Source organism: Paenibacillus glacialis, assembly GCF_001637205.1.
In the GTDB taxonomy this organism is placed as follows: domain Bacteria; phylum Bacillota; class Bacilli; order Paenibacillales; family Paenibacillaceae; genus Paenibacillus_AQ; species Paenibacillus_AQ glacialis.
Genome location: NZ_LVJH01000017.1, coordinates 230686 through 323264 on the forward strand (window position 1 = coordinate 230686; position 92579 = coordinate 323264).

67 protein-coding genes, 1 rRNA gene and 2 pseudogenes (1 of these 70 running past the window's edge) are annotated in these 92579 nt (G+C 40.7%); 60 read left to right on the forward strand and 10 right to left on the reverse strand.

Going from position 1 to position 92579, the window contains the following annotated elements:
• From argH to PGLA_RS10900, 4 genes are all read left to right on the forward strand, one after another.
• Positions 1-181, forward strand: the 3' end of a protein-coding gene (gene argH / locus PGLA_RS10885) for an argininosuccinate lyase (RefSeq protein WP_068532442.1). The gene continues 1238 nt to the left of window position 1, outside the view; 181 of the gene's 1419 nt are visible here — the last part of the coding sequence; the start codon falls outside the window, past its left edge; it ends in the stop codon at positions 179-181.
• A 175-nt stretch (positions 182-356) separates the two neighbouring features.
• Complete coding sequence (locus PGLA_RS10890) at positions 357-971, forward strand: type IV pilus modification PilV family protein (protein WP_245699807.1); 615 nt, start codon at positions 357-359, stop codon at positions 969-971.
• The gene (locus PGLA_RS10895) at positions 955-1509 is read left to right on the forward strand and encodes a PilW family protein (RefSeq protein WP_068532444.1); all 555 of its coding nucleotides are present in this window, start codon (positions 955-957) and stop codon (positions 1507-1509) included. Before PGLA_RS10890 ends, PGLA_RS10895 begins: the two co-directional genes overlap by 17 nt.
• A gap of 13 nt (positions 1510-1522) precedes the next feature.
• A complete protein-coding gene (locus tag PGLA_RS10900) occupies positions 1523-3424 on the forward strand; it encodes a pilus assembly PilX N-terminal domain-containing protein (RefSeq protein WP_068532446.1) in 1902 nt (633 codons plus the stop codon).
• Between the two features lie 117 nt (positions 3425-3541).
• Here PGLA_RS10900 and PGLA_RS10905 read toward each other — a convergent pair whose 3' ends face one another.
• Complete coding sequence (locus PGLA_RS10905) at positions 3542-7777, reverse strand: collagen-binding domain-containing protein (RefSeq protein ID WP_068532447.1); 4236 nt, start codon at positions 7775-7777, stop codon at positions 3542-3544.
• A 330-nt stretch (positions 7778-8107) separates the two neighbouring features.
• Between PGLA_RS10905 and PGLA_RS10910 the strand changes: the two genes are divergently transcribed.
• The 11 genes from PGLA_RS10910 to PGLA_RS28360 all read left to right on the forward strand — a co-directional run bounded on the left by PGLA_RS10910 (position 8108) and on the right by PGLA_RS28360 (position 18646).
• Positions 8108-9772 (forward strand): GspE/PulE family protein, encoded by a 1665-nt coding sequence (locus tag PGLA_RS10910; RefSeq protein WP_068532448.1) that lies wholly within the window; start codon positions 8108-8110, stop codon positions 9770-9772.
• A gap of 17 nt (positions 9773-9789) precedes the next feature.
• Positions 9790-10842 (forward strand): type IV pilus twitching motility protein PilT, encoded by a 1053-nt coding sequence (locus PGLA_RS10915; protein ID WP_068532450.1) that lies wholly within the window; start codon positions 9790-9792, stop codon positions 10840-10842.
• The gene (locus PGLA_RS10920) at positions 10842-12047 is read left to right on the forward strand and encodes a type II secretion system F family protein (protein WP_068532452.1); all 1206 of its coding nucleotides are present in this window, start codon (positions 10842-10844) and stop codon (positions 12045-12047) included. Before PGLA_RS10915 ends, PGLA_RS10920 begins: the two co-directional genes overlap by 1 nt.
• Positions 12048-12214: 167 nt before the next feature.
• Positions 12215-12691 carry a type II secretion system protein gene (locus tag PGLA_RS10925; RefSeq protein ID WP_068532454.1) on the forward strand — a complete coding sequence of 159 codons (477 nt, stop codon included), beginning with the start codon at positions 12215-12217 and terminating at the stop codon, positions 12689-12691.
• Between the two features lie 317 nt (positions 12692-13008).
• A complete protein-coding gene (locus tag PGLA_RS10930) occupies positions 13009-13761 on the forward strand; it encodes a prepilin peptidase (protein WP_068532456.1) in 753 nt (250 codons plus the stop codon).
• Positions 13762-13777: 16 nt separating this feature from the next.
• Positions 13778-15400, forward strand: a complete 1623-nt coding sequence (gene pilM, locus PGLA_RS10935) for a pilus assembly protein PilM (RefSeq protein ID WP_068532458.1) — start codon at positions 13778-13780, stop codon at positions 15398-15400.
• Positions 15384-15965 (forward strand): type 4a pilus biogenesis protein PilO, encoded by a 582-nt coding sequence (gene pilO / locus PGLA_RS10940; protein ID WP_068532460.1) that lies wholly within the window; start codon positions 15384-15386, stop codon positions 15963-15965. The genes pilM and pilO overlap by 17 nt, the downstream gene beginning before the upstream one ends.
• Before the next feature lie 213 nt (positions 15966-16178).
• Positions 16179-16817: a YhbD family protein gene (locus PGLA_RS10945; protein ID WP_068532462.1), complete on the forward strand. Its 639-nt coding sequence runs from the start codon at positions 16179-16181 to the stop codon at positions 16815-16817.
• Complete coding sequence (locus PGLA_RS10950; RefSeq protein WP_068532464.1) at positions 16818-17546, forward strand: hypothetical protein; 729 nt, start codon at positions 16818-16820, stop codon at positions 17544-17546. It begins immediately after the preceding gene.
• Between the two features lie 63 nt (positions 17547-17609).
• The gene (locus PGLA_RS10955; RefSeq protein WP_084410943.1) at positions 17610-18353 is read left to right on the forward strand and encodes a hypothetical protein; all 744 of its coding nucleotides are present in this window, start codon (positions 17610-17612) and stop codon (positions 18351-18353) included.
• Positions 18354-18490: 137 nt separating this feature from the next.
• Entirely contained in the window at positions 18491-18646 is a 156-nt protein-coding gene (locus tag PGLA_RS28360; RefSeq protein WP_169810192.1) for a hypothetical protein, read from the forward strand.
• A 451-nt stretch (positions 18647-19097) separates the two neighbouring features.
• Here the strand turns inward: PGLA_RS28360 and PGLA_RS10965 are convergent, their stop codons facing one another.
• The gene (locus tag PGLA_RS10965; protein WP_068532468.1) at positions 19098-20537 is read right to left on the reverse strand and encodes a VanW family protein; all 1440 of its coding nucleotides are present in this window, start codon (positions 20535-20537) and stop codon (positions 19098-19100) included.
• A gap of 206 nt (positions 20538-20743) precedes the next feature.
• Here PGLA_RS10965 and ftsE point away from each other — a divergent pair, with 206 nt between their 5' ends.
• The 5 genes from ftsE (at position 20744) to PGLA_RS10990 (ending at position 26876) form a co-directional block, all read left to right on the forward strand.
• Positions 20744-21430: a cell division ATP-binding protein FtsE gene (gene ftsE, locus PGLA_RS10970; RefSeq protein WP_068532470.1), complete on the forward strand. Its 687-nt coding sequence runs from the start codon at positions 20744-20746 to the stop codon at positions 21428-21430.
• A complete protein-coding gene (gene ftsX / locus PGLA_RS10975; RefSeq protein WP_068532472.1) occupies positions 21420-22334 on the forward strand; it encodes a permease-like cell division protein FtsX in 915 nt (304 codons plus the stop codon). The genes ftsE and ftsX overlap by 11 nt, the downstream gene beginning before the upstream one ends.
• A gap of 82 nt (positions 22335-22416) precedes the next feature.
• A complete protein-coding gene (locus tag PGLA_RS10980) occupies positions 22417-23706 on the forward strand; it encodes a murein hydrolase activator EnvC family protein (RefSeq protein ID WP_068532474.1) in 1290 nt (429 codons plus the stop codon).
• Positions 23707-23823: 117 nt separating this feature from the next.
• Positions 23824-25296: a S41 family peptidase gene (locus PGLA_RS10985; protein ID WP_068532476.1), complete on the forward strand. Its 1473-nt coding sequence runs from the start codon at positions 23824-23826 to the stop codon at positions 25294-25296.
• Positions 25297-25487: 191 nt separating this feature from the next.
• The gene (locus PGLA_RS10990; RefSeq protein WP_068532478.1) at positions 25488-26876 is read left to right on the forward strand and encodes a PDZ domain-containing protein; all 1389 of its coding nucleotides are present in this window, start codon (positions 25488-25490) and stop codon (positions 26874-26876) included.
• A 20-nt stretch (positions 26877-26896) separates the two neighbouring features.
• On the opposite strand, the gene PGLA_RS10995 is transcribed toward PGLA_RS10990, so the two are convergent.
• Positions 26897-27565 carry a response regulator transcription factor gene (locus PGLA_RS10995; RefSeq protein WP_068532480.1) on the reverse strand — a complete coding sequence of 223 codons (669 nt, stop codon included), beginning with the start codon at positions 27563-27565 and terminating at the stop codon, positions 26897-26899.
• Between the two features lie 295 nt (positions 27566-27860).
• Positions 27861-29015: a sensor histidine kinase gene (locus PGLA_RS11000; RefSeq protein ID WP_161487872.1), complete on the reverse strand. Its 1155-nt coding sequence runs from the start codon at positions 29013-29015 to the stop codon at positions 27861-27863.
• Positions 29016-29189: 174 nt separating this feature from the next.
• Between PGLA_RS11000 and PGLA_RS11005 the strand changes: the two genes are divergently transcribed.
• The 3 genes from PGLA_RS11005 to PGLA_RS11015 are packed head-to-tail and all read left to right on the forward strand — an operon-like array spanning position 29190 to position 32476.
• Positions 29190-30125, forward strand: coding sequence for an ABC transporter ATP-binding protein (locus tag PGLA_RS11005; protein ID WP_068532482.1), 936 nt, complete (start codon positions 29190-29192; stop codon positions 30123-30125).
• A 13-nt stretch (positions 30126-30138) separates the two neighbouring features.
• Positions 30139-31326, forward strand: a complete 1188-nt coding sequence (locus PGLA_RS11010) for an ABC transporter permease (protein ID WP_068532484.1) — start codon at positions 30139-30141, stop codon at positions 31324-31326.
• A complete protein-coding gene (locus PGLA_RS11015; RefSeq protein WP_068532486.1) occupies positions 31319-32476 on the forward strand; it encodes an ABC transporter permease in 1158 nt (385 codons plus the stop codon). Before PGLA_RS11010 ends, PGLA_RS11015 begins: the two co-directional genes overlap by 8 nt.
• Positions 32477-32536: 60 nt before the next feature.
• On the opposite strand, the gene PGLA_RS11020 is transcribed toward PGLA_RS11015, so the two are convergent.
• On the reverse strand, positions 32537-33367 hold the full coding sequence (locus PGLA_RS11020) for an OmpA/MotB family protein (protein WP_068532488.1): 831 nt from the start codon (positions 33365-33367) through the stop codon (positions 32537-32539).
• Positions 33351-34154, reverse strand: a complete 804-nt coding sequence (locus PGLA_RS11025; RefSeq protein ID WP_068532490.1) for a flagellar motor protein — start codon at positions 34152-34154, stop codon at positions 33351-33353. Before PGLA_RS11025 ends, PGLA_RS11020 begins: the two co-directional genes overlap by 17 nt.
• 167 nt (positions 34155-34321) lie before the next feature.
• On the opposite strand from PGLA_RS11025, the gene uvrB reads away from it, so the two are divergent.
• The 7 genes from uvrB (at position 34322) to galU (ending at position 47023) form a co-directional block, all read left to right on the forward strand.
• The gene (uvrB, locus tag PGLA_RS11030; RefSeq protein WP_068532492.1) at positions 34322-36313 is read left to right on the forward strand and encodes an excinuclease ABC subunit UvrB; all 1992 of its coding nucleotides are present in this window, start codon (positions 34322-34324) and stop codon (positions 36311-36313) included.
• Between the two features lie 77 nt (positions 36314-36390).
• Positions 36391-39252, forward strand: coding sequence for an excinuclease ABC subunit UvrA (uvrA, locus tag PGLA_RS11035; protein ID WP_068532494.1), 2862 nt, complete (start codon positions 36391-36393; stop codon positions 39250-39252).
• A 432-nt stretch (positions 39253-39684) separates the two neighbouring features.
• Positions 39685-39891, forward strand: a complete 207-nt coding sequence (locus tag PGLA_RS11040; RefSeq protein ID WP_068532496.1) for a DUF2759 family protein — start codon at positions 39685-39687, stop codon at positions 39889-39891.
• A 265-nt stretch (positions 39892-40156) separates the two neighbouring features.
• Positions 40157-41248, forward strand: coding sequence for a S1C family serine protease (locus PGLA_RS11045; RefSeq protein ID WP_084410961.1), 1092 nt, complete (start codon positions 40157-40159; stop codon positions 41246-41248).
• Positions 41249-41265: 17 nt separating this feature from the next.
• Positions 41266-43176, forward strand: a complete 1911-nt coding sequence (locus tag PGLA_RS11050; protein WP_145939538.1) for a stalk domain-containing protein — start codon at positions 41266-41268, stop codon at positions 43174-43176.
• 251 nt (positions 43177-43427) lie between these two features.
• A complete protein-coding gene (locus PGLA_RS11055; RefSeq protein ID WP_068532502.1) occupies positions 43428-45944 on the forward strand; it encodes a U32 family peptidase in 2517 nt (838 codons plus the stop codon).
• Between the two features lie 194 nt (positions 45945-46138).
• Positions 46139-47023, forward strand: coding sequence for a UTP--glucose-1-phosphate uridylyltransferase GalU (gene galU / locus PGLA_RS11060; RefSeq protein WP_068532504.1), 885 nt, complete (start codon positions 46139-46141; stop codon positions 47021-47023).
• A 115-nt stretch (positions 47024-47138) separates the two neighbouring features.
• Here galU and PGLA_RS11065 read toward each other — a convergent pair whose 3' ends face one another.
• Complete coding sequence (locus tag PGLA_RS11065) at positions 47139-49604, reverse strand: O-antigen ligase family protein (RefSeq protein WP_068532505.1); 2466 nt, start codon at positions 49602-49604, stop codon at positions 47139-47141.
• 173 nt (positions 49605-49777) lie between these two features.
• On the opposite strand from PGLA_RS11065, the gene PGLA_RS11070 reads away from it, so the two are divergent.
• The 9 genes from PGLA_RS11070 to PGLA_RS11110 are packed head-to-tail and all read left to right on the forward strand — an operon-like array spanning position 49778 to position 60643.
• On the forward strand, positions 49778-50716 hold the full coding sequence (locus tag PGLA_RS11070; RefSeq protein ID WP_068532506.1) for an SDR family NAD(P)-dependent oxidoreductase: 939 nt from the start codon (positions 49778-49780) through the stop codon (positions 50714-50716).
• Positions 50700-51494 carry an ABC transporter permease gene (locus PGLA_RS11075; RefSeq protein WP_068532507.1) on the forward strand — a complete coding sequence of 265 codons (795 nt, stop codon included), beginning with the start codon at positions 50700-50702 and terminating at the stop codon, positions 51492-51494. Before PGLA_RS11070 ends, PGLA_RS11075 begins: the two co-directional genes overlap by 17 nt.
• 17 nt (positions 51495-51511) lie before the next feature.
• The gene (locus PGLA_RS11080) at positions 51512-52783 is read left to right on the forward strand and encodes an ABC transporter ATP-binding protein (RefSeq protein WP_145939539.1); all 1272 of its coding nucleotides are present in this window, start codon (positions 51512-51514) and stop codon (positions 52781-52783) included.
• 12 nt (positions 52784-52795) lie between these two features.
• Entirely contained in the window at positions 52796-53941 is a 1146-nt protein-coding gene (locus PGLA_RS11085; RefSeq protein ID WP_068532511.1) for a class I SAM-dependent methyltransferase, read from the forward strand.
• A gap of 9 nt (positions 53942-53950) precedes the next feature.
• Positions 53951-56191, forward strand: a complete 2241-nt coding sequence (locus PGLA_RS11090; protein WP_068532513.1) for an HAD family hydrolase — start codon at positions 53951-53953, stop codon at positions 56189-56191.
• Between the two features lie 36 nt (positions 56192-56227).
• Positions 56228-57448: a glycosyltransferase gene (locus PGLA_RS11095; RefSeq protein WP_161487873.1), complete on the forward strand. Its 1221-nt coding sequence runs from the start codon at positions 56228-56230 to the stop codon at positions 57446-57448.
• 26 nt (positions 57449-57474) lie between these two features.
• On the forward strand, positions 57475-58464 hold the full coding sequence (locus PGLA_RS11100; RefSeq protein ID WP_068532515.1) for a glycosyltransferase family 2 protein: 990 nt from the start codon (positions 57475-57477) through the stop codon (positions 58462-58464).
• The gene (locus PGLA_RS11105; protein ID WP_068532517.1) at positions 58461-58877 is read left to right on the forward strand and encodes a GtrA family protein; all 417 of its coding nucleotides are present in this window, start codon (positions 58461-58463) and stop codon (positions 58875-58877) included. The genes PGLA_RS11100 and PGLA_RS11105 overlap by 4 nt, the downstream gene beginning before the upstream one ends.
• 2 nt (positions 58878-58879) lie before the next feature.
• Entirely contained in the window at positions 58880-60643 is a 1764-nt protein-coding gene (locus PGLA_RS11110) for a DUF3329 domain-containing protein (protein WP_068532519.1), read from the forward strand.
• 532 nt (positions 60644-61175) lie between these two features.
• Here PGLA_RS11110 and PGLA_RS11115 read toward each other — a convergent pair.
• Positions 61176-62242: pseudogene (locus PGLA_RS11115) on the reverse strand (IS3 family transposase).
• Between the two features lie 183 nt (positions 62243-62425).
• Here PGLA_RS11115 and PGLA_RS11125 point away from each other — a divergent pair.
• Positions 62426-65245, forward strand: coding sequence for an LTA synthase family protein (locus tag PGLA_RS11125; protein WP_084410949.1), 2820 nt, complete (start codon positions 62426-62428; stop codon positions 65243-65245).
• Here PGLA_RS11125 and PGLA_RS27400 read toward each other — a convergent pair.
• Positions 65222-66268: pseudogene (locus tag PGLA_RS27400) on the reverse strand (IS3 family transposase). The gene PGLA_RS11125 and the pseudogene PGLA_RS27400 overlap by 24 nt on opposite strands.
• Before the next feature lie 371 nt (positions 66269-66639).
• Between PGLA_RS27400 and PGLA_RS11130 the strand changes: the two are divergent.
• The 10 genes from PGLA_RS11130 to PGLA_RS11175 all read left to right on the forward strand — a co-directional run bounded on the left by PGLA_RS11130 (position 66640) and on the right by PGLA_RS11175 (position 77329).
• Positions 66640-67383: a sugar phosphate nucleotidyltransferase gene (locus tag PGLA_RS11130; RefSeq protein ID WP_068532521.1), complete on the forward strand. Its 744-nt coding sequence runs from the start codon at positions 66640-66642 to the stop codon at positions 67381-67383.
• 22 nt (positions 67384-67405) lie between these two features.
• Positions 67406-67954, forward strand: a complete 549-nt coding sequence (gene rfbC / locus PGLA_RS11135; RefSeq protein WP_068532523.1) for a dTDP-4-dehydrorhamnose 3,5-epimerase — start codon at positions 67406-67408, stop codon at positions 67952-67954.
• Positions 67955-67969: 15 nt separating this feature from the next.
• Complete coding sequence (rfbB, locus tag PGLA_RS11140) at positions 67970-68992, forward strand: dTDP-glucose 4,6-dehydratase (protein WP_068532525.1); 1023 nt, start codon at positions 67970-67972, stop codon at positions 68990-68992.
• Positions 68989-69852, forward strand: coding sequence for a dTDP-4-dehydrorhamnose reductase (gene rfbD, locus PGLA_RS11145; protein ID WP_068532527.1), 864 nt, complete (start codon positions 68989-68991; stop codon positions 69850-69852). The genes rfbB and rfbD overlap by 4 nt, the downstream gene beginning before the upstream one ends.
• 136 nt (positions 69853-69988) lie before the next feature.
• The gene (locus tag PGLA_RS11150) at positions 69989-70927 is read left to right on the forward strand and encodes a glycosyltransferase family 2 protein (protein ID WP_084410953.1); all 939 of its coding nucleotides are present in this window, start codon (positions 69989-69991) and stop codon (positions 70925-70927) included.
• 83 nt (positions 70928-71010) lie between these two features.
• The gene (locus tag PGLA_RS11155) at positions 71011-71922 is read left to right on the forward strand and encodes a glycosyltransferase family 2 protein (protein ID WP_068532529.1); all 912 of its coding nucleotides are present in this window, start codon (positions 71011-71013) and stop codon (positions 71920-71922) included.
• Complete coding sequence (locus PGLA_RS11160; RefSeq protein ID WP_068532531.1) at positions 71919-73325, forward strand: undecaprenyl-phosphate glucose phosphotransferase; 1407 nt, start codon at positions 71919-71921, stop codon at positions 73323-73325. Before PGLA_RS11155 ends, PGLA_RS11160 begins: the two co-directional genes overlap by 4 nt.
• A gap of 495 nt (positions 73326-73820) precedes the next feature.
• Positions 73821-74765, forward strand: a complete 945-nt coding sequence (locus PGLA_RS11165; protein ID WP_245699811.1) for an ABC transporter permease — start codon at positions 73821-73823, stop codon at positions 74763-74765.
• Positions 74766-74782: 17 nt separating this feature from the next.
• Positions 74783-75691: a carbohydrate ABC transporter permease gene (locus PGLA_RS11170; protein WP_068532535.1), complete on the forward strand. Its 909-nt coding sequence runs from the start codon at positions 74783-74785 to the stop codon at positions 75689-75691.
• A gap of 39 nt (positions 75692-75730) precedes the next feature.
• The gene (locus tag PGLA_RS11175) at positions 75731-77329 is read left to right on the forward strand and encodes a type 2 periplasmic-binding domain-containing protein (RefSeq protein WP_068532537.1); all 1599 of its coding nucleotides are present in this window, start codon (positions 75731-75733) and stop codon (positions 77327-77329) included.
• A gap of 77 nt (positions 77330-77406) precedes the next feature.
• Here PGLA_RS11175 and PGLA_RS11180 read toward each other — a convergent pair whose 3' ends face one another.
• Complete coding sequence (locus PGLA_RS11180; protein WP_068532539.1) at positions 77407-79704, reverse strand: helix-turn-helix domain-containing protein; 2298 nt, start codon at positions 79702-79704, stop codon at positions 77407-77409.
• A gap of 128 nt (positions 79705-79832) precedes the next feature.
• On the opposite strand from PGLA_RS11180, the gene PGLA_RS11185 reads away from it, so the two are divergent.
• The 10 genes from PGLA_RS11185 to PGLA_RS11230 form a co-directional block, all read left to right on the forward strand.
• The gene (locus PGLA_RS11185; protein WP_068532541.1) at positions 79833-80855 is read left to right on the forward strand and encodes a carbohydrate-binding family 9-like protein; all 1023 of its coding nucleotides are present in this window, start codon (positions 79833-79835) and stop codon (positions 80853-80855) included.
• Between the two features lie 6 nt (positions 80856-80861).
• On the forward strand, positions 80862-83480 hold the full coding sequence (locus tag PGLA_RS11190) for a transglutaminase family protein (RefSeq protein ID WP_068532543.1): 2619 nt from the start codon (positions 80862-80864) through the stop codon (positions 83478-83480).
• Positions 83481-83504: 24 nt separating this feature from the next.
• A complete protein-coding gene (locus PGLA_RS11195; RefSeq protein WP_068532602.1) occupies positions 83505-84533 on the forward strand; it encodes a glycoside hydrolase family 18 protein in 1029 nt (342 codons plus the stop codon).
• Positions 84534-84556: 23 nt separating this feature from the next.
• The gene (locus PGLA_RS11200; protein WP_068532545.1) at positions 84557-85843 is read left to right on the forward strand and encodes an alpha-L-fucosidase; all 1287 of its coding nucleotides are present in this window, start codon (positions 84557-84559) and stop codon (positions 85841-85843) included.
• A gap of 238 nt (positions 85844-86081) precedes the next feature.
• Positions 86082-86387, forward strand: a complete 306-nt coding sequence (locus PGLA_RS11205; RefSeq protein ID WP_068532547.1) for a PI-PLC domain-containing protein — start codon at positions 86082-86084, stop codon at positions 86385-86387.
• Positions 86362-86565 (forward strand): PI-PLC domain-containing protein, encoded by a 204-nt coding sequence (locus tag PGLA_RS11210; RefSeq protein ID WP_068532549.1) that lies wholly within the window; start codon positions 86362-86364, stop codon positions 86563-86565. The genes PGLA_RS11205 and PGLA_RS11210 overlap by 26 nt, the downstream gene beginning before the upstream one ends.
• Positions 86566-86748: 183 nt before the next feature.
• Complete coding sequence (gene pcrB / locus PGLA_RS11215; RefSeq protein WP_425415373.1) at positions 86749-87426, forward strand: heptaprenylglyceryl phosphate synthase; 678 nt, start codon at positions 86749-86751, stop codon at positions 87424-87426.
• A gap of 44 nt (positions 87427-87470) precedes the next feature.
• Positions 87471-89795: a DNA helicase PcrA gene (gene pcrA, locus PGLA_RS11220; RefSeq protein WP_068532553.1), complete on the forward strand. Its 2325-nt coding sequence runs from the start codon at positions 87471-87473 to the stop codon at positions 89793-89795.
• A 41-nt stretch (positions 89796-89836) separates the two neighbouring features.
• A complete protein-coding gene (gene ligA, locus PGLA_RS11225; RefSeq protein ID WP_068532556.1) occupies positions 89837-91849 on the forward strand; it encodes an NAD-dependent DNA ligase LigA in 2013 nt (670 codons plus the stop codon).
• 612 nt (positions 91850-92461) lie between these two features.
• A 16S ribosomal RNA gene (locus tag PGLA_RS11230) occupies positions 92462-92579 on the forward strand; the annotation flags it as partial.

Here is a 92579-nt window from a genome sequence, read left to right on the forward strand (position 1 = left end):
CTCAGAATTGTTCGATGACCGAATCTACGATGTGCTTCAACCGGAAGCGGTAGTGAACGCTCGTAATGTATATGGTGGCACAGCAACGGTGCAAGTTGTGGCTGCTATTGAACGTAGTGAGGTGGCCCTTCAGTCTGCGAAGACGTGGGTAGAGCAACACGACGAAGATTCTTTAGCTTAATAACATTTGAATCATTTCACAATAGAAGCGACCGTGTGAACGAAACGGTCGCTTTTTGTTATGGATAGTTATGTAAATATAGATTGATGCTTGTCCTTCTGTTGCCTATAATAGGTAATAGGACAATATTACTAGTTATGTAATCTATTACATTTAGGGAGTAGGTGGACATGTCGTGCTCAAGTCCCATGCTAAGGTGGACAACTGCCTAACTCACAAGAGGGGAAGTATAGTAGCAAAAAAGACAAAGAATAGGCTGGAGAGTAAGACGGAGAAAGGTTTCGCACTCATAGAAGTATTGGCCGCCATTGTCATATTATCGATTGTATCGCTAGTTCTAACCTCCTATTTCTCGAATGCACTTTCTTACGCTAATACGAATCAGAATAAGACGGTCATGGTCAATCTTGCCCGAAATGCACTTTTCTATGTGGAGAAGCAAGATTTCGACAAAATGGAGAAATACTTCAACCTAAGCGGGGGAAATCCTAATGCTTCCAAAGGGAGCTATCCCAACATTTCAACAGAGCAATGTGCTCCAGATCGTTGTAGTCAATTGTTCCGTAGTCCGGAATTGTTGGAGAGCGTACTGAATCCTTCGATTAATGGGGTGGCATATAACATAACGATATCTTATCAATCTGAATTACATTCGAAGATGAAGGCGGAGGGAAGTAAGGCGGAAATGGCCAAGTATTTACTGCCTGTGAAGGTTACTGTAAGTAGTTCGATAGGTGGAAGTAATGCTACGATCGTGGAGGGATACATTACTGATGGCAGAATACGCTAAAAAAATCAGAGCAGAACAAGGTTTCACGCTTGTTGAACTGTTGGCATCACTAATGGTGCTTGCACTTGTTATAGGCATTATATACCCTGTTATGATGTTTGGTCTTCGAAGCTATCATAAAGTACAAATTGAGAATTCTCTACGTGAAGAAGCAGATATATTGATGTCATCGATTATTTCGGAATTGTATGTTTTTGGTCCCGAAAGCGTCTCTCAGCCTGCGAGCACAGATCCTTTCATTGGTAATAATGGTCCATTTATAGAACTGATGCGGGTGGATAATGGGAAGAAGGTTGAACGAGAGATTCGAATGGATAGCGGAAAGCTGTTTATTCGAGATAAAGTAAATGGGCCATCAAATACAGGAGAAATTCCTGTGCAATCACAACTTATTCTGCCAGATTCAGAATTAAGACTGACTTGTTCAAATGATAAAACGACCTGCTCCAGCGGTCTAATTGAAATTAAGCTTGTGCTTGAGCGAACTTTTGAGAGCAGAGAATATCAATTAGAGTTGAATAGTAGATTCGGATTTTAGGAGGCCATGGGCTATGCCACCGAGATTCAAATACATTAGTGAGAAAATACTCTTAATACAGCACATGATTAAAGAAGAACGGGGTTCCGCACTGGTGATGGTCTTATTCATCGTTCTTATCTTTACCATTCTCGGTACAGCAGTTCTAAGTGCAACAATTGGGGGAGCTACACGAGCAACAACAAGGGAAAATGATGTACAAAGTCTTCACTTAACTGAAAAGTCTTTAGATGAAGCGGCCGCATACATAACATCTCAACTAAATGGATTGAAAGATATCCATCCAGAACAACTAGAGAATACGATCAAGGATTACCTGGCCGTTCTTAATTTGAAGAATAGCGATCTAAATGTAAATACGGATTTCAGTGCAGCTACTGGAAAAATTAAGAGTATCACATATGATCGAATGGACAGCCAGTTAGATAAACATGCAATTAATTATTATATAACGATTACAGGCGAGGCTATAGTTAACGGAGTTAAACGTGAGATGAAGCGGGAATTAATTATTGATACCTATCCTGATTTCCTGAAGTATGCGCTTGGTTCGGGGGGCGGAGTAATTAATGGAAATACAGATGTGAAGGGTAATTTGGTTATTAACGGAGCTGCGTCGATTCAAGGTAATATCTATGCAGGTAATGAACTGGTAATCCGAAAGACGGCGAACTATGTTTATAATAAGAATCTATTTAATAAGTCGACACTCTATCCAGTACTGACGGGTGAGGCGCATGTACAGTCATTGGATCATGTATTCTATTCCGAGAGTAGTAGCTCGAATGATAAGCCGGTGAAAAACAAGGGTATAGACACGTCTGAGGAAGCTATTCAAGTGAAGAATAGGTTTCAAGAGATTCTTGGTCTGAATAGCTTGGATAAAGTAGTCATTAAAAATAAAAGTAAGTTTGTGGAGATCAACGTCGACGAATCCTTTGTGGACAAAGTGGTGGAAGCGGCGCTTCCAAACGCTTCACCTAGTGAACGAAATAGTGAGCGTAATACGATCAGAGGAAAATTCTCCGAGATTGGAACATCCTTGATTGAATGGATTGGGAAAGAGCCACCGTATGTCTCTGTTTTCGAACAGCTAGAGAAACCGATAAAGCCGACTAAACCGACTGAGCCTTCATATCCGGTGGTGGAAACAGAAGAAAATTTGAATAAATATAAGGAGCTCCTAACAATATTTGAAGAAGAAATGCGAATCTATGAGATTGAACTTGCGAAATACGAAGCTAAGCTTGAGAAGGTATTAAATCGTAGTGGCTCGGCTATTTTCAATGGTAATATGCTCGTGGATAATCTTGAATATAAAGGAATCACGTTCACTGAAAGCGCAAAGGCATCTTCCAAATGGTTTATTGTCAAAGGGAATTTAACGATTGATAATTTTGAAGAAGCTACGCTCAACATACGTGGAAATATCCTTGTCACAGGGAATGTTACGATACGAGGAAATGTGAGTTTTGATTCAACGATGTTTGTACTTGGTAAGACGACGGTGGAAGACGCTGTAATTAGCGGGTTAGATGGTAAAGAACTAGTACTTATTTCTAAAGGTCCTATTCTTATTAATCGATATGACAAGTTCTCAGATACACCTGTGGATTTGAAGGGATTTTTCTATACGGAAGGATCAGCTGAGCTTTATGGGGTAGGGTCTATATTCCGACTACATGGAGGGTTTTTCGCTAATGGAGAGCTGACCATCAATGCAGTTCTAGGTAAAGTGAAAGATGGCCCGATGGAACTTGCTATAGACCCGCAGGAGGGTATGGGACAAATGAGACGATTTGAAGTTATCTACGATCCAGATATTTATAAACATCAAATGGCTGGACTTCCAAGGGTACAACAAGTTAATGTTCGAGTAGGTCCGATTCAATTAGTCTCAAATAGCGGAAATTGATAGCCTATATACTCGTAATGAAACAACCTCCAAATCGTCGATTAAGGATCGATCTGGAGGTTGCTTCATTGTAAGAAGAGAACTACGAATAGAGTAGGAAACGTTAAGGAGTCTCGCCTAATATTTATCGTCACTGGTTACTTGACCAACGACAATGACCTTTATGGTTGCCGTTATTGGGGTATCAGTTGGGTTCTTCTGGTAAGATACTCGAATGACATCATAGCCTTTTTTCAGACCAGTAACGTTTCCATTACCATTCAAAGTTAGAAAGTTTGAAGTTCCGGGTTCTAAATTACCACTTCCTGGGCGATCAAGGCTCCAGACGAGCTGCTCCCTAATCTGAAGTAACGGATACGACCTAGGAATAGGCCATAACAAGTCATTAAGATTGCGTGACGTTCCCATCTCTATCGTTGTTTCATTATTGGAGAACTGAAGTCCAGTGAGTATAGAACTAATCTTTACATCGTGAGAAGCACTTAACCCGCCAACAGTCACGGTGACCGTAATCTTAATTGTTTCTTTGGTACCCTTTAGTTCAATGGATTTTCCAGTGACAGGTCCGACAATCTCAGCATAAGCGGATCCGCTACCTTCAATATGCCAAGTGAAGTCTTCGTGATCGGCATTAATTGGGTCTAGGACGGCATCCAACTTGATTGTACTGCCCAGATTCATGGTTGCATCGCCCACAATAGATAATCCCTTAAGGCTAACTTTAATGGGGTGCTCTGCGGTAATGCCGTTTGGTTGTTTCGTGCTTTTCACGGTTACAACGACAATATAATCACCTGATTTAATTGCTTGGAATGATGCATTCCATTTATCATTGATGTCTGGAGTAATGGTTGCATAGGAATTGGCATCTTTAATCGTCCAGACTACGCTGGTGATGTTCCCGATGTCTTCAGTATAAGTTGCCTTTAAGTCAATCAAGTCGTTGACCACACTTTCATTAGGGCCCACTATGGCTAGACCAGGACTGATGACCGTTACTTTTGCTGTTGCATATATGTTGCTTCCGTCAGTAGATGTAATTGTAATATGAATAGGACTGTCCACGGGCGTAGGCTTGAGACCTGTGATCCGTCCATTGCTGCTGAGCGTTACATATTCGGGCTTGTCAGTGCTCCACGCGAGGTTCTGATTGTTTGCGTCCTGCGGCTCGATGGTAGGAATAAGCGAGAGGTCTTCACCGACTAGAATGGTTGTGTCCTCAAGAGTCAATTTACCTACCTTAACAATAGCTTCGAACCCAACGTCCGGGAACACAACTCTCCTTAGCTCTCCAGGCGGAATCGGGGTAGGTACAGGATTAGGTAGTGTTCCGGTAAAAGGAGCATCATAAAAACCGAAACCTGCCGTCTCAGACCTGAAAGATTTTCCTATATAGTTACCGACGATGTTACCCCCATTTAACGTAAGAGTTGCCATGGGAGCAAGAACAGACCCTTCTATTGTCATACCTTTCATATCTATTTTTATATCTTCTTTCATATCAATTGCACCGTTTCCATAAAAGTTATAAAGAATTTTAGTGCTCATTGAATTAGATGGTGGAGAAGTTGTGAGTTTACCATTTAAAATGGTTGCGAAACGTAGTGATAAATTAGTACCTTTTACGTTAATAATGACGGTGGATTCTTGTGGGACGTCAATCGATAAGTCTGTTACAGCATTCCAACTAATCTCGGGAATATTAAAAATATTAAGATCTTTATCAGTTCCTACTAGGGAAACTGCGGTTGTATTACTATTGATAGTGGTGATACCATTAGGCGTCTCTTTTGATAGAGACGCGGATAGCTTTGTCAATTGGTCTTTATTCGTAGTGAAATCAATTGGATTTTCCTTTCTTACCGTACCCTGTATCGTACCAAATACTTCATTTTTATATATACCACCATACACGGCATTACCCTTGACATCCCCGCCATTAGTTATCGTCAAATTACCGTTTGCAATGAGGACATCGTCAAAGTTACCATCTATTTTTGGAATTTCCATACCAATACCAAAGCCTGAACTTAATAGAATGTCACCTGCGGAAGCCATACGTCCGTTCATGGTGAAACCGCTATGAACGACAGTGATATCTCCGAGCATAAATGCGTTATAATTCCCCGCTACCCCGAGAGGGGATTCTTTCGATATGGAATGGATATCCCGAAAATCAAGTCTGGAATCCACCAGATTATAGACCCCTTTTACAGTCGGAGTTACCATAAGCTTAAAAGTCACGGACTGACCGCCATTAGGGATATAAGTCTTTTTATCATTTGATAATTGATAAGTGATATCTTTAAACGTCTTTTTCACAGTCATTCCAGAAGAGGGAGATCCGGTTGTAGTTATACCGGCACCTGAAACGTTCAAGTTGCGTGGGAAGTTCTCCACGTATTTTAGATCTGAAACTACAAAGGTGTCCTTTGGATTCTCATTCTTATTACCTGATGGCACAGAAATGTTCTTCGGCGAAATGGAATAAGTGATGATTACTTCCTCGTCTCTGCGTATCTTACCATCCACAACATTTGTGGAAAGGGTACGATTTGTCTCTAGATTCGCGGTGACTTTCTGGATAGTCAAGTTGACGATTTCAGTCGCTTGAGCGCCTACCTCGTCTTTGACCGTAATTTCAAGTTGCAGGTCTCCTCCTTCAGGTAAAGGATTAGTGAAGCTCTGTGTTATCGTATCCCCTGCTGAAGTTGATTTATTAACGTATCCTAGGTTGAGATAAGTACCCTTATGCTTAAATTTAACACTCGTAGATAAGACACGATTATTTAAATCAGAATCATTGACCGTATAGCTTAATAAAAGATTGTTTAGATAGGATGGTTTAGTGCTATTGTTCGTCGGCGCGTTCACAGTAATTTGTGGAGCGTGATTAGCATTCATGAAAGAACGGTAAATGGTATTAATGAACAACTGTTTCTCCCATAATGGGGAGTTTGTGTTGAGTTCTCCGGTATTTATATCTGAGGAGGTAGTAATTTCCTTGGAAGACGCTCTACTCGTTAAATCCTTGCTTAAGTCAAAAGGATATTGAGTTAACAATCCCTCGTTAACTAGTGATGTTGTCGTCGAACGGAACGCGTTAACTATGTCCCCTGATGTCTTACCAGTATTAACTGTTTCTGCGTATAGAGTCCCATCATTAAACAGAACGCTTTGACCAGTTGTAATGAATTGCTGAACTTCTGCGGCGGATGATGGACTCAAGGGGTCATATTTGTTCTGTGCATTTTGAAATCCAAAGATTAGCGTGTCGTAGTTACCATTTAATTGATTTGAATAAATAGTATTGAAATCATCGATTGAAACGGCTGTGATATCAAGCTTGTAGCTGTCTGATTCCAGAAGGTTCGGTTCTAAGACCTTTGTTAAGTTGCTATGACTGTCATCTGTAGGCACAACCTGAATAATTCGAATAACTGGTTTTTCATCTTTGTAACGAATGGTTCCTGTTATATAGTCCTTCAGACCGGTTTGTTGATCGGATACTTCTAATCTCCAGTAAAGTAATCCTGAATAAGCTTTAGGTAATGTGTAACTGATTTTATTTGTAGGTCCCGTAACATTTGTGGCTGCCACAAGGTTGTTGTCTGCGGGATTAAGAATCTTATCAACCGACATGTAAAGACTGGCTCGAATTCGATTGTCATCAAGATTCCGAATATGGTGAGTCTGAAAAGGGAATACCAGCTTGTCCCCAGCCTTGTAGCTGTGACTTGTGTCCTTTGAATAATCGATGAGCGTATTTCCAGTATCCAAAGCTACTCTTGGTCGTTGTTGCAGCATTTCTAGAATGGTAGAAGGGCTGTTTTTGATCTGAGAAATGAGAGTGCCTAATTCAGCATCATCAACAAAAAGGACATTGGCTTTACGATCAGCAGTAGTGGAATATTTGTAAAAAGAGTTATACAAAACGCTTTGTTCATTTAAAGGGTTGGTTGTATTTGCCACTTGATTCAATACATCCTTATGTAGGATCACGGGGAGTCCCTTATTTATGTATTCTTTGATGATTTCGTCTGCTTTTAGAAGAGTCATATCATTCGATAACTTACCCTTGCCGATATAGATGGCGTCGTATTTACCGCTGAGTTCATCAGGTTGTGTCACAAATTCCTTCATCGGTACGGTATCAACGGTAATATTGTCTTGTTGCGCAAGTGCGAATGGTAGGGCATAAGAACTGTCAGCATTACTTTCATCACCAATCTCCAATATTCTGATCTGATAGATAGGCCCTTGGTCGGCGCTTACGTTAAATAGATAGAGTGGAATTGCTAGTAGGATAGCCACAAATACCGTTAATGAGAGTGAGAACTTGTTTAACTTCATGTATAGTACCTCCCTGAAAGAATGGATAAATATAAGATTTGAATATTTGAGATAACTATTTTTATGTAGAAATTGTTGTAAAATTTTGTATCATATGCTATAAATCATTGTAGAATATAGTTCGCAAGTAGGCAATCAAAATATGAGAAAAAATACCTATAAAAGTAGACTTTCGACCTATTTTCTTGAAATGCCTTATAAACCATCAATTTAATATATAAGTTAACAAATTTCGACATGCTAGAGACTGTGAATCTAGTCCGAGATTCAGTGAATGAAAGGTCAGCCCTGGAAAAGTTAAATCTATTACTTGCTAGGAGATGATTAATTGTGGCTATCGTGAAGAAGAGATTAGGAGATTTGTTAGTAGAGAATGGGATTATCTCTCAGGAACAGCTAGAAGAAGCGCTTATAGAGCAACGTAGGAGTAAGCGAAGACTGGGGGATCTATTAATCTCTCAAGGATACATAACGGAACAGCAGCTCATTGAGGTACTAGAATTCCAGTTAGGTATTCCACATGTGAGCTTGTTTAAGTATCAGATTGACCCAGCAATCACTCAGATTATTCCAGAAAGTATGGCTAAGCGTTATCAGGTGCTACCGTTTATGAAAGAAGGCGGGAAGCTGATGGTCGCTATGGCGGATCCTCTTGATTATTTCGCCATAGAGGAATTACGGATGACTACTGGATTTCGAATAGAGCCAGCTATCTCTACAAGAGATGAGCTTCAGCGGGCGATTGCGAAACATTACGGCTTACGGGATTCGATGACTCAGATGATGGTGGAGTTGCCGAGTCAGGAGGAAATCGAGGAGACGGAGATTACGGATGAGGATTCTCCGATTGTACGACTCGTGAATCAGATGATTCAACAGGCCGTTCAACTCAAAGCATCCGATATACACGTAGATCCTGGTGAGAATAATCTTGCAATCCGTTACCGAATTGATGGTTCTTTACGTACAGAGCGCCTTATTCCGAAGCAAATGCAGGGATTTATTATAGCGAGGCTAAAGATCATATCTCAACTGAACATTGCAGAGCGGCGGTTGCCTCAGGATGGGCGGATCAAGATGGAGTTCGACAACAAAATGGTCGATATCCGTGTCTCCTCACTTCCAACCATTCATGGGGAGAAGATTGTGCTCAGACTACTTGATCTGAGTGCAGGAGTGAAATCCCTTGATAATCTAGGGTTTAATGTTCGTAGTCAGTCTCTTTTTAAAGAAATGATTGAACGTCCATATGGCATTCTGCTCATTACAGGGCCGACAGGGAGCGGAAAGACAACAACACTGTATTCCGCACTGAGTCATCTTAATCAGGAGAGTACGAATATTATTACCGTTGAAGATCCTGTGGAATATCAATTAGAAGGCATTAATCAAGTACATATTAACCCGAACATTGGCCTTACCTTTGCCGCGGGACTCCGATCGATTCTACGTCAAGATCCTAATATTGTGATGGTAGGTGAAATTCGGGATACAGAGACAGCTGCAATTGCAGTTCGTGCATCGCTGACCGGACATTTAGTGCTATCTACGCTTCATACCAATGATGCAATCAGTACAGTGATGCGTCTGCAAGATATGGGAATTGAGCCGTATCTTACAGCCTCGTCGCTTATCGGGGTCGTGGCACAACGACTTGTACGTCGAATATGTGAGGATTGTAGAGCGCCATATACTCCGACAGAACAAGAAGCCATCATGCTCCAGGGGCATAGTATTCAAGTGGAAACTCTTTATCGGGGAAGAGGCTGTGGTAACTGTAATCATACTGGATATCGTGGGCGGATCGCTATACATGAGGTACTGATGATTGATGATGCCATGCGTAGAGTGATTACAGAATCTGCACCGATGCAAGAAGTTCGGGAGGTTGCAAAGAGTCAGGGGATGATTGATTTGTTATCTGATGGCTTCAGTAAGGTTGGACAGGGATTTACAACGATTCAAGAGGTTATGCGTGAGACTGTAGCTCACTAGGAGAGGAGGAAGAGCAGATGCACCAAGATACAATAGACATCATAGACCTGCTGTGCAAATCATATGAAATCGGCGCTTCCGACCTGCATATCTCCGTTGGTTCCCCACCGCAGATTAGAGTGGATGGCATGCTTCGTAAGTTGGATGGTAGGTCGATTGAGAGGGAAGACAGCAAATCAATATCCGAATTACTTCTTGGGCCTGAACGTACAGAACAGTTTCGTAACTTGGGTGAAATGGATTTCTCTTATGAGATTGAGGGGTGTGCTCGGTTCCGGATTAATGTATTTCGGCAACGGGGAGAGATCAGCGTCGCAGCTCGGTCTATCCCAACAGTCATTCCAACAATCGAACAATTGGGATTACCTGCCACGCTAATGCAACTGGTACAGAAACCACAAGGACTCATTCTTGTAACTGGACCAACGGGAAGTGGTAAATCCTCGACACTTGCGGCAATGATTGACCACATTAATCGTACATATTGCAAACATATCGTCACATTGGAGGATCCGATAGAATTTCTCCATTCCAATAGTTCATCATTGATTCAGCAGCGAGAGATAGGTAGTGATACTTTGAGTTTCTCCAATGGTCTTAGAGCAGCATTACGCCAAGATCCAGATGTGATTCTAGTGGGTGAAATGCGCGATGCAGAGACGATCAGTGCAGCTGTGACTGCAGCTGAGACGGGACATCTCGTATTTGCGACGCTACATACAACAGATGCACCTCAGACAGTAGATCGGATTATCGATGTTTTTCCAGGACCACAGCAACAACAGATACGCACACAGCTTGCGGCAGTATTGACCGCCGTTATCTCACAGAGACTATTCCTTCGTACCGGAGGTCAAGGAAGGATATGTGCAACTGAAATTATGATCAACACGCCAGCGATAGCTAATTTGATTCGGACTGAGAAGACACATCAGATGATGAGTATGATACAGACCGGGCGAGAGTTGGGAATGCATACGTTAGAGACAAACCTTCGTGATTTGATAAAGTCTGGTGTAATTGATCCAGCTTCTGCCAAGTCATATATGACGACAGGAGCGAATAACTGATGCCACAATTTGAATATCAAGTTAGAACAGGCACGGGTAAACAGATCAAAGGAAAGCTGACCGCTCAGGACAAGTCAATCGCTATGGAGGAACTCCGAAAACGTGGACTAACGGTATTCTCATTAATTGAACGAAAGAGCTCCATCTTAAGCAAAGATATTTATATAGGAAATCCCGTCAAGATGATTCATTTCATCATTTATTGCAGACAGTTTGCTACGCTGATTCGAGCCGGTGTTACCCTGGTGGATGCCACACGCATCCTTGCGGAACAGACCGAGAGCAAGCCATTAATGAAAGCACTACAAGGGGTATATTCAAGCTTGTTAAAGGGAATTGCATTCTCACAGGCGGTACAGGAACACAGCAAGATATTCCCAGCACTGTTCGTCAGCATGATACGTGCGGGAGAAGAATCTGGGGATTTAGAGGGCACGTTGGAACGGCTTGCTATCTTTTTCGAGAAACAGCATAACACGCGTGAGAAAGTAAAATCAGCACTGATGTATCCACTAACAGTGGGGTTACTTGCGATTGCAGCTGTTGTGTATCTCTTGTGGGCTATCGTGCCACAGTTCGTAACCATGTTTGAATCGATGGATGCCGAGCTTCCGGCCATTACGAAGCTGGTGCTTTCCTTGAGTAAAAGTATCCAGGGACAGTGGTATTTCTGGGTATTAGGCGTTATTGCGCTGCTATTGTCATACCAACTGTACAAGCGTACGGACAAAGGGGCGTATGCATTAGATTATTTGAAGTTGAAAATGCCGGTGTTCGGCAAGTTGAATCAGAAAAGCTCTATTGCCCAGTTTGCTAGAACTTTCTCATCCCTATATGCCAGTTCGGTACCCGTGCTGCAGTCGCTTGCCATTGTTGAAGATGTGGCAGGTAACAAGGTTGTTGGGAACACAATTCGAAAGGCTGCGGATTCGCTTCGCCAGGGAAAACCACTTTCTGACCCACTTAAGCGGGCATGGGTATTCCCGCCCCTTGTTACACAGATGATTGCCATTGGTGAAGAAACAGGATCATTAGACCAGATGTTGGCTAAGGTGGCTGACTTCTATGAGATGGACGTCGAGAACACGGTAGATCGATTGAAATCTTTGCTAGAGCCACTATTAATCGTATTTCTTGCAGGAGTAGTAGGAATTATCGTGGCAGCAATTATGCTCCCAATGTTTAGCCTCTACGGTAACTTGTGATTTTACATATTTTTTGAGAGGGGGAATGCGGGGAGGGGCTGAAGATCAGATGAGTTCATAGATGGCTTCAGAACTAACAGCATTGCAACATATATGAACTTTAATCTGACGGAAGTGGACAAGAGTCACAATATACATTCAAAAAACATTATCAAGGGGGAATTACTATGTTGGCGAAATTACTAAAACGCGTGAAGAAGGAAGAGAAAGGGTTCACATTGATCGAGTTACTAGCTGTAATCGTAATCTTGGGTATTATAGCGGTAATCGCAATTCCTATGATCGGTGGAATCATTAATAATTCTAAGAATGATTCAGATTTAGCAACGGCAAGACAGATATATGATGCATCTCGGATGTATATTATTGGGGAGGAAAATGGACAATTTGGGAACCCTGCTGCTGGAGCTACTACTGGTGCAGAAGTTACTCTTGCAGAGCTACGAGCAGGAGATTACATTGAGGCAGGAATCTTGCTCCCAAGCACAAAAAATCCAATCACCGCAGCAGTCGTGAACTATGGTCCAACAGGGGAGTTGGTGAGTGTAACTATTACTCCCCCTCCAGCCGGTTCTAATGCAGGACAATATTCTCACGAACAAGTTCTATCATCTGAATTAAAACCCAAAACTACCACTCCTTAAGAATACTAATCAACACAATTCAATCATCTCAGCTACTTTCCTACCGAAATCATTAAATTGTCTACAACTACAGGAATCGGGACAACCTTCCGATTCCTGTTTCAAATTCAAATATCAACTTGTACACTAATCTACAGTTTTGGGCTTTACTAGCATTGCCGAATATAATCAGCAATGCCAGTAAAGCCCAAGGCGCCCCATTCGTCATAATAAACTTAGTAAGAAATAACAAACAAGCACGACAAATTTTCGGGTGTCCAGAGGGCAGGTCCTCTGGGGCCCTCCCTACTAGGGAGGGTTTGGGAGGGTATCATCTAATGTTCAACATCTTCGTCTCAGTCTACGTCACTATGCTCGGTCTAATCCTAGGTTCTTTCTATAACGTGGTTGCGTTAAGAATTCCTGTAGGGAAGTCTATCGTCTCCCCACCGTCTCGGTGTCCCAAATGTGGGACGCGCCTTAAAGGGCGCGATCTTGTACCCGTATTGAGCTGGATACTTAGCAGCGGCAAATGCCGCTACTGCCAGGCTCCAGTGTCTGGACTATACGCACTTGGAGAAGGGGTAACGGGCTTATTGTTCCTGTGGGTATATCTGCGAACGGGATTGTCAGGTGAGAGCTTGGTTGGCTGGGTACTGGTCAGCTTATGTGTGATTGTTAGCGTGTCTGATCTGAAATATATGCTGATTCCAAATAAAGTTCTGTTGTTCTTCCTTCCGGTGCTGGTTCTGCTCAGAATTATTTATACAGAAGAATCTATCTGGAATGGTGTCCTAGGTGCTGTGGTTGGAGGGGGAATTGTTCTCTTACTGGCGCTGGCAGGAGGCATGGGAATGGGGGATGCGAAGTTATTCGTTCTATGCGGATGGGTGATCGGCTTCCCTAATGTGATACTTGCGTTCCTCCTATCCTCAGCCATTGGGACTCTTGTGTATGGAATGCTAATGTTGCTGGGATTTATCAAACGTAAACAACCCGTACCGTTCGGTCCATGGCTCGCCATTGGAACCATTATCGCGTACGGATACGGTTCTGAGATTATAGGCGGGTATCTCTCGCTCATCCGTTAGGAGGTGAAGCTAGCATATGTTTGGACTAGGACAGCAGTGGATCGGAATTGCCATTGAGCAGACCGGAATTCGATACGTTAGGTTAAATAAGAAAAAAACGTGGGAAATCGATAAGAAATGTTATCTCCCCCTCGAACTTGGCATGATCGTTGAGAATCAGATCGCTGATGGTGAAGCGTTACAGAATCTGCTGAAGGCATGGGTCAAGCAAGAAAATATTAAGGGGGGGAAGATATCCTTATCGATCCCACCTTCTCAAATGATTATTCGAAGAATGAGTATTCCAAGCACCAATCCCAAGCAGGTAAAGGAACTTGTTAAATTAGAGGTAGAGACAGGTCTTCACTTACCATTTGAGAATCCAGTCTATGATTACGTAACGACAGAGTTAGATGTAGAGAATACGCATTTGCTCGTATTTGCGGCCCCACGCAAATTAATTGAAGATTATGTTGCCGTGCTAGAATATGCGGGACTAAAGGTGTCGAGCGTCGAAATATCAGCGACATCCATAGCTCGTACACTCGCGGTTACACAGGGAGAGATTTTCGAGGAGACGATGCTGCTTCATCTAGAGAAGTCATTGTTAGATGTGTATATGTTTCGCAGCGGACATCCGGTATTCATGCGTTCAATTAACTTATACGATTTGCATCGAAGAGATCCCGTGAATTTGAACGAAGACGATGAATTATCGTCAGATCATGATATAGGAGTAGAGGACCAACTATCTCCAGAACAGATTGTAGAAATCACCGCAGAAATATCCAGAATGTTGAACTTCTATCAATATAGTCTTCACGATGGTTCAACTCGTATTACAGATTTAGTTATAACAGGATCAACAGAAAGACGTATACAACTTCTAGATGAATTGTCTTCTATGATGACAGAGCAGAACGTTCGCGTCATAACGTTCGAACAATCTGAAGCTATTAAATATGATCCTGAAATGAATGATTACCGTAATGCACTCGGTACAGCATTGAAGAATAATGGTCATTTTGCAATTGACCTTCTCCCGAGAGAAGATCGAGAAGCACAGGTATTTCCGTATGTAGCGATGGGACTATCGGTTCTCTGGATAGTGGGATCCATAGCAATTGGTGTAACGTACGTAGGGAATCAGGGTCAGATTAGTACGCAGACGTCGCGAATTGAGGCATTAAACAACCAGACTACGATGTTGGAGCAGGAGTTAACAGCATTACAAGCCAACGGTACTCAAGGAAAGAATACAAAGACTGTGATCGACGAATTAATGAAAACCAGGATAGATGCGGTGGATGTCTTGGATGAGTTGGATGGACAACTTCCTGAGGGTGGAGTAATCCGAGATATCATGTACACGCAGCATTCTGAAATTGTTTTAACTATTAATTTTGTGAATATGGATGATGCCGCTGCATATTTAGTGGAGTTACGTAAGATGTCTTTTTCCATATCGAGTATGCTTGAGAAGCTAACACTTGAATCGACGATTCCGCATTCCGACGGTCTGACATCAGAAGGTTCAGAAGCAACATCCATTCGTATGTATTCTGCTATATTCCGTGTGGACATGAACCAGCCAAAGGTAGTACCAATTGTGCAGACGGAGCAGGAAGGGGGAGATGTCATTGATGGAACGAATAAATAATTACCGTTCGGCAATTATTCTGGGAGTGGTTAGTCTATTTCTCCTATTATTTGCGTTCTATATGATGGGTCTACAACCTTCTAATACGAAAGTCAAAGAGCAAGAGGCTGAGATTAGCCGAATTAATGGGTTCAATCAGCGGATTCAAGGCAAGGTAGATGAAATTAAGAGTACTGAAGATAACAATGAGGATCTCCAAGAGGCTACATTAGCTTCATTGCCAGAGGGTGATCATACGGACGAACTTGTTCTAGATTTAAAAAGTATTGGTGAATCCTCTTACGCTCAACTTCGTGATATTGATTTCACATTATCTGAAGTGATTGAAAGCGATCGCTCTAGTGGTAATCAGAAAGTTATATTCTCAAATATTAAGGAAGTTAAAATGTCCGCAAAGTTAGAAGGCGGTTATACGGAGATACGCCAATGGATGAAGAAATTGCAAGAGCTTCCACGATTCATTTCCATTGATTCCTTCAGTTTCAGCCAACCCTATGAGAAACGTGACCCAGGTAGCATTCTTATGGCAACCGTATCTTTTACTGCATATTACTATGTAGAATAGACGAGCTATTATTTCAAAAGAGGAGGTATCGTCGTTATCGATGGTACCTTCTCTTTGTTATGACCATAAGGAATATATCCTTAAAGGCGGGTGCAGGATATTGTCTGATGTAAAGTATTCAAGCATCTGAACAGAGTAGGAATAATATATAGATTTTTCAGATTTACAACGTAACAATGTTATGTTACATTGATAGTGAAGGAGGAGATAACGATGGACGACGATTTAATATCTAAAAAAGAACTGCTAGAAATCACAGGAATCTCTTATGGTCAATTGTATCGCTGGAAAAGGAAAAGCCTTATCCCAGAGGATTGGTTTATCCGTAAATCGTCCTATACGGGACAGGAAACCTTTTTCCCTAGACACAAAATCCTTGCCCGTGTAGATAAAATAATTAATATGAAAGATGATCTTTCGTTAGATGAACTTGCAGATGTCTTCTCACCTAACGCTGGAGAGACGTCACTTCGGTCGATAGAATTAATAGAATGTAACATTGTGTCGTCACTAACATTGGATTTATACGTTGAAATTCAAGGACAACAGGATGATTTCACATTCGATAATATTCTTTGTATATACATACTAGAGAAGTTACTTAAGAGTGGTGAACTATCGCGTGATGAGGGGTTAATGCTCGTTAGAACGATGGAAGAACACTACGGTAAATTGGCTGGAAAGAACGGTGAATTGGTACTTATACGTAAAATGGGCGTATCGGTATTGTTTCTTACGGAATCAGCGGATCAAATGTATTTCGACAAAGGTGTAAAGTGGGTTATTCGGTTACCGCTTGCGTCTAGCATTGAAGAATTGAAATTGAAAATGAATGAAAGAGAGGAAGAGTAGATGGAGCAGAAACAGCAATCTAGGCATGATCTGAACATATCCGGCATGGGACGAACGGGCGGTGGAGTATATAAGGACGTTAAGATTGATGGCATGGGTAAGGTTGGTGGAGACATCGATTGCTTAACGTTCACAAGTAATGGAACCGTAGGGATCGAAGGATCACTTCATGCTGACTCATTGAACATAAATGGGACCGCAAAAGTGGAAGGACCTACTACCTTGGATAAGATGGATATTGGTGGGATGTCTACATTTAAGGATCAAGTCCAGTGTCGCGCTGTCTTCATTAATGGAAGAGCGATCTTTGATAAGGGTCTGAAGAGCGATACCGTGGAAGTAGGGGGCATACTGAAGACAAAAGAGGATGTGCAATGTGAGAGCTTTTCGGTGAAAGGTCATTTCACGATCGAAGGATTGTTGAATGCAGGTCAAGTGGATATTAAGATGAATTTGCCTTGCTCCGCACAGGAGATTGGTGGAGAATACATTGTCGTGAGGAAATGGAAGAGTCCGCGTATCTGGGAACAACTTCATCATGGTTTCTCTACCCGATTGAAGGCACATATCATTGAAGGAGACCATATCGATCTGGAGTATACGGAAGCAGATACCGTTCGCGGGAACGACGTGAGTATTGGTCCGGGTTGCACCATCCGACTAGTGGAATATAAGAATACAATTCATCAGGATCCTGAAGCGAAAGTAGGATCTTGTGTACGAATATAATCGCGAACATGGAAAGTGTACAAATACAAATATAACGACAAACTTGGAAAAGAGGGAAGTTAAATGAAGATGAGCGGATCTAGATCGGATTCAACACAATTGAAAGATTTGAGAATCACAGGAAATGGGAGTTCGGGTGGAGGTCAGTACGATAAGGTTAAAATAATGGGAGACAGCATTATTCATGGAGATGTGGAATGTACTCTTTTCAAATGTACGGGGACGGCATCTGTAGAGGGGGCTCTCAAATCAGGTAGCATAGGTTGTCAAGGGAATATGAAGGTCCACCAAGGGTTGCAGGGGGAAGAAATTTCAATTCAAGGAGAGTTAGACGTGATAGGGGATTTGTCTGCCCAAACGTTGAAGGTGAATGGGGAAATCCGAGTTGAAGGTAATCTAAATGTTGAAAAGTTAAAAGGACAGGGTGCCTTGTACATATCAGGAGATTGTCAGGGAGAAGAAGTGATTATACGCGGCTCATTGGATATTGCCAACATGTTGAATGGGGAAGTCATTGAAATAAAGCTGTACGGACCTAGTCGTGCACGTGAGATTGGTGGAGGCAAGATCACAATTACCAAAGCCATAACTATTCCTTTCATTGGGAAATATTCTCCTGGTGCCTACGGTGCCATGCAGGCAGACAGTATTGAAGGGGATGAGATTCACTTGGAGAATACAAAAGCCGCTGTGGTTCGTGGACGTAATGTCACCATTGGATCTGGATGTGAGATTGGCTTTGTTGAATATAAGAACGAATACAAGCAAGATCACGGAGCGATAGTCGGTCAATATAATAGGATATAGAAATATGCTTAATGGAATTAATGGGGTCGCTAAACAGGAAGTTGGTTAATATCATATCATGTATAGATCATCTGGGTTAGTGAAATGACTTAGTTGTGCATAGTATGTTATTAACAAGCGAAGGAGAGGCTTACGTTATGAAAGTAACCATATCCCAAATTGAAGCGTTGGAAAAGGGTATATGGGATGATATCATCATCCTATTCGGTTTGGATAAAGAGGCTGAGTTTTGGCCAACAGAGGAGTTCATCTTAACCGAACAGCAAGCTAAGCAGCTCGGAATCATTTGCTAAGAGATGTTCATGATCTCATAAAAAGATAAACGACGATCCGAGTAGGACCGCCGTTTTTTTTTGTCTTTTCAGTTCAATTGACTGACGGCTATTGTATAGACAAACCTCTGGTTTGTTCATCAAGCTGTAATTACAGATTTGAGCACTACTATTGTCCTTAAGTTCAAGTGATTACTCTTGAATGATCAATGCTCTCGAGTTCGTTGATTTTGTATAAGCTTAATCACTGTTATAGAAGTTGTTCTTGAACTTGTCTCTGTGTGTGTCTTTGACTTTGTTTTCTTTAGACCTTATCTCTGTGTTGTCGTTCTTATACCAAGGTGCGTTGTATCCACTGGAGAGCCGATAGGCGAACGCCTTTAAAACCGGGAAATCACCGTCATCTCCAATCGAATCATATTTCCCGGTTTTAACAGCGGCGGAAGGGGATACAACGCATCTCCCACATCTCCTAAAAGTTCGGACCACTCACACCATCCTCAATAATGGTTTTCTCCTTAGGAACAATCGGCTGGTCTTTATCCATCTTATTCTCGGGGTGAATGCCAATCAGCGTCTTCTGTGGAAGGTACGTGTCGTGGGAGATGCGCTTTCGTTCTTTGACGATACCATCGACCTTTTTAATCTGATAGGTATCAATGATATAACCCGCTTTTCCATTTTGTATGATTTCTTGACCTCCAACCGGTAGTGTTGAATTCTGGACGTATTTGTTGGGAGGGGTGAGGGTCCCTACCGTAATGGATTCAATGTCATATGTAACATCGGTAGGGAAAGTGCCAAAGAACTTAACTGTGAGTGTTTTGCCTTGAACGGCGACGTGAATCAACAAATGTTTGCCTGTATTATTCCTGAAACGGAAGTTGATCGATCCTGTAGCATACGTAGCATCTTGTCCCTTAGGTAAATATCGAACAGGAAGTGAATGGTTTCTGCGCTCAACTATGTCCATCCCCGTACGAATCGCTGCATTATAAAGAGTACTCGACACTTGGCAGATTCCTCCGCCAATCCCAGGCACCAGCTTTCCATTTAGAATGACAGGTGCTTCTTGAAATCCATATTTATCCTCTGCTAAGGCGACAATCTTGCCGTAATCAAACACATCTCCAGGTTTCAATAGTAATCCATCGGTGGCTTGCGCAGCTGAATTCACATTATAAAGTCTACCTTCACTACTGGAATCTAAAGAAGTAGAGAATTCCATGATTTTACGGTTTATACCTTCTTTTTTCAAATCAATAACGCTAAGTTCAGGATTCGCTATGATGAAAGGAAGTTGTATCTTAAGCGGTGTGAGTGAGGGGTGTTCTAATCTATAGAAATTTTGCGGAATCAAAGAAACCATACGGTTTGTTAGGGTCTCCCAGTCCAGTTGGAATGCCGACACTTCAGGTGTATATACAACTTGATCATTGGATGTAATACGCCGTGTCGCATTTATGGGGACGCCGAAATTCTTTTTCTCCCATGCCATATTAAATTTCAATTTCATAGGAGAGGAATTCCAGTGAGGCTTTATATCAAAACTTCTTTCGAAATGCCAACGATAGGATACACGCTCTAACAAGTTGCCCTTGTTTAGTTTCATAATAGCACTCTGAAATGCATCTGCCTCATATCGAACACCAGCTTCAGTAAGAGACCATTCCATGTCGGGTATGTCTTGATTCTTAGCAGAGATATGAAGAGACGTCTGTCCAAGTTGTTGGAACTTATCATTGAGATCTTTCAGGACGGCCTCTGTTGTCATACCTCCTACAGACCAGCCTGAAATCTGTACGCCTTTGGGTATCGTATTTTGGTTTACATATAGATGGCATAAGCCAACGAGAACGGATCCAGTCACTAGAGCAGTGGATATGATTAGAGTAATATGATTTTTTTTCATAGGACACACCTTTTCTAACTTCTTATTGGTCGTTATTCATGCACTTATCTATGTATATGTAGTTGAAATGGAATAATTTCGGGTACTCAAAAGGTAACAAGTTTGTTACAATAAATATTAGTGATGAAATTTAAAGGTTTTTAAAGGAAATGGCTAGAACATGTCGAAATAATATTGTCTGATTATGGAATTGGGAAGTGATAATTGTGATAGAAATGCAAGATGTATGGAAGACATATAAGAATGGAACTAACGCCCTGCAGGGTGTAACAGTAAAGATTGATCGTAATGAGTTTGTATATGTTGTCGGTCCCTCTGGGGCGGGTAAATCGACGTTTATGAAGCTTATCTATAGAGAAGAAGTTCCAACTAAAGGGCAAATTTCGGTTAGTGGATTTAATATTGGTAAGCTCAAGCCTCGTAAAATTCCTTACGTTAGACGGAATATCGGCGTTATATTTCAGGATTTTCGACTCTTACCTCGTATGACGGCTTATGAGAATGTAGCATTTGCTATGGAAGTTATTGAAACGCCGAAGAAAGTCATTAAGAAGCGAGTTATGGAAGTGTTGGATCTCGTAGGACTCAAGAATAAAGCTGGACGTGAGCCAGATCAACTCTCGGGTGGGGAACAGCAACGGATAGCGATTGCTAGAGCCATAGTAAACAACCCCTCTGTTATTATAGCGGACGAGCCTACAGGGAATTTAGATCCTGAGACTTCATGGGGTATTATGCAGTTGCTTGACGAGATTAACTTTCGTGGGACGACGATCGTGATGGCTACTCATAACAAAGATATCGTGAACAAAATGCGTAAACGTGTCATTGCAATCGAGCAAGGAAACATTGTGAGAGACCAATTGAGAGGGGAATATGGATATGAGTTTTAACACCTTCTTGCGGCATCTGCGTGAGGGGTGCAAGAACGTATTCCGTAATGGTTGGATGTCTATCGCATCCATCACATCCATTGTCGTCTCTCTTTTTGTTCTAGGTGTATTTATTCTATTGGTTGTAAATGTGAATCAGTTAGCGGACGAAGTGGATAGTCAAGTTGAGATCAAAGTGTATTTGAACCTTGATGTGAATGAGCAAATGCGTGGAAAGATCCATACAGAGATTGGATTAATGCCTGAGGTTAGCAAGATTACCTTTATATCTAAAGAGCAAGGTTTGAAAGAATTCAGTGAGAGTCTTGGAGAAGACGGTAAGGCACTACTTGAAGGCTTCGATAAAGATCATAATCCACTACCTGACACACTATCAGTGGAGGTCATAGAGGCAACGACAGTAGCTCATGTTGCGGACAAAATCACTGCACTTAACAAGGATCACCCTGAGAATCCAATCATGAAGGTGAAATACGGTGAGGGAGCGGTTGAGAAGTTATTCAAGATTACTCGCGCTGTTCGTAACATCGGGTTCATATTTGTGATAGGTCTCGGTATTATGTCAATGTTCCTGATATCAAATACGATTAGAGTTACCATTCTAGCGCGTCGCCGTGAGATTGGCATCATGAAATTGGTAGGGGCGACGAATTATTTCATCCGGTGGCCTTTCTTTATAGAAGGTGCACTTATTGGAGGCATTGGATCGTTAACCACTGTAGGACTTTTAATCTTTGGTTATGATCAGTTGGTCAAGGCGTTTAGTGGAGATATAACCCTAGGAATAGTATTGCTACCGTTATCAGATGTATGGTTGTATTTAAGTGCTTTGCTACTTGCAATAGGTATACTGATTGGTATCTGGGGAAGTACGGTTTCCATTCGTAAATTTTTAAAAGTATAGCTGAGAATCACGAGCTTCTTTGATGGCCGACGTTGACGACATATATACGTTATAGAATTTAGAAAAGGATGGCGAACCCAATTTGAAAAAGTTTACACTTATACTAGCTGCGATCTTATTAGCAACCTTCATATTTCAACCTGACGATGGTTACGCTAAAAAGAAAACAGTACGTGACATCGAACGGGAATTGAAAGTATTACAGGAACAGGCGAAGACTGCTAGAGCTGAGCAGGAAAAGGCGTCCTCTGATAAGCAGGAAGCAGAACATTATAAGAATAAAACAACGGAATATTTGGAATCCGTGATGGCACAAATTGATACAGTGAGTAATAGGTTATCAATCGTTACCAAGCAAATTGATGAGACTAAGGAAAGCTTAACATTAGCGGCAACAGAGTTAGATGCTGCAGAAGAACGTATCGCCTCTCGCGAGGTTATGCTTGAGTCTCGTGTACGACTCATGTATACCGACGGGTCCATTTCTTATCTTGAAGTATTGATGTCATCCAGTAGCTTTACGGATTTCCTGGATCGAGCTGATTCTCTAAAGATGATTGTAGATCAGGATCAGAACTTACTTGTAGAGCATAAGAAGGATAAGGAAATTGTCGTCGAGCAGGAAAAGAATTTAGAGTTACAGTATGCCAAGGCTAAAAGTCTCTATTCGGAAATGGAGTCACAAAAGAGTATACTGAGCGTGAAGGAATCGGAGAAGAAATCTTTGATTGCTATGTATGATAAAGAAATTCAGCATTCCGATGAACTAACAGAAGATCAGGAGCAAAAGCTCGTAGCTCTTGCTAGTAACCGCTCAGCTCTTTTACAACAGAAGAACAAGTTGGTAGCTGAGGAAACAGCACGTGTTAAAGCTGCGAAGGCTGCGGCTAAGAAACGTGCAGCAGCGGCTGCTGCGGCAGCGAAGAAAAGTTCTAAAAAATCTACTAGTTATGCAGCAGCATCCTTTAGTGGTGGTGGAGGACCGTTACTCATGCCAGTAGGGAGCGCGCGTATTTCTTCAGGATTTGGTAGACGAACGCATCCAGTGACGGGCGAAGTGGGCAAGATGCATACAGGTGTTGATTTTGCTGTAGGGCAGGGAACGTCGGTTCATGCAGCGGAAGCGGGAACTGTGATTTTGGCTGAGTGGTACAGTGGTTATGGAAATGCCGTTATCGTTGATCACGGTGGTGGCATGTGGACGTTATACGGACATCTTCGTAATGGCGGTACCAATGTAAAAGTAGGCGACCGTGTTAGTAAAGGGGAAAAGATTGCAGAGTCAGGAAATACAGGGCGGAGCTCAGGACCCCATCTTCATTTTGAAGTACGTTTAAATGGAAGCCGGGTTGATCCCATGCCTTACCTATAATGATCTAAATCATGCTATTATTATAAATATTCCAACCCGTTCGTACATATACTAGGTTGGGTACAATAGAGTATGGACTTGTGATAGTCTGACAAGAAAAAGGCGGTGAACATAGCGGTGTTAAAGAAACGTACGGCCTTATTACTGATGGTTGCTGCCATGATATGCGGCAGTCTACTGACGTTTTTCTTGAGTAGTGGTAATAGCTATGCAGGACAGGCAGTAGGTGGTGAAGGCTTACTTGCAAGCATAACCAACAGTGCAGGTCTGAAGAAAGAAGAAGCTCAGAAGATCGGAACGGCACTCGACCTAATTGAAGGGAACTATTATAAGGATATTGATCGTAGCATCTTGGTAGATGGTGCGATTAATGGGATGATGGAATCACTTTCGGATCCTTATTCCACGTATATGGGTCAAGAAACTGCACAGAAATTCGAAGAGTCGATTGAAGGATCCTTTAGTGGAATTGGTGCGGAAGTCTCCTTGAAAGATGGGAATGTCGTTGTAGTATCACCGATCAAGGGATCTCCTGCTGAGAAAGCTGGCATTCGGTCTCAAGATATTCTCTTATCCGTCAATGGGGAGTCTCTTAAAGGACTTGAATTGAACCATGCTGTTTCTAAAATTAGGGGTGTCAAAGGGACAACAGCTAAAGTGAAAGTGAAACGTGAAAGTGTATCTGATCCTATTGAATTCGCGATTGTCCGTGATGATGTGGATTTAGAAACAGTGAATGCTCGTATGGAGAAGGATGGAATAGGTGTTATTGAGATTACACAATTCTCCTTGAATACCGCCGATCGTTTTATGGCTGAATTGTCCAAATTAGAGAAGCAAGGGATGAAGGGTCTTGTTATAGACGTTCGGAACAACCCAGGTGGTGTTCTCGCTGTCGTCATTGATATAGCACAACAATTCGTACCCAAAGGCGAACTCATCGTTCAGGTGGAAGATAAAGAGGGTAAACGCGATAAGAGCTTGTCCAAGGGATCAAGTAAGTCGTATCCGATAACACTTTTAATGAATAAAGGAAGTGCAAGCGCGTCTGAGATATTGGCAGGAGCGTTACAGGAATCGGCTGGTGTGATATTGGTAGGTGAGAACTCCTTCGGCAAGGGCACAGTACAGACGAGCTTTGATAAACAATTGGGTGATGGTAGTTTACTTAAGATAACCATTGCTAAATGGCTTACCCCTAAGGGTACTTGGATTCATGAGAAGGGTATTAAGCCTAATATTGCTGTATCTCAGCCAGATTTCTTCTCTGTAGCGCCAATTAACAAAAAGAAGAGTCTGCAATACAATACGAACAATGAAGATGTAAAAAGTGCGCAAGTCATGTTGAATGGACTTGGATTTAAGCCAGGGAGAACAGACGGATACTTTGACCAAGCAACTGAGAAGTCAGTCAAGAGCTTCCAGACAAGTAAGAAGCTTAAGGTCAATGGTATTATTGATGCTAAGACAGCGGAAGCTTTGGAAAATGAGCTCATTAAGCATATCCAAGACCCGTTAAATGATACGCAATTGAAACAAGGGATTGCTGAAGTACAGAAGGAAATGAAGGCAATGGCGTCGAAGAAGTAAGAAGGCTGAACGTTAGCCTTCTTTTTTTCTGATATGAGGAATGATAAGTTTTCTACGAACCCCCATAATCATGATTTTCTTTAGAAATCATTGAACTTGTGAGCGCAATTGTATTTCAATCTATGTAGTTGGACATTGAGGGGATTAGTTAGTAAATGTTGTGTTGAGTCTTGGAGGAGAGTGACTAAACCTTGGATGTAGTTGTAGAATTGTTGTGGAAAGTGACAGATGGCTTATTGCAGCTGCTGATTCAGCCCTTTTATTATATTTCTATTCTTTTTATTATGTTGTTGTATCGCCAACAGGTATTGATGGAACGGAAGTTATTCAGTGTAAGGCTGCATAGTTGGGGACTTCAAGCCTGGCGTACATTTATAGGGGGTCTAGCCGCAGGCATTGGTGTTTCATTAGTTATGGCTTTTCTAGGCATAACTTTAACAAGTGAAGCGATTATTTGTATCTGGGTTGTGACACTGGTGTTGTTGTTATTTCGTGTGAGATATTTCTGTTTTGCATATGCTATTGGTCTATTAGGAGTCCTACAGTTTATCGTGGATTTCTTTCCGAAATGGCAGCCTGGGTCATTCATGGGGACCATTGTTGGAACAGTCAGAGAGCTAGATATACCCGCTCTTCTAGTGTTGGTAGCTGTGTTACATTTGGCAGAGGCTATTCTGATAAAGAAACAAGGAGCTTCATTCGCCATGCCTCTGCTTGTGGAGAGTAAACGTGGGAAGTTAGTCGGAGGGTATCAGATGCAGGCTTTCTGGGCGCTTCCGCTATTCCTACTTATTCCAGCTCAGACGACGGGCAGTATCTTGCCTTGGACGCCACTACTAGGAGGCGATGGTTGGAGTGGTGGATTCAGTCTGTTAGCGCTCCCTGTTGTCATTGGATTTGGAGAAATGACACAGAGCTTGTTACCACAGCAGAAAGCAAACGTTACATTCAAGAGACTACTATTATACAGTGTAGTTCTTCTAGCACTCAGCTTGCTTTCTACTTGGTGGAGTCCACTTATGATTGTCGCTGCACTTGCCAGTGTATTGATACATGAAGGATTGGTCTGGTATAGTCGCTTGGAGGAACAGCAACGCAATGCGATGTTCGTGCATCCTTCTAAGGGACTACGTGTACTCTCTATCGTGCCTAATAGCCCGGCAGAAGAACTCGGTATTGTACCTGGAGAGACCTTATTGAAGGTAAATGGCATCATGATCCATAGCACAGAACAGTTACATAGCTGTTTACGTATGAATCCTGCATTTTGTAAGTTAGAAGTGCAGAACTTGGCAGGTGAGAGTAAGTATCTTCAACGTCCTATTTATGCCGGGGATCATCACCAGTTAGGTGTTATACTAGTGCCAGATCAGAATGTTAGTGTGACAGCTAGTATGAAACCGATTAGCATTTATCAAATTATCGGTATGAGACTCAATACAATTAAACGAACTTCTTTAAGTGACGATAGACCGTCTACTGAGATGGAAAATCAGGCAGCGATCGCGATAGCTGAATCAGCTGCAACAACGGATATGGATATACCCGATCCAGTTATACGTTATCCATGGGATAAGTAGCTAATTGAGTTTCCTTATTCTTATTTCACAGAGTTCGTGAGATATAGAATCGCAATTTGTGTTCGATCACGTAGCTGTGTCTTGCTTAAGATGTCCGTGATATAATTCTTTACCGTACCTTCGCTCAGGAAACATTTCTGGGCGATTTCTTTATTTGATAGACCTTCTGAAATATGACGAACTATCGTCTGTTCCATAGGGGTTAGTCCGTATAGTTCCAACTTATGGGCACAGGAAGTTTCAGAGCTCTGCATGGTAGAAGGAGCCACAGGACGAAGGAAGGTTGTGAGCTTGCGAGCGATATCTGGATGGATCAAGATATCACCATCGTGTACTGTTTTGATTCCATGAATGATGCGATCGGGAGGAATGTTCTTAAGTAAGTACCCACTTGCTCCATTCTGCAACGCTTGAATAATAAACTCGTCATCATCGAAGGTCGTCAGCATAAGCACGCGAGTATTAGGGAATTGCTCCTTAACACGTTTGGTTCCTTCTACACCGTCACATACAGGCATTCGAATGTCCATGAGCACGACGTCGACCTGTAACCCCGATTGCATTAACTCTACGGCATCCGCACCATGCGCTGCACAACCCACGACCGCGATTTCAGCATCCATGGCCATCAATACTTTTAGACTTTCACGTATGAATTCATCATCATCCACAATCAGTAAAGAAATCAATTTGAAATCCCCCTTGTTCTATATGTTCGTGTTCAAAAAGTCGGATTTTCAGCACTAAAGTGCATGCTTACGATGATGATTGGATGAAGCAAGGGAGTGAGGAGCGAAAGCTACACGTTTTCGGAGAAAACGACTTCGGAAACATAAGCTGGCAGTACCTACGTGAGCACCTGAAATGTTTCCGAAGGAAACATACTTCGGAAGCTTACGCTAGGACCGGCTGAATTCAATATTCGATGCGAAAATAAGCTCCTTGACATACTTCGTGATCAAAAGATGACTTTTTGAACAACCTCTATACTACTTCGTTCTTATTGTACACTGGGAGCGTGGTTACAATAGTAAATGGATACTCCCACTGAATATACATATGTCCTCCAACTAGCTTAACGCGTTCTTCCATGCCACTTAACCCCATGCCTTGTTGTCTCGTATTAGTACACGAAAGCGGAGATATTTCGCCAGTATTACTTACAGCCATACATACCTCCCCATTTCCAAAAGTGAGGATAACTTCCACGGATGTAGCGTTACCATGTCGTAGAGCATTCGTAATCGCTTCTTTGGCATTTTTGAATAATACAATCTGCAAGCTCGGATACAACAGGATTGGGATGCCTTTGACCTTAAGATTGGTGTGAATTCCTGTCGCACGTCCTGTTTCCTCAAGTAATCGATCGATGGCGTATTCTTCCGTTAAAGAAGTGGCAGGACGCATCTTTTTCACAGTATTACGCATATCATCCATGCTTCCTGACAGCTGGTCTCGAATCTGGTTCATTAAGTCCATCCCGTGAGGATAATTAGAAGGCATGATCTGGATGGCTGCCTCCATCATCATTTTGACTCGAATGAGACGATGACCAATATGATCATGAAGGTGTCGAGCTATTCGCTCACGTTCGCCCGATTGCGCAGTGGCTTCCACTTGATGAGTAAACTCTATTAGCCGTTTACGTGTTTCATCTAGTTCGTAATGATCCTTACGGAGCTCGTCGTAGAGACGGATGACATCTTCATGACTATTTTTAGAGTACTGAAGTAACGATAACAAAACCGCAGTTAGAATAAATGTGGAATTGATGCAAATAATCCATAAAGCTTGCTCGTGTTGAAAGGAGACATTAAGAAGTATTAAATGGATACTTAACATGAGCCAACGGGTCCCACGATGAAGTAAGAAAACATAGACGAATAGTGAGGAGAGAGAGATAAAGAACATCAAATAACCATAGGTGTGACAGAGCCAGACAGAGAAGATGATGTCTATACATAACAATAGCTTTTTGGCGGAGAGCTTATGTATGAATCGATCTAATACAACAAGGAACATATAGAGTAGTAGAGTTACAATAAATTGACCATAATTGTCATAACGGTATATGTAGATGGAGCTAAAGCTGGCAATGAAGATGAAGCCATAGCGAAGAATATTTAGAAAAGAGAACAAGATACACAACATCCTTTATGGGATAAAATGGGGCAATATGGCTTCATTATAGCATAGGACTAGAATGCTGAAGGAGATGACTTTCGTCACCTATACCTTATGACCTTTAGTACCTCTCAAATTTGCTGAACTTCAGTACAATAGGGAACAAGAAGCATAGAGGGAGCGATGAATATGGCATTTGTGGAAATAAAGGATGTAGTGAAACGATACGGTACTAACATATCCGTTGATCATTTAAATCTAAGTATTCATGAAGGCGAAATATTTGGTCTGTTAGGTCCGAATGGTGCAGGGAAGAGTACAACAATCAATATGATGAGTGGATTAATGAAATTAGACCATGGCAGTATTTCTGTAGATGGGATATCGGTGAACGATAGACCACTCGAAGTGAAGAAGCGTATAGGCCTTGTGCCGCAAGAACTAGCTCTATATGAGACGATGCCTGCGGCGGACAATGTGACCTTCTTCGCCAAGTTATATGGACTGAGAGGTAAGCTGTTGAAGGAGCGAGTGGAGGAGGCATTAGAGTTCGTCGGACTACAAGATCGTGCTAAAGAAATGCCGGCGACATTCTCTGGTGGGATGAAAAGAAGGCTGAACATTGCGTGTGCAATCATGCATCACCCGAAGTTAATCATTATGGATGAACCCACAGTAGGTATTGATCCGCAATCGCGGAATCACATCCTTGAATCCGTTCGTACTTTGAATAAAATGGGCTCAACCATTATCTATACAAGTCATTACATGGAAGAAGTAGCTGCCATCAGCGACCGAGTCGCCATTATGGATCAGGGACACGTGATTGCATGTGGTACGCAACAGGAACTCCGTGAGCGAGTAGCGAGTACGGAGAAGATTGTGATTAAGGCAACCCAGATTACAGAAGCGGTTATCGATGAGTTGGAGCTTCATCCAAGAATTTCTAGAGTTTCGTCCAATGAAGATGTAATTGAGCTGTATGTGGCTTCTTCCCAGCAGGAACTGCAAGACATCCTATTCATTTGTGCCAAGCACAATGTCATTTTACAGTCACTAGCTTGTGAAGAGCCTGATCTTGAGTCTCTTTTTCTAAATCTAACAGGTCGAAAGCTACGTGATTAGGGGGCGGAAGTAGATGAACGTTTGGATGATTGCGTGGTTTGAACTTAGGAGAATGTTTCGAGCACGTACAGTACTTATTAATCTTTTTGTGTTGCCATTACTATTGATCTTTATACTAGGTACGGCTCTTTCAACCTTTTTCAATGCAGATGATAAGATTCACGATCTTGATCCTGTGAAGGTTGCGATGGTAGAAAGTGTTGGGAATAAAGGGGCTGTGAGTTCTCAGTTAAATACCTACCTACAAAGTCCAGATATTGTGAAAATGATTATTATGCAAGATGTGCCTACGACCGAAGAAGCAGAGAAGCTGTTGCGGTCGCAAAAGGTGGATTATGTCGTTACGGTTCCTGTCGATTTCGATCATCAAGTGATGACCGGAAAGGAAGCGAAGCTCGAGCTTATGCTCGGAAGTAACAGAACGGCTAATATGGTCGCAGGAACGGTATTTGATAGCTTTCTAGATGAAATCAATCACGGGCAATCGGTTGCAATTGTCGTGGGTTCGATGGGGTTAAAGCAAGAAGTGGCTGTTAGTTCGGGTTCACCTAGTGATGCCCATTCATATGTCTCAGTAGGTAAGTTGAATGATGCAGCAACTTCATATTCTGCGGCGCAATATTTTGCAGTGGCGATGTTGATAATGTTCCTGTTATATTCGGGTGGCACGGCCAGTGATAGTCTATTGAATGAGAGGGAGAATCACACATTATACCGCCTACAGTCTATGCCCATATCACATATTCAGATATTAGTAGGTAAGATGATCGGAAGTAGTATTGTAGCTATAGCTCAGACGCTTGTTATTATTACGGTCTCCTATGTACTATACGGAACAAATTGGGGTCAACAGCCAGTGTTGTTAGCAGTGACTTGCATGTTATTGATATTCGCATCCATGATGATCGCAGCAATCGTATCCTTGATGTCTAAATCGAGTTCCGGTGCCAGTAACTTCATGCAGGTTTTAATCGTGGCCATGACGTTTTTTAGTGGAGGATTTCTACCTATTCCAGTTGGATTTATTCAGAACATCGGAGAGTTTACGTTGAATCATTGGGGAATGAAGAGTATTCTGCAAATCATGTTACATGGGAATATATCTGAGATCATCTCAAGTATCGGTATGTTGGCAGGTATCTGTGCTGCTCTTTTAGCAGTTACAGCTATTGTTTATCGAAAGGTGGGATATCATGCATAGCTTAACGATTGCTTTGAATATGGTCAGAAGAATTATTGGAACCCGAAAAGGCATTATAACTTTTATCATTCTACCTTGTGTTGTAGTCACGGCTACGATAGCGTTAATGGGTCAGAATAGTAATGCTAAGGTGAATATCCCTTACGTGAATCAAGATACAGGTCCAGCAGGGCAACATATTATCGAAGAATTATCTAGAAATGATAATTATGAGCTGAAACCATTGAATGGTGAGGAAGAACTTAGGGACGCTATTTTAGATAAAAAAGGAACACTGGGGATATTGATTCCTTCTGGATTCAGTGAACAATTACTTCAAGGTAATGTGCAAGATATCCGCATGTATGAACTAATGGCTGGTGAAGCCGGGATTATGATCAAAATGAATATGAATAGTATCGTTGGAAGAATGGTACGAACGACCGAGAGACTAAGCGTAATGAATCTAGACACGGGTGTTCAATTTGATGTCTTTAGCAAGAGTCTGCAAGAAGTGAGTAAACATCTTATTGCGTCACAGAAAACAGATTATAACCTGTATGCTAAGAATGGACTTACGAATGTGACTGGATTTACAATCATGTTCATGATGGGATTGGTAACGAGTATCGTTCGGATGATATTAGATGATCGCCGAAATAAAACCATGGCACGTATATATAGTGCACCTGTGAGGTCTTACCAAATCGCAATGGGTCATATGATGGGAAGCTTCTTTGTGGGGATCCTACAAATCAGTATTATTCTGATCTTGAGTCGTTGGGTATTGGGATATGAGTATAATATTCCGTTCCTTACACACTTCCTGATCTTGGGTTCCTTCATGTTGGTGGCCATGGGTATTGCCAGCACCGTGGCTGGATTAGTACGCAATCCTAATAATGCCAGCATGCTTAATAACATGATTATTACGCCAACTTGTATGATAGGGGGGTGCTTCTGGCCAATATCCTTCATGCCGGATTACATGCAAAAAGCAGCTAATTTCGTTCCGCAGAAGTGGGTGATAGAATCCGTTGAGAGAATAGCCTCGGGGGGACAATTGACGGATATCTGGCTACCTTTGTCCATCTTAGGGCTGATGGCAGTCATACTGCTCGCGATTGGATCAGTGATTCTTAGGCCTAGCGATACGGGGGTTGGGGTGTAAGGTAACTTTAGTAAAGACAAAAAAAGAACAGCCTTTCATGGCTGTTCTTTTTTGTCTTTACTACTCTTGTAACTGACGAAGTACGATAATCTCCACACGACGATTACTCTGACGGCCCGGAGTTGTTGTGTTATCTCCTACAGGACGTGTATCAGCGTAGCCAGCGTATTGGAATCCATCAGGACTAAGGTTCTCATGTTCAAGGAAGAAACGAAGAATTGATAGGGCTCGTGCCCCGGACAATTCCCAGTTATCTTGATATTTAGAAGCGCTCGTGATGGGTAGATTATCCGTGTGACCTTCGATACTAACAGTTGTACCTAGATTCTTGAAAAGGCTTGCGAGCTTAGCTAATACAGGACTAGAAGCGGGCTTTAGGTCGGCTCTACCCACATCGAATACGAACTGGTCGCTAAGCGTAATGGATATTCCTTGGGGTTTATCTGCAACGAAAATTTGATCATCCAATTTATTATCAGATACATATTTCGAGATAACCGACATCAAACCTTGTAACTCTTGCTCTTGCTGCCGGAAGGCTAGTTCACGTTCAGTTAATGCATGAGGTTCTTGTACCTGTACCTCTTGAGTAGGCTCTATTTCCGTATTAGGTGGTGTCGTGGTAGTATCAGGATTCTTATATTCATCGGCAGTACCTGTTATTCCAGAACCTTCTTCTAGAATAGAATCACCAGATTTGAATGTGAGTTGAAGAGATTGTGTAACTTCTTCATATTTGCCCTTATCAAGGGTGCTCATAGCATACATGACGACGAAGAAAATAAGCAGTAGCGTAATTAAATCCGCATATGTAATGAGCCAACGATCTCGATTGCTATTCTCAGCCTGACTTCCTCGACGTCGAGATTGGCTTCTAGTCTGCTGTCTCATCAAGAACCCCCTTCTTCATGGAAGAGGAATGAGTCGAATCCTTTGCCTTCATCGTCTCGTAAGAAATCTTTTTGCGAACGATTTGAGGGTGTTCTCCGTTCTGAATCGCAAGAATACCTTGAAGAAGAAGCTCCATATTCTGAATTTCATCAGCACTTCGCGATTTAATTTTGGAAGCAATGGGCAAAAAGATAAGATTAGCACTAGCGACTCCGTAAAGTGTAGCGATAAAGGCGACAGCAATGGAAGGGCCCAATTCAGTTGGATCGGATAAACTACTAAGTACATGAATAAGACCCATGACGGTACCTATAATCCCCATAGTAGGTGCATAACCACCAGCAGACTCGAATATTTTGGCATAACCATCATGTTTCATTTCTGCGCGATCTAATTCAATCTCCATAATTTGTCTGACAAGAGTAGGCTCTGTGCCATCTACAACCATTTGCATACCTTCGCTAAGGAATTCATTCGGGTGATGTTGTGCTCTTTGCTCAAGAGCGAGTACACCATTTCGTCGTGCAGTAGTCGCCATATGGACAATATCCTCGACTAATTCTTCCATATCATTCTCTGGTCGAACAAACGCATAACGTATTGCTTGGGGAATCGTCTTCAGCCTTGCAGCTGGATAACTAATCACAACAGCGGCAATGGTTCCACCGAATACGATAAGTGCTGCAGTCTGCTGAAATAAGCCTGAAATTTGTCCACCTTCCCAGAGAAATCCTCCGATAAGTGCGGCAAGACCGGCTAATATACCTAATATTGTAACGATATCCATTGTCGTGAACCTCTCCGATCTAATTGTTAGGATTTGCATACACTATCTGATCCGAGTATAATAATGGGAACAGATATTCTTATAAAGATGAATATTCCTTGTATTATATATCGGGGATTATCGACATATTCTTTAACTATTTTAGATGATAAGGGTGGTATTGGGCAATGAGTGATATTGTGATTAGTAACAAGCAGTTCGAGCTTGAATCGGAATACTCTCCGCAAGGCGATCAGCCCACAGCCATAAAGGAATTGGTAGAGGGGATTAGGAATGGTAAGAAAGAGCAAACATTGCTAGGTGCAACAGGTACCGGCAAGACATTTACCATTGCTCAAATGATCAATAAGGTAAACCGCCCAACGCTTGTGATTGCACATAACAAGACTTTGGCTGCTCAGCTTGCGGCTGAGTTTAAGGAGTTCTTCCCTAATAACTCGGTTGATTATTTCGTGAGTTATTACGATTACTTTCAGCCTGAAGCCTATATTCCTTCTACCGATACGTACATTGAGAAGGATTCAAGCATAAATGAAGAAATTGATAAGCTTCGACATTCAGCGACAAGTTCATTGTTCGAGCGTCGTGATGTGATCATTGTAGCGAGTGTCTCGTGTATCTATGGTTTGGGATCACCTCGTGAGTATTCAGATTTACTGCTCTCGTTACGTGTAGGGATGGAGAAGTCACGTCAAGAGATTCTGAGTCGACTCGTCGATATCCAATATCAACGTAATGATCTCAATTTTGTACGCGGTACTTTTCGTGTACGGGGTGATGTGATCGAGATCTTCCCGGCTTCCAAAGGGGAGCAAGCGCTTCGAGTTGAATTATTCGGTGATGAGATTGAGAGAATTACGGAGATAGATGTGCTGACGGGGGAATTGGTTGGCGAGCGGGATCATATTGCTATATTCCCAGCATCTCACTTTGTAACGAAAGAAGAGACAATGAAGATTGCCCTCGTTAATATTGAACGCGAGCTTGAAGAACGGTTGACAGAACTGAAGTCGGAAGGGAAGCTACTAGAAGCTCAGCGACTGGAGCAACGCACGCGATATGATATTGAGATGATGAATGAAGTAGGATTCTGTTCTGGAATTGAGAACTATTCAGGTCCACTAACATTCCGCGAACCAGGAGCTACTCCCTATACATTAATGGATTACTTCCCAGAAGATATGTTGGTCGTTATTGATGAGTCGCATGTCACATTACCTCAGATTCGAGGCATGTATAACGGTGACCGTGCGCGTAAGACGATGCTTGTGGAGCACGGGTTCCGATTACCATCGGCTTTAGACAATCGTCCGTTAAGATTCGAGGAGTTCGAGGGAAAGGTTAACCAGATTGTATATGTGTCGGCGACACCGGGACCTTATGAGCTTGAACACTGTGAGACGATGGTGCAACAGATCATTCGTCCAACAGGTCTTTTGGATCCCATTATTGAAGTTCGACCAACGAAGGGGCAGATCGATAACCTGATCGAGGAGATCAGACTTCGAATAGAACGTGATGAACGAGTTCTGGTAACGACACTAACGAAGAAGATGTCTGAAGATCTAACGGACTACTTGAAGGAGATTGGTATCAAGGTAAGGTATCTTCACTCCGATATCAAGACGTTGGAACGGTTGGCTATTCTTCGAGATTTACGCCTAGGTACTTTTCATGTATTGGTGGGAATCAACTTATTAAGAGAGGGTCTAGATCTACCGGAGGTATCTCTTGTCGCGATTCTGGATGCTGATAAAGAAGGATTCCTTCGTTCGGAGAGATCGCTAATCCAGACAAGTGGTCGAGCCGCACGTAATTCCGAAGGGTATGTCATTATGTATGGGGATAAGATTACGGATTCCATGCGTAAGGCCATTGATGAGACGTCACGTCGACGAACGATTCAGATTGCTCATAATGAGCAGCATGGCATTACACCTCAGACGATAGTTAAGAGAGTACGAGATGTGATTGAAGCTACGAAGGTAGCTGATTCTAAAGCGGATTATCTCACAGGAAATGTGTCGAAGATGTCGAAGAAGGACCGTCAATCGGTTATTCAGCGGCTTGAAATAGAGATGAAAGAAGCGGCAAAGAACTTGCAGTTCGAAAGAGCGGCAGAGCTGCGTGATGCTTTACTAGAACTGAGAGCGGAGTAAATATAAATAGAAGTTGAATGATCGAATCATGATCGTTCTCTTTTCAAAAGTGTAAGATTATAAGGAGATGATACCCGTTGGCAAGTGAGAACATTATTATAAAGGGCGCCAGAGCCCATAATCTGAAGAATATAGATATTACGATTCCGAGGAATCGTTTTGTCGTGTTGACAGGACTAAGTGGTTCAGGTAAGTCATCTTTGGCGTTCGACACGATCTATGCAGAAGGCCAACGGCGGTATGTAGAATCTCTTTCTGCTTACGCACGTCAATTTCTAGGTCAGATGGAGAAACCTGATGTGGATTCTATTGAAGGTCTGTCGCCAGCTATCTCTATCGATCAGAAGACGACTAGCCGTAATCCTCGCTCTACCGTGGGAACGGTGACAGAAATTTATGACTATTTGCGCCTGTTATTTGCACGTGTGGGACATCCTCACTGTCCTACTCACGGTATTGAGATTACATCACAGACGGTGGAGCAAATGGTTGACCGGATTATGCAATATCCTGAGAAGACGAGGTTACAACTTTTAGCCCCTGTCATTTCTGGACGAAAAGGCGAGCATAAGACACTATTCACGGATATCAGTAAGCAAGGTTTTGTTCGCGTGCGGGTGAATGGAGAACTTCGAGATTTGTCGGAGGATATTGAACTTGAGAAGAATAAGAAGCACACGATAGAAGTCGTTGTTGACCGCATTGTTATCAAGGATGATGTGGAGTCGAGGCTAGCGGATTCCATTGAGACTGCTTTGAAGCTATCAGGGGGACAATTGTTAGTAGACCTTATGGGCGAGGAAGAACTACGATTCAGTTCGAACTTTGCATGTCCCATTTGTGGATTCAGTATGGAAGAGTTATCACCAAGGATGTTCTCGTTCAATAGTCCTTTTGGAGCTTGCACGGGGTGTGATGGTCTCGGGGTTAAGATGATTGTCGATAAGGACTTACTGATTCCAGATATGAGTAAATCGATTGAAGATGGTGCTTTCTTAGCTTGGACAGGAAGTACGTCCAACTATTATCCGCAGTTCCTGAAATCGGTGTGTGAACATTTCAACATCCCACAGGATGTACCGGTTAGTGAACTGAAGCCAGATCAGCTGGACAAGTTATTGCATGGAACAGGAGAACAAAAGGTTCGCTTCAAATATGAGAATGACTTTGGACATCGCAAAGAAGCCCTCGTGATATTTGAAGGAATCATCCCGAATCTGGAACGTCGATACCGCGAGACTGCTTCAGAAGGCATTCGTGAATTCATTGAAGGATTCATGAGCGCTAAGCCATGTGAGGTATGTAAGGGTCACCGATTGAAGAAAGAGATATTAGCTGTGACGGTAAATAGTCATAATATAGCAGATGTGACCAGTCTTTCGATTGGGGATGCCATGAAGCTGTTTAATAGTCTAGTGTTGAGCGAAAAAGAGACTGCGATTGCTACGATGATCTTGAAGGAGATTGATAGCAGACTTGGGTTTCTAGTCAACGTAGGGTTAGATTATTTGTCCTTGAGTCGTTCAGCAGGGACTCTATCAGGTGGTGAAGCGCAGCGCATTCGTCTAGCGACTCAGATTGGGTCCAGCTTGATGGGGGTTCTCTATATTCTGGATGAACCAAGTATTGGTTTGCACCAACGAGATAACGATCGGTTGATATCAACGCTTGTGCATATGAGAGACTTAGGAAATACACTTATTGTGGTTGAGCATGACGAAGATACGATGATGGCAGCAGATCATATTATAGATATTGGACCAGGTGCGGGAATTCATGGGGGACAAGTGATTGCCCAAGGTACACCGCAAGAAATTATGGACCATCCACACTCGTTAACAGGACAGTATCTTAGTGGACGTAAATTCATTCCAGTGAACACGAATCGTCGTAAGCCGGAAGACCGCTGGTTGGAAATTAAGGGTGCTAAAGAGAATAATCTGAAGAACCTTAACGTGAAGATCCCCCTAGGTGTATTCACTGCTGTAACGGGTGTGTCTGGTTCGGGTAAGTCCACACTTATCAACGAGATTCTGTATAAGAAACTTGCCCGGGAATTAAACCGAGCTGTCAAAGTACGCCCTGGACAGCATAAGGAGATCAAGGGATTAGAACATCTTGAGAAAGTAATTGATATTGACCAATCACCGATTGGGCGTACACCGCGGTCTAACCCGGCTACCTATACGGGCGTATTTGATGACGTTCGTGATATTTATGCCCAGACCAATGAAGCGAAGATGCGTGGCTATAAGAAGGGGCGATTCAGCTTTAATGTGAAGGGCGGGCGTTGCGAAGCGTGTCGTGGGGATGGAATTATTAAGATAGAGATGCACTTTCTACCGGATGTGTATGTTCCTTGTGAGATATGTAAGGGCAACCGGTATAACCGTGAAACCTTGGAAGTTAAATATAAGAACAAGAGCATTGCAGAAGTGTTAGATATGACGATTGAGGATGCTACCGAATTCTTTAAGAATATCCCTCGTATTCACCGCAAGTTGCAGACGATACTTGATGTAGGACTTGGCTATGTGAAGATGGGGCAACCGGCAACGACACTTTCAGGTGGTGAGGCACAGCGGGTGAAGCTTGCGTCTGAACTTTACCGTCGAAGTACCGGTAAGACGTTGTACATTCTTGATGAACCAACGACGGGTCTTCATGTAGATGACATCGATCGATTATTGATCGTACTCCATCGCTTAGTTGACTCCGGAGAGACAGTCCTTGTCATTGAACACAATCTTGATGTCATTAAGACAGCTGATTATCTGATTGATTTAGGACCAGAAGGTGGTAGCGGTGGGGGTACGATTCTAGCTACGGGCACACCGGAACAGCTTGTGAAGGTAGAGGGATCATACACGGGCAAGTATTTGAAACCTGTCCTTGAACGTGATACAGCGCGTAGTAAGGCTATGGAAGTTCATAGCTAATTATAAATATTCACCATTCAATAGGTATAGTTTGTACAACCAGAAGAACGCCATAGGAATATGGCGTTCTTCTGGTTGTGCTTTGCGTAACTTTTGGTGGATGGTGGTAGAAGGGAGAAATTTGACCGAATGTATTTTGTGCAATTGTTCGCGGTTGATGTTTGATATTTGTTTGTTAAATGAGTAAGTATGTAAATTAAACACATTGTTGTTGCTCACAATTGTGGTGTTCTCAATACTACGGAGGTCAATGAATTGAAGTTAAACAATGAGTAAAGTCATATAGAAAGAGTTAGAATCCTTGTTTTAAAGAATATTTCGTGACAAATTTGATTTTTTTCAGAATCGGGGCTTGCATAAGATAGATCGGCAGGATAACATATAAATATAGGTAAAAATTGACGTGATGTTTCATAGAGGGAGGTACAATGTATGTTGTTGGCAGAGGGTGCTGAGGCTGTATCCAAATTCCATACGTTCGATATTTTTATGATTTTATTTACAATCCTAATTTTAATCGGGGTCGTGCGTTTGATAACACAGCCTGTAAAGAATCTATTCGCTATCGGGTTTGGGGTAGTTAGTTTATTGGTCTTCCTATACTCTGATTATGCGATGGTATTAGGATGGATCGGTTAGGGTCATAAGAATACTTAGAAAAAAGTAACGCCCACCAAGACACCTTACTGCGGATGCAGGACAAAGGCGTCTTTTTTTGTAATGTTCAATATCTGACGAAATTGCCGAACAAATATAGGACTTCTAGCAATTGTTCAGGCTGAAATAGTATGATACATTTGGGCTATTCCTAGCTTAAATGAATATGATGTAATAGCATCTTAGAGAGAAGATTTTATGGGAGATAAAGAGAGCGTTTAAAATGAGAGGGTTAGGTGAGGAAAGAATGAATAGGGTGGGGAAAAATGGTGCTATTGCGCTGTTATGTAGCCTTATGCTGCTCAGTGGTATGGGCACTGCCCAGGCACAACAAAAGGGGACAACCCAGAGTGCGAAGCAAAGTGCCGTCAAGGTATCGAACAAGGTAAGTACAGATCTGGTTCCACAAATCGTAAAGGAAGTATCCCCATCGGTCGTTGGAATTATTGGTAAGGGCGATGTCAGTCAGGTGAATGCTAATTCAGATCGATATAATCTAATGCATGGAACAGGTGTGATTATTCGTTCTAATGGATGGATTGTGACGAACGCTCATGTCGTTAAGGGCTTGAAGAATGCTACGGTAGTCACAACGGATGGCAAGAGTTACAAAGTAAAAGAGATTTTTATGGATGAGACAAGCGATCTTGCACTTGTGAAGATTACAGCCAATGCGCTAATACCGGTGAAGTTTGCTAAATCTATTCAGGATACAGAAGTTGGGGAAAAGGTGATCGCACTCGGGACTCCGATCTCGTTCTCATTACGTAATTCGGCAACAGTAGGCGTTGTGAGTGGTCTCAATCGAGGGGTAAATGCTTCGTACCGATTGATCCAGAGTGATACTGCGATCAATCCTGGGAACAGTGGTGGACCGTTAGTGAATATGAAGGGCGAAGTATTGGGGATTAATACGATGAAATTCGCCGCCGTTGGGGTTGAGAATATGGGGTTCTCCATTCCTGCCGATACGGTACAATATGTGATTAATCAATTGATGAAGTACGGTGAAGTGAAACGTCCAAGCCTTGGTTTGTCGCTAGAGGAGAGTTGGTCCGCCATTGTGGGTCTCCCTTCAGACGATCCTTTGATGGTTACTAAAGTCCTTTCTCAAGAAGCGGAGAAAGCTGGCATACATGAGGATGATGTACTCTACAGTATCAATGGGACAGCGGTAACTTCTATAGTGGATATTAACGAATTATTCAAGGCGTATTTACCCGGTCAGACCGTTAAACTCTTAATGCAGAGCGATGGGGACATCGTTATCCGTAAGTTAGTACTGAGTCGTCAAGGTCTTCTAATCCCTGATGAGGAAAGCGAGGCTTACGAACTATGATAGATGGGATAGGATATATGAGAACAAAGAATACGTTACTTCGTCACTTGGCGTGTATCACAATATGTTTGGTAATGTTTCTTACAGTTACAATTCCAGCGTCTGCGGCTAGTGAGAATACATTAGAATTGAAGCTCAAAGTAGGGAGTACGGTCGCGGTCGTTAATGGACAACAGGTGGCTATTACTAAACCTTATATAGATCATTTGACGACGATGGTTCCATTAGGTGTGTTTAAAAAGGCTTTTGAAAGTCAAGTTCGTCTGGAGAAATCTCACCAAGTGAAGGTGACTTATGGGGTACATACGTTAAACATGACCATCGACAGCCATTTGGCTTGGGTGGATGGGAAAAAGGTGAAGTTAGATGTAGCGCCTACAATGAAATCAGATACATTAATGGTTCCACTACGGTTTGTAGCTCAGGGTATAGGAGCTAAGATCAGCACGGGTTCTGTTGGAGAGACTGTGGTTACGTTAGTATCCGCGGATGATAAGGTAGTAGAAGATGACACGAATATCGATAGTGATGTAGGAAAGACGAAGATCGGTAACAGTTACTACAATTGGTCGATGAACTACCCTACTGGTCTAATTATCGGAGAAGGTGGGGGTTATGAGAGCATTGCATCTTTCAACGATGCAGAGGAAACGTATTACATCGAAGTTCACGCCAATAAACAAGAGGTGGAACTTCAAGCGGATGCCATCTTACAAAAGTTAGTTGAAGATGCTAAGGATGCTGGTGAAATCGTATTGGATCGTGAATCTTATCCCGCAGCAACTATTCCCTATGCTCGTGTCGTGACAAAGGATACGGATGGGACGATCTGGGAAAATCGTGGGTATTATGACCATGAACAGTTATACGAAATATATTTTGCAGATTATAATGCCGTTAATTATAAAGATGTAAATAAATATTCTGCTCTTTTAAATTCATTTAGAACAAATTTCAATAAGCAAGACAAAGCCATAAAAGACTTGTCCAGCGTAGTAAATGGTATGCGAAACGTCTATAACGGAGATTTCGGTATTTCCCTTGATGTACCTGCTGGATGGGATATGGATAATGAGAATATGTATTACGAAAGTGAAGAAGGAAGTTATCTTAAGCTAAATGTGACGTCAGCTCCTAAAGGTTCAAGCTTAGAATTATGGAGTGGGCAAATGAAGAAATGGCTAGGAGAATCTTTTGTTAACGAATCGTACAAGGTTGTGGGTACGTACCCGATCATCATATCAGGCAGTGAGGGACTCGTTAACGAAGTTCAATATAATTACGGTGACGGATGGACAACCGAATATGAGGTAATGATAGAGAAGGACGGATTCCGCTATTATGCAGAGTATGGGGTGCCGGAGGATCAGAAGGAGGATTTGCTCCAATTCAAGGCTATCATGAAGTCCATCGATATTGAGTATGAAGTTGTCTCGGAGACATTTGGAAGAATGGAAGAAGACGCGTACCTCGTTGATAAATCAAAGGTCATTACGAAGTCCTCGAAGGCTTATAAGTATAAATTGAATATTCCACAGTTCTGGACATCTATTAAGGATCGATTCGAGAGTTCCCCGATAGAGTACCAATATACAGGTGGACGCTTTATGATAACAACTGAGCCAGATACTTCTGTCGAAGAGGCGGTTAGTCAGTTAAGAGCATATTATAATGAGGCTACGAAGAAGTCGAAAGATTTGATCATTCGTAGTATTGAGAACACCACATTTGCGGGAGTAAATGCAACGGTGTTTAAGCTACATCAGGTTAGGGATGGAATTCCATATGAGGGTGTCCAAATTCTATTTAGTAATAATGGTATCACCTATACGGTGACAACAGCATTGAATGATGCGAATGCTACACAGGTACAGAAGGATGCACTAGAGAGGGTTCTGAAATCTTTTGCGTTCACGAAGCTGAATTAATAGGTATGAAGGAGCAGCCTTACGGGTTGCTCTTTCTTTTGAAAAGAATGGGAACGGTAGAAGGTTAGTGTGATATTTGGTACAATAGATAAGTTAAAGATATAATAGCTGTTAATATGTTGTAGTTGAAGGTCATTTCATCATGATCAGAATTATATATGATGGATTGTCAAGGCAAGTGCGACAGAGCTTGACAATCCATCATAAATGAAGAAGTTAACTGGCGATATGGCTAGTTTAGGAGGATATAGATGCAGAATCAGGGGATACAAAGAGGCGACGTTGAGTTACTAGCGCCAGCCGGTGATTGGGATTGTATGAGAGCAGCGGTAGCCAATGGAGCGGATGCAGTCTTTTTCGGAGTGGAGAAGTTTAATGCACGTGCACGTGCAAATAATTTCCGTATGGAAGAACTACCGGAGATTATGGCGTTTCTTCACAGTTATGGGGTTAAGGGATTTCTAACGTTTAATATTCTAGTATTTGAGAATGAGTTAGCAGATGCTAAGGAACTTATAGAAGCTTGTGTGGATGCAGGTGTAGATGCCACGATTGTGCAAGATTTAGGCCTTGTGAAGATGATTCGTGAGATATCACCCGATTTCCCGATTCATGGATCAACACAGATGACGATTACGTCACCAGAAGCAGTTGAGTTTACGAAGCCTTGGGACCTTGAACGTGTTGTATTGGGCCGAGAGAATAATCTGAAGCAGATTAAAAAGATTGGTGAGCAAGCGAAACTACCGATGGAAGTATTCGTGCATGGAGCACTTTGTGTTTCCTATTCTGGACAGTGTCTAACTTCGGAAGTATGGGGAGGACGTTCGGCGAACCGTGGGGAATGTGCACAAGCTTGTCGTCTGCCGTATGACTTGATGGTAGATGGCGTTCAGAAACCAATGGGAGATATCTCTTACTTGTTATCACCTAAAGATTTGGCTGCTATTGATATCATGCCAGAGTTGATTGAAGCGGGCGTGACTTCTTTCAAAATAGAAGGACGGCTAAAGACACCAGAATATGTGGCTAACGTGATTAGTAAGTACCGTAAAGCGATTGATCGTTACTTCGAAGGTGATTCTACGCCACCAAGTAAGGAAGAAATACGTGAGCTTGCTCAAAGTTTCTCGCGCGGTCTTACACACGGCTTCTTAGATGGAACAAACAATAAGAAGCTAGTGGAAGGAACGTATCCTAAGAGCCGCGGGGTATATCTTGGTAAAGTGGAACAAATCCTTCGTGATGGCGTAGTCTGCCGAATTGATGCACCACTGAAGCGGGGCGACGGGATTGTGTTCGACGCTGGAGATCCAACGAAGAAGGAAGAGGGCGGACGGGTCTATGATATCCGCCGTAAAGGCGTGAAGATCGAGGGCGAAGCTGGAGAAGGTTGGGTTATCGATATCGTAGCTGGACGTAACGACGTTAATCTACAGAGATTAAATGTCGGAGACCGTATTTGGAAGACGAATGACCCTGCACTCGACAAGCGTTTGCGTCAGACGTACGAGACAGAGAAACCGTACAGAGTATTCCCGGTTGAAGTGAAGGTTGTAGGTCATGTAGGTGGATTGCTCACGACATGGTGGACAGATGTACAGAAGGGGACGATCGTTCAAGTCGATTCCGAGATGGAATTGGAAACGGCGCAGAAGCGTCCGATGGACTATGCTCTGCTGGAAGAACAATTCGGACGCCTAGGCGGGACTGTATTCCAGCTTGAGAAGCTCGATGTCGAGCTGCAAGGCGACGTCATCGTACCTATGCGTGAGCTGAACAGCATCCGCCGCCGTGCGGTGGAATTGCTCGCTGGCGAGCGTCCAAAGCCGCCCGTATATGTGAAACGGGCGGTCGAGGTTTACGGCGATGCGGCGCGTAGTGCATCGACGCCTGTAGCGCGCGACGAAGCGGAGCTCACGGCGCTATGCCGCAGCCTGCCACAGGTGCAGGCTGCTCTCGAAGCAGGCGTTGGGATGATCTACGCCGACTTCGAGTTCATTAAGCAGTTCCCGGCAGCTGTAGAAGCTGTTCGTGCTGCAGGTAAGAAGATTGCGCTAGCTACGCCGCGTATTCACATGCCTGGCGAGAATGGCTACCACAATAACATTTTACGCTTACAGCCGGATGCTGTACTGGTGCGTAACACTGGAGCGCTATACTTCTATCTGCGCTACCGTCAGGAACATCCGGATGCGGTACATCCGCAACTTATTGGCGACTTCTCATTGAACATCGCCAATCATAAAGCGGCTGACCTGTTCATCGAAGCTGGGTGTGATATCATCACACCATCCTACGATCTGAACATTCAGCAAATGGTAGACATGCTTGGGCGTGCTAACACGTCTAAGATGGAGATCGTTATCCATCAGCATATGCCGATGTTCCACACGGAGCACTGTGTGTATTGTACCTTCCTAAGTGAAGGTACAGACTTCACGAACTGTGGACGTCCATGCGAAGATCATAGCGTATCGCTACAAGACAGAATTGGGATGTCTCATCCTGTTCGTGTAGATGAAGGTTGCCGCAATACAGTCTACAATGCTGTTGAGCAATCTGGTGCTGAATATCTAGATAACTTCATGGAGCTTGGCGTAGCGAACTATCGCATCGAGTTTCTTGAAGAGACACCAGAGCAAGTGCATGAAGTCATTGACCTCTATAAGCGGGCACTCCGCGGAGAGATCAGCGGGTCGCAAGTATGGCGTACGCTGAAAGCAACCAATCAGCTTGGTGTAACGCGAGGGCAGTTGGTTAAGTAGTTGATCGTTCATAGGACGGTAACAATATAAATAGGACAGTTTACCGAGGTTCATCCGCGGGAGGCTGTCTTTTTTTTGCATTCCTGTAACACAAATGTGAGACTATCGAATCTTGTATTTTTTTGTTACAATTATTGAAAAGTAAATGGAAAATAAATTCTTTTAAAAAATGCTAGACTAGGAGACTCAAGTACATGAAAATCCGTAAAGCTATAATTCCTGCAGCCGGCTTAGGTACCAGGTTCCTACCTGCGACGAAAGCGATGCCGAAGGAAATGCTACCGATCGTAGATAAGCCCACGATTCAATATATTGTTGAAGAAGCAGTAGCCTCTGGAATTGAAGATATCATCATTGTCACAGGGAAAGGGAAGCGTGCGATAGAGGATCACTTTGATTATTCGTTTGAACTGGAGCACAATCTTGAATCTAAGGAAAAGTGGGATCTACTCAGTGAAGTTCGCAAATCCTCAGAAATGGCAGATATCCACTATATTCGTCAGAAGGAACCGAAAGGATTGGGACATGCTATCTGGTGTGCCCGAAAGTTTATTGGTAATGAACCTTTTGCTGTCTTGCTTGGGGATGATATTGTAGAATCGGATCAACCCTGCCTTAAACAAATGATAGATGTATACGAACAATACCAATCTTCTGTTGTAGGGGTGCAAACTGTTCCATGGCATGAAGTGTCTAGGTACGGGATTGTGGATGGTGTCTCCATAGAAGAACGGGTATACCAAGCAAATCGGTTAGTAGAAAAACCAAGTGAAGAGAATGCGCCTTCGAATCTAGCAATTATGGGGCGCTATATTCTAACACCACATATATTTGACTTACTCGGTGAACAACATACTGGTGTGAACGGTGAAATTCAGTTGACAGACGCTATTTCCAGACTAGGCGAGTTAGAGAGAATTCTGGCATATGACTTCGAGGGAAAAAGGCATGATGTAGGGGAGAAGTTAGGTTATATTGAGACGACGATTCATTATGCATTACAACATCATGAGTTAAGAGAAAAACTACTTCAATATATGAAACAAACGATTCATGAGATTGAACATTCATTGGTTTAACTATCTATACGTAAAAAGAAGATCTCATTGGGCATCGTCTTCGTGATTCATATAAGAAAACGGGTAGCATCCTATGATCAGGATGCTACCCGTTTCTATTCAATCAGTATGATATTTAAAATTTCATTTGTACGAGAGAGTCAACTTGCTGTTTCTCCGTTGGATCAAGCTGGATTAGACGATCAAGAACGACTTGATCCGTTGTACCCTGTTTCATCAGAGAAGCAACATACCATCGTGCAATTTCACGGTTAACGGGGTCACTTAAGTCTTCCAGTAGTCCAATTTTCAGTGTTTCAGCTGACTTTTCTGGTTGATTAAGTAGATAATGCATCTTACCTGTGTTTAGAATCATTGCAGGGGTATTAGCGAATGCACGTCCAGCAAATTGTCCCTCGGGCAGTGTAGCCAGATGTACAAGTCCAGCTTGTATCTTATTGAATGCTTCAATACCTGCATTGAAATATTTATCTCTAGAAGCGATATCCTTCTTGCCTAGGGCATCGGTACCGAGTTCATACCCTTGTGAGATAATCCGTTCATACCATTCTATATCCCAGTTGAAGTTCTCCGAATTCGTTACTAATAAGTCGAAGGCTTGTGCTTGTTCGCCTTTTAATGAATGGAACTTGATTAAGTGGTTGATCATACTCTTGTTAAAGGGTTCATCATTACGTGCCTCAACAATCATATTATATCCAGCAAGATAGAAATCCTCATTCTGTGTCTGCGAGTAGACTTGTTGATAGAGAGAAGATAGCAGAAGTGTCGAATCTGGTTGACTCTTACGGATGCTAAGGTCTTTATCGAGTGGTGCCTTAATTTCCTCGAAAGATGTACTAGTCTGGACCAATTTCCTTGCCTCAAGTCCAGCGTCGCTTGCCTGAACATATCGGATGGAAGTAATTAGGACCACAACGGCACCTATTCCGACTACTATGCTATATAGAGCACTAACGCCACTCCCGCGTAAGCGGAGTCGTTGGAAACGTAGTGGCTTACTTTCCATAACAGCGGCCATACCTCCAAGACCAAGATATACGAGAATACCTATGAATACATAACTCATATTGAAGTCTAAGATACTATGCAACAGAATAGACAAGGTTAGAATAAGATACAAGAAATGAGATTCGCGCTCTTCTTCATTTTCTCTTATGTAACCACGAATATATTTATAGAATATAAAGATCAAGAATGACATAAATACGATAAATCCAAGAATGCCGACCTCTACCAAATATTGAAGGAAGAAGTTATGGGCTTGCCGGCTGGTATACGGGTTATTCTGATATTTCTCATAGAGTACAGCCCAAGCGCCACCACCTGCTCCCATGACAGGATAATCTTTAACTACTTTCATAGCATCTTTATAAAAGGTTAACCGTTCGAGTACACTATGCTGCTGGAAGTTGATATTCTCTAGACGTGTGCTGACATTGTCAGGGAGAATATTACGGGCACTGGTTCCGATGAAGAGAAATGCTAGTAATCCAACCACAACAACGGATCCTACTGGAATCCATAGGCTAGCCATTTTACGGTTGGACCAAAATGCAAGACCTCGTTCTAGACGAGAAACAATAAACTTCTGAATAACCCATGTTAGTAGCGCTACAATAGCGGATGTAATAAGTAAATATCCCCATCCCTTAACCGCCGTTCCACCATCATACGTCGTATTCAATTGTAATCCGAGATCGGTCACTGTCTTAGAAATGGCTAAGGAAGCAACCCCAGATATACCGATGTACACCACCCAGAGAATTTGTTTAGCAGGCTTCAAGAATAATAGTAGAAGAACAAACACCACGGGAAGCATAACCAATCCTCCACGTGAAAGCGTCAAGAGAATAGATAGGATAATTGGAACTAACATGAATGCGTGTATGACTTGTCCATACCATTTACGTGATTTAATGAGAGAAAACACTGCAGCGAACAAGAAAGCCATTAGAAATGCTGCGTATGTATTAGCATATTGGAATACCGACGTCAGACGTAGTCCGTTAGAGTCGGACATGACCGCATGAGTATATATATCATTCATCATCCCATTAGAGAACCATACGACTAACTTCCCTGCGAATTTCCCTTGCCCGAACCAATTCAGAAGTCCAAAACCTACGATAATATACGAGATAGCCATAATTGCAGTCTGAATAACTCTATTTGCAAACTTATCCCTTAGTAGGAATAAACCAACAATGAACATCACAGCATAAGAAGACTGAATAATGACCATATTCATTGCCATTGAATGAGAGGCGGCACCAAAGAGTGCGAGTATATATGTAATAGGTAGTAATAATACCCACACAGCAAGCCAATCTCTTTGATCTTCTAATTTGATCTTCTTATAGTAGTTGGCAACCCACACTAATAGAATGATAGCTGCCATAGCCGTAGCCCAGAATAATGGTTTCTCGAATTCAAGCATCTGTCCATTGAACAACGCTACTTGAAATGGTGACCATGCTAAATATAGAATGATAGAGGCTAATAACACCCAGGATAATACTGGTGCTTTTGCGACGTCACTCGACCTTTTGGCCTGTGTACCGTATACTTGTTTAGACAAAGTTTTCATTCTCCTTTATGTGTAGATATGACATCATTTTACCATATAGTACATATCAATTATAGGTTAAGTCCGAATTTGTTATTTGAGTAAAAGTAGAATTACTAGAATTATGGTATTAGGTTTTAAAAAATATTGAATAAAAACAACTATAAGAAGGAGGCGAAGTTTGTATGAAAGTAATCGTTACTGGAGGGGCAGGATTTATAGGTTCCAATATAGTGGATATGTTATTAGAATACGAACATGAAGTTGTTATAATAGATAACCTATCTACAGGAAAAGAAGAGAATATAAATTCTAAAGCTGTTTTTTTTAATGTTGATATTCGAGATGCTGAAAATTTAAGCAAAGTGTTTGCTAGTGTGGAGGCTGATGTTGTTATTCATCACGCAGCTCAGATTAGCGTCCAAAAATCTTTGGAAAATCCTATGTTAGATGCGCAGATCAACATAGATGGAACTATAAATGTTTTAAATCAATGCGTTAAATATAATATAAAAAAAATAATTTATGCATCTTCTGCAGCAGTGTATGGAATACCCCAATACTTAAGTATTGATGAGGAACATTCGATTTCTCCGATTTCCTTTTATGGAATTTCAAAGCAAGTGCCTGAAGAATACATTAAATTATATTCATCATTATATGGAATTAAGTTTACCATTCTTCGGTATGCAAATGTATACGGTATAAGACAAGATCCTCAAGGTGAGGGTGGCGTTATTCCAATTTTCATCAATGAGTTACTTCGAAAAAATACACCTATTATTTATGGTGAAGGTAACCAAACGAGAGACTTTGTTTTTGTTAAAGATGTAGCCTCTGCGAATTTAGCAGCATTAGAAAATGCCGACAATATGATAATCAATATAGGTACAGATAGAGAAGTTTCGATAAATAAATTTTATGAATTATTAGCGTCTTTATTAAATTCTGATGCCACGCCAAATTATCGGGAACATCGAACAGGGGATATTGTGCGAAGTGCTCTAACTAATTTGAAGGCAGCGGAGCATCTAGGATGGAGACCCACGTATTCCTTTGAGGATGGGTTAAGGTATACTTTGAAGTATTATCAAAAGGAGTTAGCATATGTCCACAATAACTAACATAATAAGATCTCAGCTCAAGCTAGTACTTGAATTGTCTAAGAATGATTTTAAGAATAGATATGCAGGTTCCTTTCTAGGTATTATTTGGGCGTTTATCCAACCGTTAATGACAATCGCTGTATATTGGTTTGTATTTGAAGTAGGATTTCGATCTGGCAATAGGCCTGATGGAACACCTTTCATTTTATGGTTGACTTGTGGAATGATTCCTTGGTTTTTCTTCTCTGAAGGTCTACTTACATCATCTAATAGTTTTCTAGAATACAGTTACCTTGTGAAGAAGATTAATTTTCGAATAGGTCTTCTTCCGATCGTGAAAATAGTTTCTTCATTTTTTATTCATATTTTCTTTTTAATACTTCTGATTGGGACATTGCTCTATTTTGGTTATTATCCAGATCTCGTATATATCCAAGTGTTTTATTATCTGTTCTGTACTTTCTTTTTGCTCATTGGTTTAAGCTTAATTATGTCATCATTAGTTGTTTTTATAAAAGACGCATTGCAAGTTTTGGGGATATTTATGCAAATTGGTTTTTGGTTAATCCCAATAGTTTGGTCACCTGAAATAATTTCAGATAAGTTTATTATGTGGTTTAAACTTAACCCAGTTTATTATTTAGTTGAAGGGTATAGGGATACTTTTATAAATCATGTTTGGTTTTGGCATAGATATAACCAAACAACATACTTTTGGGTAGTTTCAATATTTATTTTCCTGTTGGGCGTTTATCTTTTTAGAAAACTAAAACCTCATTTTGCTGATGTGCTATGAATAATAAGGAGACACATATGGAAAAAGCCGTAGAGTTAAAAGATATATATAAAAAGTACAAGCTGTATTCAAAACCGATAGATAGAGTTAAAGAGGGTATGAATATTTTTGGTCGCTCTTATCATACTGACTTCTTTGCTCTAAAAAATGTATCTTTAACAGTAAATAAAGGAGAGACTCTCGGGATTATTGGGAAAAATGGTTCCGGTAAGTCAACTTTGTTAAAAATTATTACTGGTGTTTTGACTCAGAGTACTGGTGAGAGACATATTGATGGGCATATATCTGCATTATTAGAGCTCGGCACTGGTTTTAATCCAGAGTTTACTGGTATAGAGAATATTTATCTAAATGGTACAATGCGAGGCTTTTCACGTACTGAAATGAGTAATAAAATAGAACAAATTATTGAATTTGCTGATATTGGTGATTTCATACATCAAGCTGTTAAGACTTATTCTAGTGGAATGTTTGCTAGACTTGCATTCTCAGTTATGATCAGTTTTAAACCAGATATATTGATTGTGGATGAAGCACTCTCGGTAGGTGATGTTTTTTTTCAACAAAAATGTAATCGTTACATGAAAGAAGAAATGAAAGACATTACTAAATTACTAGTTACTCACGATCTTAGTTCTATTGCCAATATGGCAGATAGAGTTATTGTGTTATCAAATGGAGAAGTTGTATTTGAAGGGGACCCATTGAAAGGTATCGAATACTATACTAAGTCAGTACATTCGGAAGTATTTAAAAGTGATTCAAATCAAATAACTAAACCGGCTGAATTTGATAAGGATACTAATGCGTTACTTCATTGGACACCGATTGAAGAGGAGTCACTGGGCGGGGCAAAGGACATCATTATTAGAGCGATAAATTTTAATGTGAACGGAGAAGACTATAAAGGATACATCTCTGCTAACGATAAGCTTGAAATTGACATTCTATTAGAAAGTAATAAAACGACAAATGAACTTATTATCGGTTACTTAGTAAATGATAAATATGGAAATCCTATTCTAGGGCAAAACACAAAGGGTTCTGGTCTTCAATTAGATCCTATATATAAGGATAAGTCATATAGTGTGAAATTATTAATTACATGGCCAGAAATTCAGGAAAATGAATATTTTGTAACGATTGGAATCGGGGAAGGTAGTCATGAAATGCAGCATGTAATACAATGTTGGGCTCACAATGTACTACAATTGAAAAACATTGCATTCACTTCAATTCATGCTATGTTCAATAACAAAATTGATATGGTTATGATCAATGAATTATAGGGAGAGATTGCTTTGAAAAAGTGGGAAATATGTACACCGAAATTTGAAGCCGAACAACTTAATGATAAATTAAGAGTAGCACCATGGGAAGGTCATAGATGGTTTGCGTACGATTACATTAAATTTGTAGCTCCTAAAAAAATAGTTGAACTAGGTACTCATTATGGCTGTTCATTTTTCGCCTTTTGTCAGTCTGTTAAGGACTTTGGACTTAATTCTAAAGTGATTGCAGTAGATACATGGGCTGGGGATGAACAAGCTGGGTATTACGGGGAAGATGTTTATGATACAGTGAAAAATACAGTAACTGAGTACTTTCATGATATAGACGTTGAGTTAAATAGAATGGTATTTGATGATGCGCTGCAACAGATGGAAGATAATTCGATTGACTTGCTTCATATTGATGGATTGCATACGTATGAAGCGGTTAAACATGATTTTGAAACTTGGTTACCTAAATTGGCTGAAAATGGAGTCATACTTTTCCATGATGTATTTAGTCCATTAGAATATGGTTCGAATATATATTGGAAGGAAGTTAAAGAAAGATATCCCTACTTAGAATTTAAACATAGCTGGGGATTAGGGATCTTGTTTCCGAAAGGAAATCTTGTATTTAACACTTTAGAATCGGAAAATATTAAGGATAAAGTAGAATTTTATACGTATAAAGCTCTTTATGAGTTTGAAAAGATCAAAACAAATGATCTATCAGCAATGGTTGATGAACGTGACAATGTAATAAAAAGTAATGAAGATAAGATTAAAGAGCGAGATCAGACAATAAACAGTAATGAAAATATGATTGAAGAACGTGATAAGACTATAAGAAGTAATGAAAGTATGATTGAAGAACGTGATAAGACTATAAAAAGTAATGAAGGTATGATTGAAGAACGAGATAATGCTTTAAGAGCCCTTGATAAGTTACTCCAAGATCGTGATGCTTCAATTAAGCATATGGATAACCTCGTACAAGAGAGCGAGAAGTTATCTGATAATTATGTTATGGAAATTCACGAATTGAAGGATGAAATTAGTGATTTGTCGAATGTTGTAACGGATAAGCAGAACCAGCTTGATTTGTTACAGGAGAGAATAAATTATTATCAAGGTAAAAAGATAATATTGAATTTTAGGAAAAGAGAAAATTAAGGAGTTCCCATGGAAAAAATAATTCAAACAGTATTAGAACTTGAAAAAAAAGTCGTATTTTTTGATGTGTTTGATACCATCATTTTAAGACGTGTGGATCCTGAATACGTGAAAAAGATTTGGGCTAAACGTCTTAGTATTCAATTTGGTGGTTTTATGGAGTATCAGGAATTATATAGACTAAGAAACACCATGGAAGCAGAAATGTGCATAGCGAACAATGATTCGGGCATGGATATGGAATTTAACTATAAAGAATTAATTAACTCAATGTATAAAGTACTAATCCAAAGAGGATTAATAGACTCCAGCATTGATTCCAAATTGTTCACTTCTCATTGTGAAAATATTGAAATTGAGACAGAGATGTCAGTTCAATTTATAGACCCGCAGTGGATTGAAATAGTTACCACTCTTAAGGAAAATAATGTGGAGATTTACTGTGTTTCTGATTTTTACTTAACTTCTGAGATGATGATAAGTTTATTCACTAAACATGGTATCTATAAATATATTGATAAACTCTACGTTTCAAGTGAATATTTACTCACGAAAAAAAGTGGGAGATTTTATGCTCAAGTACTTCAAGAAAACAATTTGAAACCATCGGATGTATTCATGGTTGGTGATAATGAATATTCAGATTATGAGGTTCCAAGTACGAAAGGTATAGATTCTTATCACTTGGATCGAAAAGAACAGCATGATTTTTACGCGAGTTTTCGTAGACAAGTCGAAAATTTGAATTATTATACTCGTGAGCTCGTTAAAATTTCTAAAAAAATGTCACAAAAGGGGAATTTCTTAGAAATATCGTGCTCGTTATTTTACTATATTGATTCCCTCCATAAGCAGTTGATGAAAAATAACGTGAAAAATATCTTCTTCTTCTCCCGAGAAGGGGAATTTTTATTGAAATTATTTAATCTTTATCAGAAGATGGAAGGCTATGAGAACGTTCAGTATATTAAACCACATTATCTAAAGGTTTCTAGAAAGTCCACTTTCTTGCCAAGTCTCAAATCACTTGATACGGAGAGTTTTGAAACTTTATTTAGACAATATATTAATATATCGATATTTGATTTTTTATCAAGTTTGAATTTTGAAGAGGAACTAATAGGGCAAGTTGCAAGAAACCTTAATGTTGATGCATATGAAAAGATAAATGATTTTCCCTTAAGTGAGCAATTCAGTAGACTCAAAGGAGAAGAATTGTTTCGCGAAATATATGAGCAAACAAGAGTTGAGCAAAAAAATAATTTCTTGGACTATATTGATCAATTCCAAGTGGATTTAAAACAAGAAGGAATGCACATAGTAGATGTAGGGTGGAAGGGTACAATCCAGGATAATATATATCGTATATTGGATTCCAATGTATTAGTAGAAGGATATTATCTAGGGTTAGTAGCATCAGGAGATATTCAAGAAACGAATAGAAAACAAGGGCTTTTATTTTCAGTGATTCCTTGTAGAACTCCTTACTATAATATTTTCAATGAAAATAGAGCCTTATATGAAATTTTGCTAGGGGCATCTCATGGAAGTGCCAATAAGTATGTTCGTAACGTTAATATAGAGGTAGATACGTACCAAACTGAAATGGAGAGAGAACTCTTTGATACAATTATAAGTCCTATCCAAGATGAGATTTATATGTATTTTGAGGAGCTTTGCAATCTATTTTGTAAACGAAATGTAAGACTTGAAGATTTTATCGAAGAGTTTGCGAAAGTTCATGCAAGAATGGTCCTGTTCCCTACTAAAGCAGAACTGAATTTTTTTAATGGTCTTTATCATTATGAAAATTTTGGTGTGTTTGAATATTCAACATTCAGCACAAAAAATCCATTAGATTTGAAAAAGACAATACGAAATACAATTCTTTTGATGCGTAGCCCTAGATCAATACTTGAAAAGGGTTTCTGGGGTCCAAATACTTTGGAAAATGAAGGTCTTGGATATTTAGTTCCCTTATATGGAAGATATAAATACAAAAAAAGTTTTAAAATCAATAAAAGTTCGGATACAAGAAATAGTTCCTCCAGTGATCAGAACAATCATGCAATATATGATGACTTGCATAGATCGCTTGAAGAAAGAGATATGGCTATCAAAAAAATGACTCAGATGATAGATGATCGCGATGATGCGATTAAAAGCATGACTAAAATGATAGATGACCGAGATGAGGTTATTGCACGTATGACTCAAATAATTAATGAAAAAGATGAGTTGCGTAAATAACGCTCAGATTTAAAAAAGATAAGAGGGATGTTAATAATGAAATGGGCTTTTTTAATGGGTTCTCCGGATATTAGCGGGGGCTCTTATGTTATTTTTGAACATGCAATTAGAGCAAGTAAGAATGGTGCTGAAGTTGTCATTATCACAGAAGAATTTGTTCATATGGATAGGCTACATTGGCATCCAGAAGCAAGAGGTCTGATTTGGAAAACTTATAAAGAGGTTGAAAATGAAGAATTCGATATTTGCATTGCTACCTGGTGGAAAACAGTTTATGAACTTTATCGAGTTAATGCGAAAACGTATGCCTATTTTGTTCAATCGATAGAGTCTCGATTCTATGCTGAAGAGGAGTGTTCTCTTAGACATTTAGTTGAGTCTACATATCAGCTTCCACTTCATATAGTTACAGAAGCAAAATGGATACAGCAATACTTAAAAGAAAATTATAATCAAGAGGCTATTCTAGTTCCAAATGGAATACGGAAGGATATTTATTCGATACAAGGAGAAACGATCAAAGAAAGAGAGAATGGTAAGTTAAGAATATTGGTTGAAGGACCTATCGATGTTCCATTTAAAAATGTGCCTAAAACGATAGATATTTGTAAAAGTTCTGAGGTTGATGAGATTTGGTTGCTGACTTCAAGCCCAATAACATCCTATCCAGGTATTGATAGAGTGTTTTCACAAGTTCCTATATTTGAGACTGCTAAAATTTATCGATCATGTGATGTAATAATAAAACTTAGCTATGTTGAAGGGATGTTTGGTCCTCCGCTTGAAATGTTCCATTGTGGTGGTACTTCTATAACGTATGATGTAACTGGTCATGATGAGTATATTATTTCAGGTCAAAATGGTCTAGTTGCTCCTAAAGATAAAGATAATGATGTCTTGGAATTTATTAATTCCTTGAAACAATCACCTATTGAATTGAAGAGACTTAAGCATGAAGCTAAAAAAACAGCGGATGCTTGGCCAAGCTGGGAAGAATCATCGAGTCAGTTTTTTGAAGAAATCAATAAATTTTGTGAGCAATCACAACTTAATACCAGAGCGGGTATAGAGAAACAGAGTAAATTTTATTTTGATTGGTATGTAATTGCAGAACAAGCAAAAGAGATTCATGTAGGAAGTATTAATAAGAGAGGTCTCTTTAACTCCCTGAAATCGATTGGACGCAATCATTTTCCGAAGATATACAAAATCTTAGGTAAAATGAAATATAAACTAAAAGTAAAAATGATTAAATAGAAGAATTGATAAAGGGAGAACCGATGATGAAAACTGTTTCTATTCTAATACCTGCTTATAATGAGAAAGACGTATTAAATTTATTATATGAGAGATTGAAGACAATTATGGATAGCTTGGGATACTATCATTTTGAAATATTGTTTGTGAATGATGGCAGTAGTGATGAAACTTTGGATATTATCAAAGCCTTTAGAAATCTTGATAATAGAATTTCTTATTTAAACCTATCTAGAAACTTTGGTAAAGAGACCGCAATGATTGCCGGATTAGATTATGCAAAAGGCGATGCTGTAATTATTTTAGATGCAGATTTACAAGATCCACCAGAATTAATTCCAGAAATGTTAAGGTATTGGGAAGAAGGCTATGATGATATTTTCGCTAAAAGACGAAGCAGAGCGGGAGAAACATGGTTTAAAAAATGGACTTCATCCACTTTTTATAAAGTATTAAAGAAAATATCTAATATACCTATACAAGAAGATACAGGCGACTTCCGATTATTAGATCGTCGATGTGTCAATGCCTTAAAAAATATGCGAGAGTCCCAAAGATACACCAAAGGAATGTATAGTTGGATTGGATATAAAAAGAAAGAGATATTATTTGATAGGGATCCTAGGGCAGCAGGAGAAACGAAATGGAATTACCTTAACCTGCTAAATCTAGCGATAGAAGGAATCACTTCATTTACTATCGCTCCACTGCGGTTATCAGCTGTATTTGGTAGTGTTATTTCTATATTTGCTTTTCTCTATATGATATGGATCATAGGGAAAACGCTTCTCTTTGGGAATTCCGTTACAGGATACCCTTCACTAATGACTGTAATTTTGTTTCTTGGCGGAATACAATTACTTTCCATAGGAATAATTGGCGAATATTTAGGTAGAGTTTTTAATGAAACTAAAAACCGTCCTCTTTACTATATTGATGAATACAATGATGAAAGAAATAATAACGAAAAAGAAAACGATTCTACACTAGTAGTGTCTAATTATGTGAGTAAATGATAAGAGACAATAAAAAGGAAGTTATAAGTTATATTATCTTTGGTGTTCTTACGACAGTTATTAATCTTATTGTATATGTAATCCTAACCAAAGCAAGTGGAATGGACTACAGAATTGCTACAACGATTGCATGGATTGTTTCTATTGTATTTGCATTTATCACGAATAAGAAATTTGTTTTTGGAAATGTGAATAATGGGTTTTCTGTAATGATTAGAGAGTTGATGTTGTTTGTAGCGTTTAGAGCTCTATCATTTGTACTGGATATTATAGTATTAGTTGTATTAATTGAATTACTACAGTTTAATGATCTGATTTCTAAAGGTATTACCAATGTTTTAGTTGTGATATTTAATTATGTAGCCAGTAAAATGTACATTTTTAAAAGTAGTAAGAAAATTAAAGGGGTATAAAAATGGTGAATTACAAAAAAGGAATAATGTTATTTTCTATAGTGCTCTTTGTGTTTATTTTGGTCATAAATATTTTTCAACCTTATACAGCTGATGAATATAATTACAGTATAATTTCTGGGACAATTGATGAAAAAGTATCAAATTTAATAGATATAGTAAAATCTCAGTGGAACTTATTTTTCACATGGACTGGAAGAAATTTAGTGCATTTTAATTTGCAACTTTTGTTGTTAATGGGAAAAGGAGTATTCAATTTTCTGAATGCAGTGATGTTTGTTTCATTGATATTTTTAATAACATTATTTACTAAGATAACTCGTTTTAATAAAAAAGAAGATTTTTTATCTCTTGTATTTGTTTTATTTTTAGTTTGGTTTGGTTTACCTGCATTTGGAGAAACTATTATTTGGGAAGCCGGTGCTGTTAACTATTTATGGGTAGCTGTTGTAAGTTTAGTTTTTTTACTACCTTATCGATATTTATTAGATGGTAAGCACTTATTAAAGGATGACAAGAAGTCACTTGCGATTATGGTTATTCTAGGATTATTAGCAGGATGGTCACAAGAAAATCAAGCAATAGTTAATGTGTTTGTTGTAGGATCGTTCTCTCTTTATTTTTGGTTGAAAGTTAAAATAAGAACGTTACCAAAGTGGTATTATGGTGGATTGTTTTCAGTAGTACTTGGAAGTGGAATACTTTTACTTGCACCAGGAAATTTCAATAGAAGCAGTACCGTGGATAATGAATTTACTCAAAGTGAAAAGTTTCAAAACTTCAAAAATGGTTTAGACTTATTGTTCTATGAGCAAAGATATCTTTTTCTGTTTTTAGTCGTTGTGGTAGTAGCGCTCTTATTAATGATACTTTTGCGTAATAATATTATTAAATCTAAAAAGACAGAAGTTTACTTATCAGTTGTATTCATCTTAGGTGGGTCACTTTCAGTCATTGCTATGTTCTTTTCTCCTGCATTTCCTCCTAGATCTTCATTTGCGGCTGGCATTGCATTTATAGTTTCAATTTCTTTTATAATGAATAGTACGTTTTTAGATTCACTAAATAAAAGATTGTATAACTTACCGCTAATCGTGTTGGTAGTATTATTGTTCAATTCAATGATATTTAATTTTCAACAATATAAACAACTTAATGAGGAACATCAGAATAGAATTGAAATTATTAAGGAGAATGTTAAAAAAGGTAATTTAAATGTCAAAGTACCTTTTTATCAAGATATCAAATTTAATATACACATGTTTGGATGGGATATCACCGAGGATAAAGATCATTACTATAATAATATTATGACAAAGTATTTTGGCTTAAACACAATTAAAGGTGTTAAAGGTGATCATATAGAGACATCTACTTCATTACAAATTAAATTTGATAATAACCTTGAAACGAATACTTACAGTGCGTATTATGACATAGGGAAAGGCTTTAATAACCGTCATATGTTTGGAGAATATATAAAAGATAGTGAGCAAGTCAAGGAAATAGTATTCCCAATTCCAGAAGATACAGTTCAGAATTTAAGAATACAGTTTGGGAAAGGAGAATATTTAATTCAGTCTATAGCGATTAAGAAAGATAATAAAATTTATAAGCTTGATCCTACACAAATCATAAGTGATTTTGTTCCAAGTGATGGTATTGATGAATATATTATAGTGGGAGATTTTATAAAGTTAAAAGTTAATAGTGATGATTCGTTTCTCGAAATAGAGGGCTTTAATGATAAGTTACCAGAGTTCTAATATATATTATATCAAAACAAATATATTTGAGTAATTATCTACAAGTATTTGCCACCAAGGAGACCTTTATTGTTTCTATCCGTATAAGCTTTGCTGACATGTAGCATATCAGAGGAGTAAAGTGAAGTTTACCTGATACTCTCTTTATAGATATGAGCCTGTAGCCTTTTTACAAAAAGAGAAATGAATGATATGATTCTTACCTCTAAATCTATGACTTAGGGGTGTTCTTCTATATAATAACCATAATAAGTTGTTATTAATTTGATGATCAGGAATCAGGTTTATTGATATCATCTTGGTGTTTTATAGTTCGTAAAGTATAAGATGAGAATTCATATGCAAGCGGTTATTAATCTTACATAGGATCCCTATTAGCAATGTAATAGGAGTTTGGTATATAAGCATTAATAGTAGTTATTAATGTAATTACTATTAGTAAGTTTGTTCTTAATGACTATTGGGCTTTTGCATAGAAAGCTATAATTCTTGTAGGAGAGAAAGTCTCCCAACTATACTGGATTGTCAACACTTAACTAGACAACTTTTTTATGGTGCTCCATCTTGTATTCATGGGACTCTTGTAGCCAAGAGTCCCATGAATACAAATGTGGTTGAATCAATGTACATAGTCATACAATTCTACTGTTAATCATCCAGGCTATCATAATGCCGTTGCTTCACAAACTCTGTCATGAAGAGTTTAAACGTTGCTTCTGCAACTGCATTATCGTAAGGATAACCTTGCATACTCAATGATCGTTTAATCTTAAACGTGTCTAGTACATCATCTAATAGCTTATTTTTAAATTCATTCCCTCGGGGTCGGTGTGGAAGAGTTGGGATCCGAGGTCGGTTTTAATCGATGTCTAGGCACGGTAGACGAGTCGTGCATTCTTATTTGGACCGGCACTATAAACTACTATTTCACGATTAAAGAGATCAACAAATATACATACGTAATGCCACTTTTGTGTGAGTCTTACGTAGGTTAAATCGCTCACGACAACCGACAATTCCTTCTCCTGAACAAACTTTCGATTCAATACATTAGCCTGTTTGGATTCATTACAACCTGTTGGTTGTGGCTTGTATTGAGCCACAGTAAATGATGATACAAGGCCCTTTTCATTCATGATTCGCCCGATTCTTCCTCGGGATACTGTTAACTCTAGCTTTTCTAATTCTACTTGATCTTACGGGTTCCATAGTAGTTCCGACTGGCTTTAAATATATTGACGATGACAGATGAAGAATCATCTTCCGAAGTCGGATCACTTGCTTCATAATAATACGTATTTCTTGGGAGTTTAAGGACTTTACACATGGCTGATATCGAGTATTTGTGTTGTACGAATCACATTTACTTTCGCCTTAGTATCAGCGCAGCTTGCTTTAGAATGTCGTTCTCCATATGGAGTTGTTTATTTTCTTTTCGAAGTTTAATAAGTTCTGCATCTTCTTTAGACAAGTTGTCCTTTCCTTGAAAGGAACCCGTTTTCTCGCTTTGTATGATCCATTTATCTAATGAAGATGGCGTCAGTTCAATTCTCTAATAATGTCTTTCTTAGGTTTTCCGTTCTGTTGTAACTGAACCATCTGATGCTTGAATTCAAGTGTAAATGTTCTTCTCTCTTTTTTAGTCACGATCGATTGCTCCTCAAATGTAATGTATGTAGTTAACTAGACCACAATTTTTCTGTCCAGATGAGTGTAGCTGATCCCAATATGTTCTATTTGTTTTGAAATTTAGACTTAGAATTCTGATGGACAACGTTTTATGTGAATGAAGTGGATATCAGATATAATTGGCGAGATTTTCAATTATTGAATCAAAATAATATAGATACAATTGCTGTGGATAGACAACTGATCACAAGAAGGAATAATAAGGTTGAGGGTAACAACTCACCTTTATGTTTTCCTGTCAACTTAATGTCGAACTTTGCTGAAATTCTTGTGGATTTTATTGAGATAATAGATAGGAGTGAAATTATGAAAAGGATTGTTTATTCATTACCCGCTGTGGTGTTTGTATTTCTGTATTCATATGGGAGGTTGCTTTTATTTCAAAATAAAAATTTGGATGTGAGTTTTAGCAAAATTATATTCCCAATATTAATGGATGTCGTTGTGGCTGTGCTACTACTTGTCATATTATATTTACTTGTAAAAATGAATCTAATAATTCCATATGTTTTTGCGCTTACCTTTGTTACATTGCATTTATCGAACATGGAGTATATATTTGCGTTAGATAATGTGATTAATTTAAAAGATATTTCCCTTGTTTCAGATAAAGAGTTTTTGAAAGGTACATTCTCTCATTTGAATTTTCCAATGTATTCACTCTCAATAGTCATAACTTTAATATTGACAATTTTTATATTTCATAAAATTAAAATAGCTGTCTTTAAGAAAAAAGTATTCGATTTATTGGCTCTCTTTGTGTTGGGTTCTCTTTATTTTATTACAGCTATAAATTCAAGTAGTGATTGGCAGGATGGAAATTTTATATCTGCTTCTATTAGTAATTCTAAAGCCCACCTCTTATCTGAGAACAAGACTGACGCGAAAACAAGTTATCCTGCTGATATAGAACAACTGGTTAATACAACACAAAAGTTAAAAGAGGGAGAATACCTACTACAAAATCATATCACAGATAAAAAAAACGTTTTAATAGTAGTTATGGAAGGAATACCTGGTGCTTATTTACCTGCATCACAGAATTTTTTAGATACATATAATGACATACGGTTAAAAAGTATTAATAAAATAGCGAGTCATAGTTTAATAGTCCCTAATTTTATTACCCATAATAATCAAACGATCAGAGGGATGTACTCTATGTTAAGTGGAGATTATCCTAAATTGGATGCTTCGACACCTGAGGCGTATGATTACTTGCAGAATACTGCATCAGAGAGGAATCCTCTTTTAGCAAAACTGCTGAAAGACAGGGGTTATAATACTGAATTTATTCAAGCTGCCTCGTTAGAGTATATGTCTAAAGGGGACTTTATGAAAGCGGCCGGTTTCGATACTATCATTGGCACGGAAGGATTCCCTATACGCTATGTCCCTTTTGGATGGGGACCTGATGATAAGGCGTTCCTTGAGCAAGCTCAAACTTATTTAAATGATCTTGATAATAAAGGGCAGCCATGGTTTGCAACTCTTTTGACTGTAGGTACACATCATCCTTATGCTGTAACAGACGAAATGGAAAAGAAATCATCGAGTCGTAAAGTGGCTGCTGTGGACTATTTAGACGAATCATTATCTGAATTTATTGATTATATAAATAATTCAGGTTTTGCTGATGATACATTAGTCTTATTTGTTTCAGATGAGTCACATGGTGTGAATGATCAACCTTATGGCTCAAATTGGGGGTTCCTCGCAGCATATTCACCTGACATTGAAGGACAGATTATTAATGATGGCGTTTATGGGCATAAAGATATTGTCAATTCTATTATAGATTACGTCGACCCTGATTTGGACCCGAGTACTATAGGGAGAAGTATATTTAGAAAATATACAGAAGAATCCCCGATTTTATTTGCATCACATTACAACGGCGACATCTTTTTCTCAAAAAAGAAGGGCGAAGTCTATCAATTGGATAATAAAGGTAAATTATATGTTATTAAATCTGAGAATGGAGAACTTTTCAGTAGTAAATATACAAAGTTAGTGATAAATGATGATAATCTTATAAGTGAGATATTATTATATAAAAACTATATTAATGAACCTTCTGGTAATGAGAAAAACATAATTATTGCTGAAGATAAAGATTACACCATCGCTAACGGAAAGTTAATTAATATTACTGACGGACAGTTCATTACTTTACCAGCGGAATCATACGTAGATATTAATGTGAGTTATGAATTTGTATCTCCTGAAGCTAATGATTATTTAACCTTTTATATGGATGAATATGATAATAAAATAAACAAAGCAATAGTGGATGAGAATAACCCTAAAGGTAAATTGAAATATAGATTCTATAATAAAGAGATTAGAGCAGGTTACAACTTTAGTATTAATATAATTCCTAATCTAGTATCTGAATTAAATAAACAAGTCAAAATAAGTGATTTAAATATAGAATTTTCTAAAGAAAATACGGATATTAATTCTGAGATAAATATGTTCACTTCATATAATAGAGTAGATATTAATGAGCTTCATAATCTTATTCCATTTATGTCTTTTCAAGGTGGAGCTAATAAATCTTTAGCAGACGAGGTGAATATTTCATCAAAGGAGAATAACATTCTTATCTATGGTCCTTATATACCTTATAAGAGGGGGCAGTATATATTAAACTATACATTTAGAGTTAATTCTGAGTATTTGCCAACTGACGAGATATTCACTCTTGATGTTACTAGTGATGGCGGAGCAAATATATTGACGGAGAAAACAATTAAACTTCAAGATATGAATTTTGATGGAGAAGAATATACTGCAGCCATACCCTTTTCGGTAAGCGAAGATCTTGATGGTGTAGAGCTTAGATTAAAAGCTAAACGCGATTTAGAAATTACAGTAACTGAAATATCAACCGAAATGGTTGTGAATTAAATGGATTGCCAACACTAAACTAGACAACTTTTTATGCTGTTCCATCTTGTACTCAATAGGACTCCTGTAGCCAAGAGTCCCGCAGATACGAATATTGTTGAACCTATGTGCATAGTCATATAATTCTGATGTTAAATCATCTAGACTATCGAAATAGCTTTTCTTCACAAACTCCATCTTGAGAGTTTAAACATTGCTTCTGCAACTGCGTTATCGTAAGGACAGTCTTTTATACTCAATGATCGTTTAATCATAAACGTGTATAGTACAGCGTCTAATAGCTTATTTTTAAATTCATTCCCTCGATCGGTATGGAGGAGTTGGATCTGGTCTAGATCTGTTTTAATCGATGCCAAGGCACGGTAGACGAGTCGTGCATCCTTGTTTGGACCGGCACTAACCTACAATTTCATGATTAAAGAAGATCATAAATATGCATACGTAATGCCACTTTTGGTTGATTATTTGTAGGTTAAAACGATCCCACAACCGATAATTTCTTTTTGGATTCAACACAACCCATTGGTTGAAGCTTGCATCGAGCCACAGTAAATGACGATACAAGGCCCTGATCATTCTTGGATTTGCCCAATTCTTCGTTGGGATACTGTTAACTCTAGCTGTTCTAATTCTACTTTGATCTTACAGGTCCCATAGATGTCCGACTGGCTTTAAATATATCGACAAACAGATGAAATATCATCGTCCGAAGTCGGCTCACTTGCATCATAATAATACGTACTTCTTGGGAGTTGAAGGACTTTACACATGACGGACATCGAGTATTTGTTGATTATTACGAATTACATTTTTCGTCCTAGTATCAGCGCAGCTTGCTTTAGAATGTCGTTCTCCATAAGGAGTTGTTTATTCTCTTTTCGAAGTTTAATAAGTTCTGCATATTCTTTATAATGTCTTTCTTAGGTTTTCCGTTCTGGTGTAGCTGAACATCTGATGCTTGAATTCAGGTGTAAATGTTCTTCTTTCTTTTTTCGTCGCGGTCGCTTGCTCCTCAAATGTAATGTAGTTTACTAGACCGCAATTTTTTCTGTCTAGCTGAGTGTATTCATTCCAAAATGAGCTCTGCTTGCTTATAGTTGAAGATTTGGAGTTATTGGTCAAATAGTACAGCATCAATAAGAAAGTGTATACTAGTAAATAGGTTAACAGTTGTAGATGATATGATGATCAAAAGAAATAACAACTAAAAAGAACAATTCTTACTGAAGTGCTATAATAACAAATGTTCAACAATAATATTATTAATAAATTTGAAATGTGATTTATGTTTGCATAGGATTCTAATAAAACATATCTCGAAAATTGACTACATTCGAATAAGGTTTAATTCACGATTTAGTGTCGTACGAATATGAAGAAAAGGAGGGATATCGATGAAAGCTATAATCCTTGCAGGCGGGACAGGCTCCCGCCTTTACCCTTTAACCAAGGTAACTAACAAACATCTTCTACCCGTTGGTAAATACCCGATGATATTCCATTCCATATTCAAACTTCAACAAGCAGGACTTACAGATATCCTTATTATCACAGGCAAAGAGCATATGGGTGACGTCGTTAACTTGCTCGGTAGTGGAAGAGATATGGGAGTCTCCTTTACATACAAAGTACAGGATGAGGCCGGAGGTATTGCCCAAGCACTTGACCTTGCTGAACATTTTGTTGGGGAAGATCAAATGGTCGTTATTCTGGGAGACAATGTTTTCGAGGATGATATTACTCCTTATGTTCATAACTTTGAGGAGCAGAAGAATGGTGCCAAGATCCTAATCCAAGAAGTTCAAGATCCCAAGCGATTCGGAGTGCCTGAACTTCAAGGAGAGCGAATTCTTTCTATTGAAGAAAAGCCGGAGGATCCGAAGTCTAATTATGCGGTCACAGGAATCTATATGTACGATCATAAAGTCTTTGATATCGTTAAAACGCTAAAACCTTCAAGTAGAGGCGAATTAGAAATCACAGATGTTAATAATGCATATATTAATCGTAATGAACTAACTTTCGGTATTCTTCAAGGTTGGTGGACGGATGCGGGGACGCATGCTTCATTAGCACGAGCTAACGAGCTGTCGCAGGATTTGAACTTTGGAGAAGCATTCGGTAAATTAAAATTGTAAATATAAGGGGGAATTCTACGTTATGAAAGTCACTCCTCTAGAATTATCAGGTGCGTGTGTGATTGAACCGGTTGTCCATGGCGACAGTCGGGGTTTTTTCATGGAGAGCTATAAGGAGTCCAGTCTCTTTGAACATGGGATAAATCATATTTTCATCCAGGATAATCAATCACTTTCTGCAGAACCAGGTGTCCTACGTGGCCTTCACTATCAGCTTAATCCCAAAGCTCAGACCAAGCTGATTCGGGTACTTACTGGCGCAATCTATGACGTCATAGTGGATATTCGTCGTAACTCACCAACATTTGGTCAGTGGGTGGGAGTTATTTTGAGTGAACATAACCATCGTCAGCTTTTAGTGCCAAATGGCTTCGCCCACGGCTTCTGTACTATTGTTCCTAACACCAAGGTCCTCTATAAAGTGGACGAGTATTATTCGCCGGAGAATGATCGTGGCATACTATGGAACGACCCTGCTCTTGCTATTGATTGGCCTACATCCAATCCGATCCTATCGGACAAAGATCAACGTCATCCGCTACTTCAAGATGCGGAGCTTAATTTTGAGTAGGGGGTAATTTTTCTTATGAAACTGTTAGTTACCGGCGGTGCCGGATTTATCGGTAGTAATTTCGTTATATACATGCTTCAACAGCATCCAAATTATCAGATTGTGAATGTTGATGCGTTGACATATGCAGGGAATTTAGAGAACCTTAAATCTATTGAGAATCATCCTAATTACTCTTTTGTCAAAGCAGATATTACAGACGCACAGGCGATTGATCAAATTTTCCAGCAAGGAATTGATATAGTCGTTAACTTTGCTGCGGAGTCGCATGTAGACCGGAGTATTTTGGAGCCAGAGGTGTTTGTGAAGACCAATGTGTTGGGTACACAGGTTCTACTTGATGCTTCTAAGAGATATGGTGTGACGAAGTATGTTCAGGTATCAACGGATGAAGTATATGGTTCACTTGGTGAGACGGGTCTCTTCATGGAGAGTACGCCTCTAGAGCCGAATAGTCCATATTCCGCTAGTAAAGCCGGAGGGGATTTGTTGGTTCGTGCGTATCATGAAACGTTCGGACTGCCAGTGAATATTACTCGTTGCTCTAACAACTATGGACCATACCAGTTCCCTGAGAAGTTGATTCCATTGATTATATCTCGTGCAATGAGCGATCAGGCCTTACCTATATACGGTGATGGGTTGAATATCCGTGACTGGCTTTATGTTGAAGATCATTGTAGTGCGATTGATCTTGTCATTCATGAAGGACGCGTGGGTGAAGTGTATAATATCGGTGGTAACAATGAACGTACGAATCTTCATATTGTAAAGACCATTCTACAAGAGTTGAATAAACCTGAATCTCTTATTACATATGTGGAGGATCGCTTAGGTCATGATCGTCGCTATGGGATAGATCCAACGAAGCTTGTACAAGAGTTGGGCTGGAAGCCGAAGCACAATTTCGAGACGGGCATTAAAGAGACAATCCAATGGTACTTGAATAATAAGGATTGGTGGACTCGTATTCAATCGGGTGAATACCAAGGGTACCAGATTACACAGTATGGTGAGCGTCTGGGAGATTCTCTATGAAAGCACTTGTAACAGGAGCAAAGGGTCAATTAGGAACGGATGTTGTTGCTGTATTACGAAATACCGGTCATGATGTGCTTGCTTGTGCTCGGAATGAGATGGATATTACTGACTTGGCACAATGCCAACAAGTGATCGGTCAGTTTCAACCAGATGTGGTCATTCACTGTGCGGCCTATACAGCGGTTGATGCTGCTGAGACAGATATCGATGGTACTTACAAAGTAAATGCTGTAGGTACGAGGAATATAGCGGTGGCTTCTGAAACTAATGGATGCAAACTGATCTATATCAGTACGGACTATGTATTTGATGGCACAAGTGAAGTGCCTTATCAAGAGTATGATAATACGAATCCCCAGAGCATTTATGGGAAGTCCAAGCGTGCAGGAGAGGTATTAGTACAGAGATTATCTTCGCGGTATTTTATCGTTAGGACATCTTGGGTATATGGTGCTTATGGGAATAATTTTGTCAAAACAATGTTGGGTCTCGGTCAAGACAAGCCTTCTCTAAAAGTTGTACATGACCAGAAGGGCTCTCCAACCTATACGGTTGATCTGGCTAACTTCTTATTAGAGATTATGCCAACTGAAAAGTACGGTGTTTACCATGCATCTAATAGTGGCTCCTGTACATGGTATGAGTTTACTCAGGCTATCTTTGAAGAAGCTCGTCGGTTGGGAATCAAGATTGTTGCTCAACCAGAACCTTGCTCAACAGATGAATTCCCACGTCCAGCTCATCGACCAGCTAATTCGGTAATGGAACATCTGTCCATCCGAACGAATGGTTTCGAAGATTTACGTCCTTGGAGAGAAGGATTGAAGGCTTTCCTTCTAGAATTATCCTCCAGATAAATAATAATATTAGTATCTCTCGGTCAATGAGTGAATTGATCGAGGGATTTTGTTTTGTAGGAATCCATCTAATTGTTGTCTTACTAATGGTATAATACAAGGCATTAACTGCTTTATATATGAAGGAGGTATAACGTTGGAACGTTTCAAAGTCCAAGTGTTATTATCTACATACAACGGTGATAAATATATAGATGATCAAATGAAAAGTTTGCTTTCACAGGAAGACGTGGAACTCCACATTGTAATCCGTGATGATGGATCGACCGATGGGACTATGGAAAGATTAAAGATATTTATAGAACAATATCCAGACCGAATATGTATTTCCGAGAATGAGAATCTAGGAGTTGTTGGAAGTTTTTTCGATTTAATAGGTAAAGCTTCAGGGGGATACGATTACTATGCATTCTGTGACCAAGATGATGTGTGGAATAATGATAAGTTAATAAGGGGGATATCTCTTATTAACCAGATGCGGCCAGGCCAGCCTCTAATGTATTGTTCAACGACGCAAATGGTTGATCAATACTTAAATCCCTTAAACATTTGGCCTAATTCCCCCGAAAAACCGTTATCTCTTTATAATGCATTAATAGAAAATGTATGTGTTGGCTGTACTGTACTTATAAACGAAGAAGCTCTGAATATGGTTAGGAACAAGCATCCTCTCAACTTGGAAAATATTATTATGCACGATTGGTGGATTTATTTAGTCGTGTCGACTTTTGGTGAAGTCGTATTTGATTCGGAACCAAGCATTCTTTACCGTCAGCATCAGTCCAATGCTCTGGGTGGCTCAACAGATGATTGGATGAATAAATGGAAGAAGCGCTTCAAGAGATTTTTGAAGGGACAGAATCATTATATTCTTAGTAATCAAGCTAAAGAATTCATGGTCGTTTACGCACAAGAGATGAACCATGAAGAGAGCAATGAAATTCATAAACTTATACAAACACAACAACAGAATCTATTTAAACGGGTTATATATATAATGATGACGCCATTTTATAGACAATCGACAATAGATAACCTTGTTTTTAAAATGGTGTTAATAGCAGGTAAGCTATAACCCTCTAGAATTCTCCTGATTACTCCCACGTATGTTATAATAATGTCGATAGATTACTATTTTTGTCAGGAAGTGTTTGTTATATGGATTTAAGTATTTTGATTGTTAACTACAATACACGTCAGCTAACGATGGACTGCCTACAGTCCGTATTTGCTTCGAACACACGCTACAGCTTTGAAGTAATTGTTATAGACAACCACTCTATCGATTCATCCGTTGAGAGTATCTCAGTAGAGTACCCTCAAGTGACATTGATCGCTAATAATGATAATACGGGTTTTGCTAAGGCGAACAATCAAGGGATGGAAATAGCTAAGGGAAGACATATTTTACTGCTTAACTCCGACACGATAATATCTGAAGATACGCTAGAGACGATGATCTTATTCATGGATGAGAATCATACCGTAGGAGCTTCAGGTTGCAAGATTATTCTGCCGGATGGAACGCTTGATAAAGCATGTAAACGTGGGTTTCCGACGCCATCGGCGTCTTTTTACTATGCATTCGGCATATCACGTCTCTTCCCGGATCGTCCGAAGTTTAATCAGTACCAACTAGGGCATCTAGATCCAGATGAGGAGTATCCGGTGGATTGTCTCGTCGGTGCCTTTATGATGGTTAGACGCGAGACCATGGAGCAGGTAGGCGGTCTGGATGAGACGTTCTTCATGTATGGGGAGGATATTGATTGGTGCTATCGCATCAAGCAGGCGGGTTGGGGGATTCATTATTACCCACGTACTTCAATCGTTCATTACAAAGGGGGAAGTGCACGTCGCAGACCTACTCGCATTATCTATGAATTTCATCGCGCAATGGCAGTATTCCATCATAAACATTACAAAGACCAATACTTTTGGGGTACTAATGGCGTTATATATATGGGGATCGGTTTGAAATTTACTATGGCGCTGCTCAAGAACAAGCTGACTAGATCGAAGCCTGTTTCGAAGCCCGCAGACAACAATCAGGTGGAGGTGAAATTATGATTCGTAGAAGTCAGGGATTATTGACTCAATTATATATTTTAACGGACTTTGCTGTGGTACAGATATCATTTCTGCTCGCATGGTGGCTTAAATTCGAAAGCGGTTGGATTCCTTATGAGAGTCCGATGCCTATAGAGAAGTATTTACTGTGGAGTTTAATCTACGGTGTGATCGCTAGTGTAACAGGTATTGTAGTGGCACTCTATTCCCCCAAGAGGAAGAAAAGATTCGCAGATGAATTTATCAAAGTTATACAGGTGCATTTCATCAGTCTGTTCGTATTGATTAGTATTATGTTTGTTATGAAAGAAATTGATATCTCGCGTGTTTATCTAGCTTTCTATCTAGGATTTAATATCTTGCTCATTATTTTATATCGGTATTTTCTTAAAGCTTCTCTTAAGCATTTTCGTGAAAAAGGCTACAATAGACAGTTTGTATTGATCGTGGGTGCAGGTACGCTAGGCAAACGCTTCTACAATAACCTGAAGCAATATCCTGAATTAGGCTACGAGGTTGTGGGTTTCTTAGATGATAATCAGGTGTGGGATACACTAGATGAACGACACTATAAGTCGATTCTCGGGAATTTAGATGATCTTGAAAGTATACTGAATGAAAAACTAATAGACGAAGTAGTACTTGCTTTACCGCTCGACGCACACTCCAAATATACGAATATCATCGTCCTTTGCGAGAAAGCAGGAGTACGAACACTTATCATACCGGACTTTTTCGATTACTTACCGGCTAGGCCGTACTTCGACAATTTCGCGGGCATGCCCATGATTAATGTGAGGGATATTCCACTCGATGTAGCGGGTAACCGGTTGTTCAAGAGACTATTTGATATTATATTCGCGCTCTTTTCCATTATTATAACTTCTCCAATCTTGCTAGTTGTAGCTATAGGTGTGAAATGTACCTCTCCGGGTCCAATTATATTTAAGCAAGAGCGTGTCGGACTCAATCGCCGTAACTTTATGATGTATAAATTCCGTTCGATGAAATTTCAGCCTAAGGGCACAGTGGATACAGGATGGACAACTGAGAATGATCCGAGACGAACCCGCTTTGGAACGTTCCTACGCTCGACTAGCTTAGATGAGCTTCCCCAATTCTTCAATGTGTTGATGGGACATATGAGCGTTGTGGGACCAAGACCGGAACGTCCCTATTATGTGGAACAATTTCGTGATGAGATCCCTAAATATATGGTGAAACATCATGTTCGTCCAGGTATTACGGGTTTGGCGCAGAGCGAGGGATTACGTGGAGATACCTCAATTGAAGATCGGATTAACCACGATATTTTCTATATTGAGAACTGGACCATCCTGTTAGATGTCAAAATCATTATAAAGACGATTAAGAACGGCTTTAAGAATAACAATGCCTACTAAGTAAATTACGAGACTGTTCCTTGAGCTTATTGCTTAAGTAGCAGTCTGTTTTATTTTCACACCTGAATGCCTCTAACCTACACGCCATCAATTTGACTTCATCTCAGCACGGTTAACGAATCACCCCAATTTCTCTCCTTCTTATTGTAAGCGTTTACATGTTATTATTGATCTCTCAGTAAGAATCCGTGATAAAGTATCTGTCAGTTAGTATGGATAGCGATAGGTGAAATTTGCGCAGAGGAATAAACAGCGGCTTTTTATCAAGAATGACACATGTTATCTAGCGCTATTAAACCCACTATTTATTGAATTATGCCCGTTGTATAAGGTTTTTGGGCGTTAGAAAATGACATATTTACGAATGTAGCTGCTGTTGGGTATGTTTTATGTAAGCGCTAACATATATGAGGGATTAGCGTTGGTAACATTTCCAGAGAAACACTAACCAAATCAGGAAAGGGGGATACTATGCAGGAAACAAAAAGTAACATCATGAGTAGCGTGATCCCGAAAGTTAAGGGGAAGAAGGAAAAGAAGAAGAGCTGGAACAAGATAGTTCAGAACTGGGAATTATATATATTCATTGCACCAGCATTCTTGTATTTCCTTATTTTCCATTATGGACCGATGTATGGTATCCAGATTGCGTTTAAGAACTTTATTCCTACCAAAGGTATTATGGGAAGTTCGTGGGTTGGATTTGATCATTTCACTCGCTTTTTTAACTCGTATTACTTTTGGGATTTGCTCTGGAACACGCTTAGTATTAGCCTGTATGAATTGGCTATCGGGTTTCCAATTCCGATTATCCTGGCGCTAGCATTTAATGAAGTGAAGAACGGGTCATTTAAAAAGTTGGCTCAGACCGTAACATATGCGCCTCATTTTATTTCCGTCGTCGTAATGGGCGGTATGATCATAACATTCTTGTCTCCTTCATCGGGTATGGTCGTTCATTTGATTGAATGGTTGGGATTTGACGCACCTCAATTCTTGACAGATCCCAAATGGTTCAAGACGATGTATGTGTTCTCTGGCGTTTGGCAGAGTGCAGGTTGGGGAACGATTATTTATTTAGCAGCTTTGTCCGGCGTGGATCCGCAGCAACATGAAGCAGCTATAATTGATGGAGCATCGCGGTTTCAACGTATCAGATATATTAACATTCCAGTCATTATTCCAACTATGACGATTCTATTGATTCTGAATGTGGGTAGTTTGCTAGGCGTAGGGTTTGAGAAAATACTACTATTGCAGAATCCGCTGAACATGGGAGCATCGGACGTCATTTCGACATTCGTATATCGCTCGGGGCTAGTGGATGCTCAATATAGTTTCTCTACTGCAGTAGGATTGTTTAACTCGGTTGTTAACGCGTTCCTATTAATTACGGTGAATCAGATCGTACGTCGTACCAATGAGAACAGTTTATGGTAGAGGAAGGGGGGAGGTAAATGGTTATCACCGTTAAGGAAACTGGACGAGACAAGGTATTCGCTATTTGTATATATATTTATGTATTTCTGGCCTTTATTATCGTGGCTTATCCTGTGGTGTATATGCTTAGTGCTTCCATTAGTGATCCGAAGCTTGTCAGTTCCGGTGAAATGTGGCTGTGGCCTAAAGGTATTACGTTTGATGGTTACAAGAGAGTATTCGAGAACGCAAGTATATGGAGAGGGTACGGGAATACCATCCTTTATACCGTATTGGGAACGATGATCAATCTGATCGTCACGTTGCCGGCAGCATACGCGTTGAGTCGCAAGGACTTTGTTGGACGTAACTTTTTCATGGGTATGTTCATGGTCACGATGTTCTTCGGAGGGGGCCTTGTACCGAGCTATTTACTTATTAAAAACCTAGGTATGGTAGATACCATATGGGCGATCGTGATCCCATCGGCAGCATCGATCTGGAATATCATTGTATCTCGGACGTTTTTTCAGTCTACTATTCCGAATGAATTGCAAGAAGCCGCCCAAATTGACGGATGCACGAATATGCGCCTGTTCTTCCAAATCGTTCTTCCTTTGTCGATGCCGATCATTGCCGTTATGGGATTGTTCTACGGTGTAGGGAATTGGAATAGCTATTTCTCGGCTCTTATTTATTTAAACGATGAATCTAAATTTCCACTACAATTGATCTTACGTCAAATTCTAGTTCTACAAGAAATGTCCGCACAACCAGGTGGATCAATGGATGCGACGACGGCGTTGGCACTTAATAGTAAGGCAGAAGTCGCAGCTCTGGTTAAATACGCAGTCATTATCGTAGCAACATTGCCAATTATCGCAATTTATCCGTTCCTTCAGCGTTATTTTGTACAAGGTGTCATGATTGGTTCCGTTAAGGGCTGATCTTATCCATTAATGATATTAAAAGGGGAGAAATATGTTATGAAAAAAATACGTAAAGCGTCAGCCATGTTGTTATGTCTCACCCTGTCCATGTCCATATTAGCAGCTTGCGGCTCATCCAATGAGGGTTCAAAAGAAGCCAGTACTTCCAACACAGCTGAAGACGTGAAAAAAGAGGGTTTCCCGATTGTTAGCAAGCCGCTTACCTTGAAGATGATGTCGCAGGACTTAGGCATTCAGGATTGGACCCAAATGCCTGCGCTTCAAGAAATGGAGAAATTATCAGGCATCAAGATGGAATACAATAACGCGACACAGGACAGTTTCTTAACGAAGAAGAACCTCGTGTTTGCTAGTGGTAATTTGCCAGACATATTCTATGCAGCGGATCTTAAACCTTCGGAACAAGTGAAATACGGAAGTCAGGGTGTGCTTATTCCACTCGAAGATTTGATTGATAATTACGCACCTAACCTCAAAAAAATTCTCGATGAATATCCGGATATCCGCAAGTCAATTACGACGCCTGATGGTCATATCTATGCGTTACCGAACATCGATTTGTCTGCCGTCTGGTACCGCGGTCCGATGTGGTATAACGGGAAGTTCTTGAAAGCTCTTGATGTAACAGAACCTAAGACAACGGAAGAGCTGTACACCTATTTGAAGCGTGTTAAGGAAGAGGATCCGAACGGTAATGGTAAACAAGATGAGGTTCCGCTTTCATCCGTGAAGCTTGACGATTTACGCATGTACTTCTTTGGATTCTGGGGGATGTATAACGAGGATATTTATGTCGATAAGCAAGACAAAGTACACTACCCATTTATAGAAGAGGGATACAAAGGTTATGTAACATTCATGAATCGTTTGTGGAATGAGAACCTACTCGACCACGAGACGTTCTCACAGACGAATGATCAGAAGAAGGCTAAAGGGGTAAAAAATCAACTGGCACTGTTCAGCGATTGGTTTCCTAGCTTCACCTTGGGTGGCGATCCTGACGGCAGCAATCCTATGATGACACCAGTGAAGAGTGAAATCGCTGATTCTCCTGTTTACGGTAAACATCCGGGCCTTTCTACGTTCGGTACCTTTGCCATTACTAGCAGCAATCCAGCTCCAGAAGCTTCGATGCGTTGGGTGGACTACCAATACAGTTATGATGGTGCATCTATGTTTGGACAAGGTCCTGAGAACATCCTTTGGAAATATACAGACAAAGAGAACCACGTAAAAGAATGGCTTCCTGTTCCTGACGGTGGTGGCCGTGATGAATATCGTGGGAAGATCACACCAAATAATGGTATCGTTCCTCCAGGTATGAACCGAAGCGATATTTATAACGGATTAAGAAGTGATTTCGACCTATGGCTTGATAAGGAAAATGCGGAGAAGTTGCTTCCGATCGCCAGAGGGCCTTTCCCAAGTGTTTATTTATCGAATGAAGAGCAAGACGAGACTTCCGCTTTGAGATCCGATTTGGATGCGTATGTCAAACAAATGGAAGCGAAATTCGTAACGGGACAGGAGCCACTCGCTAATTGGGATAAATATAAGGCTCAAGTTGAAAAAATGGGAGGTAATCGTATTGTAGAAATTTATCAGGCTGCATACGATCGTTGGAACGCCAAGTAACACATAGACCTGTCCAACCATGAGATGCAATGCTAACCGGATCATGCAACATGATGATCGGTTAGATTGCATCACGGTTATTCTTCAACGAGTTCAGGTGTGGATTCAATCAGTTCATTCTCTTTGTGAAGTTTACGGTATTGGCCGGGTGTATACCCGGTTTCCTTCTTAAATTTACGAATGAAGTTCGGTGTATCGAGATAACCGACGCGCATAATAATGTCTTTTAACGGGTCATTTGTCATTGTTAGTTGATGCATAACTTCTTCCATTCTTTTTTGCCATATGTATGGGATGAAGTTTACTCCCATCTTTTCTTTGAAAGAACGACTGACATGCGAAGGTGAGATATCGAACTCGAAGGATATCGTCTCTAGACTGAGCGTGTGGTCCATATAGTGATTGTCAATGTAGACAATAACCTGATCCATCAGGGAATGCTCCTTCTTTGTTTGATTACGCTCGACCTGAGCGCAGATCCGAGAAGCAAGGCTTAAGAAACTGTGCTCTAATTCATCCAATGAATTGAACATCACATGGGGGGCCATTTCCTGCATTGCATTATCGATGCCGAGTTCAGATGCTGTCTTCAGCATCGTATTCAGAATATCAAAACAGATGCAGCGCATAAGCAGTGAAGAAATTTCTGGTGTATGCAAATTACGGAATACTGTGCTGATTATCTGTGCTGCTACATCATAACTTCCTAGCTTCAAGCTTTGTGAAAGTTTCAGTAGTTCGTTATCTGGAATCCAGAACGTTTGGTCGGACGTATAGGACAGCTTCTCGAAATAAGTGACGGTGCCATGGTCGGTTGATATGCGTAATTCGGATGCCGAACAGGCCTCAATAAAGGATTGATTAAAATGATCAGGACTCAAATAACAGGTCCCGACGCCAATCGATGGAATAACGTTGACCATTTCGAGGATATTACCACGTATCGCTTCGACAATATGTTGGACATGGACGAATTCTTGCAACTCGACATGTAGGTTGAAGCTGATAATGAGAGCGAGCTGATCCGGTTGAGGGAGTTCGACGCTGTAGGCATATGTATCAAGGTCGGGGATCTCCATCTGGGCAAGAAGCTCGATGATTTCTAGTCTGTCTTGTTTGTTATTCTGTTCGTCTTCAAGTGCCCCCCACCCAATCACCATAACGAAGTGGTGAGTTCGGTCGAATTGAAGATCGAACGTTTGTAAGAGTTCTGGCGTCTGACTCTGGGCATTTCCGTATTTCAAGAGCATGAAGAGAAAGTGATTTCGTGCATAGGGCTCTTGAAGGTCTACTCGCGAGCTGTAATCTAGAAGCGCTGTCCGAATTCGCTCAAGCTCGTTTCCTTGCAGGACAGGTTCATCGGCTAGTCGGTTTGGTTTGGCGTTGGCATAAGCGAACTCCGCTAGAGTGGATATAGGTTGATATTGAATTCGGGCGAGCATGATCGCAATCGCGGCACCGACGAGCACAACGATGGAGAACAACATGACGATGAAACTGCGAACATGCAGGACGCTGCTGAAGAATTGAGCACTAGGCATCAATGTCACATATGTCCATCCGTTATTTTCTGATTTAACGGATACGATGGAATGCTGCTTGCCGTTTAATGTCTGACTATGAATCCCCGGCGATAGCCCAAATAAGGAGTTGGCATCAGCCTCGATAAGGGATTCACCACCATGACGGTTATCGGTTAGAATTTGGCCGTTGTTATCAAAAATATAAGATAGCCCTTGGTAATTGCCCAGAATCGAATCGATTAATCCTGTGAGTTGAGCTTCTTTGATGAAGTACATGACCGTTCCGTGGGGGCTAGGGCTGTTCGGTGTAATCGGAACAAGATAAGCCAGAATTGTTTGTTCAAAAGAGTTGCGATTAAGGAGATCGGCTGGGCGCATCGTTGGGAATTTAATACTGTTCAAATCTTGGTTAAGGTCTTTAGGAGTCCAATTATCGAAACGGTACTTACCCGTAAACACGTCTAGGCTCGACATACCTTCTGAAGAGTAAATCTGTTCATCGTTGTGAAAGTATAAGAATATGTCACTGATGATGGAATTGGGTGCTTTATATTGATCCAGTGCTTGAATGGCTTCTCTGCTAGAATAGGGATCGTGAACGCGATATGAAGTAAGTCTCTCGTCATAGGAGATACGCGATGCGACGTCACTCATTTCTTTCATCCGGTCGTCAATGATATTTTTGGTTTGTCTTAATTGAATGAGATGAGAGTTTTCAATTTCAGCCCGGAGATTGCTGACAGCGTTTTCATAGATGAATACAGTAATAAGGACTAAAGGGATTAGTAGAATGAATAAGTAGGACCAGATATATTTCAAGAATAGTTTGGACTTGAAGTAACTCAGTTTCATGTATCTAGCCTCCTGAAGTTAATCAATGGTGAATTTCTATGTATATGATAACAAGAAACCCAACCAAATACGAGTAGGACGACTAATAGATTACCGATCAGAACACATATACAACTGGAGGAAATTACGTGAACCTAAGTGGTGTGATGGAGCCGAATATTGAATATGCACCGAAACATTATATTTGTAGACGCGCAACCGAGTTGCTCGTTCTGGATGGTCGTGTGGATAAACCGTTCTGGGCCGAAGCAGATTGGAGTGACGATTTCGTTGATATTGAAGGGGATCTTCGCCCGAATCCTGCCAAGCGAACACGGGTGAAAATGCTGTGGGACGATGAGTATTTTTACTTTGCAGCGGAATTGATAGAAGACCAGATTTGGGCTACGTTGACGGAACGAGAATCGGTTATTTTTTATGATAATGATTTTGAAATTTTCATTGACCCTGATGGAGATACGCACCAATATTACGAATTCGAAGTTAATGCGTTGAACACGGTATGGGATCTAATGTTGGTTAAGCCATATCGCGATGGTGGGCCTCCGGTTAACGGTTGGGATATTAACGGACTCAAGACGGCAGTACATATTGACGGTGAATTGAATTGTCCAGATGCGGCTAATCGAAAATGGAGTGTTGAGGTGGCTATGCCTTGGACTAGCTTACGAGAGTGTGCTAACGAAGGACGCCCGCCGGTAAAAAATGAGTTCTGGCGTGTCAATTTCTCTAGGGTTGAGTGGCGCACAGAGGTTAAGGACGGCGAATACTCCAAGGTTCAGAATCCAGACACGGGTAAACCTTATCCAGAGGATAATTGGGTGTGGTCTCCTATGGGGATTATTAATATGCATTACCCAGAATTATGGGGTTATGTCGTGTTTGCCGATAAGGAAGGTCCGGAACAGTTTGAGCTGTCGTCGGATGAGCGAATGAAGTGGGAGCTACGCAAGCTTTATTATCGCGAGCGTAATTTCTTCGAAGAGCATGGTGAATTTACCACAGATGTGAAGCTGTTGATGGGGGACGAGTCGTGGAGCATAACACCGACAATCGAGCTAACTAGTAGACTATTTCAGATTTCAGCGCCTTCATCCGACGGAACTGCAACTCTATATATCAGAGAAGACGGAAAGTTATGGAAGGAGTAATGATGAATGACTATTCAAACGAGTGTGTTCTCATTGGATGATATAACTATGGAGCTTATCGAGCGTAAGTTCCGCGAGAAAGAGCTTATTGCTCAATCTAGAAACGTCCAGTTGTTTAATATATTTCAGGAGGAACTAACCGAAGAAGAGACGTGGGCACTCAAATTCTTATACGCGTATATGCCTATTAATGATTTGGCCGATTACGATGGTTCATTATTCTTAAGTCATGTCCGCCAGACGTTGGAGATCCGCAAGGAGGTTCCATGGGGAGAACGGGTTCCTGACCATCTCTTTCTACATTTTGTGCTACCGTACCGGGTGAATAGTGAGAGTATCGAAGATTGTCGACACATCTTATTTAATGAATTGGCAGAACGTACCGCGAATTTGTCGATGGCTGATGCTATTCTGGAGACCAATTATTGGTGTCATGAGAAAGCAACATATATCGGCAGTGATTTACGGACGATCTCCCCACTGACGTTGATTAGGAACGCGCGAGGTCGCTGCGGCGAAGAATCCACACTTGCAGTCTCCGCGTTACGAAGCATTGGCATTCCTGCTCGCCAGTGTTATACCCCACGCTGGGCGCATTGTGACGATAATCACGCTTGGGTGGAGGCATGGGCTGACGGACAATGGGTTTACATCGGTGCATGTGAACCGGAGGTGAGACTGAACCAAGGATGGTTCAGTCCACCTGCCCGAAGAGCGATGCTGATCAATACTCGGGTTCCATCGAACTACCCTGGTCCAGAGGATATCACGCTTGCCGACGAGTGGTACACGGAAATCAATCTACTGGATGGTTATGCACCTACCCAGATAATCACGGTTCTTGTAAAGGATGAGATCGGGCAGCCGATTGAAGGCGCCAAAGTGTACTTTGAGCTTTACAATATGGCCGAATTAACACCGATTGTCGTGCTGCCGACGAACGAGCGGGGCGAGGTCTCATTCAAGACAGGATTGGGTGATCTGGTCATTCGTGCGGTATATGCAGGCCGATGGGGAGAAGAGAAAATAACAGTTGCAGATCGTGTTCATTTCGAGGTCGTTCTCGACCAGACACAGCAGCTAGAAGGATCGGTAGACTTTGATCTGGTCCCTCCGCCGGAACGAGAAGGTGAAGCAACAGAACCGATCTCTGAGGAAGAGATGCAACGGCATAACGATCGTCTTGAGAAAGGAATGTTGATCCGGAAAAACTACGAGGAGACATTTCTAAATGAAGCTCAAGCGAGAGATCTCGCTCGTGAATTGGAACTAGAACCGGAGCGAGTATGGGACGTGCTTCGTAAAGCGCGCGGGAACAGCCGCGAAATTGCTGCTTTCCTAGAGGAACGCTGTCTTGAATATGGCGAGTGGCCACTGATTCTACTAGAAAGCTTGAATGAGAAAGATTTGATAGATACGTTCCGTGTTACCTTGGACGATCACCTGATAGGATCTATCTCTCAACAAGGAGAGTTTCAGGAAGATATCTTTGTACGGTATATCCTTTGTCCGCGCGTACAATATGAAATGATTGGACCGTATAAGCAATTTTTCCAAGGCGAATTCACCGAATCGGAATCGATTGTATTTAGAGCGAATCCGTCTGATCTGGTTTGCCGACTCAATGAGGAGTGGGAGGTTAGGGAAGACTTGTCCCATTTAAAAGGCAAGGCAACACCTCTTGGCACCTATCGGTTGAAGAAGGGGGATCGTACTTCCCTAGCTATCTTGTTTGTGAGCATCTGCCGAAGCCTAGGAATCCCGGCACGATTGCATCCGAGCGAACAGAAGCCGCAATATATGAACGGTGAGAGCTGGGAAGATGCGCTACTCGGGAAAGCGTTGGATCGTGATACCGAGAAGAAGAATAATGGCACACTACAATTGATTCGGGATACCGAATCGGCGACGGAAGCCCCAGTAGCTTCATATGCAGAGAATTTCACCTTTGCACGGTTGGAGAATGGCATCTACACAACGTTGCTCTACCCGCACGGTAAATTGGATGTGTACGATGAGCCATTCGAAGTCATGCAGGGATCATATCGAATGATTACAGGTATGCGTCTGAAGGATGGAACAGTGCAGATCCGCAGTACTTATTTTAAGGTGTATGCTGGCGAACAAACAGAGGTTACCCTGACATTCCGCAATGTTCAACTTGATATTCCGGTGCTTGGTTCAGTCAATCGGAACTGTAGATTCGCCCTAGTGGATGGAACCGATAAGACACTTGGAGAATTGGTAGGTACAAAGGGAGCTTTGATCGCCTGGATCGAACCAGAGCGAGAGCCGTCTAAGCATTTAATCCGCGAAATCTGCGAGCTAGCTGAGGCATTCTCTGAAATTGGCGCCCCAATCATTCTTGTGGTCGGTGATGATAAATGGAACGCATCGTTCGATCCTTCGGGTTATCCGAATCTGCCGTTTGGTAACATGATTGTCCGCGATTCCGTTTATGATTCACTACAGGGTTTTATGCCACAGTTCGAGGAGAGGGAAGTTAGCTTCCCACACGTCTATATACTCGATGAGCAAGATCGTATCCGATATACAGAGTCCGGGTATAAGCTCGGAATTGCTAAGGAAGCTCTTCAGGTCCTTTCCGGCGTATCAAAGCCATAATATGAACAGGAGTGAAATATGACGATGAAACAAATATATATTGTAGCTGGTTATGTCGTTGACTCTAAGCTTCCCGATTTGACTCAGGAGGACTTGATGAAATTAACCCACCTGAATGTGGCATTTGGACATATCAAGGATGATGTGATCATTACGGATCATATGAAGCATATGGATATGCTGCAAAAGATAAAAAATGAACATCCCGAACTTAACTTAATATTGTCCGTCGGGGGATGGAGTGCTGGCGGATTCTCCGAAGCTGCTTCTTCCGAAGCTGGAAGAAGCGCAATGGCCAATTCGGCTGTTCGTGTACTGGTCGAATATCCATTCGACGGAATTGATCTGGATTGGGAATATCCTTGTTACGGAGAAGCGGGCATTCAATCAAGCCCTGATGATAAGAAGAACTTTACGTTACTATTGAAGACCATGCGGGAGGCGCTGGATCATCAAGGCGTAAAGGCCGGCCGGCATTACTTACTTACGATAGCTGCAGGAGCTGATCAGTATTATGTAGACGGCACGGAGATGGATCAAGTGCAGCAGTACTTGGATTTTGTGCAATTGATGACATACGACATGCGTGGAGGTTTTCAGGTTCTGACGGGTCACCATACGAACTTGCATACATCACCAGGGGATCTATTCCGTATTAGTACGGAATCGTCCATCAATATGTTTATCCGTGCTGGCGTCCCTAGAGAGAAAATCGTGATCGGCGTAGCATTCTACTCCCGTGTATGGCAGCAGGTTCTGGATATTAATCATGGTCTCCATCAAATGGCCGGAAGTACAGGAGGATATGGACCGGATTTCACGGATCTTAGTGCCAATTACATCAATATTAATGGGTATACCCGTTATTGGGATAAAGATGCGAAGGCACCTTTCCTTTTTAATGGGAGTAGCTTCATTTCTTACGATGACGAAGAATCACTTGAGTACAAATGTGAGTATGTTAAGAATCATAAATTGGCCGGAGTGATGTTCTGGGAGTACGGTTGCGACGAGACACATCGGTTGCTCGATACCATGCATAAAGGACTTTAATAGTAAGGGAGAGGGATGACACAATGGACAAGTGGTTTGAAAAGGCGAAGTTGGGAATTTTTATTCACTATGGTATTTATGCAGTAAACGGGATTTCTGAATCGTGGTCGTTCTTTAATGGTGGGATCTCTTATGAAGATTATATGAAACAATTAGACGGCTTTACAGCCTCGAAATTCGATGCCGACAAATGGGCAGATCTCATTGAAAAGTCTGGCGCGAAATACGCTGTTCTTACAACAAAACATCATGATGGTGTAGCCTTGTGGGATACGCAATATAGCGACTTAAATGTCGTGAAGAGTACTCCTGCTAGACGGGACATTATTAAAGAATATGCCGAAGCGATTACGAAAAAAGGTATTCATCTTGGAATGTACTACTCTCTGATCGACTGGTCGCATCCAGACTATCCAAGTGTCTATCAAGATGGCATCGTCCCTGAGGATTTAAGCAAAGTCAATAAATTCTCAGAGCCTACAAACGGCGTTCAAGATGAAGAGAGATGGAATAAATTCTTGGAATTCAACAACAATCAATTACAAGAGATTCTAACCGATTACGGTAAAGTAGATCTCTTATGGTTCGACGGAGATTGGGAGAGAAGTGCGAAACAGTGGAATCTACCGGAGTTCAAGCAATATTTACAATCATTCAATCCAGACATTATCATCAACTCACGTCTTCAAGGTCATGGTGATTACAAAACACCCGAGCAAGGAATTCCGATCACAAGACCCGAGGGTCCGTGGGAATTCTGTACAACCATCAATAGCTCTTGGGGATATGTGCCAACAGACACCAAATACAAATCATTGAATCAGATCATACGGATGTTCTGTGATTGTATCACCTTGGGTGGGAACATGTTGCTGGATATCGGACCTATGGAAGATGGCACTGTAGATCCAAGAGAAGAAGCTATTCTGTTAGGACTGGGTAAATGGATCGGAACACACGAAGAAGCGGTGTTCGAAACGGATGAAGGGATTTTACCACGATATTACTTTGGTGGTAGCACGATTTCTAAGGACAAGCAGACTTTGTACCTCTTCGTATATGATGATCCCAAAGAGTGTGTATGCCTCAAAGGATTATCGAACAAAATCAAAGAAATTACAGTGCTTCATTCCGGTAAAAAACTGACACATGAAATTCATGGCGGTGTACCATGGTTCAATATTCCTGGAACCACATGGATTCATATGACAGCTGAAGATGCACATGAGCAGGTTACCGTGCTTAAGCTAGAGCTTGAGGGTGAATTGGACATGTATGGCGGTTCTGGGGCTGTTGTCACACATAACTAAATCTGAAATACAACAAAACGAATAAAACAGAGAGAGTCATCTTATATAAGGTGGCTTTTTCTGTTCCATTCAAATGACGAATATACCCCGTTTTATCTTAGACAAGATGGGGTATTAGAATGTAGCTCACATCATGCTAATGATGATAAAGGTTGTGATATTCTTGAGGAAAATAATTGCGGTACTATATCGATAGGAATTACGACGGGACTCATACTTAGCTCTTCAGGAGAATCGAGTGGTAGTAACGGTAGAAAATCCAGACATCTATATTGTGACAGACACGAAGGAACAGCAACAGGCGAACATATTAAGCGTCATGATAAAAGAAGCCGAGCAACGTCGTAACCCTAAGCTACTTCAACGAATTATTCTACAAATATACGATCAGCCGATGCTGAAGACAGTACAGGGAGTATATGAGTTCCCATCTATTATTTATACATTGTATGCTTCCAAGGATACGGATCAAGAAGTGATTGATTTCGTGAGAGCAGAATCACATTACCGGCGTTACTATGCCAGAGAATCGCACGAGCGATAGCTTTATAGCGAAACTTAACAAAGCAGGTGTGGTAACTTATGTACACACGAATAACGATATTTCAGATATGAAGAAATACGAGAAGATGGGGATCTATGGTTTCTATACGGATGATCTGTCAGAGATGGTTCTGGGCAATGAAGGTGCGAAAAAGTGGTATCTAATGGGTTTGAGATAAACATTATTTAAGGTGTTGTATAAGATATGCCTGCTCTTTCAGGAGTCTAAGCATATTTCGTGTGTTCATTAAACAGAATATATTGTTCGTATTCAATGCGAACAGATTGACACTACCCCCTCGCTGTCATAGACTAGATTTATAGCTTTAAGATGATGCGTGGAGGTATGTAGGTTGAAGGAAATGTTGAAGTCTTGGAGACATGTATTTAAGCTTGATCCTGATCGTGAGATGGATGAGCAGAGTTTAAATGCAGTATGCCTGTCTGGTACGGATGCTATAATGGTAGGAGGCTCTACAGGAGTAACTTATGAGAATACAGTAGATCTATTATCCCGTATACGACGTTATGAATTACCATGTGTGCAAGAAGTATCCGATATGGAAGCTATTGTTCCAGGGTTTGACCTCTATATGATCCCGATGGTACTCAATAGTTCTGATCCATCTTGGATTGTAGGGCACCAACAGCAGGCAATTGATCGGTATGGCTATATGATTCCTTGGGAACTTCTCGTTACGGAAGGTTATATTGTACTGAATCCAGACTCGGCAGTAGCGCATCTTACGGGAGCGAATACTTTACTTGATACATCAGGAACGATTGCATATGCGCAAGTGGCTGATAAGTTAATGTCGTTACCTGTCGTGTATTTGGAATATAGTGGTACTTTCGGTGATATGGAAACGGTGAGAGCGGTACATCACAAGCTGACGAGCGCTCAATTGATTTATGGCGGAGGTATTAAAGACCTGCATACGGCAAAGGAAGCAGCAGCGGTTAGTGATACGATCGTTGTAGGCAACATTATTTACGAGGATTTGGATCAAGCATTACAGACCGTATTAGCTGTGAAATAAAATTATAGATACACAATATCGATATTTGAAAGGAGCATGTACGCATGCAACCCATTGACATACATGAAGGAATAAGACGACTTAATCCACCGCAGCAACAAGCGGTTCTAGCGACTGAGAAGCCACTATTGATTATGGCAGGAGCGGGAAGTGGTAAGACAAGGGTGCTAACGCATCGGATTGCCTACCTTATTGCTGAGCGTAAAGCCCCACCATGGGCTATTCTGGCCATTACTTTTACCAACAAAGCAGCACGTGAGATGCAGGAGCGGGTATCGAAGCTTGTAGGCAGAGAAGGACGGGACATTTGGGTATCCACCTTCCACTCCATGTGTGTACGTATTTTACGAAAAGATATTGAACGGATTGGCTTCTCATCAAGTTTCTCGATTCTGGATTCTACCGATCAATTATCTGTCATACGTAATTGTATGAAGGAATTGAACATGGATACGAAGAAATTCGAACCGAAAGCGATCCAGGCGATTATAAGTTCTGCAAAGAATGAGTTGCTATTACCGGATCAATTCGAACAAAAGGCCTCGGATTATTTTGAAGAACTGGCTGCTAAAGTATATAAAATGTATCAAAGACGTCTCAAGTTCAATAACTCTCTAGATTTCGACGATCTTATCATGACTACTATTGAACTGTTTAGGGATGTCCCTGAAGTACTCGACTTCTATCAGAAAAAGTTCCAGTATATCCACGTTGACGAATACCAAGATACCAACCGTGCACAGTATATGTTATGTCGTATGTTGGCAGAGGGCCATCAGCGTATTTGCGTAGTAGGAGATAGTGATCAGTCCATCTATCGCTGGCGTGGTGCAGATATCAGCAATATCTTGAATTTCGAGAAGGACTATCCAGAAGCACAGACGATATTCCTTGAGCAGAACTATCGCTCGACTTCGAATATTCTGAATGCTGCGAATGAAGTGATTAATCTGAACACAGGACGCAAACCTAAGAAGCTGTGGACGGACAAAGGAGAAGGCGCGAAGATTAAAGTATATCGTGCGAACTCGGAACATGACGAAGGATACTTTGTCACTTCTGAGATTAGTAAGAATATAAAAGAAGGGCAATCGTACCAGAATCATGCCATCCTATATCGTACGAACGCTCAGTCTCGGGTCATAGAGGAAATCCTGATCAAATCAGATATTCCATATCAGATTGTGGGCGGTATTAAGTTCTATGATCGTAAAGAAATCAAAGATCTACTTGGATACTTGAAGCTTTTATCGAATCCTGATGATGATATCAGTTTAACTAGAATTATTAACGTGCCAAAGAGAGCTATTGGGGATACGACGGTTGCGAAGCTTGCAGCTGCAGCTTCAGAGCGTGGTACTTCGATCTTCAGAGTGTTGCAATACGTGGATGACCTTGGATTTGCGGGACGCACACGTGATGCACTTGTAGGATTCTACGATATGATCGAGTCCTTACACCGAATGGTGGAATACTTATCCGTTACCGAATTAACTGAGAAAATCCTTGAATTATCTAAATATCGTGTTGAGCTCGATAATGAAAAGACCCTTGAGTCGCGCTCTCGTCTAGAGAATATAGATGAATTCTTGTCTGTAACGCAGGAATTTGAGAAGAATAATGATGATAAAACGTTAGTTTCTTTTCTAACAGATCTAGCATTAATTGCTGATATCGATAGTGTGAATGATGAACCAGAAGAAGAAACAGATAACGTCATTCTCATGACGATGCATAGTGCCAAGGGCTTGGAGTTCCCGGTCGTCTTCATCATCGGGATGGAAGAAGGGGTATTCCCGCATAGTCGTTCATTCACGGATAACGATGAACTGGAAGAGGAACGTCGCCTTGCATATGTGGGTATAACGCGTGCTGAGAAACAATTATTTCTCTCTTGTGCACAAATGCGTACCTTATTTGGACGAACGACAGCGAATAAGCCATCTCGTTTTCTAGAAGAAATTCCAGATGAGCTTAAGGAAGACACCGTGATGACTCGTGATCGTGACCGTTATCAGCGTGGTGGTAACAGTGGTGGGTCTTATGGAGGGCGTAGCTTGGGTAGCAGTGGGGGAAGTAATTTCGGCAGTGGTGGTTCGAAATCATCTCTTAGTGGGTCTACCGCTTCTTCACAGAGTCGTGTGACAGTTACCACGTCCATGAAGGCGAATACCGCAGCAGCGGGTAGTGCCGCTGATCCGGCTTCTCTCAAAGCAGGGGACAAGGTTTCTCACGGTAAATGGGGCGTTGGTGTCATCGTTTCTATAAAAGGTAGTGGTAATGATACGGAGTTACAGATTGCTTTTCCAGCACCTGTTGGAGTGAAGCGCTTGTTGGCCGGATTTGCACCGATTACCAAAGTAGAGTAAATTGAGCGAATTATAATTGAATGACGGAGGGATACGCCTGCATGGATTCAATGCATACCATGGAGCAGCTCGTAGCAGAGCTTAACAAGTATAATTATCATTACTATACGATGGATACACCTCTCGTAAGCGACAAAGAATATGACGTTCTTTACGATCAGTTGGTTCAAGTAGAGGCGGATAGTGGCATAATATTGCCTGAATCACCAACACAGCGAGTAGGAGGAGAGTTGCTGAAAGGTTTTGAACCTCATCGCCACCTCTCACCGCTCTGGAGTCTGGATAAGGCTCAGAATATCGACCAACTTCGTAATTGGAATAACCGAGTCATCAAGCTAGTCACGGATTATAACAGTAAGAACCCTGATAATCCTTTACCAGATCCATGTTATGCAGTTGAACTGAAGTTCGATGGCTTGACGCTTAATCTGACATATCAAGATGGTAGACTAGTTCAGGCAGCTACTCGTGGAAATGGTGTTATTGGTGAGGGGATACTTGCTCAGGTCAAGACAATCAAGTCGGTTCCGCTTACGATTCCCTTCTCTGAAGGCACGATCGAAGTTCAAGGTGAGGGGATTATGAATTTATCTGTCTTGAGTAATTACAATCTAACGGCTGCAGAACCGCTTAAAAATGCACGTAACGCAGCAGCGGGGGCGCTTCGTAACTTGAACCCCAAGGCTACTGCCTCACGTCGATTAAGTGCTTATTTCTACAACGTAGGATATAGCGATGCTAATACGTTTGCGAATCATCGGGAGATGATGGATTTCTTACGAGAGAATCAATTCAAGGTCAATCCATTTATTACGTACTTCGAGAATTTCGATGATGTAACGGAAGAGTTGGCCATGATTGTGGAGAGTCGTTCGGGTCTGGATTATCTCATTGATGGAGCGGTTATCAAGGTTATCGATATGGAAACAAGAGGTGTGCTCGGGTACACTGATAAATTTCCACGATGGGCCGTTGCATACAAGTTTGAAGCTGAAGAGACAACTACAGTGTTAGAATCTGTATCTTGGGAAGTAGGTCGTACTGGCAAAATCACGCCAGTAGCTCGGGTAGAAGCGGTTGAGCTTGCAGGAGTGACGGTACAGAACTGTACGTTGAATAATATCGGAGATATTGAACGTAAGAACTTGAAGCACGCATTAGGTGCGCGAGTGTTTATTCGCAGATCTAATGACGTCATCCCTGAGATTCTTGGTAAGGTAACCGAAGACAATGATGGGGAAGAGATTGAGTTCCCTACGCACTGTCCTTCATGTGGATTTCCATTGGAGCAGAAGGGTGCACATTTATTCTGTTATGATAGCCTCAATTGTAAGCCACAATTAATCGGACGCATTACTCATTTCGCATCAAGGGACGCGATGGATATCGATACATTCAGTGGCATGACTGCTGAACTATTGAACACAGAATTGGATGTGAGCGAGCCTGCGGATCTATACTCGTTAACCTTTGAGGATCTCGTTAAGTTAGATCGTTTCGGGGAGAAAAAGGCGAATAATCTCTTGCAAGCGTTGGAGAAGAGCAAAGAACGTGACCTTGCTTCATTCCTCTTTGCATTGGGTATTCCTAATACGGGCAAAGCGACAACCCGAATGTTGGCCGATCATTATCGTGATCTTAATGCGGTTATGGCAGCGACGGTAGAGGAATTAGTGGGTTTACCGGACGTTGGCGGAATAGTCGCTGAGAGTATTGTGAGCTTTTTTGCAGATCCATTCATGCGAGCGGGGATTGACCGGATGCTTACGTTAGGTGTTCAAGCGAAAGCGCCAGAGGCACCGCGCGTTGTGAGTACAGATTCTTTCTTCAGTAGTAAGACGGTCGTGCTGACAGGAACACTTCATAAGTTAACGCGTGATGAAGCAGCAGACAAGTTAGCAGCGCTTGGAGCCAAAGTCACAGGTAGTGTATCTGCTAAGACAGATATCCTCATTGCGGGAGAGAAAGCAGGAAGTAAACTTGCCAAAGCACAGAAGCTTGGTATACAAGTGATCGAAGATGAGGATGAATTTATTCGTCTGCTGGAGATGTGATCTTTAATATAGCAAATGCAGTAGCCTCGATGATGAGAGGTTACTGCATTTTTTTACAGAAGGATTGTCAGGTTGAGTGGAATAGGGCTAGTCTTGGCAATCGTCAAATAAAAGATTAAATCATAAGTTTTAACCTATAATGTATTCTTATATTTTTCGCAAAAGTGAATACTCCCTTTAAAGGACGGAAGATCCCTTTTCTTTTAATATGATGGAGTGCAAAGTAAAGAGTAACAACGTTTTGAGAAAAAGCTTGCATTATGTCGAATCTCATGTTAAATTATTAAATGTCGCTTCAAGCAAGTGACTTACAATCTTCCAAACTTCATATCACCTCAAAAAAAGAGTTGACATTGATAGCAAGGAAATGATATAATGAATATCTTGTGACGAACGAAGTTGTTCGATTACAGATATTAATAAGTTCTTTGAAAACTGAACAAATGGATGATGTGATTTTTTTAAAATAAAGAACATTTATGTTCTTGTCAGTTTGTTTCAAAATGAGCATAATCGCTCTTTTCATGATTGGTTCCAAATCACTGCAAAGCTGATTTGGAACCAATCTCTAGATGATTTCTAAATTGTTTTAACGCAATTTAGAAATCATCTCTATTGGAGAGTTTGATCCTGGCTCAGGACGAACGCTGGCGGCATGCCTAATACATGCAAGTCGAGCGGAGTTATTTTGGAAGCTTGCTTCCAAAATAACTTAGCGGCGGACGGGTGA

What these genes read in the sequence shown, in the direction of transcription:
- PGLA_RS10895 (WP_068532444.1), top strand. Translation starts at nt 955, where the DNA reads ATGGCAGAATACGCTAAAAAAATCAGAGCAGAACAAGGTTTCACGCTT.
- PGLA_RS11090 (WP_068532513.1), top strand. Translation starts at nt 53,951, where the DNA reads ATGGAAAAAATAATTCAAACAGTATTAGAACTTGAAAAAAAAGTCGTA.
- PGLA_RS11105 (WP_068532517.1), top strand. Translation starts at nt 58,461, where the DNA reads ATGATAAGAGACAATAAAAAGGAAGTTATAAGTTATATTATCTTTGGT.
- pcrB (WP_425415373.1), top strand. Translation starts at nt 86,749, where the DNA reads ATGTTGAAGTCTTGGAGACATGTATTTAAGCTTGATCCTGATCGTGAG.
- PGLA_RS11100 (WP_068532515.1), top strand. Translation starts at nt 57,475, where the DNA reads ATGAAAACTGTTTCTATTCTAATACCTGCTTATAATGAGAAAGACGTA.
- PGLA_RS11130 (WP_068532521.1), top strand. Translation starts at nt 66,640, where the DNA reads ATGAAAGCTATAATCCTTGCAGGCGGGACAGGCTCCCGCCTTTACCCT.
- PGLA_RS10930 (WP_068532456.1), top strand. Translation starts at nt 13,009, where the DNA reads ATGTTCAACATCTTCGTCTCAGTCTACGTCACTATGCTCGGTCTAATC.
- PGLA_RS11175 (WP_068532537.1), top strand. Translation starts at nt 75,731, where the DNA reads ATGAAAAAAATACGTAAAGCGTCAGCCATGTTGTTATGTCTCACCCTG.
- PGLA_RS11160 (WP_068532531.1), top strand. Translation starts at nt 71,919, where the DNA reads ATGATTCGTAGAAGTCAGGGATTATTGACTCAATTATATATTTTAACG.
- PGLA_RS10955 (WP_084410943.1), top strand. Translation starts at nt 17,610, where the DNA reads ATGAAGATGAGCGGATCTAGATCGGATTCAACACAATTGAAAGATTTG.
- PGLA_RS11005 (WP_068532482.1), top strand. Translation starts at nt 29,190, where the DNA reads ATGGCATTTGTGGAAATAAAGGATGTAGTGAAACGATACGGTACTAAC.
- PGLA_RS11025 (WP_068532490.1), bottom strand. Translation starts at nt 34,154, where the DNA reads ATGGATATCGTTACAATATTAGGTATATTAGCCGGTCTTGCCGCACTT.
- PGLA_RS11050 (WP_145939538.1), top strand. Translation starts at nt 41,266, where the DNA reads ATGAGAACAAAGAATACGTTACTTCGTCACTTGGCGTGTATCACAATA.
- PGLA_RS11190 (WP_068532543.1), top strand. Translation starts at nt 80,862, where the DNA reads ATGACTATTCAAACGAGTGTGTTCTCATTGGATGATATAACTATGGAG.
- PGLA_RS10900 (WP_068532446.1), top strand. Translation starts at nt 1,523, where the DNA reads ATGCCACCGAGATTCAAATACATTAGTGAGAAAATACTCTTAATACAG.
- PGLA_RS28360 (WP_169810192.1), top strand. Translation starts at nt 18,491, where the DNA reads ATGAAAGTAACCATATCCCAAATTGAAGCGTTGGAAAAGGGTATATGG.
- PGLA_RS11075 (WP_068532507.1), top strand. Translation starts at nt 50,700, where the DNA reads ATGTCCACAATAACTAACATAATAAGATCTCAGCTCAAGCTAGTACTT.
- galU (WP_068532504.1), top strand. Translation starts at nt 46,139, where the DNA reads ATGAAAATCCGTAAAGCTATAATTCCTGCAGCCGGCTTAGGTACCAGG.
- PGLA_RS11020 (WP_068532488.1), bottom strand. Translation starts at nt 33,367, where the DNA reads ATGAGACAGCAGACTAGAAGCCAATCTCGACGTCGAGGAAGTCAGGCT.
- rfbC (WP_068532523.1), top strand. Translation starts at nt 67,406, where the DNA reads ATGAAAGTCACTCCTCTAGAATTATCAGGTGCGTGTGTGATTGAACCG.
- PGLA_RS10945 (WP_068532462.1), top strand. Translation starts at nt 16,179, where the DNA reads ATGGACGACGATTTAATATCTAAAAAAGAACTGCTAGAAATCACAGGA.
- ligA (WP_068532556.1), top strand. Translation starts at nt 89,837, where the DNA reads ATGGATTCAATGCATACCATGGAGCAGCTCGTAGCAGAGCTTAACAAG.
- PGLA_RS10965 (WP_068532468.1), bottom strand. Translation starts at nt 20,537, where the DNA reads ATGAAAAAAAATCATATTACTCTAATCATATCCACTGCTCTAGTGACT.
- pilO (WP_068532460.1), top strand. Translation starts at nt 15,384, where the DNA reads ATGGAACGAATAAATAATTACCGTTCGGCAATTATTCTGGGAGTGGTT.
- PGLA_RS11155 (WP_068532529.1), top strand. Translation starts at nt 71,011, where the DNA reads ATGGATTTAAGTATTTTGATTGTTAACTACAATACACGTCAGCTAACG.
- PGLA_RS10925 (WP_068532454.1), top strand. Translation starts at nt 12,215, where the DNA reads ATGTTGGCGAAATTACTAAAACGCGTGAAGAAGGAAGAGAAAGGGTTC.
- PGLA_RS10950 (WP_068532464.1), top strand. Translation starts at nt 16,818, where the DNA reads ATGGAGCAGAAACAGCAATCTAGGCATGATCTGAACATATCCGGCATG.
- PGLA_RS11095 (WP_161487873.1), top strand. Translation starts at nt 56,228, where the DNA reads ATGAAATGGGCTTTTTTAATGGGTTCTCCGGATATTAGCGGGGGCTCT.
- PGLA_RS11080 (WP_145939539.1), top strand. Translation starts at nt 51,512, where the DNA reads ATGGAAAAAGCCGTAGAGTTAAAAGATATATATAAAAAGTACAAGCTG.
- PGLA_RS10905 (WP_068532447.1), bottom strand. Translation starts at nt 7,777, where the DNA reads ATGAAGTTAAACAAGTTCTCACTCTCATTAACGGTATTTGTGGCTATC.
- pilM (WP_068532458.1), top strand. Translation starts at nt 13,778, where the DNA reads ATGTTTGGACTAGGACAGCAGTGGATCGGAATTGCCATTGAGCAGACC.
- rfbB (WP_068532525.1), top strand. Translation starts at nt 67,970, where the DNA reads ATGAAACTGTTAGTTACCGGCGGTGCCGGATTTATCGGTAGTAATTTC.
- uvrB (WP_068532492.1), top strand. Translation starts at nt 34,322, where the DNA reads ATGAGTGATATTGTGATTAGTAACAAGCAGTTCGAGCTTGAATCGGAA.
- PGLA_RS11165 (WP_245699811.1), top strand. Translation starts at nt 73,821, where the DNA reads ATGAGTAGCGTGATCCCGAAAGTTAAGGGGAAGAAGGAAAAGAAGAAG.
- PGLA_RS11200 (WP_068532545.1), top strand. Translation starts at nt 84,557, where the DNA reads ATGGACAAGTGGTTTGAAAAGGCGAAGTTGGGAATTTTTATTCACTAT.
- PGLA_RS11170 (WP_068532535.1), top strand. Translation starts at nt 74,783, where the DNA reads ATGGTTATCACCGTTAAGGAAACTGGACGAGACAAGGTATTCGCTATT.
- PGLA_RS11055 (WP_068532502.1), top strand. Translation starts at nt 43,428, where the DNA reads ATGCAGAATCAGGGGATACAAAGAGGCGACGTTGAGTTACTAGCGCCA.
- rfbD (WP_068532527.1), top strand. Translation starts at nt 68,989, where the DNA reads ATGAAAGCACTTGTAACAGGAGCAAAGGGTCAATTAGGAACGGATGTT.
- PGLA_RS10915 (WP_068532450.1), top strand. Translation starts at nt 9,790, where the DNA reads ATGCACCAAGATACAATAGACATCATAGACCTGCTGTGCAAATCATAT.
- PGLA_RS10920 (WP_068532452.1), top strand. Translation starts at nt 10,842, where the DNA reads ATGCCACAATTTGAATATCAAGTTAGAACAGGCACGGGTAAACAGATC.
- pcrA (WP_068532553.1), top strand. Translation starts at nt 87,471, where the DNA reads ATGCAACCCATTGACATACATGAAGGAATAAGACGACTTAATCCACCG.
- PGLA_RS11195 (WP_068532602.1), top strand. Translation starts at nt 83,505, where the DNA reads ATGAAACAAATATATATTGTAGCTGGTTATGTCGTTGACTCTAAGCTT.
- PGLA_RS11180 (WP_068532539.1), bottom strand. Translation starts at nt 79,704, where the DNA reads ATGAAACTGAGTTACTTCAAGTCCAAACTATTCTTGAAATATATCTGG.
- PGLA_RS11045 (WP_084410961.1), top strand. Translation starts at nt 40,157, where the DNA reads ATGAATAGGGTGGGGAAAAATGGTGCTATTGCGCTGTTATGTAGCCTT.
- PGLA_RS11110 (WP_068532519.1), top strand. Translation starts at nt 58,880, where the DNA reads ATGGTGAATTACAAAAAAGGAATAATGTTATTTTCTATAGTGCTCTTT.
- PGLA_RS11070 (WP_068532506.1), top strand. Translation starts at nt 49,778, where the DNA reads ATGAAAGTAATCGTTACTGGAGGGGCAGGATTTATAGGTTCCAATATA.
- PGLA_RS11210 (WP_068532549.1), top strand. Translation starts at nt 86,362, where the DNA reads ATGCCAGAGAATCGCACGAGCGATAGCTTTATAGCGAAACTTAACAAA.
- PGLA_RS11010 (WP_068532484.1), top strand. Translation starts at nt 30,139, where the DNA reads ATGAACGTTTGGATGATTGCGTGGTTTGAACTTAGGAGAATGTTTCGA.
- PGLA_RS11040 (WP_068532496.1), top strand. Translation starts at nt 39,685, where the DNA reads ATGTTGTTGGCAGAGGGTGCTGAGGCTGTATCCAAATTCCATACGTTC.
- PGLA_RS11015 (WP_068532486.1), top strand. Translation starts at nt 31,319, where the DNA reads ATGCATAGCTTAACGATTGCTTTGAATATGGTCAGAAGAATTATTGGA.
- ftsX (WP_068532472.1), top strand. Translation starts at nt 21,420, where the DNA reads ATGAGTTTTAACACCTTCTTGCGGCATCTGCGTGAGGGGTGCAAGAAC.